A 93,441-nucleotide genomic window follows, 5' to 3' on the forward strand; every position below is an offset into this window, starting at 1 on the left:
ACGCGAACACTCCGGCCATCACCTCGGCCAGGTCGGCGAACGCGCAGCCAATCAAACCCGCCCGCGGCCTGGCCGGATTGGTAAGGGGCCCAAGGAGATTGAACACCGTCGGCACCCCTATCTCACGGCGCACGACCGAGGTGTGCCGGTAGGACGGGTGAAACAACGGCGCGAAGCAGAAGCCGATCCCGACTTCGGCGACGCTGCGCGCGACCTGGTCGGGTTCTGAGTCGATGCGCACCCCGAGCGCCTCCAGGGTGTCGGCGCCCCCCGACAGCGACGACGCCGCCCGGTTGCCGTGCTTGACGACCGGCACGCCCGCGGCGGCCACCACGATCGACGCCATCGTGGACAGGTTGACGGTGTTGACGCCGTCGCCGCCGGTGCCCACGATGTCGACCGCGTCGTCGGGGATCCCCGCCGCGGGCAACGGGCGGGCGTGGCTGAGCATGACGTCGGCCAGCTCGCTCACCTCGGCGGCGGTGGGGATCTTCATCGTCATCGCCACCGCGAAGGCGGCGATCTGGGCGGGGCTCGCGTCGCCCGACATGATCTGGTCCATGGCCCAGCCGGCCTGGCCCCGCGCCAGGTCGTGCCCGCCCGTCAGGCGCCCGAGGACCTGGGGCCACGACCGGGTCCCCCCGGGGGTCTCGGCGGCTTCGGATGACGCGGGCACGCGCCGATGGTCCCACGAGGATCACCCGGCCCCCAACCGTTGCTCCGAGCCGGCCGCCGGTGGCGCCGGAAACGCCGATTCGCCGAATTTCCGACCCGGGTAGAGTTCGACAACTACAAAGCGTCATACTTGCGGATGTGACCAGCGCTGTGGGGACCTCGGGTACTGCGATCACGTCGCGAGTGCATTCGCTGAATCGGCCCAATATGGTGGCCGTCGGCACCATAGTTTGGCTTTCCAGCGAACTCATGTTCTTTGCTGGCCTGTTCGCGATGTATTTCACCGCGCGAGCGCAGGCCGGCGGGAAGTGGCCGCCGCCGCCGACCGAGTTGAACCTCTACCAGGCCGTGCCGGTGACGCTCGTGCTGATCGCGTCGTCGTTCACGTGTCAGATGGGCGTGTTCGCGGCCGAACGCGGCGACGTCTTCGGGCTGCGCCGCTGGTATGTGATCACGTTCCTGATGGGCCTGTTCTTCGTCCTCGGCCAGGGCTACGAGTACTACCACCTGATGTCGCACGGGACGACCATCCCCGGCAGCGCCTACGGCACCGTCTTCTACCTGGCGACCGGCTTCCACGGCCTGCACGTCACGGGCGGTTTGATCGCCTTCATCTTCCTGCTGGCCCGCACCGCGATGAGCAAGTTCACGCCCGCGCAGGCGACGGCCAGCATCGTCGTCTCCTATTACTGGCATTTCGTCGACATCGTGTGGATCGCGCTGTTCACCGTGATCTATTTCATCCGATGAGCCGGCGCTAGACCTAGACGGACAGGAGTGCTCGGTTGAAGAAACTGGGGTCTACCCGAAACGGTGCGCGGCGGGGCCAGCCGCGAAAAGGGCAGCGTGACCGCTCGCGACGGCGTCTGCGGCGCCGGCTGTCGGGGGGCCTGCTGCTGCTGATCGCGCTGACCATCGCGGGCGGCCTGGCCGCCGTGCTGACCCCCACCCCGCAGGTGGCCGTCGCCGACGAATCGTCGTCGGCGCTGCTGCGCAACGGCAAGCAGCTGTTCGACACGTCCTGCGTGTCGTGCCATGGCGCCAACCTGCAGGGCGTGGTCGACCACGGGCCGAGCCTGATCGGCGTCGGCGAGGCGGCCGTCTATTTCCAGGTGTCCACCGGCCGGATGCCGGTCATGGCCGGCGAGGCCCAGGCGCCGCGCAAGGAGCCGATCTTCGACGAGGCCCAGATCGACGCGATCGGCGCTTACGTGCAGGCCAACGGCGGCGGACCCACCGTCGTGCGCAACCCCGACGGCAGCCTCGCGATGCACTCGCTGCGCGGCGACGACCTGGGCCGCGGCGGCGACCTGTTCCGGCTGAACTGCTCGTCGTGCCATAACTTCACCGGAAAGGGCGGGGCGCTGTCGTCCGGTAAGTACGCGCCCGACCTGGGTCCGGCCAACGAGCAACAGATCCTGACCGCGATGCTGACCGGCCCGGAGAGCATGCCGAAGTTCTCCGACCGCCAGCTGTCCTTCGACGCCAAGAAGGACATCATCGGCTACATCAAGGCGGTCAGCGAGGAACGGCAGCCGGGCGGCTACGGCCTCGGCGGATTCGGACCCGCCCCCGAGGGCATGGCCTTCTGGATCATCGGGATGGTGGCCGCCATCGGGTTGGCACTGTGGATTGGGGCGCGAGCATCATGAGCCTTTCCGATACGGACAACACCGCCCCGGTGGGACGCGAGCCCGACGAGGCGGCTCTGGCCGCGATGTCGCAGCAGGAACTCGTGGCGCTGGGCGGCAGGCTCGACGGCGTCGAGACGGTCTTCAAGGAGCCCCGGTGGCCCGTCGAGGGCACCAAGGCCGAGAAGCGCGCCGAGCGCTCTGTCGCCCGTTGGCTTTTGCTGGGCGGCGGGTTCGGGTTGGCGTTGCTGGTGATCTTCCTGTTCTGGCCGTGGGAATACCGGCCCAAGGAGGCCTCGGGCAACTTCCTGTACTCGTTGGCCACGCCGCTGTACGGCTTCACCTTCGGGATGTCGATCCTGTGCATCGCGATCGGCGCCGTGCTGTACCAGAAAAGGTTCATCCCCGAAGAGATCTCGATCCAGGAGCGCCACGACGGCGCCTCGCGCGAGATCGACCGCAAGACGGTCGTGGCGAACCTGGGCGACGCCTACCAGGGTTCGACGATCGGCCGGCGCAAGCTCGTCGGGCTGTCGCTTGGCGTGGGACTGGGCGCGTTCGGCCTGGGCACCCTGGTCGCGTTTGCCGGCGGCCTGATCAAGAACCCGTGGAAGCCCGTCGTGCCCACCGCCGACGGCATGAAGGCCGAGCTGTGGACGTCGGGCTGGACCCCGCGCTATCACGGCGAAACGATCTTCCTGGCGCGGGCCACCGGTTCGCACTCGGGAGCGCCGTTCGTGAAGATGCGCCCCGAGGACATGGACGCCGGCGCCATGGAGACCGTCTTCCCGTGGCGCGAGTCCGACGGCGACGGCACCACCGCGGAGTCCCACGAGAAGCTGACCGCGATCAAGATGGGCGTCCGAAACCCGGTGATGCTCATCCGTATTCGACCGACCGACCTGCCGCGGATGGTCAAGCGTCAGGGTCAGGAGAGCTTCAACTTCGGCGAGTTCTTCGCCTACACCAAGGTCTGCTCGCACCTGGGCTGCCCCGCATCGCTGTACGAGTCGCAGACCTACCGAATCCTGTGCCCGTGTCACCAGTCGCAGTTCGACGCGCTGCATTTCGCCAAGCCGATATTCGGCCCGGCGGCACGTGCGTTGGCGCAACTGCCGATCACCATTGACTCCAACGGGTATCTCGTCGCCAACGGCGACTTCATCGAGCCCGTCGGTCCGGCATTCTGGGAGAGGACGACAACATGAGTCCGAAACTGAGTCCCCCGAAGATCGGTGATGTCCTGGCCCGCCAAGGCGAGGACATCGACACGCGCTACCACCCGTCGGCGGCCGTGCGCCGGCAGCTCAACAAGGTCTTCCCCACCCACTGGTCGTTCCTGCTGGGCGAGATCGCGTTGTACAGCTTCGTCGTCCTGCTGATCACCGGCGTGTACCTGACGCTGTTCTTCGACCCGTCCATGGTCGACGTCACCTACAACGGCGTCTACCAACCGCTGCGCGGTGTCGAGATGTCGCGGGCCTACGAGTCGGCGCTGAACATCTCGTTCGAGGTGCGGGGCGGCCTGTTCGTCCGCCAGATCCACCACTGGGCCGCGCTGATGTTCTCCGGGGCGATCATGGTGCACCTGGCGCGCATCTTCTTCACCGGGGCGTTCCGCCGTCCCCGCGAGGCCAACTGGGTCATCGGTTCGCTGCTGCTGATCCTGTCGATGTTCGAGGGCTACTTCGGCTACTCGCTGCCCGATGACCTGCTGTCGGGCATCGGCCTGCGCGCCGCGCTGTCGTCGATCACGCTGGGCATGCCGGTGATCGGCACCTGGCTGCACTGGGCACTGTTCGGCGGCGACTTCCCCGGCACCATCCTGATCCCCCGGCTCTACGCGCTGCACATTTTGCTGCTGCCGGGGATCATCCTGGCCCTGATCGGGCTGCACCTGGCGCTGGTGTGGTTCCAGAAGCACACCCAGTTCCCCGGCCCCGGCCGCACCGAGCACAACGTCGTCGGCGTGCGAGTGATGCCGATCTTCGCGGTCAAGTCCGGCGCGTTCTTCGCCGCCATCGTCGGCGTGCTGGGCCTGATGGGCGGCCTGCTACAGATCAACCCGATCTGGAACCTGGGTCCCTACAAGCCATCTCAGGTTTCCGCGGGCTCCCAGCCCGACTTCTACATGATGTGGACCGAGGGCCTGGCGCGCATCTGGCCGCCATGGGAGTTCTACTTCTGGCACCACACCATTCCCGCGGTGGTCTGGGTCGCGCTGCTCATGGGCGCGGTGTTCATCCTGCTGATCATCTACCCGTTCCTGGAGAAGCGGTTCTCCGGCGACTACGCGCACCACAATTTGCTGCAGCGTCCGCGCGACGTTCCGGTGCGCACCTCGATCGGGGCCATGGCGATCTCCTTCTACATGGTGCTGACCCTCGCCGCGATGAACGACATCATCGCGTTCAAGTTCCACATCTCGCTGAACGCGACGACGTGGATCGGGCGCATCGGGATGGTAATCCTGCCGCCGTTCGTCTACTTCATCACCTACCGGTGGTGCATCGGTCTGCAGCGCAGTGACCGCGACGTGCTCGAGCACGGCATCGAGACGGGCATCATCAAGCGGCTGCCGCACGGTGCCTACATCGAGCTGCACCAGCCGCTCGGGCCGGTCGACGACCACGGCCACCCGATCCCGCTGGCGTACCAGGGCTCGGCGCTGCCCAAGCGGATGAACAAGCTGGGTTCGGCCGGCTCTCCGGGCAGCGGCAGCTTCCTGTTCGCCGATCCCACGTCCGAGGACGCCGCGCTGCGCGAGGCGGCACACTCAGCCGAGCAACGCTCCCTCACCGCGTTGCGCGAACACCAGGACAGCATCGTGGGCTCCCCCAACGGCGAGCACGGCGAGCACTAGGGGCGCGCCGGTTTCGCCGCGAAAGCCCGCGAAAGTGCAAGCCGGGCAGTTGATTTGGCGGACCCACACTCGCCGGCCGGCTCTCGACAGCGCGTGTCGCGGCGATTTTGTCGAGATCGACGCTAGCGCGGAGAAGTGCGAGTGCACCGCACGCTGGCGTCGATCTCGGCGTGCAAGGACGCGCATATGGCACGTGCCGGAGCGCCGCGAGCGAGCGCGGCGGGCTAGCGGGCTTCCTGGATGCGACGCAGCTGCCGGATGTGCAGCCATTCGACCGCCGGCATCGCCACGGTGATGACCCCGGCCAGACCGTAGCCCACCCAGGACCCGCCGTCGTGACCGACGGCCATCAGGTATGTCGCGGTGGCCGCCGCGATCAGCGCGGCGCCCATCGTTCCCGCCAGCAGGGCGGTGCCGCGCAACCAGATCCGGTCCACCGCCGCACCCGACCACTCGGCGGCCGGCTCCGCGGCCTGCCCCCGCGGCTGACGGGCCCGCTCGGCCGCGGTGCGCGGGGTGGGGGCCATCAGGCGCACCGGGGGGCGGCTCGGCGGGCGCGCGGGCCGGGCCGCCGGCTCGATCAGACCCATGCGACGCGCTCGCACCAGCACCGGGATCGCCCCGGCGATGATCAGCGCGGAAACGATGATGACGGCGTACAACACCCACGAGGTGTGCGAGCCCCCGGCCGCCTTGTGATAGCCCCGGCCCAGGTCCACCAAAGCGACGGCCGCGGCCACGCTCACGCCCAGCAGCACCAACCAGACGACGGCGCAGGCGCCCAGCAGTATGCGGTCGATGACGTCCGGCGGAATGGTGTCCGAACCCCGCCGATAGGCGGAATACCTGCTGACCATCAGCAGCTCGTCTGCGGCGAGTCGTTGTTGTTCGACGACAGCACCGTCCCGTCGCTGGTGGTGATCGAGCAATTGAGCCGGCTGACCCGGAAAAGGCTGGACGCCTGGACCGATCCGACGTCGGACGTCGAGATCGGTGTCACGGTCATCGACCACGGGATGTACACGTTGTGCTGGGTACGAGACCGGCCCGACGCGTCGACATAAGTCACCGAGATGATGTCTCCCGGGGCCTTGGTGCCGGTCACCGAGTAGGTCACCTGCCGCGGGCCGGTCGGGGTGGTGGCCGGCGGCGGGGCGGCCGCCGACGTCGTGGTCGCCGGCGGGGGCGCCGGGGCGCTCGTCGCCGGCGGGGGCGGCGGCGGTGGCGGCGGGCTGGGCGTCACCGTCACGGTCTGGGTCTCGGTGGGCGGCGGAGGGGCCTCGGTGGTGGGCGGCGGCGGGGGCGGCGGTGGCGGCGGTTTGGTGGTCGTTATCTCGTCCTGCATCGGCGGCGTCGACGGCGCGGTGGTGGTGGCGGGGTTGGCCAGCTTGTTGGTGTCGGTGCGGGTCACGAGCAGCGACACCGAGACCACGAGCGCGATCGCGGCCACGATCGCGGCGATGCCGACCACCCACGGCCAGCGTGGGGCGCGGTGTTCGTCGTCCGCGTCGGCGGGCTCGTCGTAGCTGTCGTAGTCGTACAGCCGCATATCGGCCGGCAGGTAGGGGCCGGTGATGAAGTGCTCGGACTCGGGGGCCGAATACGCCCGCGAATAGGCGTCCGTCTGGCCGGTCTGGTCGGCCGCCGCGATTTCGGCGCTGTCGTCGACGGGCTCCAGCTCGTCGTGGGGATCGACCGCGTCGAGGCCGGAGTCCGGGTGGTGGCTGAGGTCGCTGCCGGGATCGGGTTCGTCAGGTTCCCATCCCGGAGGATTCGGCCCGCTCATAGTTGCCTGCCCTGTCCAACTGCATCACCAGCGCGCGAGGCCCCGCGGCTGCATCGGTGCGCGCGCGCTTGGGAGTTTCTCATGGTGCCTGGGCAAACCCTACCGAACGGGATAGAGCAAAGAAGTCTCGGAAAACGGGCCCGGATCAACTGATGCCCTGATTGTGACCTTTGAGTCGCAAATCAGTGCTTCTCGGGGCCCGTGTAGTACTCGAAGACCAGTCCGGCCGCCGACGCGAGGATGAACACCACCCCGGCGACGATCAACCAGGGCAGCCACAGCCCGATGCCGATCGCCGCGACGGAGCCGGCCAGCGCCACCAGAATGGGCCACCAACTGTGCGGCGCGAAAAAGCCCAATTCTCCTGCACCGTCGCTGATCTCGGCGCCCTCGTAGTCCTCGGGCCGGGTGTCCAGTCGACGCGAGATGAACCAGAAAAAGCTCCCCGTGATGACCGCCAGGCCACCGGTCAGCGCGAGCGCGGTGGTCCCCGCCCACTCCACGCCGCCCGTCGCGAACAGCGCGGTCAGGATCCCGTAGAGCACCGCCGACACAACGAAGAAAGCGGCGATGAATTCGAACAGCCTGGTTTCGATCTTCATTGAGCGTCCTAACCTACTGGCGAGCCCTGGGCCGCTTCGCCGCGACGGGTATCGAACGGATGGGTGGTCACCGCCAGCGGCGGTTGCGCGATGGCCTGCAGCGCCTCGGCGTTGGTCTTCCCGCCGATCCGCTGCTGCAAGTAGGCCTTGAAGTCGTTGGGCGGCACCACCCGCACCTCGAAGTTCATCATCGAGTGATAGGTGCCGCAGAACTCGGCGCAGTGGCCGACGAACGCCCCCGTCTTCTGGATCTCGTCAACCTGGAACACGTTGACCGAGTTGTTCGCCTCGGGGTTGGGCATCACGTCGCGCTTGAACAGGAATTCCGGCACCCAGAACGTGTGCACGACGTCCGCGGAGGCCAACCGGAATTCGATCTGTTTGCCGGCGGGCACCACCAGCACCGGGATTTCCGTGGCGGTCCCCAGGGTCTCGACCTTGTCGAAATTCAGATACGTCCGGTCCTGCGGGTTGAGGCCGCGCACCGCGCCGACGCGCTCCTCCCCGTGCTCGTCCTTGCCCTCCGGCTTGGAGACCATCGCTTTCTTCCGAGCCGGGTCGGCCCCGTCATAGGTCAGCGTGCCGTCCTTGAAGTTGACGCGCTGGTAGCCGAACTTCCAGTTCCACTGGAAGGAGGTGACGTCGATCACGACCTCGGGGTCCTTGGCCAGGTGCAGCATCTTCTCCTGCACCACCACGGTGAAGTAGAACAGCACGGAGATGATGAGGAACGGCGTCACGGTGAGCACCAGCTCCAGCGGCATGTTGTAACCGAACTGGCGGGGCAACTCGGTGTCCGTCGCCTTCTTGCGGTGAAACGCCGACGCCCAGAAGATGAGCCCCCACACGATGACGCCGACGACCAGGGAGGCGATCACCGCCCCGACCCACAGCTCCCGGTTGAGGTGGGCCTCCGGCGTGATGCCCTCCGGCCAGCCCATGCCGAGCACCTGCGACCAGCTGCATCCGCTCAGGGTTAGCGCCAGCACGCCCAGCGTCACGGCCAGCGCCAGCGGCCGGAGACGACGCTGGAACCTGCGCTGCGACGGACGTTGCGAACGGACCTGCTCGCGAGGTGACACGTTGGCGCCTCCTGCTCGGATTCGAATACTACGCAGCGTAGACCACGCCGCTGGCGCCGTCGCGCAAACCCCGGCCGGTCCGCGGCGTGCGGCGCCCCCGGCGCCGCGAAGTGGGGCATACTGGGGCGCCGTGTGTGGTCTGTTGGCGTTCGTGGCGGCCCCGGCCGGTGCCGACGGCGGCGGGGCAGCTTCTGGCGACGCCACGGCGGCCGCGGCCCGGGCCGACGGCGCCATTTCCGCCGCGTCGCACCAGATGCGCCACCGCGGACCCGACGAGCCGGGAACGTGGGCCGACCCGGGCGCCGACGGGTCCGTCGTGTTCGGCTTCAACCGGCTGTCCATCATCGACATCGCCCATTCGCACCAGCCGCTGCGCTGGGGGCCGCCGGAGGCGCCCGACCGCTACGTGCTGGTGTTCAACGGCGAGATCTACAACTACCTCGAGCTGCGCGACGAACTGGCCGCCCAGCACGGCGCCGCGTTCGCCACCGACGGTGACGGCGAGTCGATCGTCGCGGGCTATCACCACTGGGGCACCGACGTGCTGCGCAGGCTGCGCGGCATGTTCGCGTTCGCGCTGTGGGACACCGAGACCCGCGAATTGTTCTGCGCCCGAGACCCTTTCGGCATCAAGCCGCTGTTCATGGCCACCGGCACCGGCGGCACCGCGCTGGCCAGCGAGAAGAAATGCCTGATGGACCTGGCCGAGTGGGTCGGGTTCGACACCGCCATCGACGAACGCGCGGTCCAGCACTACACGGTGCTGCAGTACGTGCCGGAGCCCGAGACGCTGCACCGCGGGGTGCGCCGGCTGGAATCGGGCTGCTACGCGCGCATCCGGCCCGGGCAGCCGCCCGAGACCACCCGTTACTTCGTGCCGCGATTCGCCGCCACGCCGATCACCGCCGGCGCCGAACAGGCCCGCTACGACGAGATCACCGCGGTGCTGGAGGACTCGGTGGCCAAGCACATGCGCGCCGACGTCACGGTCGGGGCGTTCCTGTCCGGGGGGATCGATTCCACCGCCATCGCGGCGCTGGCCATCCGGCACAACCCCCGGCTGATCACGTTCACCACCGGCTTCGAGCGCGAAGGGTTCTCCGAGATCGACGTGGCGGTGGCCTCGGCCGAGGCCATCGGGGCGCGCCACATCGCCAAGGTGGTCAGCCCCGACGAGTTCGTCGCCGCCCTGCCCGAGATCGTCTGGTACCTCGACGAACCCGTCGCCGACCCGGCGCTGGTCCCGCTGTTCTTCGTCGCCCGCGAGGCCCGCAAGCACGTCAAGGTGGTGCTGTCCGGCGAGGGCGCCGACGAGCTGTTCGGTGGCTACACCATCTACCGGGAACCGTTGTCGTTGAAGCCTTTTGACTATCTGCCGCGGCCGCTGCGCCGGTCGATGGGCAAGGTGTCCAAGCCGCTGCCGGAGGGCATGCGCGGCAAGAGCCTGCTGCACCGCGGCTCGCTGACGCTCGAGGAGCGTTACTACGGCAACGCCCGCAGCTTCTCCGACGCGCAGCTGCGCGACGTGCTGCCGGGGTTCCGCGACGAGTGGACCCACACCGATGTAACCGCCTCGGTGTACGCCGAATCCGCCGGCTGGGACCCGGTGGCCCGCATGCAGCACGTCGACCTGTTCACCTGGTTGCGCGGCGACATCCTGGTCAAGGCCGACAAGATGACGATGGCCAACTCGCTCGAGCTGCGGGTGCCGTTCCTGGATCCCGAGGTGTTCGCCGTCGCCTCGCGGCTGCCCGTCGAGGCCAAGATCACCCGAACCACCACCAAGTACGCGTTGCGGCGCGCGCTGGAGCCGATCGTTCCCGCGCACGTGCTGCACCGGCCCAAGCTCGGTTTCCCGGTGCCGATCCGGCATTGGCTGCGCGCGGGCGAACTGCTGGATTGGGCGTACGCGTTGGTCGACTCGTCGCAGGCCGAACAGCTGGTCGACCTGGCCGCGGTGCGCCGGATGCTCGACGAACACCGAAGCGGCACAAGCGATCACAGCCGCCGGTTATGGACGGTGCTGATCTTCATGCTCTGGCACGCGATCTTCGTCGAGCGCAGCGTGGTGCCGCGGATCAGCGAGCCGGTCTACCCCGTGCAGCTCTAACGACGAGCAGACGCAGAATCGCACTGAGCGGGCCTCCCGCGTGCGATTCTGCGTCTGGTGGCCGGGCAGGGCCCGGCGAACACTGCCGGAGGACTCGGCGAGCGAGCTAGGCCAGCACCGCGGCGATCTCGGCGGCCGCGTCGTCGCCGTACGCGCCGGCCAGCCGGCTCTTGGCGACCTCGTGGTCCCAGGCCCACTCCTGCGTTCCGGTGGACTCCAGCACCAGCACGGCGACCAGCGAGCCCAGCTGCGCCGAGCGCTCCAGGCTGAGGCCCGCGCTGCGCCCGGTGAGGAAGCCGGCCCGGAAGGCGTCGCCGACGCCGGTGGGGTCGACCTGGCTGGTCTCGGGCACCACGTCGACGTGGGTGACCGTGCCGTCGGGTTCGACCAGGTCCACGCCCTTGGGGCCCAGCGTGGTCACCCGCAGCTCGACCTGGGCCATCACGTCGGCCTCCGTCCAGCCGGTCTTGGACAGCATCAGGTCCCACTCGTAGTCGTTGGTGAACAGGTACTTGGCGCCGTCGGTGAGCGTGCGGATCTCGTCGCCGGACAGCCGGGCCAGCTGCTGGGACGGGTCGGCGGCGAAGGGCAGCCCGAGCTTGCGGCACTCCTCGGTGTGCACCTGCATGGCCTCCGGGTCGTTGGCCCCGATGATGACCAGCTCCGGCGTGCCGACGGACGACACCACGTCGGCGAGCTTGATGTTGCGGGCCTCCGACATGGCACCCGGGTAGAACGACGCGATCTGGGCCATGTCGACGTCGGTGGTGCAGGTGAAGCGCGCGGTGTGCGCGGTCTCGGAGATCAGGACGTTGTCGCAGTTGACGTTGTGGGACACCAGCCAGTTGCGGTAGTCGGCGAAGTCGTCGCCGGCGGCGCCGACCAGCGCGACGTCGCCGCCCAGCACACCGATGGCGAACGCGATGTTGCCCGCCACGCCGCCGCGATGGATGACCAGGTCGTCGACCAGGAAGCTGAGCGACACCTTCTGCAGGTGCTCCGGCAGCAGCTGCTCGGAAAATCGGCTGGGGAACCGCATCAGGTGGTCGGTCGCAATCGAACCCGTTACCGCGATCGTCACGAAATCTCCTTCGTTAGTAAGGTTATCTAGCTTACTCAGGCGTATCGAGCGTCGTCGCGTCACGGTCCGCGCAAAGGGGTGCGCTAGCCTGCCTAGAAAGTCACTCAGCCGCCGGGACCCCGCCTTGGCCGCAGCCCCGCTCATGGTCCCGCCCACCAGCGTAGGAGAACCACATGGCAGGTCCGCACTGGCCGGACCAGAGTGTCGGCACCGACGGACCAACCCCCCAGCCCCAGCCGCTTGAGTTCCCCGATCAGCCCGTCGCCGACGCGCCGCCGAATTATCCCGGGCAGCCGGTGCCCTACCCGCAGCGGCGATCCAAGCGGCGCATCGTCATCGGCGCACTGCTGGCCTTAGTGCTGGCGGCCGCGCTGACGCTGGCGATCACGTACGGGGTTCGCACCAACGGGGCCAACACCGGCACCTCGCTGTCCGACGGCGCGGCCAAGACGGCCATTCAGGAGTACCTGGACGCGCTGGAGCACCGCGACATCGACGTCATCGTCCGCAACGCGCTGTGCGGCATGTACGACGGCGTGCGCGACAAACGCTCCGACCAGGCCCTGGCCAAGATGAGCAGCGACGCCTTCCGCAAGCAGTTCTCCGAGGTGGAGCTGACGTCCGTCGACAAGATCGTGTACCTCTCGCAATACCAGGCACAGGCGCTGTTCACCATGCGGGTCACCCCCGCGGCCGGCGGCCCGACACGCGACGACGTGCAAGGAGTGGCCCAGCTGCTATTTCAGCGGGGGCAGATCGAGGTCTGCTCGTATGTGCTGCGCACCGGCGGCTCCTACTGAGCCGTCGATCTCAGGTCAGTTGAAGGAGTCCCCGCAGGCGCACGAACCGGTGGCGTTGGGGTTGTCGATGGTGAAGCCCTGCTTCTCGATGGTGTCGACGAAGTCGATGGACGCGCCCTCGACGTAGGGCGCGCTCATCCGGTCGACCGTCAGGGTCACGCCGCCGAACTCCGCGGTCAGGTCGCCGTCCAGCGACCGGTCGTCGAAGAACAGGTTGTAGCGCAGCCCGGCGCAGCCGCCCGGCTGGACCGCGATGCGCAGCGCCAGGTCATCACGGCCCTCCTGGTCCAGCAGGGACTTCGCCTTGGCGGCGGCGGCATCGGTCAGGATCACGCCGTGGGTCTTGGCGGTTGACTCGTTTTGCACCGTCATTGCTTCTCCTAGTTGGCACTTTTTCTAGTTGGTCCTGGTCGGCTCGACATCCGGGCGATCGCTCGGGAAAAAGCCCACTGCATCAACGGTACATTGCGGGGCCGCTATTCCCGAGTCGCGCCGCGACCTGGGAGGCCAAACCCATCAGCTGATTGGCCGCGTCGGCCTGCGCCAACCGCACCGAACCTGCGTAATCGGCGATGGACAGCGCGGACATGATGCCCGACGAGCGCACCGCGGAATTCTCCAGGTCGACCTGCCCGGCCAGCACGATCACCGGAATGCCCAGCGGGCGGGCCGACTCGGCGAGATAGCCGACCACCTTCCCGAACAGGGACTGCTCGTCGAAGCGGCCCTCACCCGTGACGATCATGTCCGCGACCTCGAGTTCGTCGGCCAGCCCGGTGTGCTCGGCGATGATCTCCGCGCCCAGCTCGCAACGGCCGCCCAGCGCCATCAGCCCGGCCCCGATGCCGCCGGCGGCCCCGGCGCCCGGCTCCGAGCTCACGTCCCGTCCGGCCGCGGCCTCCAGTTCCAGCGCCCACGCCTCGAGGCGGACTTCCAGGGCGGCGACGGCCGCGGTGTCCGCGCCCTTCTGCGGCCCGAACACCCTGGCCGCCCCCCAGGGCCCCACCAGCGGGTATTCGGTGTCCGAGGCGGCGATCAGGTCCACGTTGGTCATCCGCTGGCGCGCCTCAGCCAGGCCGCCGAGCTGGGTGATCATCCCCTTCCCGCCGTCGGTGCACGCGCTGCCTCCCAGCCCGACCACGATCCGCATCGCGCCGGCCCGCAGCGCCTCGTCGACGAGCTGCCCGACGCCGCTGCTGTCGGCCGCAAGCGCAGTCTCCGGGGTGGGCGGACCGCCGAGCAGGGCCAGGCCGCAGGCCTGCGCGCACTCCAGGTACGCCGTCCGCGAGGTGCGGTCGAACACCCAGGCGGCCTCCACCGTGCTGTCGAGCGGCCCGCACACCCGCACCCGCCGCGTCTGCCCCAGCCGCCGGCCCAGCACCTCGACAAAACCGGGGCCGCCGTCGGACATGGGCGCGACGGTGAACCGATCGCCGGGACGTGACCGCGTCCAGCCGGTCGCGATGGCGGCGGCGGCCTCCACGGCGGACAGGCTGTCCCCGTAGCAATCCGGGGCAACCAAGACCTGCATGGCCGGCAGGCGCAGACGGCCCGGTGCGAGGCCAGCGGCAGCGTCATCCGAGGCCATCGTGCCGTCGTCCATCACAAGTAGCCATTCATCACAGTCAAGCGTAAGCGTCACGCGTTGCGCCGGCGCATGACCAATAACAACGCATTCCAGGTCCGTTACGGGCCGGTCTCCCCGCGAAGTAACCTGGCCATTGTGAAGCTATTGGGCCGCAAAAAGGGCGAGAACGACGACTTCGCAGTTGCCGAAGTCGAGACGGACGGTGCCGACGAGACCGCGCCGCGCCGGACCGGGCCCAAGGGCCGGCCCACGCCCAAGCGCAGCGAGGCGCGGCGCAATGCGCGGAAGGGCCCGATCGCACCGGCACCCATGACGGCGTCCGAGGCGCGAGCCCGGCGCAAGACGCTGGCCGGCCCAAAGCTCAGCCGCGAGGAGCGCCGGGCCGAGCGGACGGCCAGCCGGGCGCGGATGACGGATCGCCGCGAGCGCATGATGGCCGGCGAAGAGGCCTACCTGTTGCCGCGCGATCAGGGACCCGTCAAGCGCTACGTGCGCGACGTGGTGGACTCCCGGCGCAACGCGCTGGGCCTGTTCATGCCGGCGACGCTGCTCTTGCTGTTCGCCTCGTTCGGTGTCCCGCAGGTGCAGCTGTACGCCTCCCCGGCGATGCTGGTGCTGATGGTCGTGATGGGCGTCGACGGAGTCCTGCTGGGCCGCAAGGTCAGCAGGCTGGTCGACGCGAAGTTCCCTGACAACACCGAAAGCCGTTGGAGGCTGGGCATTTACGCCGCGGGCAGGGCTTCGCAGCTGCGCCGCATGCGCACGCCCCGCCCCCAAGTCGAGCGCGGCAGCAGTGTCGGCTGACCGGCGCCCGAAAGCCGCCTGACCCCGGTGCGCACCCTGGTGCTCGGCGGGATCCGCTCGGGCAAGTCCCGCTGGGCCGAGGAGGCCATCGCCACGTCGCTGCCGCCGGGGCAGCCGGTCCGTTACCTGGCGCCCCCCGTCGCGGGTCACGCCGACGCGGACTGGGCGGAACGGGTCGCGCGGCACCGGGACCGCCGGCCCGCGCATTGGTCGACGGTCGAAACGGATGACGTCACAGGGCAATTGCGCCAGTCGCCGGGTAGCCCGACGCTCGTCGACGACCTCGGCGGCTGGCTCACCGGCACGCTGGACCTCAACGACGCGTGGGACGACGGGTCGGTGGCGGCTCCCATCGACGACATGCTTGCCGCGGTAGGCGAATTCGGTTCCACGCTGGTGCTGGTCAGCCCGGAGGTCGGGTTGACCGTGGTGCCGGCCACCGCAGCCGGGCGCCGGTTCGCCGACGAACTGGGCAGCCTCAACCAGCGCGTCGCCGAGTTGTGCGACCGGGTAGTGCTGGTGGTGGCCGGGCAGGCAGTGCAGATCAAGCCGTCGGGAACCTGATGGAATTCGCCCCGGTATCGCCGCCCGACGCGGACGCCGCCGCAGCAGCCCGCGCCCGCCAGGACACGCTGACCAAGCCGCGCGGCGCCCTGGGGCGCCTCGAGGACCTGTCGGTATGGGTCGCGTCGTGTCAGGGGCATTGTCCACCAAGACAATTCGAGCGCGCCCGGGTCGTCGTCTTCGCGGGTGACCACGGCGTTGCGCGCTCGGGGGTGTCGGCGTACCCGCCGGCGGTGACCGCCCAGATGGTCGCCAACATGGACGCCGGCGGCGCGGCGATCAACGCGCTGGCCGGCATCGCCGGCGCGTCGGTGCGGCTGGCGGACCTGGCGGTCGACGCCGAGGCGGCCTCGGATCGGATCGGCGCCCACAAGGTGCGCCGCGGCAGCGGCGACATCACCACGCAGGACGCGCTGTCGGACGCCGAGACGGTCGCCGCGATCGCGGCGGGCCGGGCCATCGCCGACGACGAGGTCGACGCCGGCGCCGACCTGCTGATCGCGGGCGACATGGGGATCGGAAACACCACCGCGGCGGCGGTGTTGGTGGCGGCGCTGACGAACGCCGAGCCGGTCGCCGCGGTCGGCTTCGGGACCGGGATCGACGACGCGGGCTGGGCGCGCAAGACCGCCGCCGTGCGCGACGCCCTGTACCGGGCCAGCCGCGTGCTGCCCGACCCGGTTGGGCTGCTGCGCTGCTGCGGCGGCGCGGATTTGGCCGCCATGGCCGGCTTTTGCGCGCAGGCCGCGGTGCGGCGCACCCCGCTGCTGCTCGACGGCATGGCGGTGACCGCCGCCGCGCTGGTCGCCGAGCGCCTGGCACCCGGCGCCCGGCGCTGGTGGCAGGCCGGTCACCGATCCACCGAGCCGGGCCACCAGCTGGCGCTGACCGCCCTGGAATTGGACCCGATCCTGGACCTGCGCATGCGGCTGGGCGAGGGAACCGGCGCCGCCGTGGCCCTGCCGGTGCTGCGCGCGGCGGTGGCCGCGCTGTCGTCGATGGCGACGTTCGCGCAAGCCGGCGTGGCCGACCCGCTGGCTCAGTGATGCGTTCCCTGGCAACGGCTTTCGCGTTCGGCACCGTGCTGCCCGTCCCCGGTACGGGCAACGCGCCGATGGGCCGCGGCGCCATGACCGCGCTGCCGGTCGTGGGCGCCGCGCTGGGGGCGTTGGCCGCGGGCGTGACGTGGTGCGGCGCCGCGATCTTCGGCCCGGCCAGCCCCCTGGCCGGACTGCTCGCCGTGGCGGCGCTGCTGCTGGCGACCCGGGGGCTGCACATCGACGGCGTCGCCGACACGGCCGACGGGCTGGGCTGTTACGGGCCGCCGCAGCGCGCGCTCGCGGTGATGCGCGACGGGTCGACGGGACCCTTCGGTGTGTCGGCCGTCGTGCTGGTGATCCTGTTGCAGGGCTTGGCCTTCGCGACGCTGAAGCCGTCGGCCATTGCCCTGGCGGTGTTTTCCGGCCGGGTCGCGGCCGTGCTGGCCTGCCGCCGGTCGGTGCCGGCGGCCGAGGGCGGCGCGCTCGGCGCGCGGGTCGCGGGGAGTCAGCCGGCGCCGGTGGTGGCGGCCTGGGCCGCGGCGCTGCTGGCGGTCTCGGTGCTGGCGGGTTCGCGGCCGTGGCAGGGACCGGTGGCGGTGCTGGTGGCGCTGGGCTGCGGCGCGGCGCTGGTGGCGCACTGCGTGCGCCGGTTCGGCGGCATCACCGGCGACGTGTTGGGCGCCGCGATCGAGCTCACCACCACCGTGAGCGCCGTGGCGCTCGCGGCGTTCCACTGACGGGCAGACGCAGAAGCGCCCAGCTCGCGGGATTCAGCCGAGCCGGGCCATCCAGCCGTGCGTATCGGCGAAGGTGCCCCGCTGGATCCCGGTCAGCGTGTCGCGCAGCGCCATCGTCACCTCACCGGGTTGGCCGTCGGCGATGGTGAATTCGCTGTCGCCGTACTTCACCCGCGACACCGGGGTGATGACGGCGGCGGTGCCGCACGCGAACACCTCGGTGATCTCGCCGGCCGCGGCTTTCTTCTGCCACTCGTCGATGTCGATTTTGCGTTCCTCGACGGCAAACCCGGCGTCAATGGCCAACTGCAGCAAGGAATCCCGCGTGATGCCGGGCAGCAGTGACCCGGACAGCTCCGGGGTGACCAGCCGTGCCGATCCGCCGCTGCCGAACACGAAGAAGAGGTTCATCCCGCCCATCTCTTCGATGAAGCGGCGTTCGACGCCGTCCAGCCACACCACTTGGTCGCAACCGTTTTCGGCGGCCTCGGCTTGGGCCAGCAGCGACGCGGCGTAGTTCCCGCCGAACTTGGCGGCACCGGTGCCGCCCGGGCTGGCCCGCACGTATTCAGTCGACAGCCACACGGTCACGGGGCTGATGCCGCCCTTGAAGTAGGCGCCGGCCGGCGACGCGATCAGCAGGTAGCGGTACTGCTTGGACGGTCGCACCCCCAGCCCCGGCTCGGTAGCGAAGATGAACGGCCGCAGGTACAGCGCCTCTTCGCCGCCGGCCCGCGGCACCCAGGCCTTGTCGACGGCGACGAGCTGGCAAAGCGATTCGATGAACAGGTTTTCGGGCAGCTCGGGAATGGCCAGCCGCCGCGCCGACGACCGCAACCTGGCGGCGTTGGCCTCGGCGCGGAACGACACCACGGAGCCGTCCGCCCAGCGGTAGGCCTTGAGGCCCTCGAACACTTCCTGGGCGTAGTGCAGCACGATCGCCGACGGGTCCAGTTCGATCGGGCCGTAGGGGATTACGCGCGGGTTGTGCCAGCCCTGCCCCTCGGCGTAGTCGATCGACACCATGTGGTCGGTGAAATACCTGCCGAAACCCGGGTCGGCCAGGATTGCATCACGTTCGCTGTCGGTCGCCGGATTTGACGCGCGTAGAACCGTGAACTCGGGCGAGTCGCTGGTCATGGGGCCGATTCTATATCCGCGCGCCAACGGGTTTTTGCCACCGAACGCGCGCTAACGCGTTTTCACGGCGACGAACGGCGGGCGCACGACCTCGCATTCGGCGGCGCGGCCGCGGACGTCGACGGTGACACGCTGACCGTCGTCGATCCCCGCGTCGGTGTCGATCAACGCCAGCGCGATGCCGACTTGCAGTGTCGGAGAGAACGTCCCGGACGTGGTGACCCCGACCGGTCGCTCCCCCGCCAGGACCGTCAGCCCGGGACGCAGCACGCCGCGGCCAACCATCCGCAGGCCGCGCAGCAGCCGCCGCGGCCCGGCTTCCTTCTCGGCCAGCAGCGCCTCACGGCCGAAGAACGCGTCCTTCTTCCAGCCGATCGCCCAGCCGCAGCGGGCCTGCAGCGGCGAGATGTCGAGCGAAAGTTCGTGCCCGTGCAGCGGATAGCCCATCTCGGTGCGCAGCGTGTCGCGGGCACCCAGGCCGGCGGGCTCTCCCCCGGCGGCGCGCACGGCGGCGACCAGCCCGTCGAACACCACCCCCGCCGAATCCCACGGCGGCAGCAGCTCGTAGCCGTGCTCGCCGGTGTAACCGGTGCGGCAGACACGCACCGGCACCCCCGAGTACGACGCGTCGGCGTAGCCCATGTAATCCATGTCGGTCGGCAGGCCCAGCTCGCCGAGGACGTCCGCCGATCGCGGGCCCTGCACGGCCAGCACGGCGTAGGAGCGATGTTCGTTGGTGATCGTCAGCCCGGCCGGGGCGGCCGCCCGCAGCGCGTCGACCACCGCGGCGGTGTTGGCCGCGTTGGGCACCAGAAAGATTTCGTCGTCGTCGACGTAGTAGGCGATCAGGTCGTCGATCACGCCACCGGATTCGGTGCAGCACAGCGTGTATTGCGCCTTGCCCGGGCCGATGCGGCCCAGGTCGTTGGTGAGCGCGGCGTTGACGAACGCAGCGGCGCCCGGCCCGCGGACCAACGCCTTACCCAGGTGACTGACATCGAACAGGCCTACCGCGTTGCGGGTGGCGTTGTGTTCGCTGACGGTGCCGGCATAGGCCACCGGCATCAGCCAGCCGCCGAACTCGGCGAAGTTTGCGCCCAGGTCGCGATGGCGGTCGTCCAGCGGTCCGTGCAGCAACTCCGTCACGACGCCTTACCCTAATCGGCGCCCCGGCTGGCACACTTGGGCAGGTGTCCGATCCGCTGGACTTCGACGAGCTCGAGGCCGCGGGCGTCGCGAACCCCCGCGAGCGGGCCGACCTGATCAAATACCTCGACGGACTCGGCTTCAGCGTCGACGAGATGGCGGAAGCCGAACGCCGCGGGCGGCTGTTCGGGCTGGCCGGTGACGTCCTGGCGGGGACGGGCCGCCCGATCTACACGCTGCAGTCCGCCGCCGACCGGCTCGGCCTGTCCGCCGACGACGTGGCCCAGGCGTGGGCTTCGCTCGGCCTGACCGTCGCCGGCCCCGACGTCCCGGCGCTGAGCCAGGCCGACGTCGACGCCCTGTCGACGTGGGTGGGGCTCAAGGCGGTGGTGGGCGAGGACGGGGCGCTCGGCATGCTGCGGGTGCTCGGCGCCGCCATGGCCCGGCTGGCGGAGGCCGAGTCGTCGGTGATCCGCGCCGGGACACCGGACATCCAGATGAACCACACGCACGACGAGCTCGCGACGGCGCAGGCGTACCGGTCGGTCGCCGAGTTCGTGCCCCGCATCGGCGCCCTGATCGACGTTGTGCACCGCCACCACCTGACCAGCGCGCGCACCTACTTCGAGGGCGTGCTGCGCGACACATCGGCGAGCGTGGTGTGCGGCATCGGTTTTGCCGATCTGTCCAGCTTCACCGCGTTGACCCAGGCGCTGACGCCCGCGCAGTTGTCCGACCTGCTCACCGAGTTCGGGGCCACCGTCGCGGACCTGGTGCACGCCGACGGCGGCCGGGTGGTGAAGTTCATCGGCGACGCCGTGATGTGGGTGTGCTCGTCGCCCGAGCGGCTCGCGCGGGCCGCGGTCGATCTCGTCGACCACCCGCGGGCACGCGAGGCGGGCCTGGGCGTGCGTGCCGGTCTCGCCTACGGCGCGGTGCTGGCCATCAACGGCGACTACTTCGGCATCCCGGTGAACCTGGCCGCCCGCCTGGTGGCCTCCGCGGCGCCCGGGCAGATCCTCATCGCGTCCGAGCTGCATGACCAGTTGCCCGACTGGCCCGCGGTCCCCCACGGCCCGTTGGCGCTCAAGGGTTTTGACGGGCCGGTGACCGCCTTCGAACTGCACGGCCGGGACACTGCCCAGGAAACTCCCGACCCAGGTGATTAGGGTGGTTTGCCGTGACCACCGAACCTGGCTACCACGCCCCCACCGTCAACGTCGCCACGGCGCTACCCAAGCGCGGCGCGGGATCGACGGTATTGCTGGTGCCGGTCGTCTCGACCGGCGACGAGGACAAGCCGGGAGCGGTCGTCGCCGCGGCCGAGGCTTTCCTGTCCGAGGAGGCTATCGCCGAGATCCAGGACGGGCTGCGGGCGCTGGAGGCCACCGGCGGCAGTGAGCAGGTGCACCGGCTGGTGGTGCCGTCGCTGCCGGTGTCCAGCGTGCTGACGATCGGCCTGGGCAAGCCGCGCCCCGAGTGGCCGGCCGACACGATCCGGCGCGCCGCCGGCGTGGCGGCCCGGTCGCTGGGCACCGCCGAGGCGGTGATCACCACGCTGGGCGAGCTGCCGGGCGACGACGTGTGCTCGGCCGCGGTGGAGGGGCTGGTGCTGGGCAGCTACCGGTTCACCGAGTTCCGCAGCGACAAGACCGCCCCCAAAGACAAAGGCCTGCGCAAACTCACGGTCCTCGCCACCGCCAAGGACGCCAAGAAGCAGAGCGCGCACGGCGCCGCCGTCGCGACCGCGGTCGCCACCGCCCGCGATCTCGTCAACACTCCGCCCAGCCACCTGTATCCGGCCGAATTCGCCAAGCGCGCAAAGGCTTTGGGAGAGTCGGTCGGCCTCGAGGTGGAGGTGCTCGACGACAAGGCGCTGCAGAAGGCCGGCTACGGCGGGGTGATCGGCGTCGGGCAGGGCTCGTCGCGGCCGCCGCGGCTGGTGCGGCTCATCCACCGCGGCTCGAAGCTGGCCAAGAAGGCGAAACAGGTCAAAAAGGTCGCGCTGGTCGGCAAGGGCGTCACGTTCGACACCGGGGGTATCTCGATCAAGCCGGCGGCCTCGATGCACTACATGACCTCGGACATGGGTGGCGCCGCCGCCGTCATCGCGACGGTCGCGCTGGCCGCGCAGCAGCAGCTGCCGATCGACGTGATCGCCACCGTGCCGATGGCCGAGAACATGCCGTCGGCCACGGCGCAGCGCCCCGGCGACGTGCTGACGCAGTACGGCGGAATCACCGTCGAGGTGCAGAACACCGACGCCGAGGGCCGGCTCATCCTGGCCGACGCGATCGTGCGGGCGTGTGAGGACAACCCCGACTACCTGATCGAGACGTCCACGCTGACCGGGGCGCAGACGGTAGCGCTGGGCGCCCGGATCCCCGGCGTGATGGGCAGCGACGAGTTCCGCGACCGGGTGGCCGCGATCTCGCAGCGGGTGGGCGAGAACGGCTGGCCGATGCCGCTGCCCGACGAACTCAAGGACGACCTGAAGTCCACGGTGGCCGACCTGTCCAACATCAGCGGCCAGCGCTTCGCCGGCATGCTGGTGGCCGGGGTCTTCCTGCGCGAGTTCGTCGCCGACGGCGTGGACTGGGCGCACATCGACGTCGCCGGGCCGGCCTACAACACCGGCAGCCCGTGGGGGTACACGCCCAAGGGCGCCACCGGCGTGCCGACCCGCACCATGTTCGCGGTGCTCGAGGACATCGCCGAGAACGGCTGAGCCCTACGCCGTCAGCCGCTTGAGGACCGCCCGGCCCACCTTCCGGCGCGGCCAGCCCGTCACGCGCGCCGCGGCCAGCGCCGCGTTGGCCGCGTTGCGCCCGCACGCGCCGTGCACGGATCCGCCCGGGGTGGCCGACGCGCTGCCCAGATAGAGCCCCTCGACCGGGGTTTCGGCGCGGCCCAGCCCCGGCGCCGGACGGAAGATCGCCATTTGTTGCAGCTGCGCGGTTCCCCCGTTGAGGGCGCCCAGGTGCAGGTTGGCGTCGCTGGCCTCCAGGTCCGACGGGCGCTGCACGAACCGGTCGATCACCGCCGAGCCGAATCCGGGGGCATGCTCTTCGATGACGTTGTCCATCGACTTGGCCAGCCGCTCGGCGGCGGCGTCGTCGGCCACGTTGCGCGGCAAATGCGTGTAGGCCCAGACGCTTTCGGTGCCTTTCGGCGACCGGCTCGGGTCCGCGGTGGTGGTCTGGCCCAACAGCATGAACGGGTGCTCGGGCACCACCCGGGTGTTCAGGTCGGCCATCCAGCGCACCAGCCCGTCGGCGTCGGCCCCCAGGTGCACCGTGCCCACGCCCCGCAGGCTTTCCGATCGCCACGGGATGGGGCGGTCCAGTGCGTAGTTGACCTTCACCACCGGCGGGTCCCAGACGTAATGCTCGAGGGTGCGGCGCAACCCGGCCGGGACCGCGTCGGCGGGCAGCATGTCGCGGAACAGCCGCGGCGCCGTCACGTCGGCCACGATCGCCCGGCGCGCCCGGACCGTCCGCCCGCCGGCCGTGGTCACCGCGACCGCCCGACCGCCGCGCACCTGGATGCGAGACACGTTCTGGCCGCACTCGATTCGCGCACCGGCGGCCTCGGCGCGCCTCACCAGCGCCGCGGTCAGCTGTCCCGATCCGCCGACGGGCACCGGCCAGCCGCCGTCCTGGGCGAGCATCGTCATCAGAAAGCCCATGGCGCCGCTGACGGGCGCGTCCGGCGGTACATCGGCGTGCATCGCGTTGCCCAGCAACAGGATTCGCGGCGCTTCGCCGTCGAACAACTCGTCCACCATGGCGTTGGCCGGCTGGATCAACAGGCGGGCGAGCCGCATGGCGTCGGCGGTGCCGAGCTTCAGCAGCAGCCGCAGCATCGGGCGCACCGGCGGAAACGGCGCCAGCATGGCGTCCAGCAGCGGCGCGGAGACCCTGCGCCACAGTTCCACCGCGCGCCACCAATTGTCGCCGTCAGCGCGCTCGCGGCGCGCCAATTCCGTTGCGGTGCGGGCCGGGTCGCGGTAGATGACGGGCGGGTCATCGTCGGCCGCGCTGCGCGGATGGCCCACCACCGCCGGCGCGTGCGACCACCGCAGCCCATGGTCTTCCAGCCGCAGCGCCGCCATCGCGGGCGACGCCACGGTCATCGGGTAGAACGAGCTGAACAGGTCGGTGATGTATCCCGGTGTCAGCTCGGCGCTGCGCACCGCCCCGCCGGGCTCGGGTTGGGCCTCGAGCACCAGCACGTCCCAGCCCGCGTCGGCCAGCATCGACGCGGCCACCAGCCCGTGGTGCCCGGCCCCGATGACGACGGCGTCGGCCGTCTCGTCGGCCATGCGCTATTCGACCTGGCTCGGCTCGAGCCGTTCGGCGAGCGCGGTCAACCGCAGCAGGCACTCGCGGTTGCGCGGATAGACGGCGGCCAGGGCCAGCCGATCGGGGATGACCTTGATCGGCCCGGACTCGGGCACCTCGATCATGTCGATCCGGCACCCGCCGTCCGGAGTGTCCGTGAGCCGCAACGTTATTCGCGCGGCGCCCAATCGCCCGAGACCCGCGCGCAGCACGAGTTCCTCTCCGGGGGTGCAACTTTCGACCACCGTCTCGTCGCTGATGACCAGCGGCCAGACCCCGACCGAGTGCTTGACGGCGGAGCCGGGCTGTGGCCACTGCGGGTCGACGGCGCGGGTCCGGCTGTTGCCCACCACCCACTGCGCATACGTCCATCCGTCCGCCATCGCGTCCCAGATCTGCTGACGGGACGCCCTTACCTCGCGGGTTGCAGCCATTGTCATGGCGTCCGGATACCCGGGTCGGCGCAAACCATGCGCCGGATCGGGCCACGGCAAACGTTTAGCGGCCGCGGCCAGCGGTTACTAAGGCGTTACCAGACTCGCGTTTGACAGGAGGCCAACAGTGACTGTGCGACGGTTGATCATCGCGGTGGGTGCGGTGCTCTTGCTGGCCGGCATCATCGGGCTGCTGGTGCCGGTGTCCGTGTCGGACGGCAGCGGCAATTCCGTGTCGTGCGGGAACGGAGTCGCCACCGATTTGTCCAGCGCGCGCAGCGCAAACGACAAGAACGGCGCCAACATCCCGATCCTGAACCAGGTCCTCCCGCACACCGACTACGTGGCCCAATGCCAGTCGTCGGTCAACAGCCGTCGCAGTTGGGCGATCCCGCTGGCCGTCGTCGGCATCCTCGCCGTCGGCGGCGGGCTGGTGCTCGCGCGCCAGGGGGCGCGGCGGACGGGCGTCTAGTGGCGACCGCGAGCGCGGCGTAGCCGGGCGAAGCGGGTCGCCAACATTGGACTAGATCACCCGCACGCGTGCGGCGTTGCGCAACGCCTGCGGCGCCACGCGGGACAGGCCGTAGACGGCATAGGCTTCCGGCGCGACGGGCCGAATCGGCTTCTTCTTCTTGACCGACGACAGGATCGCGTTGGCGACCTTGTCCGGCCCGTAGTGGCGCAGCGCGAACATCCGGCCGATCTGGCCCCGCCGGTCGTCGACCTGCTCGTCCTTGCCCACGGGCGCGGTGAACCGGGTGGTGCTGATGATGTTGGTGTTGATGACGCCGGGGCAGATGGTGGTCAGCCCGACGTCGGCCACGTCCAGTTCGGCCCGCAGGCAGTCGGAGAACATGTAGGTGGCGGCCTTCGAGGTGCAGTAGGCGCTCAGCGACCCCAGCGGCGAGAATGCGGCCATCGACGCCACGTTGACGATGTAGCCGCCGGTGCCGCGCGCGACCAGGCGCCGGCCGAAGGACCGGCAGCCGTTGACCACGCCGCCCAGGTTGATGTCGAGCACCCGGTCGAACTGCTCGGCGGGGGTATCCAGGAATCCGCCGGCCGCGCCGATGCCGGCGTTGTTGACGACGATGTCGGGGACGCCGTGTTCGGCGCTGACGCGCTCGGCGAACGCCTCGACCGCGTCGGCGTCGGACACGTCGAGGACGTAAGCGTGGGCGACGCCGCCACGCGCGGTGATCTCGGCGGCGGTCTCCTTGACGGTCGCCTCGTCGATGTCGCTGACCACCAGCTCGGCGCCTTCGCGCGCGAAGGCGAACGCGGTCTCGCGCCCGATGCCGCTGCCCGCGCCGGTGACCGACACCAGGGTGTCGCCGAAGTACTCGCGGGGACGCCCGACCTGCGCGCGCAGCATCGCCCGGCTCGGCGGCTTGCCGTCGGTGAGGTCGGCGAAGTCGTGCACCGCGGCCGCCATCACCTGCGGGTGCGACATCGGCGAGAAGTGACCGGCCCGGATGTCGCGGCGCCACAACCGCGGCACCCAGCGCGCGGTCTCGTCGTACCCGTAGGGCCGCACGTACTTGTCGCGGGTGTTGACGATGAGCTGCACCGGCACGTCGACGATCTGCGGCCGGCCGCGCATGGAGAAGGAGCGAAAGTAGTTGGCCGGGTAGGTCTTCACCGAACGCGCGGCGTCGGCGGCCAGCTTGCCCGAGTGGTGAATTTTGTCACCGGGGATGTTGTCGACGGCGTTGCGGCGCAGCGCCGGGATCGACAGTGCCAGCCGCAGAGACAGGGGCGCGAGCACCGGGATCGAGAAGAACACCATGTAGGTCAGCCGCAGCGCCTGGATGATCGAGCGCAGGAACCTCCGCGGGCGCCAGGGCTGGCGCAGCCCGCTGAACATGTAGTGGACCAGCTGCTCCTGGCTGGGGCCGGACACCGACGTGAACGAGGCGACCCGGTCGGCCGCGCCCGGCCGCTTGAGGTACTCCCAGATGCCCACCGAACCCCAGTCGTGGGCCAGCACGTGCACCGGCCCGCCCGGGCTGAGCTCGCCGATCACCGCAGCGAAGTCGTCGGCGAACCGGGCCATAGTGTAGGCGGAGACCCGTTTGGGCGCCGACGTCATGCCGACGCCGCGGTTGTCGTAGCGGATGACGCGGAACCGCTCGGTCAGCTGCGGGACGACGCCGTCCCAGAGCACGTGCGAGTCGGGGAAGCCGTGCACCAGCACGACCGTCGGGCCCTCGCGGTTGCCCTCCTCGTATACCGCGACGCGCACGCCGTCGCTGCTGTCGACGAACCGCTGGGGTACCTGTGGTAGCGCCGGCATCGAACCTCCCCGCTCTGACTGGCCCCTGCGCCAGTGGCCACACCGTAGCAAGCGGGCCGGCGCCGACCTGGCACCCGAGCGCTGTCCGCCCTGGATGTGTGCCGACGAATGCGCGGTGACAGGATAGTTTTGATAGCGACTTCGGTTCTGCCAAGCGACAAGTTCGACGTGCCCCGACCTACGATCGAGGAGTCAGAAGAGATGGCCTTCTCCGTCCAGATGCCGGCACTCGGTGAAAGCGTCACCGAGGGGACGGTCACCCGCTGGCTCAAGCAGGAAGGCGACACGGTCGAACTCGACGAGCCGCTCGTCGAGGTGTCGACCGACAAGGTGGACACCGAAATCCCGTCGCCGGCCGCCGGTGTGCTGACCAAGATCGTCGCCCAGGAGGACGACACGGTCGAGGTCGGCGGCGAGCTGGCGGTCATCGGCGACGCGGGTGAGCAACCCCAGGCCCAGCCCCAGGCGCCCAGCCAGCCGGAGCCGCAACCGGAACCCGAGCCGGAACCCCCGGCCCAGGCCCAGCCCGAGCCGGAGCCCGAGCCGGCGGCGCCGGCCCAGCCGGCGGCGTCGGGCGGCGGTTCCGGCGACGCCAAGCCGGTGCTGATGCCCGAACTCGGCGAGTCGGTGGCCGAAGGCACCGTTACCCGCTGGCTGAAGAAGGTCGGCGATTCGGTCCAGGTCGACGAGCCGCTGGTGGAGGTGTCCACCGACAAGGTGGACACCGAGATCCCGTCGCCGGTGGCCGGCGTCCTGCTCAGCATCACCGCCGAGGAGGACGCGACCGTCCCGGTCGGCGGCGAGCTGGCGCGGATCGGTGCCGGAACGGACGCCGCCGCGCCCGCCCCCTCGGCTCCCCCGGCACCGCCCGCACCAAAACCCGAACCCAAGCCGGAGCCAAAACCCGAACCCAAGCCGGAGCCTGCGGCGGCGAAACCGGCGCCGGCGCCGCAACCCGCACCGGCACAGGCCGCTCCCGCCGCCGCGCCGGCCGGCGGCCCGAGCCCGGACGGCGCGCCCTACGTGACCCCGCTGGTGCGAAAACTGGCCAACGAGAACAACATCGACCTCGCGCAGGTCGCCGGCACCGGCGTCGGCGGTCGCATCCGCAAGCAGGACGTGCTCGCGGCCGCGCAGAAGAGGGACGAGGCGAAGAAGGCCCCCGCACCCGCAGCCGCCGCGGCACCCGCCGCCGCGCCCGCCGCCGACGGCAAGGCCGCGCCCGCAGCCGCCCCCACCCCGGCGGCCGCGCTGGCCCACCTGCGCGGCACCACCCAGAAAGCCAGCCGGATCCGTCAGCTCACCGCGGCCAAGACGCGCGAGTCGCTGCAGGCCACGGCCCAGCTCACCCAGACCCACGAGGTCGACATGACCAAGATCGTGGGGCTGCGGGCCCGGGCCAAGTCCGCGTTCGCCGAACGCGAGGGCGTCAACCTGACCTACCTGCCGTTCATCGCCCGCGCCGTGATCGACGCCTTAAAGATCCACCCCAACATCAACGCCAGCTACAACGAGGAAACCAAGGAAATCACCTACTACGACGCCGAGCACCTCGGCTTCGCGGTAGACACCGACCAGGGTCTGCTCTCCCCCGTCGTCCACAACGCCGGCGACCTGTCGCTGGCCGGGCTGGCCCGGGCGATCGCCGACATCGCCGAGCGCGCCCGGTCGGGCAACCTGAAGCCCGACGAGCTGTCCGGCGGCACGTTCACCATCACCAACATCGGCAGCCAGGGCGCCCTGTTCGACACCCCGATCCTGGTTCCGCCGCAGGCGGCCATGCTGGGCACCGGCGCGATCGTCAAGCGGCCGCGGGTGATCGTGGACGAGTTCGGCAACGAGTCGATCGGCGTCCGCTCCATCTGCTATCTGCCGCTGACCTACGACCATCGCCTGATCGACGGCGCCGACGCGGGACGTTTCCTCACCACGATCAAGAACCGGCTCGAAGAGGGAGCCTTCGAGGCTGACCTGGGGCTGTGACGACGTGCCCAAGCCGGTCATCGCGATTGCGGGTTCCTCCGGCCTGATCGGTTCAGCCCTGGCGGCGGCCCTGCGCGCCGCCGACCACCCGGTGCTGCGCATCGTGCGCCGGACGCCGGCGAATTCCGAAGAGCTGCACTGGAATCCGGAGAGCGGCGAATTCGATGCCGACGCGCTGGTCGACGTCGACGCCGTCGTCAACCTGTGCGGCGTCAACATCGGGCAGCGTCGTTGGTCGGGCGCGTTCAAGCAGAGCCTGCGCGACAGCCGCATCGCCCCCACCGAGGTGCTGGCCAACGCCGTCGCCGACGCCGGCGTGGAAACGCTGATCAACGCCAGCGCGGTCGGCTACTACGGCAACACCCGGGACCGGGTGGTCGACGAAAACGCCCGGCCGGGAAGCGGTTTCCTCGCGCAGCTGTGCGAGGACTGGGAAGCCGCCACGCTGCCCGCCCAATACGCCGGCACCCGGGTGGTGCTGGCCCGGACCGGCCTGGTGCTGTCCCGGTCGGGTGGTGCGCTGCGCCGGTTGCGGCCGCTGTTCTCGGCGGGACTCGGCGCCCGGCTGGGCAGCGGCCGTCAATACATGTCGTGGATCACCCTGGAAGACGAGGTGCGGGCGCTGCTGTTCGCCATCTCGCACCCGTCGCTGTCGGGGCCGGTGAACCTGACCGGGCCGGCGCCGGTCACCAATGCGGAGTTCACCACTGCGTTTGGACGTGCGCTCAATCGCCCGACCCCGTTGATGATGCCCGGTTTCGCGGTGCGGGCGGCGCTTGGGGAGTTCGCCGACGAGGGGTTGCTCATCGGTCAGCGCGCCATCCCGTCCGCGCTGGAACGCGCCGGTTTCGAGTTCCACCACAACACCATTGGCGAGGCGCTCGCCTACGCGACCGCCCGCCGCGACCACGATTAGCCGCCCTTTTTCGCGGCTCACCTATCGGTGAGTGTCATGCCAGAGTGACACACCGCGCCGAGCGTCACGCAAGAGTGACGATGCGCAAAGTGCCGCTGAAGTTACCCACAGCCGACGTCACGGTGACGTGATGCCGCACTTGCTAGGTGCCACACTTCGCGCGTGGCGGAGCCATTCATCGGCAGTGAAGCGATCGCAACAGGTGAGGTGGTCAAGAGCGCTTTGCGGACGAAGTACACCAAGCTGTTCCCTGGTGTGTACGTCAGCCGTGGCGCCCAACCGACGGCGCGGGTGCGCGCGCGGGCAGGGTGGCTTTGGTCTGGGCGTCGTGGAATCATCGCGGGGTTGTCGGCCTCGGCGCTGCACGGCGCCAAGTGGATTGATATCGGCGCGCCGCTGGAAATCATCCACACCAACCGAAACCCCGTTCCGGGCCTTCGGATTCGAAGCATTCGCGTCGAAGATGACGAGTTCCAGCTGGTAGAAGGCATTCCGGTCACCACACCCGCCCGCACGGCGCTCGACCTGGCTTGCTGGTATCCAACGGCTGACGCGGTCGCGGCGATCGATGCTCTGACTCAGGCCACCGAATTGAAGGCGACGGACGCAGCCATGCTGGTGCGACGCTATCGAGGGCGGCGCGGTATTCGCCGAGCGCAGACGGCGCTCGACCTGATGGATCGGGGCGCGCAGTCGCCCAAGGAGACGTGGCTTCGACTGCTGCTCATTGACGCTGGGTTGCCTCGGCCCCGGACGCAGATTCCTGTCCTTGACGAGGTCGGTGACGTCTTCGCCTATCTCGACATGGGCTGGGAGCAGCCCAAAGTCGCAGTCGAGTACGACGGCGATCAACACCGCAGCGACCGACGCCAATACAGATGGGACATTCGGCGACTGGAGATGCTCGAGCATCGCGAGTGGATCGTGATTCGAGTGACGGCCGGGGATCAGCCCACGGAGATCATCCGGCGCGTCCGGGCCGCGTTGGCCCGACGAGCGCCGCACCATGCCCAGCTGGCCCCGGCGCGTTGAGCGTCACGCCAGGGTGACGTATGCCACCGCGCGTCACGCCAGGGTGACGGACGCGCGCGTCGGCCGAGTAGCGTCGGCGGGGTGAGCGATTCCATCCGGTCGAGCGTGAGCGCGATCGACGTCCGCCAGCTGGGGACGGTCGAATACCGCACCGCCTGGCAGCTGCAGCGCGACCTGGTCGACGCCCGGGTCGCCGGAGGGCCCGACACCCTGCTGCTGCTGGAGCACCCCGCGGTCTACACCGCCGGGCGGCGCACGGAACCACACGAGCGGCCGGTGGACGGGACGCCGGTGGTCGACACCGACCGCGGCGGAAAGATCACCTGGCACGGCCCCGGGCAATTGGTCGGTTACCCGATCATCGGGCTGGCCGAGCCGCTCGATGTCGTCAAATACGTTCGGCGCCTTGAGGAATCGCTCATCAAGGTGTGCGGCGACCTGGGCCTGGACACCACCCGGGTCGACGGCAGGTCCGGGGTCTGGGTGCCCGCCGGCGGCGGCCGGCCGGCGCGCAAGGTCGCCGCCATCGGGGTGCGGGTGTCCCGGGCGACCACGATGCACGGGTTCGCCCTGAACTGCGACTGCGATCTGGGTGCCTACAGCTCGATCGTCCCGTGCGGCATCAGCGACGCTGGAGTGACGTCGGTGTCCGCCGAGCTGCGGCGCACGGTCACCGTCGACGAGGTCCGGGCGGCCGTCGCCGTCGCCGTCTGCGACGCCCTGGACGGCGCGCTTCCGGTGCGTGACCACCCGGTGGCCCGCGTAGCATCAACGATGTGACTGTCGCTCCCGAAGGCCGCAAGCTGCTGCGCCTGGAGGTGCGCAACGCGCAGACCCCGATCGAGCGCAAGCCGCCGTGGATCAAGGTCAGGGCCCGGATGGGCCCGGAGTACACCCAGTTGAAGGGCCTGGTCCGCCGCGAGGGTCTGCACACGGTGTGCGAAGAGGCCGGCTGCCCCAACATCTTCGAATGCTGGGAGGACCGGGAAGCCACCTTCCTGATCGGCGGGGACCAGTGCACGCGGCGCTGCGACTTCTGCCAGATCGACACCGGAAAGCCCGCCGAGCTGGACCGCGACGAGCCCCGCCGGGTCGCCGAGAGCGTGCAGGCGATGGGGCTGCGCTACGCGACCATCACCGGCGTCGCGCGCGACGACCTGCCCGACGGCGGTGCCTGGCTGTACGCGGAGACGGTCCGGGCCATCAAAGAGCTCAACCCGTCGACCGGCGTCGAGCTGTTGATCCCCGACTTCAACGGCGAGCCGGCGCGGCTCGCGGAGGTCTTCGAGTCGCGACCGGAAGTGTTGGCCCACAACGTCGAAACCGTGCCGCGGATCTTCAAGCGGATCCGGCCCGCCTTCACCTATGAGCGCAGCCTGGGCGTGCTCACCGCGGCCCGCGATTTCGGCCTGATCACCAAGAGCAACCTCATCCTCGGGCTGGGCGAAACCGCCGACGAGGTGCGCAGCGCGCTGGCCGACCTGCGCGACGCCGGCTGCGACATCGTCACCATCACCCAATACCTGCGCCCGACGTCGCGCCACCACCCCGTCGAGCGTTGGGTCACGCCCGAGGAATTCGACGAGTTCGCCCGGCACGCCGAGGGCCTCGGCTTCGCGGGGGTGTTGTCCGGGCCGCTGGTGCGATCGTCCTATCGGGCGGGACGGCTCTACGACCAAGCCGTTCGCGGCCGGGCCTCGGCACCATAGATCACCGGCCCGAACGTATCCTTGCTGATTATGGCTAAACCCCGCACCGCCGCCGAGAACAAGGCCGCCCGGGCCCAGGCAACCGCCGCCCGCAAGGCCGCCGCGAAGGAACGCCGCGGCCAGCTGTGGCAGGCGTTCAACATGCAGCGCAAGGAGGACAAGCGCCTGCTGCCGTACATGATCGGCGCCTTTGTGCTGATCGTCGGCGCCGCGGTGGCCGTCGGCATCTGGGCCGGCGGGCTGACAATGATCACGATGATCCCGTTCGGGGTGCTGTTGGGCGCCCTGGTGGCGTTCATCATCTTCAGCCGCCGCGCCCAGCGCGCGGTCTACAGCAAAGCCGAAGGCCAGACCGGCGCGGCCGCGTGGGTGCTGGACAACCTGCGCGGCAAGTGGCGGGTGACCCCCGGGGTCGCCGCGACCGGCCACTTCGACGCCGTGCACCGGGTGCTCGGCCGGCCCGGCGTGATCCTGGTCGGCGAGGGATCGGCCGTCCGCGTCAAACCGCTGCTGGCCCAGGAGAAGAAGCGCACCGCCAGGCTGGTCGGCGACGTGCCGATCTACGACATCGTGGTCGGCAACGGCGACGGCGAGGTCCCGCTGGGCAAGCTGGAGCGCCACCTCACCAAGCTTCCGGCCAACATCACCGCCAAGCAGATCGACACGCTGGAGTCGCGGCTGGCCGCGCTGGGCTCGCGCGCCGGCGCCGGCGTGATGCCGAAGGGGCCGCTGCCCAACGCCGGCAAGATGCGCGGCGTGCAGCGCACGGTGCGCCGCCGGTAACGGCACTAGCGCCGATCGCAAGCGCGGCGGAGCCGGCTTCTCAACGTCGCCGGAGCCGAACGGCTGCTCGAGATCGACGGCTGCACGCCAGCACCGCATCGCCGCGAGCACGGCGAATCCTGCCACCGGGTCGACCTACACCGAACTTTCCCGATAGCGGCGCCTGCTGCGGTGATCGCCACCCGGGTGTTTAGCCCGATATGGTCCCAACTATAGTTGTGATACTCTAACTTTAGTTGTAGATCTCTCACTTTAGTTGTAGACAACGAGGCGTCCGCTATGCAGCTCAACCGGCCGTTCGCCACGGTGACGCCGACGTTAGACGGCGACGTGCTCGGCGTTCTGGCGACCAGCGAAGTGACCTTTACGATCACCCAGATCCGGCGCATCTTGACCACCGCGTCAGGCGAGGGCATCCGTAAAGTCCTCAACCGCCTCACTGCACAGGGTGTAGTACTCCATGACCAGGTCGGTAAGACCAACACCTACCGACTTAACACCGAACATCTTGCAGCAGAGCCGATCCTGGCGCTTTCGCGGCTGACCTCAACTTTCCTGGACCGCCTGGAAGCGCACCTGGGCGGGTGGGGCGAGGCGCTCAAGTACGCCGCCGTGTTCGGCTCAGCGGCGACGGGCCGGATGACTGTTGGCAGCGACATCGATCTGTTCCTGGTGCGCAGCTCCGATCCCGAACACGCTGGCAGCCCAGCCGACCCGGAGGCGTGGGCGCAACGCGTGGCTGAACTCGCACGGTCGGTGACCGCTTGGACCGGCAATGACGGCCGCGTCGTCGAGTACGCCGAAGATGAGCTTCGCGCCGCGGCGGCGGCCGGTGAGCCGCTGCTGAGCGACGTGGCCAGCCAAGGCCTGACCGTCGCCGGTACACGGGCATGGCTCAACAAGCAGCTGCGTCCGATAGACCAGGCTGCGGCGACGAGGAGGTCCTGATGGCGGGTACGCGTGAGTGCAACTCCGCTGTCACCGCGGGCCGCCTGTCCAAGGCCGTTGAGTTCTTCGACGCCGCTGTGCATGTGGAAGACACGGTGCCCAACGCCGCTGGTGATCTGTTCGTGGACGCCGGTATCGCGGCTTCCGACGTCATCTGCTGTGTCCGGCTCGGCATGCACTCGTCAAGCGGGATCCACAGCGATGCCGTCGCTCTGCTGAAAACGGCCGACAGGGGATCCGAAAAACACCTGAGCACCCTGCTTGGCTTGAAAAATAAGGCGGCCTACACCCTCCAGGCTCTATCCACCGCCGAATGCAAGAAGATGAACCGCGCCGCTTCCCATTTGGTCGAGGCGGCCAAACGGGCTGTCGCGTCAGCAAGCCAGAACACGTGACCGGCAAAGCTCGTCGACACCGTTTTGCCGCAGATCAATACGAGTGACGAAAGTCCGGATCTAACGCCGCAGCACGGCCGTCCCGGTGATCCGATCGTGCAGGCCCCGGCCGTCGGAGTCGGTGAACAACGCCGGGATGACCGTCGCGATGAGCAGCCCGCGCGCCGCCAGCCGGCCGAGCCCGACCGGCACCCGCCCGTCCACCGACGCCACCTGCAGACCCAGGGCCAACTGCCCGGGCGTGAAGCTGAACAGCCGCACCGCCACCACCCCGAGCACGAACCAGATCACCAACACCGCGGTCGCCAGCGTCCGCTGGGAGAACAGGCCGAACGCCATGGCCAGCGCGCCCAGCCCGTAGGAGATCAGCCAGTCGATCATCAACGCGACCAGCCGTCGACCCATCGGCGCCAGCGATCCCGGCCCGCCCTGTGGCAGGCCGAGGCTCTCGCCCGGATAGGCCGATCGCGATCCCGGCAAACCGTCGGTCACGGACGGCTTCCGGCGGCCCGGCCGGACTCCCCCGCGAGCCCGAAACCCGGGCGGGATGCGGCGGTGTGCCCGTGTTGCGGACCAGATACGATGCTGCCGTCCATGGCCCCACAATAGAACCCTCCAGCGACCCGGATTCTGGTGCGGGGAAGCATGGTCACGTAACCTCTGCGCAACATCGGGTTGACTGACGGGCAACACAAGCTCCATAGCGTCAGGCCGCGGATCACCAAGTAAAGGAGCAATTCTGTGACGGAAATGACGCCCGACGACGTCTTCAAACTCGCCAAGGACGAGAACGTCGAGTTTGTCGATGTCCGGTTCTGTGACTTGCCAGGCATCATGCAGCACTTCACGATTCCGATTTCGTTCTTCGACGAGAGCGTGTTCGAGGACGGCTTGGCCTTCGACGGCTCCTCGATTCGCGGGTTCCAGTCGATCCACGAGTCCGACATGTTGCTCCTGCCCGACCCCGCGACGGCCCAGATCGACCTGTTCACCGAGCACAAGACGCTGAACCTGAACTTCTTCGTGCACGACCCGTTCACCCTCGAGCCCTACTCGCGCGACCCGCGCAACATCGCGCGCAAGGCGGAGAACTATCTGATCAGCACCGGGGTCGCCGACACCGCGTATTTCGGCGCCGAGGCCGAGTTCTACATCTTCGACTCGGTCAGCTTCGACTCACGCACCAACGGCTCCTTCTACGAGGTGGACGCGATCTCCGGCTGGTGGAACACCGGTGAGCCCAACGAGAGCGACGGCAGCCCCAACCGCGGCTACAAGGTCCGCCCCAAGGGTGGGTATTTCCCCGTCGCTCCAGTCGACCACTACGTCGACCTGCGCGCTGACATGCTGTCGAACCTCATCAAATCGGGCTTCAGCCTCGAGAAGGGCCACCACGAGGTCGGCAGCGGCGGCCAGGCCGAGATCAACTACAAGTTCAACACGCTGCTGCACGCGGCCGACGACATGCAGCTGTACAAGTACATCGTCAAGAACACCGCGTGGCAGGCGGGCAAGACCGTCACCTTCATGCCCAAGCCGCTGTTCGGCGACAACGGGTCCGGGATGCACACCCACCAGTCGCTGTGGAAGGACGGCAGCCCGCTGATGTACGACGAGACGGGCTACGCCGGTCTGTCGGACACCGCGCGCCACTACATCGGCGGCCTGCTGCACCACGCGCCGTCGCTGCTGGCGTTCACCAACCCGACGGTGAACTCCTACAAGCGCCTGGTTCCCGGCTTCGAGGCGCCGATCAACCTGGTGTACAGCCAGCGCAACCGCTCGGCGTGCGTGCGCATCCCGATCACCGGCAGCAACCCGAAGGCCAAGCGGCTCGAGTTCCGTTGCCCCGACTCGTCGGGCAACCCGTACCTGGCGTTCTCGGCCATGCTGATGGCCGGCCTGGACGGCATCAAGAACAAGATCGAGCCGCAGGCGCCGGTCGACAAGGACCTCTACGAGCTGCCGCCCGAGGAGGCCGCCAACATCCCGCAGGCGCCCACCCAGCTGTCCGCGGTGATCGACCGGCTCGAGGCCGACCACGAATACCTCACCGAGGGCGGCGTTTTCACGCCGGACCTGATCGAGACGTGGATCAACTTCAAGCGCGAGTACGAGATCCTGCCGGTCCAGATCCGGCCGCACCCGTACGAGTTCTCGCTCTACTTCGACGTTTAAGCCCGTCTGATCGTCGCGAGCAGACGCAGAATCGCCCTCAGCGCCGCGCTTCGGTGCGATTCTGCGTCTGCTCGGCGATGAAAGTGTCTCTGCCGCAGGGTCAACCGGGGCGGCGGCCCAGGATCCCGCGCGTCATCCGGACGGGCTGGCCCTCGGCCATCTCGACGACCTCCAGCCAGCCCCCCGGCGCGACGTAATGCCGCTCGACGTCCTCGCGGTGCATCGAGATGATCAACACCCCCGCGTCGGTGACCTCGTAGCTGTCGAAGGCGCCGTAATCCCGCGGTTCACCGTTGCTGAAAACGACCGTGAAAGCCACCGCTAAATTCTAGCCGTCGAGCGACAGGTCCTTGCGGAAGCGCTGCATGCCGTCGATCTTGTCGTCCAGCGTGGCGTCCGGGCCCGCGTAGAACATCCACGGCATGGTGATGATGCCGGTGATGCCGGCGTCGGCGGCGCGCTGGTAGTCGGCGGTGGTGAAGGAGTCGGTCAGCGGCGTCAAGATGGTGAAATCGTCCATGGACAAGCCGAGTTCGGCCCGCAGTTCGCGCAGCCGGCCCACCGCCTCGATGGCCCGATCGGTCTTGATCAGGTCGCCGATCCAGCCGTCGTTGCGGGCGGCGCGGCGCAGCGCGATGTCGCTGAGGCCGCCGACATACACGGGTATCGGTGGCGGCGTCGGCTCCATTTCCAGTCGCGGCGTGCGGTAGAACGCGCCGTCGAACTCGGTCCAGCCCGGCCGCCACAGCGCCCGCATCAGGTCGATGATCTCGTCGGTGCGTTTGCCGCGGGCCTCGAACTGCTCGCCCATCAACGCGAATTCCTCGCGGCACCAGCCGACACCGATGCCGAGCTCCACCCGGCCGGACGCCAAAACCGCCACTGTGCCAATGGCTTTCGCCGCCGAATACGGGTTGCGCATGGCGGGAATGTAGACGGTGGTGACGAACCGCAGCCGGGTGGTGACCTGGGCCAGCGCGCCGACGAGCACCCAGGGGTCGGGCCAATCGGTGAAGGGCTGCCAGCGCCGTTGGCCGTCCCTGGTGTACGGGTACGGGGTCTCCAGGGTCTCCAGGTTGACGACGTGATCGGGGATCCCGATCCCGTCGTAGCCGAGTTCGTCGGCCGCCTTGGCGATCTCGACGATCTCGCGGGTGTTCAAGAAGGCGCTGCTGACGTAGAACTTCATTCGGCTTCCCTCGCCCACGACGGCTCGATGAAGATGCCGTCGGCCTCAACGGTGACCCCGTGCGCGTCCGAAATGGTGCCGCGCGCAAAGACTTTGACGCCCTCCTTGTGGTCGATCCACGCCTCGGAGCGCAGCGGGCCCAGCGGGGTGCCGCGCAGGTACTTCACGGTGATGGTCCCGGTGAACCGCGGCTTGGACAGCCCCTCGCTGGCCGCCTCGCCGAGCATGTGGTCGAGCACCAGGGCGCTCACCCCGCCATGCACCAGCTTGGGCGGGCCCTCGTACGCCGTCCCGAGGACGAACTCGCTCCAGCACCGGCCACCGCCGTCGTGGTGGACGATCACGGGTGGCGCGATCGGGTTGCCCAGCCCGATCGCGGCGTTTCCCAGCGTCAGCGGGCGGCCGCCGTCGACGCGGTAGGTCACCCCCATCGGCCGGGTCCGTTGCCGCAGCGACTCGGTGACCGCCTCGATCGCGGCTCGCGCGTCGGCGACGACGGCGTCGTCGGCCTCGGTCCGGATCGTGGCGTCGATGAGTTCCCGGACCGCATCGGCCAGCGGGGTGTACAGGGCCGTCACGCGTTGGGCTTCCGCCGCGCTGAGCACCTCGAATGTGGCGTCCAACGCGCCGGCCTCCTGACTCAACTTCCAAACACCTTGCGCACCACCGCTTTTGCCCGGCGCGTCACTCGCAGATAATTGTCCAGGAACTCGCCGCCGTCGTCGGATGACCAGCCCGCGGCAACGGCGACCGCCTTGAGCTGGCGCCCCGGCCCCGGCAGCTGGTCGGTGGGCTTGCCGCGCACCAGCACCAGCGCGTTGCGGGCCCGCGTGGCCGTCAGCCAGGCCTGCCGCAGCAGGTCCACGTCGTCGGCGGGCACCAGGTCGGCCGCGGCGATGGCGTCCAGGGATTCCAGCGTCGAGGTGTTGTGCAGGGCGGGGACCCGGTGGGCGTGGCGCAGCTGCATCAGCTGCACGGTCCATTCGATGTCGGCCAATCCCCCGCGGCCCAGCTTGGTGTGGGTGTTGGGGTCCGCCCCCCGCGGCAACCGCTCGGACTCGACGCGGGCCTTGATGCGGCGGATTTCGCGCACCGCCTCCGCCGACACGCCGTCGGGCGGGTAGCGCGTCTGGTCGGCCATCACCAAGAACCGCTGGCCCAGCTCGGCGTCGCCGGCGACCGCGTGCGCGCGCAGCAGCGCCTGGATCTCCCACGGCTGCGCCCACTGGGAGTAATAGGCGGTGTAGGAACTCAACGTGCGCACCAGGGGGCCGCTGCGGCCCTCGGGCCGCAGGTTCGCGTCGACCTCAAGCGGCGGGTCGACGCTGGGCGTGCCCAGCAGCGCCCGCACCTGCTCGGCGATCGTCGTCGACCAGCGCACCGCCCGCGAGTCGTCGACGCCGGTGGCCGGCTCGCAGACGAACATCACGTCGGCGTCGGAGCCGTAGCCCAGCTCGGCGCCGCCCAGCCGGCCCATGCCGATGACCGCGATCGCCGCGGGAGCCCTGCCGTCCTCGGGGAGATTGGCCCGGATCATCGCGTCCAGGGCGGCCTGCAGCACAGCCACCCACACCGAGGTGAGCGCCTTGCAAACGTCGGTGACCTCGAGGAAACCGAGCAGGTCGGCCGAACCGATGCGGGCCAGCTCGCGGCGCCGCAGCGTGCGGGCGGCGGCGATCGCCCGGACCGGGTCGGCGTGACGGCTCGCCGACGCGATCAGCGCCCGGGCCACCGTGGCGGGGTCGGTTTCGAGCAGCTTGGGGCCGCCCGGGCCGTCGCCGTAATCCTGAATCACCCGGGGCGCGCGCATCAGCAGGTCCGGCACGTAGGCGGAGGTTCCCAGCACGTGCATCAGCCGCCTGGCCACCGCGGGCTTGTCGCGCAGCGTGGACAGGTACCAGTTCTCCCCGCCCAGCGCCTCGGACAGGCGCCGGTAGGCCAGCAGCCCGCCGTCGGGGTCGGGCGCGTAGGACATCCAGTTCAACAGCCGGGGCAGCAGCACCGACTGCACCCGGCCGCGTCGCCCGCTCTGGTTGACCAGCGCCGACATGTGCTTCAACGCGGTCTGCGGCCCCTCGTAGCCCAGCGCCGCCAGCTGCCGCTCGGCCCCCTCGGAGGTGATGCCGTGCGCGATCTCCAGGCCGGCCGGCCCGATCGATTCCAACAGCGGCTGATAGAAGAGCTTGGCGTGCAACCCCGACACCCGCACGTTCTGGTGCCGGAGCTCCTCGCGCAGCACCCCGGCCGCGTCGTGGCGGCCGTCGGGCCGGATGTGCGCGGCGCGCGCCAGCCAGCGCACCGCCTCCTCGTCGTCGGGCGCCGGCAGCAGATGGGTGCGCTTGAGCCGTTGCAGCTGCAACCGGTGCTCGAGCAGCCGGAGGAACTCGTAGGACGCGGTCAGGTTCGCCGCGTCCTCGCGTCCGATGTAGCCGCCCTGGCCCAGCGCGTCGAGCGCGTCCACCGTGGAGGCCACGTGCAGTGAGTCGTCGCTGCGGCCGTGCACCAGCTGCAGCAGCTGCACCGCGAACTCCACGTCCCGCAGACCGCCGCTGCCGAGCTTGAGCTCGCGGCCGCGGACCTCGGCGGGCACCAGCCGCTCGACCCGCCGGCGCATGGCCTGGACCTCGACGACGAAATCCTCCCGCTCGCAGGCGACCCAGACCATCGGCAACAACGCGGCCAGGTAGCGCTCGCCGAGTTCGGCGTCGCCGACGGCCGCCCGGGCTTTCAGCAGTGCCTGGAACTCCCACGTCTTTGCCCAGCGCTGGTAGTAGGCGACGTGCGATTCGACGGTGCGGACCAGCTCGCCGCTGCGACCCTCCGGACGCAGCCCGGCGTCGACCTGGAAGAAGGCCTCCGAGGCCACCTTCATCATCTCGCCGGCCACGCGGGCGCTCTGCGCGTCGGCGCGCTCGGCGACGAAGATGACGTCGACGTCGCTGACGTAGTTCAGTTCGCGGGCACCGCATTTGCCCATCGCGATGACCGCCAGCCGCGGCGGCGTCCGCTCGCCGCACACGCTGACCTCGGCGACTCGCAGCGCGGCCGCCAGCGCCGCGTCCGCCAGGTCCGACAGCTGGGCGCTCACCACGGTGAACGGCAGGACCGGCTCGTCCTCGACCGTGGCGGCCACGTCCAGCGCCGCCAGCACCAGCAGCTGGTCGCGGTACAGGATGCGCAGACGCTCCAGGGCCGAGCCGGGGGCGCCCAGCGCCTCGTCGCAGCACTCGATGAACGTCTTGAGCAGTTCGTCGCGCGAGGGCAGGTGTGCCTTGCCCCGCAACAGCTTCCAGGACCGCGGGTTGGCGGCCAGGTGATCGCCCAAGGCCAGCGACGAGCCCAGCACCCCGAACAGCCGGCCCCGCAGCCCGCGTTCGGTGAGCAGCGCGGCGCTCAGTTCGTCCCAGTCGCTGTCCGGGTTCTCCCAGAGCCGGACCAGCACCCGCAGCGCGGCGTCGGGGTCGGGCGCGCGCGACAACGCCCACAACCGGTCGATGTAGTTCTGGTCGTCGCGCGCGTACCAACCCAGCTGCGCCAGACGGTCACCCGCGGGAGGGTCGACCAACCCGAGCCGGCCCACGCTGGGCAGGCGGGGGCGCTCGGTCGCGGGTTTGGTCACGCCACGACCGTAGCGCAGCCCGCCTAGAGCGACAGGTAGGTGCGCAGCTCGTAGGGCGTGACGTGGCTGCGGTAATTCGCCCATTCCGCGCGCTTGTTGCGCAGGAAGAAGTCAAACACGTGCTCCCCCAAGGTTTCCGCGACCAGCTCGGAGGCCTCCATGGCGCGAAGCGCGGCGTCGAGGCTGGTGGGCAGCTCGCGGTAGCCCATCGCGAGGCGTTCCTCGGGCGTCAGGTCCCACACGTTGTCCTCGGCCTGCGGACCCAGCACGTAGCCCTTCTCCACCCCGCGCAACCCGGCGGCCAGCAGCACCGCGAACGCCAGGTACGGGTTGCACGCCGAGTCGGGGCTGCGCACCTCGATCCGCCGCGACGACGTCTTGTGCGGCGTGTACATGGGCACCCGCACCAGCGCCGACCGGTTGGCCGCGCCCCACGACGCGTTGGTGGGCGCCTCGCCGCCCTGCACCAGCCGCTTGTAGGAGTTGACCCATTGGTTGGTGACAGCGCTGATCTCCGAGGCGTGCTCGATGATCCCGGCGATGAACGACTTGCCCACGTCCGAGAGCTGCAGCGGGTCGTCGGTGCTGTGGAAGGCGTTGACGTCGCCCTCGAACAGGCTCATGTGGGTGTGCATGGCCGAGCCGGGGTGTTCCGCGAACGGCTTGGGCATGAACGACGCCCGCGCGCCGTTTTCGATCGCGACCTCCTTGATGACGTAGCGGAACGTCATCACGTTGTCGGCCATCGACAGCGCGTCGGCGAAGCGCAGGTCGATCTCCTGCTGGCCGGGCGCGCCCTCGTGATGGCTGAACTCGACCGAAATCCCCATGAATTCCAGGGCTTCGATGGCGTCGCGGCGGAAGTTGGACGCGGAGTCGTGCACCGCCTGGTCGAAATAGCCGGCGCTGTCGACGGGGACGGGACTCGACCCGTCGTCGGGGCCGGGCTTCAGCAGGAAGAATTCGATCTCGGGGTGCACGTAGCAGGAAAAGCCCAGGTCGTTGGCCTTCTGCAGCTGGCGGCGCAGCACGTGCCGCGGGTCCGCCCAGGACGGCGAGCCGTCGGGCATGGTGATGTCGCAGAACATCCGCGCGGAGTGATGGTGGCCGGACGACGTGGCCCAGGGCAGCACCTGGAAGGTCGACGGGTCCGGGTTGGCGACGGTGTCGGATTCGGAGACGCGCGCGAACCCCTCGATCGAGGAGCCGTCGAAGCCGATGCCCTCCTCGAAGGCGCCCTCGAGTTCTGCCGGGGCGATGGCGACGGACTTGAGGTAGCCCAGCACATCGGTGAACCAGAGCCGAACGAAGCGGATGTCCCGCTCCTCCAGGGTGCGGAGGACGAATTCCTTCTGTCGATCCATAACTCGAACAGTAGGCAACGGCTGTTAATTTTGTGTTACCGAGGTGCTTTTAACCTGTGCCGTTGCGCCGATCGGCCGCCGAACTGGGTCGGGCTACAGGCCCGTGCCGCCGCGGCCGCCGGTGGCGGTCCCGGTGCCCGTCCCCATGACGGCGGCGCTGCCGCCACCGCCACCGCCACCACCGCCGCTGAGGACGTCGCCGACGCCGCCGGCGCCGGCCGTGCCGCCGCCACTACCGGTGCCGGGATTGCCGTTGCCGCCGCCGGCCCCGATACCGCCGCTGCCGCCCGTGCCGCCGGTGCCACCGCCGACGCCGCCACCGGCGCCGCCGCTGCCGCCGACGCCGCCGAGACCGATGCCACCCCCGCCGCCACCGCCGCCGGCGACTTCCACGGAGGAGGCCGTGGTCCCGGTGACCGTGGCGCCGCCGCCGCCGTTGAGGACGAAGACGCCGGGACCCGCTCCGTTGCCGCCATTGCCGCCGATGATCGTGGTGGCACCGACGTTGACGGCGGCGCCGCCACCACCGCCGCCGCCGGTACCGCCGGTGATCAGCAAGTTCGAGCCGCCCCCCTGGCCTCCGGCGCCGCCGCTGCTGGTCAGGTCGAGGCTGAGGCTGGGATCGATCAGTTCAGCGCCGCCGCCGGGGCCGCCGGCTCCGGCGGTGCCGCCGGTGCCGCCCGTGACGAACAAGCCGCCCAGCTGGCCGCTGCCTCCGGCGCCACCGCCGCCGCCGCCACCGCCGGCGATGGCACCACTGGCGGTGGTGAGGACGCCTTGGCCGCCGGCGCCGCCGTTGCCGCCGTGGCCGCCGTTTAAGCCGATTCCGCCGTTGCCGCCGGCGCCGCCGGTTCCCCCGACGCCGCCGCTGAAGGTGGTAGCGCCGCCGGGGCCGCCATCGCCACCGGCGCCGCCGGTGCCACCTTCACCGAACAGGCCCGAGCCTGCGCCGCCGGCACCGCCCACGCCACCGGCCCCGCCGTCTCCGCCGTTGATCGCGCTGGCTGTGCCCGCCGCACCGGCTCCGCCGGCCCCGCCCACACCGCCGGTCCCGCCCAGGCTCAGCAGACCGATGCCCGCGCCGCCGAGCCCGCCGGCGCCACCAACGCCGCCGCCCGCGGTGCCGGCCCCCCCGGTGCCGCCGACACCGCCATTGCCGAAGAGGACGCCGCCGGTGCCACCCGCTCCCCCGACGCCGCCGGTTGCACCGGCCCCGCCGGTCCCGCCCTGGCCGCCGTTGCCGAGCAGTCCGGCGTTACCGCCTCGGCCGCCGGCCTGCCCCGGCAGGCCGGACCCGCCATTGCCGCCGTTGCCCCACAACAGCCCGCCCGGCCCGCCGGGCTGCCCGGTCCCCGGCGCACCATTGCTGCCGTTGCCGATCAGCGGGGTCCCCAGCAGCAATTGCGTGGGCGCGTTGATCGCCCCCCGCACGTCTTGCCAAACGGTTTGCAGCGGCGAAGAATTCGCCGCCTCGGCCGCCGTATAGCCCCCGGCCGCCGCCCGCAGAGCCTGCACGAACTGGTCGTGAAACACGGCCGCCTGCGCACCAAGTCCCTGGAACTGCTGGCCGTGGGCGGAGAACATCGCGGCGATGGCCGCGGACACCTCGTCTTCGCCCGCGGCCAGCACCCCGGTCGTCGAGATCGCCGCCGCGCGGGCCGCACCGAGGGTCGACCCGATACCGGCCAAATCCGACGCGGCCGCCGCCATCAGCTCCGGCGCCGCGATGAGAAACGACATGTCGGTCCACCTACCAGCTAGCCCCGGTCGTCACTAGCCCGGCGGTCCTCCACCCGTCAGGTGCCTGCAACGTAGCAGGAGGCCCGAGGGCAAAGGCGCGGTTTAGGTCAGGACCGGCACCGCAGCGACGCGGGCGGCAGCGCGCCCGCCACGAAGTAGCGCACCACCGCGGTGTCCACGCATTGGTCGCCGTTGAACACGGCGGTGTGCTGGGTGCCGTCGTAGGTGATCAGCGGGGCCCCGAGCTGCCGGGCCAGGTTCACACCGGCCTGGTACGGGGTGGCGGGGTCGTGCGTCGTGGAGACGACGACGGCCTTTCCGGGCGCGACGGGCGCCGCGGCGTGCGGCCTGGAGGTGGCGGGCACCGGCCACAGCGCGCACAGGTCGCGGGGGGCGTTGCCGGTGAACTGCCCGTAGCTCAGGAACGGGGCGACCTGGCGCATCTTCTGATCGGCGGCGACCCACGTCGCCGAGTCGGTCGGCGTCGGCGCGTCGACGCACCGCACCGCGTTGAACGCGTCCTGGTCGTTGCTGTAGTGGCCGTTCTTGTCCCGGCCCTCGTAGTCGTCGGCCAGCAGCAGCAGGTCGCCGGCGTCGGTGCCGCGCGCCAGCCCGAGCAGGCCACTGGTCAGGTACTTCCAGTGCGCCGGGGTGTAAAGCGCGTTGATGGTGCCGGTGGTCGCGTCGGCGTAGCTCAGCCCGCGCGGGTCCGACGTCCGGCCCGGCTTGGCGACCAGCGGGTCGACCAGGGCGTGGTAGCGGTTGACGAACTGAGCCGGATCGGTGCCCAGCGGGCAGCCGGCCGAGCGGGCGCAGTCGGTGGCGTAGTCGTTGAAAGCCGTTTGGAATCCGGCCATTTGGTTGATGTTCTCGGTGACCGGGTCCACCGTCGGGTCGATGGCGCCGTCGAGCACCATCGCGCGCACGTGCTCACCGAACGCCTCGAGGTAGGCGGTGCCCAGCTCGGTGCCGTAGCTGTAGCCGAGGTAGTTGATCTGATCGTCGCCCAGCGCCTGGCGGACCATGTCCATGTCGTGCGCGACGGACGCGGTCCCCGCGTTCGCCAGGAACGCGTTGCCCATCCGGCTGGCGCATTGCTGGGCCAGGTGCTGGTTGAGCTGCTCGATGTGTGCCACGCCGCCCGGGCTGTAGTCGACCATCGGTTCGCGCCGGAACGCGTCGAAGTCGGCGTCGCTGCGGCAGCGCAACTGCGGGGTCGAGTGGCCTACCCCTCGAGGGTCGAACCCGACCAGGTCGAAGTTTCGGGTGATGTCGCTGTTTTCCAGGTCCGACGCCATGCCGGCGACCATGTCGACCGCGGACCCGCCCGGCCCGCCCGGGTTGATCAACAGCGATCCCATCCGGCGGCCCGTCGCGGGCACCCGGATCACCGCCAGCTTGGCCTGCGCGCCACCCGGATTGGCGTAGTCGACCGGGACCGACACGGTGGTGCACTGGGCGGTGGGGACGTCGCTGGTGTCGGTCAGGAATTGGCTGCAGCCGCCCCAGTTCTGCGGACGCGCCGCGGCGGCCGGCGGAGCCGGGGCCGGGGTCTGGCCCGCACCCGGTTCCGGGGTCGCGCCCGCCACCGGCAGCACCGGTTGTCCCACAACGAAAATCCCGAACGACAGCAGCGCCGAGCTCAGCGTTCTCAGGCGCGACATGGCTGTCAATGTTTGCAGCCGCGTATTCCCGGCGGGCCGCGAAACGGTCACGGGTTGATCTCGCGTCGGCGCGCCGCCGCTACTCCGACGGGCCTAGCACTTGGCGCCGCTCGGCGGCGTGTCGCCGCCGATCAGGTACTCCGTCACGTAGTCGTCGATGCAGCTGTCGCCCTGGAAGACCACCGTGTGCTGCGTCCCGTCGAAGGTCAGCAGCGAGCCGCGCAGCTCCTGCGCCAAGTCGACGCCGGCCTTGTAGGGCGTTGCCGGGTCGTGGGTGGTCGACACCACCACCGTCGGCGCCAGGCCGGGCGCCGTGATCGCGTGCGGCTTGCTGGTCGGCGGCACGGGCCAGAACGCGCAGGTGCCCAGCGGGGCGTCCCCGGTGAACTGCCCGTAGCTCATGAACGGGGCGACCTCGCGGGACCGGCGGTCCTCGTCGATCACCTTGGCGCGGTCCGTAATCGGCGGCTGGTCAACGCAATTGATCGCGACGCGGGCGTCGGTGGCGTTGCTGTAGTGGCCGTGCGGGTCGCGGCGCATGTACATGTCGGCCAGCGCCAGCATGGTGTCGCCGCGGTGGTCGACCAGCTCGGACAGGCCGTCGGTCAGGTGGTGCCACAGCGACGGCGAGTACAGCGCCATGATGGTGCCCACGATCGCGTCGGCATAGCTCAACCCGCGCGGGTCCTTGGTGGGTATCGGCCGGCCGACCATCGTGTTGTTCGGGTCCACCATCGGGTCGACCAGGCTGTGGTAGACGGTGACGGCCTTGGCCGGGTCGGTGCCCAGCGGGCAGGTCGGCTGCTTGGCGCAGTCGGTGGCGAAGTCGTTGAACGCATCCTCAAATCCCTTGGCCTGGCGCAGATCCGCCTCGATCTGGTCCGCGTTCGGGTCGACGGCGCCGTCGAGGATCATCGCCCGCACCTTCGTCGGGTAGGCCTCCGCGTAGGCCGAGCCGATCCGCGTGCCGTACGAGTAGCCGAGGTAGGTCAGCTTGTCGTCGCCCAGCGCCGCGCGGATGGCGTCCAGATCGCGGGCGACATTGACCGTCCCCACATTCGCCAAAAAGTCCTTGCCCATCTTGTCGACGCAGCGGCCGACGAACTCCTTGGTCTCGTCCTCCATGTGCGCGACGCCGGCCGGGCTGTAGTCGACGTTCGGCTCGGTGCGCAGCCGGTCGTTGTCGGCGTCGGAGTTGCACCAGATGGCCGGCCGCGACGACCCGACCCCACGGGGGTCGAAGCCGACCAGATCGAAGCGTTCGCGGATCCGCTTCGGCAACGTCTGGACGACGCTCAGCGCGGCATCGATGCCGGACTCGCCGGGGCCGCCGGGATTGATCACCAGCGAGCCGATCTTGTCGCCCGTCGCCGGGAACCGGACCATCGCCAGGGTGGCGACGTCGCCGTCGAGGTGGTTGTAGTCGACGGGCACGGCCAGCCTGCCGCACATGGCGCCGCTGGGGATCTTGGCCTTGGGGTTGGACGAGCGGCACGGTGTCCATTCGACCGCTTGGCCCAGCTTGGGCCCCGCCATGACGGCGCGCCCGTTGACCACGCGGAGGCAGCCGGCGAGCAGCATCGCCACGGCCGCGATCGCCGTCCAGATCAGCAGCGTGCGCGCGACCTTGTCGCGGCGAGACAACCCCATGCCCACATATGCTGCCAGAGCCAACCTGAGATTCTGATGAGCGCCTCCAGCGGCGAACTATCCGGCGGCCGCGAGCAGTTCTTCCATCGCCACCGCGAAGTCGTCGGCCATCTCCCACAGGTCCGGCAGCAACTCGGGGCACGAGATCAGCCCGACGTCCAACGTGCCGTTCAGCGACATCACGGTGATGTTGAGCCCCGAGCCGTGGAAGATCGGCCCCAGCGGATACATCGCCTTGACCTCGCAGCCCAGGAAGTACAGCGGCTCCTGGGGGCCCGGGACGTTGGAGACCACCAGGTTGTGCACCGGCATGCTCTCGGTCAGCCGGGTCCGGGCGTACAGCCGCATCGCGATGCCGAACACCGCCGGCGCGGCGAACTGCGTCCAGTCCTGCAGCAGTGAGGCGCCGATGGCCGAACTGTGCTCCTTGGCAAGGGAATTCGCCTCGGCGATGGCCGCCAGCCGCTCGCCCGGCTCGGCGATCTCGGTGTGCAGGCTGGAGAACATGGCCGAAACCTGGTTGCGCCCTGGGCGATCCGACTTTCCGCGCACCGACACCGGCACCGACGCCACCAGCGACGAGTCGGGCAGCGCGTCGCGCTCGGCCAGGTACTGGCGCAGCACCCCGGACACCAGGGCCATCACCACGTCGTTGACCTTGACGCCGAAGTGGTTCTTCACGCGCTTGACGTCCTCGAGGTCCAGCTGCGCATACGCGATGTTGCGGCGGCCGGTGATGGAGGCGTTGAAGGCGGTCCGCGGCGCGGCGAACGGACGCGCCATCGCCTGGCCCTCGACGGCCTTGCGCACCGTCGCGACCACCGACGACGCGGTCTGGGGCAGCACGTTGGCCAGCCGCAGCGGCCGGCCGGCGAACCGGACCAGCCCGCCCGCGGCGATCTGCCACCCGCTGCCGCCGCCGACGCCGTCCACCGGATCCGGCGCGGGCGCGTCGGCCTCGGTGGCACACAGCTGCGACATCAGGTTCGCGCCCGTCACCCCGTCCACCCCGCAGTGGTGCACCTTGGTCATCACCGCCAGCCGATCGGAATCGGCGCCCGCCACCCCCTCGATGACCCACATCTCCCACAGCGGCCGGCTCCGGTCCAGCTGCAGCGATGCGATGTGCCCGCAGATCTCCGACAACTCGCTGCGGCCGCCGGGCGGCGGCAACCCGATGCGGTGCAGGTGGCGGTCCACGTCGAAGCTCTGGTCCTCCACCCAAACCGGGTGATCGAGGTTCAGCGCGCTGTCGGCGAGCTTCTCGCGGAACTGCGGCATCGCCTTCAGGCGCAGCGTCAGCGCGTCGCGCAGCCGGTCGAAGGTGTAGCCGCCCGGCATCGTCGAGGTGTCCACCTCGATGATCGAGCAAACATGCATGGGCTGTGTGGGGGTCTCGAGGTACAGGAAACTGGCGTCGAGACCGCTGAGCCGCTGCATGGGCGCCAATGGTATGTCTCACACCACACGGGCGGTGCGACCGCGCACCGGAGATGGCAGAATGGCGGGAGTCAGCGAACCCGGGGACCGCAATGGCCACGAGGATCGATCCGACCACTACCAGGGACAATGATGTCTGAGCAGAACCCTTACGGTGCAAACCCGCCTGCGTCCGCCAAGCCGCCGACCCGCATCCGCACCCACCACCTGCAGAAAATGAAGGCCGAAGGCCACAAGTGGGCCATGCTCACGGCCTACGACTACTCGACCGCCCGGATCTTCGACGACGCCGGCATCCCGGTGCTGCTGGTCGGCGACTCGGCCGCCAACGTCGTCTACGGCTACGACACCACAGTGCCCGTCTCGATCGACGAGCTCATCCCGCTGGTGCGCGGTGTGGCGCGCGGCGCCGAGCACGCGATGGTCGTGGCCGACCTGCCGTTCGGCAGCTACGAGGCCGGCCCGGCCGCCGCGCTGGCCGCCGCCACCCGGTTCATGAAGGAGGGCGGCGCGCACGCCGTCAAGCTCGAGGGCGGCGAGCGGGTGGCCGACCAGATCGCCTGCCTGACCGCCGCGGGCATCCCGGTGATGGCGCACATCGGCTTCACGCCGCAAAGCGTGAACAGCCTCGGCGGCTTCCGGGTGCAGGGCCGCGGCGACGCCTCGGAACAGACCGTGCACGACGCCATCGCCGTCGCCGAGGCCGGAGCGTTCTCCGTCGTGATGGAGATGGTGCCCGCCGAGCTGGCCACCCAGATCACCGGCAAGCTCACCATCCCGACCATCGGCATCGGGGCCGGGCCCAACTGCGACGCCCAGGTCCTGGTCTGGCAGGACATGGCCGGCCTGAGCGGCGGCAAGCCCGCGCGCTTCGTCAAGCGGTTCGCCGACATCGGCGCCGAATTGCGAAAGGCCGCAACGCAATACGCTCAAGAAGTGGCCGAAGGCTCCTTCCCCGCCGAGGAGCACTGCTTCTAGACACCGCTTAGCCGGAAGGCCCGCGCCCGGGCCTTTTCCCCGGTTGAAGAGTCGACTCTGTCCAGACAAGTTTTTGCTGAAATCCGTTGCGTGACAGGGAGTACGATTTCTTCTGTAAACAATCGTGACTCCGTGGCGGGGGGTTGAACACATCGGCACTTGTGGTGGCTTCGTGCACCGCCGAACGGTCTTGAAGTTGCCGCTGCTACTGGCAGGAGGCGCTACCCTGGCGCGAGTGCCTCGCGCCGCCGCACAACCGTCCCCCGGCCCGCCGGAAGCGAGCCGGTGGTCACCCGAGCGCGCCGACCGCTGGTACCGGGCGCAGGGCTGGCTCGTCGGCGCCAACTACGTCACGTCGAACGCCATCAACCAGCTGGAGATGTTCCAGCCCGACACCTTCGACCCGCTGCGCATCCATGTCGAGTTGGGCTGGGCCCGCTCCGCCGGATTCAACGCGGTGCGGGTGTTCCTGCACGACCAGCTCTGGACCCAGGATCAGCACGGGTTCCAGGCCCGCCTCGCCCAGTTCGTCGCCATCGCGGCCGACCGCGGCATCAAGCCGCTGTTCGTGTTGTTCGACTCCTGCTGGGACCCGTTCCCGAAGGTCGGCCCGCAGCGCGCCCCGACGCCCGGCGTCCACAACTCGGGCTGGGTCCAGGGCCCGGGCGCCGAACGCCTCGGCGACCGCGGCTACCTCGACACCATGCGCGCGTACGTGACCGGGGTGCTGACCCAATTCCGCAACGACGACCGGGTTTTGGGCTGGGACCTGTGGAACGAGCCCGACAATCCCTCGCACCACTATGCGTCGGTCGAGCGGCCGGACAAAGAACAGCTGGTCGCCGACCTGCTTCCGCAGGTGTTCGGGTGGGCCCGCTCGGTTGATCCCGCCCAGCCGTTGACGAGCGCCGTGTGGCAGGGCGAATGGCCCGACGCGGGGAGCACCAGCGCGATCGCCGGAATTCAGCTCAACAACTCCGACGTCCTCACCTTCCACTCCTATGGCGGGCCGGCGGACTTCGAGAACCGCATCAACGAGCTCGCCTCCCAGGACCGACCGATTCTGTGCACCGAGTACCTGGCCCGGCCCCTGGGCAGCACCGTCGCGGACATCCTGCCAATTGCCAAGCGCCACAAGGTCGGCGCGATCAATTGGGGGCTCGTCGCGGGCAAGACCCAGACGTACTTTCCGTGGGACTCGTGGGATCACCCGTACGCCTCGATCCCGGACGTGTGGTTCCACGACCTGTTGCAACCCGACGGGCGGCCGTTTCAGGACAGCGAAATCCAGACGTTTCGTCAGCTGACCGGCGGGGCGATGCATCTCAACGGGTAGCGCTTTACAGCGATGTGGCACCCTATGGGTTGCCCACCCGCCGCCTCAATCCGCCGCCGCAATGGAGCCGAGAATGCCTGTGAAAGCGCCGAAAACCTCGCGTCATCTGGAGGTGGAGCGCAAGTTCGACGTGGTGGAGTCCACGGTGTCACCGTCGTTCGAAGGCATCGCCGCCGTCGCCCACGTGGACAAGTCGCCGGTCGAATCGCTCGACGCGACGTACTTCGACACGCCGACGCAGGACCTGGCCCGCAACAAAATCACCCTGCGCCGCCGCACCGGCGGTCACGATGCGGGCTGGCACCTGAAGCTGCCATCGGGCCCGGAGGCTCGCACCGAGGTGCGCGCGCCACTGGACGCATCGGAGCCGGACACCGTGCCGGGCGAGTTGCGCGACGTGGTGCTGGCCATCGTCCGTGAGCGCCCGCTGGGACCCGTCGCCCGCATCAGCACCGAACGCGAGACCCAGGTGCTCTACGGCGCCGACGGGGCGGCCCTGGCCGAGTTCAGCAACGACCACGTCACCGCGTGGGCGGCCGGGGACTCCGACGCACAGCCCGCCGAACAGGAGTGGCGCGAGTGGGAACTCGAGCTCGCCGAAGGCAACGGCGCGGCCGATACCGAGCTGCTGAGCCGGTTGAGCAATCGGCTGCTGGACGCTGGCGCCGCGCCCGCCGGCCACGCCTCCAAGCTGGCCCGCGTGCTCGGCACGCCGGCGCGTCCCGACGGGGCGGCCGAGCCCGCCGACCCGGTGCATCGGGCGGTGGCCGAACAGGTCGGCGAGCTGCTGGTGTGGGATCGGGCGGTGCGGGCCGACGCCTACGACGCCGTGCACCAGATGCGGGTGACCATCCGCAAGATCCGCAGCCTGATGGCCGACTCCGGTGACGCGTCCGCGTTGTCCGAGAACGCGTGGATCCTCGACGAGCTCCGCGAGCTCGGCAATGTGCTGGGCGCGGCACGCGACGCCGAGGTGCTGGCCGAGCGTTATCAGCGGGCACTGGACAAGCTGCCACCCGAGCTCGTGCGCGGACACATCCGCGAACGCCTCGTCGAGGGGGCGCGCCGCCGCTACCAGACCGGGCTGCGGCGGTCGCTGATCGCGATGCGCTCGCAGCGGTACTTCCGGTTGCTCGACGCCCTCGAGGCGTGGGTGGCCGAAGTTCCCGCGGCCGTTCCGGGCGAGGAGCCAACGCCGGTAACCCTCGACGCCGCCTACCGCAAGGTCCGCAAGGCGGCCAAGGCCGCCGCGCAGGTGGAACCCGGCGACGAGCACGAACACGACCTGGCGCTACATCGAATTCGCAAGCGCGCCAAGCGGCTTCGATACACCGCGGCTGCCACCGGCGCCACCCAGGTGTCCGAGCAGGCGAAAGTCATCCAGACGCTGCTGGGCGATCACCAGGACAGCGTGGTCAGCCGCGAGCACCTGGGTCACCAGGCCGAAGCCGCGCACACCGCCGGCGAGGACACCTTCACCTACGGGCTGCTGTACCAGCAGGAGGCCGACCTCGCCGAGCGCTGCCGCCAGCAACTCGACGACGCGCTGCGCAAACTCGCCAAGGCGGTGCGCTGAGCGCCGGCGGTGGGCGGACGAGTTGGCCCGTAAGCCGGATTCTGTTCCCCGCCGCCGCGGCATGAGCAACGGCGGCGGGGCGGCGACCATCCATCTGGACACACCGTTGCCGGGTGCCTCGAGCGGCCTACCCGCAGGCTCGGGCGAGCAGCCCTCGAGCGCCTGCGCGGCCGCACCTTTCGATGCGGCCTTCTTGGCCTTGCTTCGGGTGGGGTTTGCCTAGCCACTCCGGTCACCCGGAATGCTGGTGCGCTCTTACCGCACCGTTTCACCCTTACCACCGCGAGGGTGGCGGTCTGTTTTCTGTGGCACTTTCCCGCGAGTCACCTCGGATTGCCGTTAGCAATCACCCTGCTCTGTGAAGTCCGGACTTTCCTCGACTCGACATGCGAGCCGCGGCCGCCCGGCCAACTCGTCCGCGACGGTCCACGGTACTCGCCGCGGAATCTGCTGACCAGCGGCATTCGGCCGTGCCCGCAATTACCTAATCATTGCCTAAATAGCGATGTTGGTGTCACATTGACCTCATGGCAGAAACCGAAGGGTACGTCGATCAGGCGTTCGCGGGACTGGCTGATCCGCAGCCGATGTACAAGGCGTTGCGCGAAACCACCCCGGTGTTCCGGTCGCCGTCGGCGTGGGTTCTCAGTCGCCTGGCCGACATCGAGATGGCCCTCAAACACACCGAGCTGTTCTCGTCGAACATGGACGCCGTCGACCTCGGCAACGTCCGGCCGATGATCCCGCTGCAAATCGACCCGCCCAACCACGCGAAGTACCGCCGCGTCCTCGACCCGCTGTTCACCCCGCGGGAGATGGCCCGGCGCGAACCCCAAGTCAGCCAGCTGGTCAACGAGATGATCGACCGCTTCGCCGGACGGGGCGAGTGCGACTTCCACGAAGAGTTCGCCGTTCCCCTCCCCTGCACCGTCTTCCTGCAGCTGCTCGGCCTGCCGCTGGAGGATCTCGACCAGTTCCTCCAGTGGAAGGACGGCATCATCCGGCCGGAGGGCGACTCGGGCTTCGACCGCCGCCACGAGTCCGGTGCTCCCACGGCGCAGCAGATCTACGAGTACTTCGACCGCGCCATCGACGACCACATCGCCAGCCCGCGCGACGACGTGCTGTCCGCCATGATCGCGGCGGAGGTGGAAGGCAAACCGCTGACGCGCGAGGAGCTGCTCGACATCTGCATCCTGTTCCTGATCGCCGGGCTCGACACCGTGACGGACTCCCTGGACTGCTTCTTCGTATTCCTGGCCCGCCACCCCGAGCACCGTCGCCAGCTCGTCGAGCAGCCCGACATATTGCCGAGCGCCATCGAGGAATTGTTGCGCTGGGAGACTCCCGTGCCGGGCGTGGCACGCGTCGCCATCCAGGACACCGAGGTGGGCGGGTGCCCGATCAACAAGGGCGAACGGGTCAGCCCGCTGCTCGGCGCCGCCAACACCGACCCCGCCGAATTCCCCGATCCGGACGTCGTGGACTTCAGCCGAAACCCGAACCGGCACCGCGCGTTCGGCGGTGGCCCGCACCGCTGCCTGGGATCCCACCTCGCCCGCATGGAGCTGCGGGTGGCGCTGCGCGAATTCCACCGCCGCATCCCGGAATACGAGGTCAAGCCCGGCACACAGCTGACCTACACCGCGGCGCTGCGGTCGGTGGAGTCGCTGCCGTTGGTGTTCCCGGCGTCATGACACGCATTGCCGTCGACCCCGATCGCTGCACCGGGCACGGCCGCTGCTACACCCTGGCTCCCGACGTCTTCGACGCCGACGACGTGGGCCACTGCGTGGTTCTCGTCGAGGACGTCTCGGGCGAACTCGAGGCGCAGGCCAAGACCGGTGAGCAGAACTGCCCGGAGCAGGCAATCACGCTGTCGCCCTGAGGATTACGCGAAGCACACCACGCTGCGAGCGCCGCGCCCGGCGGTCATGTCGGTGAACGCCGCCTCGACGTCGTCGATGCCGATGCGCCGCGTGACCAACGCTTCGAGGTCGAGCTTGCCGCGCTGGGCCAGCGCGGCCAGCACCGGGATGTCGCGCGCCGGGTCGCTGGCGCCGTAAACGCTGCCCTGGATCGCCTTGCCGTCGGCCATCAACGACAGCGCGGGAAACGTCACCTCCTCGGCGATGCCGGCTGCGCCCACCAGGGTCACCTTGCCGCCGCGGCGGGTGGCCTCGTAGGCCAGGCGCATCGTGGCGGGCTTGCCCACCACCTCGATTCCGTGGTCGACCCCGAGGCCCCCGGTGAGGTCACGCACCGCGGCGACGACGTCGGCCTCGCCGGCGTCGATGATGTCGGTCGCTCCGTTGGCCACCGCGGCGGGAAGCTGGCCGGCCGCCCGGTCGGCCGCGATGATCGGCGCCGCGCCGGCCAGCCGCGCGCCCTGGATCGCGGCCAAACCCACACCACCGCAACCGATCACGAGCACGCTCTCCCCCGGGCGCACGGCCGCCGTACGCATCACCGCGCCCACACCGGTCGTGACGCCGCAGCCCAGCAGCGCCGCGAGGTCCAGCGGTAGCGACTCGTCGACCGGCACGACCGCCGCGGCCGGCAGCAGCGTCTCCTCGGCGAGCGACCCGACGCCCATTCCCGGCCAGACCGGGGCGCCGGCGCCCTCGGCGTACGGGCCGCCGTAGGCGTGGTCGTAGCCGTGCACGCACAGTTGCGCCTCGCCGCGCAGGCAGTGCGGGCAGGAGCGGCAGGGCACGTTCCACGTCAGCACCACGTGGTCACCCGGGATGACGGTGCTGACGTCGGCGCCCACCTCGGCGACGATCCCGGCGCCCTCGTGTCCGAGCGTCGACGGCAGCAGCGTCGGTATCGCCCCGTCGCGCAACGACAGGTCGCTGTGGCACACCCCGCTGGCGTGCAGCCGCACCCGGACCTCGTGGCCGCCCAGCGGCCGCAGCGCGAGTTCCTCCACCGTCGTGGGCCGGCCGACCTCGCGCAGCACGACGGCTTTCATCGGACCAAAAATGTGATCGGCGTCATAGCGACTTACGATGGCTGGACAACGGGACCGGGTCAAGGGAGACGGGTCATGACGGGATCAACGACGATCACACGCGAAAGCCAAACCGCCGGTGACGAGCCGGTCCTGACGATCGGCGGCGAGCCGCAGCAGGGCGCCGCCGGAACCTATCCCGTGCACAACCCGGCCCGGCCGGCCGAGATCGTCGGCCACGCGCCCGCCGCCGACCGCGCCCAACTCGACGCCGCAGTCGCGGCGGCACGGCGGGCGGCGCCGGGGTGGCGGGCGCTGGGGGTCGCCGAGCGGGTCGCCACCATCTCGGTCGCCGCGGCCACGGCCGCCGAACAGCTGGCCGCCCGCGACGGCGCGCGGCGCTACACCCGCGAGCACGGAAAGGTGCTCAGCGAGGCCAACTTCGAGATCAGCGCCGGCCCGGGCCTCGCCGCGCTGATCGGCTCGATGGCCGAGGCGGCGCTGGCGCCCGAGCAAGTCGACCCCGGCTCCGTTTACCCGCGGCTACACCGGGAGCCGTTCGGCGTGGCCGCGCTGGTACTGCCGTTCAACTGGCCACTGGCGCTGACGATGACGAAGCTGGCGTCGGCGCTGACGGCGGGCAGCACCGCCGTCGTCAAGGTTCCGCCGAGCTGCCCGCTGGCGGCGCTGCAGCTCGCCGGGGCGCTGGCCGCGGCGCTGCCGCCGGGCGTGGTGAACGTCCTGTCCGGGCCGGGCAGCGAGCTGGCCCAGGCGCTGGTCACCCATCCGGGCATCGACCTGATCTCGCTGACCGGCGGCGTCGCCACCGGGCGCGCCGTCATGGCGGCCGCCGCGGCGCGCCTCACCCCGGTGCTGCTCGAGCTCGGCGGCAACGACGCCGCGATCATCGCGCCGGACATCGAGGTCACCGGCGAGCTGGTGGAGCGGTTGGTGACGGCGACCTACACCACCGGCGGCCAGGTCTGCATGGCGATCAAGCGGCTGTACGCGCCCGCCGAAGGGGTGAGCGAACTGGCCGAGGCGGTGCTCGCGCGCTGCGAGCGCGAGGTGATCGGCGACGGCCTCGCCGAGGAGACCACGCTCGGACCGCTGCACACCGCCGCCGGGCGCGACCGGGTCGCCGCGCTGGTCGGCGACGCCGAGGCTCAGGGCGCGTCGGTGCGGACGGCGGGGCGAATCCGCGAGGCCGACGCCGGCTCCGGCGGCTACTTCGCGCTGCCGACCGTCGTCACCGGCCTCGCCCCCGATTCGCGGCTGGCCACCGAGGAGCAGTTCGGCCCGGTGCTGCCGATCTTCGGCTACGAAGACATCGACGACGCCGTAACCGCCGCCAACGCAACGGAATTCGGGCTCACCGCGTCGGTCTGGACCGGTGACGACGCGCTCGCCGACCGGATCACGGGCCGGCTCGTCGCGGGCACGGTCAGCGTCAACTGTCACGGCCTCGCCGCCCAGGACCCCCGCCTGCCGTTCGGCGGCTGCGGCCAGTCAGGCCTGGGCCGGGAACTCGGCGTCGACGGGATCCGGGCGTTCACCCAGCCGCGGGCGTTCGTCCGGCATCCGGTGCCGAGTTAGCCGCTGCCCGCGATCGGCAATCCCGGGCACAGCTTGACGTAGCCCATATCGGGCGACACCCAGTCGCGCCACTGCTGGCGGCTCATGTTCGAGGTGAGCTTGGCGCACAGCATCTCCGGTGACGCATGCGCCGGCCACAGCCGCAGCGTGGCGTCGGCACCACCGGTGGCCAGCCGTTGCCCGTCGGGGTCGAACGCCACGCTGAGCACCGGACCCGAGTGGCCTTGGAAGGCGCCGAATGGTTGGCCGGTCGTGGCGTCCCAAAGCTGCAGCGTGCCTTCGCTTTCCGCGCTGGCCAGCCGCCGTCCGTTGGGACTGAAGGCCACGGCGTTCACGGTGTCGCCGTTTCCTTTGAGCGGCTCACCGACCGGTTGTTGGGTTCCCGCGTCCCACAGCCGCACCGTCTGGTCGTCGCGCGCGGTCGCCAACCGGCGACCGTCCGGGCTGAACGCCACGCTGTACACCGGGCCGGCATGACCGTCGAGGACGCCGACCGATTGCCCGGTGCCGGCATCCCATAGCCGCACCGTCTGGTCGAAACTGGCCGAGGCCAACCGGCGACCGTCAGGGCTGAATGCCACACCATCGACTTTGCCGGTGTGGCCGGTCAGGGCGATCGACTTGCCGGTGGCGATGTCCCACAGCCGCACCGTCCGGTCGGCGCCGGCCGAAGCGAACTGGCGGCCGTCGGGGCTGAACGCCACGCCGAGCACGGGGCCGGTGTGCCCGACCAGGGGCGCGCCGACCGGTTGCCCGGTCCCCGCGTCCCACAGCCGCACCGTCTGGTCGTCACTGGCCGACGCCAGCCGGCGCCCGTCCGGACTGAAGGCCACACTGTTCACGTTGCCGGCATGCCCGACCAGGGGCGCGCCGACCGGTTGGCCGGTGCCGGCATCCCACAGCCGCACCGTCTGGTCGTCACTGGCCGAGGCGAGGCGGTGCCCGTCGGGGCTGAACGCCACGCTGTTCACTTTGCCGGTGTGGCCAACCAGCGGTGCGCCGAACGGTAGGCCGGTGTCCCACAGCCGGAGGGTGGCATCGCTGCTGGCGCTGGCCAGCCGGCGCCCGTCGGGGCTGAACGCCACGCCGTTCACGATGCCCGTGTGGCCGACGAGCAATGGGCCCCGGTCGCGGCCGGTGTCGGCGTCCCACAGCCGTACGGTCTGGTCTGCGCTCGCGCTGGCCAACCGGTGTCCGTCGGGGTCGAAGGCCACGCTCTGCACCGGCCCCGTGTGACCGGTGAGTGGCGGGCCCACCGCCTGACCTGTGTCGGCGTCCCATATCCGGACCGTCGTATCCATGCTTCCGGAAACCAGCCGGTGCCCGTCGGGGCGAAACGCGACGCTGAGCACCGGGCCGATGTGGCCGACCAGCGGGGCGCCGGCCGGTCGGCCGGTCCGGGCGTCCCACAGGCGCACGGTCTGGTCGTCGCTCGCCGTCGCCAGCCGCCGCCCGTCGGGGCTGAACGCCACACCGACCACCGAGCCCGTGTGACCGACGAGGCGGGGACCCGGCGAGTAACCCGTCCGGACATCCCACAGCTGGACGGTCCGATCGCTGCTCGCGGTGGCCAGCCAATTCCCGTCCGGGCTGAACGCCACGCCCAGCACGGAACCGGTGTGGCCCCGAAGGGGGGCGCCGACCTGCTGGCCCGTTTCGGCGTCCCAGATCCGGGCCGTCTTGTCCATGCTCGCGGAAGCCACCCGGCGCCCGTCGGGGCTGAACGCCACGCCGATCACGTTGTCCTGATGACCGGTCAGCGGCGCGCCGACCTCTTGGCCGGTCTCGGCGCTCCACACCCGCACCGTCTTGTCGAGGCCCACGCTGGCGAGCCGGCGCCCGTCGGAGCTGAACGCGACACCGTTTACCGCGCCGGTGTGGCCGGTGATGATTTTGAGGGTGCTGGCTCGTTGGGCCACCGCGGTGTAGAGCGGGCCGTCGTCGGCGGGGGTGAGCAGAGCGCGCGCGGCGAGGATTTGCTGGAACGCCCGCGCGTCGCCGCCGGGCTGGGTGCCGGCCAGCATGTCCTGCGCCTCGGCGATCAGAATCTGGCGCTGGGTGAGCAACTTCTGGTGCAGCTGGATCTGCGCCTCGTGCCGGGCTTGCATGGCCTGCACGCTGAGCATCACGGCGACGAGGGCGACGACGGCGGTGACCGCCAACGCGGCAATGAGGATCCGTGATCGTTTCCGCAGGGCGACCGTACGCCGCTGGTCGGCTTCCAGCCCGTCGTGCGGGCGGTCCGCGCGGGATGCCAAGGCGCCGTTCACCTTTCCCGCGCGCCGCCGGTTCCGGTGTTCGCGTACCGGCTCGGTGAGCACATCGTGCGCGAGCTCGATGCGCTGCGCGCCGTGGTAGTCCTCGATGCGCAGCAGGCGCGACCCGATCAGCCGGGTCAGCTCGTCGTCGGTGAGTCGCGAAGGCACCGCTTCCTCGCGAACATAGCTGTCGCGGAATCCCTTCTCGGTGATGAGCTCGGACTCGATGAAGTGCGTGACGCGCGGGGGAAGATCGCGCACACACGACAGGTAATAGTTCGACAGGATGTCCCGCTTGGCGTCCTCGACCAGCAGCTCGTCGAAGTGGCTCTGCCCGCGCCGCTTCCGCTCCTCGTTGAGTTCGCGGCAGAACATGCTGAGCAGCGCGGGTTCCACCTCCAGCGCTCCCGAAGCATCGAAGCTAGGCCGGGCGCGGTGCAGGTGCTCGCCCGCGACGATCGCCACCACCCGGCGCGCCAGCGAACGGGGCATCATCTCTTCCGCCGGTTTGTGGACCGCATCGACCGCCTCGCTCGTCCCCATCCCTAGCAGACGCATCCGCGACTGCCCGAGTGAGAGGATGAGCTCGCGCCACGATTCGAGGTCGGATAGGACCTCCTCACGCAGGCTGATCAGCAGCTTGTAACTGCCTTTCCGCCCGGCAAGCTCACCGAGCTCAGTCCTGAATTCCCGAACGAGACCGTCAACCCGCTGAGCGGGCGCAAAGAGTTCCTCGAACTGGTCGAGAACGATCACCGGCGTAAGTAGCTCGCCCCGCTCGCTTCGGAGCTCGAAGTCGTCGCGATGCAGATAATCCGAAAGAGATTCATCCTCTGAAGGCAGCACCGGATCGGGCACGTTCTCGCGGATCGAGTCGCGGACGGTTTGCCGCAATTGGCGAGTCAGAGGCGGGGCGCCCGGCGCGAGGTCGAAGCGCACGTAGACCGGCAGAAAGTGGTGGTCGCGCAGCAGCGGGAACAGGCCCGCGCGCAGCAGCGACGTTTTGCCGAGGCCGGAGCGCCCGTACAAGAGGGTGAGCGGGGCGTCCAGAACGCAACTCAGCAGTGTTGTCGATTCGTGGCCGCGTCCGTGGAAGAACGAGCGCGCGTATTCGTCGAACGACTCGAGGCCCGGCCATGGGTTTTCGCTGTCGACCTGTTCGGCTGCCGTCACCCGCGTCACGGCGCGTCACCAAACCCCAAGCGCTTGAAGACAACCGGAATCGACGAACGGATCGTTCGGCGGGTCGCGGTCAAGTCTTACGCTCCCATGCGTCCCCCGGGCCTACAAAGCCCAAGATAAGCGGATATACAGGGTGTCGGAGGCTAAATCACTTTTTTCATATCTGCAAGCCGAAGCGGGTATCTCGGCCGTTTCCAGACTAGCCGTGCGGCCGGTTCACCGGTTTTCCTGCACGGCAAGGTGTTTGCGGCCCCCGATGGGGGCGGCGAACGCGAGTAGAGTGGCGCGATGGCCGTCGCCCCGTCGAACGAGCGGATGATCGCCGGCGTCGCCGCCGCGGCCGTCTCGCTCGGGGTGGCCCAGCTGGTGGGCATCCCGTTCGGCGCGCGGGCCGATGCGCGTGCCGCGATCGGCTCGGTGGCCGTCGACGTCACACCGGGACCCGTCAAAGAGTGGGGCATTCAGACGCTCGGCTCCCTGGACAAGCCGTTTGTGGCCGTCGTCGTCCTGGTGGCGATCGCCATGATCGCCGCCATCGCCGGCACCCTCGAGACCCCGCGACGCCCCGTCGGGAGCGCCACGATCGCCGCGGCGGGCGTCCTCGGCTGCCTCGCGGTCCTGTCACGGCAGGGTGCGACGGCGCTCGACACGATCCCGACGCTCGCCGGCGCCGCGTGCGGCGTGGTGACCCTTCGTTTGCTCACCCGCCGGATCTGGTCGGGTCCCGGTGATCCGGACGCCGGTCCGGACGCGGGCAGGCGCAGGTTGGTCATGCTAGGACTGCTCGGATTCGGAGTCGTGAGCGGCGTGGCGGGCGCGGTCGTCACGCGGTTGGTGCATTCGGTGGCCGCCGACCGCACCGGCTTCGCGCTTCCCCGCCCGCGCACGCCCGCGCCCCCCATACCCGCCGATGTGCAACCGAACGGCGTTGCGCTGCCGAGCTTTATCACCCCCAGTGCCGACTTTTACCGCGTGGACACCGCGCTGACCGTTCCCCAGCTCAGCCACGGCGACTGGCGGCTGCGCATCCACGGCATGGTGGACCGCGAAACCACCTACCGCTTCGACGACCTGGCCCGCTTCGACGTCGTCGAAACGGTGACGACGCTGACTTGCGTATCGAATCCCGTTGGCGGAACCCTAATTTCGACGGGCGTCTGGACGGGCTACCGGGTGGCGGAGCTGCTGGCGGCGGCCGGCGTGCACGCCGACGCCGACATGGTGCTCTCGACGTCGATCGACGGGTTCACCGCCGGCACGCCCGTGCAGGCGCTCACCGACGGCCGCGCCGCGCTCCTGGCGGTCGGCCTCAACGGTCAGCCGCTGCCGATCGAGCACGGCTACCCGGCCCGGCTGGTGGTGCCCGGGCTCTACGGGTACGTGTCGGCGACCAAGTGGGTCGTCGATTTGGAGCTGACCCGCTTCGACAGGGCGAAGGCGTACTGGACGCGGCAGGGCTGGGCGCCGCGCGCACCCGTCAAGACCGAGTCGCGGATCGACGTGCCGAAAGGTGGTCAGCAGGTTCCGATGGGGCCCGTGGTGTTCGGCGGGGTCGCGTGGGCACAGAACCGCGGCGTGCGGGCCGTAGAGGTTCGCATCGACGACGGCGGGTGGCAGCCCGCCGAGCAGGGCGCGAGCTATTCCAACGACACGTGGCGGCTGTGGAGCTTCCCTTGGCAGGCGAAAAAGCCTGGAAGACATAGCATCACCGTGCGCGCCACCGACAACACCGGAGCCATCCAAACGCCGGATGAGGTCGGTAGCGTCCCCGACGGGGCCACCGGCTGGCACACGGTGGACTTCACCGTGTCGGAGCGGTGAATCGTTATTTCGACGAGAGTTTCCGCCAGCTGAACGCCGCGATCGCGATGCCGATCAGCACGGTGATGGGACCGATGATCGACCAGGTTGTCGTGTTGCTCATCGGGCTACCGAGAAGCACACCGAACCCCTGGAGCGCCCAGATCAGACCGAACAGCGCGACGATCACCCCGAACGCGAGCGTGACGACGAAAGTCCTTCGCATACGGCGAGGCTACGCGCCGAGTGCACCCAGGGAGCCCCGGACTCACATTCAAAGCCCCGAGTACACACTCTCCGTCAACGAAAACTGGGGTAGTCGACTACGCGTGTGACGCGGTCCCCCGCCACCAAGACTTCCTGGTGAAAGCACTTCACCGACGACCTCCGGGGACCACCATGACCATCGCCGTTGATGCGCCGACCTACCCGAGCGTCTTCGACGCCGGCCTGCCGACGATCGATTACGAGCATTGCCAGAGCCCGGACGAGGCGCACGAAATCCTGCATCGAGCCCGGCGCCAGGCGCCGATCGCGCTCGGCCCGCACGGGCCGGAGCTGCTGACCTACGACCTGGTTCGAACGGTGCTGCGCGACCCCCGATTCCGCCTGCCGCAGGGCATGTTCCTGGCCTCCCAGGGCATCACCAGCGGCCCGTTATGGCAGCGCGTCGCAACCAACTTGATCAGCCTCGACGGGGCCGAGCACCATCGGCTGCGACGACTGGTGTCCAAGGCCTTCACACCGCGAGCCACCGAGCGACTGCGCGCGACGATCGTCGACGTGATCACCGAACTGGTGGACCGCCACACCGCGACCGGGCGCTGCGAGGTGGTCACCGAGATCGCCCGCCAGTACCCGATCCCGATCATCTGCGCGCTCCTGGGTGCGCCGGCCGAGGACTGGCAGCTCTTCTCGGACTGGACCGACGACGTCTTCAAGGCGTTCAGCTGGGACGTCGCCGCTCACCAGCGGACCATCCTGGCCGCGTGGGACGAACTCGACGCCTACACCGACGCGATGGTCGCCCAGCGGCGCCACACGCTGACCGACGACCTGATCTCGGAGCTGATCCGCGCCGAGGACGACGGCGATCACCTCAGCGCCGACGAGCTACGGATGCTGGCGGCCGGCCTCCTGATCGCCGGCACCGACACCACCCGCAACCAGCTGGCGGCGTCCGTGCACGCCCTGTGCGAACACCCCGACCAGTGGGAGCTGCTGGCCCGGCATCCCGAACTCGCGGCCAAAGCGGTCGAAGAGACGATGCGCCATTCCCCGATCGCGGCCGCCACCCTGCGCGTCGCCCTCGAGGACGTCGAAATCGCCGGGGTGCGAATCCCGGCCGGCACGCTGGTCATCGCCAACACCGCCGCCGCGAACCGCGACCCCGCCGTCTACGCCGAGCCCGACCGCCTCGACATCACCCGCGAAGGCGCCCCGCCGATGCAGACGTTCGGCGCCGGCATGCACTACTGCCTGGGCGCCAACCTGGCCAGACTGGAGCTGGCCGAGGCCCTGGCGATCATGGCGCGGCGCATGCCCAACCCGCGCCGCACCGGCCCGGCTCCGTGGAAGCCCCTCACCGGGCTGAGCGGACCCTTGGCGCTGCCGATCGAATTCGATCCGGGGCATTGAAGTCGGTGGCTACCGCGCGGTTCGGATGACGAAGGCGTCGGTGCTCTCGTCGTAACCGACCGCTTCGTCGACGAACAGCTCCCCAACCGCGTGGCCGTCCTCGGCAACGGCAATGAAGCGCGCGGCCTCCTGGTCGTAGGTCACCGACCCCTGCACGAACATCGCCGCGACCTCGCGCCCGTCGGCCCCGAAAACGACAAGCTTCAAGCCTCCGGCATCCCTGAGGTACTGCGCCGCTTCGGCACGTGTCTTGGCCATCTGCCCGGATTCCTTCCGCTGGTGGTGGCTTTGAGTGTGCACTCAGGGCGTCGCGAGTGCACGGGTGGCGCCCTGGGTTCACACGTAAACGCCGCCACCGCACGCGCGCCCGCCAACTTCATATTGATTGCATAGATAGCATTGACAGCGCCGGAAAACCGACGATAGTCATCAGGTATGGCGCTGCTGCCAGACCCTGATCCCCGGCAGCGACAACACGTCGTGATCTCGGTGGACGACCACGTCATCGAGCCGCCCGATCTGTTCATCGGCCGGCTCCCCGCGGCGCTGTCCGAGCGAGCCCCCAAGGTCGTCGAGACCGACGACGGCCGCCAGGTGTGGCGCTACGAGGGCCGCGAGTATCCCAACATCGGCCTCAACGCGGTGGTCGGGCGGCCCCGCGAGGAATGGAGCATGGAGGCCGCCCGGTTCGACGAAATGCGGCCCGGCTGTTGGGATGTCGACGCCCGGATCGCCGACATGGACCTGGCCGGCATCTGGGCGTCCCTGAATTTCCCGTCGTTGATCGCCGGGTTCGCCGGCACGGTCTTCTGGAAGAGCGACGACCTGGAGCTGGGCCTGGCCACCCTGCGCGCCTGGAACGACTGGCACCTCGAGGCGTGGGCCGGCGCCTATCCCGACCGGATCATCCCGCTGCAGTTGCCGTGGCTGGCCGACCCGCAGCTCGCGCCCGAGGAGGTGCGCCGCAACGCCGCGCGCGGCTTCAAGGCGGTGAGCTTTCCCGAGTTGCCGGCCCAGTGCGGGATCCCGAGCCTGCACAGCGGCGCGTGGGATCCGTTCTTCGCCGCCTGCGAGGAGACCGGCACCGTGGTGTGCCTGCACACCGGATCGGCGCAGTGGGCGCCAATCCCCGCCCCCGACACGCCCTTTGAGACCATCACCACCCTGTTCCCGGTGAACGGTCTGGTCGCGTGCGCGGACATGCTGTGGTCGGGCATCCCGGTGCGGTTCCCGGGGCTGAACATCACGCTGGCCGAGGGCGGTCTCGGCTGGGCGGCCATGCTCGGCGACCGCGCCGATTACGTTCTGGCGCACTCCGCTTCGGGCCACGAGGGCGGCGCGTGGAAGAGCGACCTGCTGCCCAGCGAGGTGCTGCGGCGCAACTTCTGGTTCTGCTCGATCGACGACCCGCACGCGTTCGGCGCGCTCGACGCGATCGGCGCCGACCGCATCCTCGTCGAAAGCGACTATCCGCACGCCGATTCGACCTGGCCCGACACCCAGCAGGTGGTAGCGCGCAACGTCGCCGGCCTGTCGGCGCAGGACGCGGCCCGGATCACCCACCGCAACGCGGCGCAGCTGTTCCGCCACCCGCTGCCCGACGAGGGGTGGCTAGCCACGGCGTAGGAGGCCCTCATGCTCGACCTGCTCATCCGCGACGCCGAGATCGTCGACGGCACCGGGGCACGCAGCCGACACGGCGACGTCGGCGTCAGCGACGGGCGCATCGTCGCCGTCGGTGAAGTCGACGACCTGGCCGCCAAAATCGTTGACGCCCAAGGACAGACACTGGCGCCAGGATTCGTGGACCTGCACACCCACTACGACGCGCAGCTGTTTTGGGACCCGACCGCCAGCCCGTCGGTGCAGCACGGCGTGACCACCGTCTTCGGCGGCAACTGCGGCTTCACGCTGGCACCCGCCACGCCCGACCAGCACGACTACCTCACCCGGATGCTGGCGCGGGTGGAGGGGATGCCGCTGGACGCGCTGCGCGCCGGTCTGGACTGGGGCTGGGCATCGTTCGGCGACTGGCTGGGCCGCCTGGACGGGCGCACCGCGGTCAATGCCGGCTTCCTGGTGGGTCATTCGGCGCTGCGGCTGGCCGCGATGGGCGCCGACGGCGTCGGCGGCGAGGCGACACCGGAACACATCGAAAAGATGGTCGCGGTGCTGCGCGACGCGCTGGCCGCCGGCGCGCTGGGGTTGTCGACCTCGCAGTCGCCCACCCACAACGACGGCGCCGGGCAGCCGGTGCCGTCGCGCAGCGCGTCTCGAGAGGAACTGGTGACCCTGGCAGCCGCGCTCCGCGACCACCCCGGCACCACGCTCGAAGCCATCATCCCCGGCTGCCTGTCGGGCTTCACCGACGACGACATCGCGCTGCTCACCGACATGTCGGTGGCCGCGGACCGCCCGCTGAACTGGAACCTGCTCGGCGTCTCCGCGGCCAACCCGGCCGGGCACGAAAAGCAGTTACGCGCCTTCGACGCCGCGGCCCGACGCGGCGGCCGGGTGGTGGCGCTGACCCTGCCGCAGGCCATGAAGATCAGGTTGTCGTTCCTGTCCGGCTTCGTGCTCGACGGGCTCCCCGGCTGGCGCGACACGATGCACCTGCCGGTGCCCGAACGCCTTGTCGCGCTGGCCGATCCGCAGGTGCGCCGCCGCCTCGCCGAGGGTGCCGCCTCGAAGGAGGCCGGCATGCTGCGCGGCCTTGCGCAGTGGGACCGGCTCGTCATCGTCGAGACGTTCGCACCCGAGAACGCCGACGCGACCGGCCGCAGCGTCGGCGAGATCACCGCCGCCCGGGGCGGCGAGCCCTTCGACACGCTGCTGGACATCGTGATAGCCGACGAGCTGCGCACCGGCCTGTCCCCGCCGCTCACCGGGGACGACGCGGCGGACTGGCGGGCGCGCGCCGAGGTGTGGCAGCACCCGGGCGCGGTGATCGGCGGCTCGGACGCGGGCGCCCACCTCGACATGATGTGCGGCGCCATCTATACGACGGCGCTGCTGGGCCGCGGCGTGCGCGAGCATCAGGTCGTCACGCTCGAGGAGGCCGTCCGACTGATCACCGACGTGCCGGCCCGGTTCTACGGGCTGACCGAACGCGGCCGCATCGAGCCCGGCTGGCACGCCGACCTGGTGCTGTTCGACCCGGCCACCGTCGACCACGGGCCCGAGCGCACTCGCTACGACTTGCCCGCCGGCGCGCCGCGACTGGTCGCCGACGCGTACGGGATCACCTCGGTGCTGGTCGGTGGCGTCGAGGTGTGTCGCGACGGCGCCGCCACCGGCGCCCTGCCCGGCACCGTGCTGCGATCCGGGCGCGACACCGAGACCGTCAAAGCCTCGTGACCAGCCGCGCCTATTTTCGCCCCAGCGCGTGCCACGCCATCTCCGCGACCGCCTCGCAGTAGCGGTCGTCGACGGGCATGTCGGAGTAGAGGGCGCGAACGTTCAGCGGCGCCAGGACGATCTGCACGGCGGCCAGCGTGTTGACGTCGTCACGCAGATCGCCACGCTTCCTGGCCCGGTCGACGACCTCGCGCACCACCGCGAAACGGGCCTCCCACACCATCATTCGCGTCTCTTCGTCGTGCGGTCCACGACGGTCCATGACCAGCGCCCGCATAAACGTGCGGCCCTCCCGGCTGTTGATCCGATCGGCCAGCTTGCGCGCCAACGCCAGCAGGTCCCCGCGCAGCGAACCGGTGTCGGCGATCGAACTGTAGGCCTCCGCATCGGCCAGGGCCGCGGCAACGATGAGCCGCTGCCGGCTGCCCCAATAACGGTGGATCATCGCGGGATCGAGGTGATGACGTTCCGCCAGGGCCTCGATGCTGAACCGCTCGACACCCCAGAGAGTCAGCTCATCGAGCGCCGCCACCATCACCCGCTCACGTACCTCGGCAGAAACGGATTCATCGGGTGGTTGAGACGGCTGCATCGATGTCCCCCTTTATAGCCCGGCTACAGATAGCCCGTCTGGTTTACCAGCCGTACCGACGACGCCCCATCCGAGTAGAACTCTGCGATGCTCAGCGACGCCAGGTCAAGATGCAACCGGTACAGGATGCCAGGGCCGGCGTCCAGCGCCAGCCGCAGCAGCATCTTGATCGGCGTGACGTGGGAGACCACCAGCACCGTCGCGCCCGCGTGCGACTCGATGATCCGTTCGCGAACCCGAAGCACCCGGTCGAGCACGGCGTCGAAGCTTTCACCGCCCGGCGGCGTCGTGCTGGTGTCGCGCAGCCACCGCCGGTGCAGCTCCGGATCACGTTCGGCCGCTTCGACGAACGTCAGCCCCTCCCACGCGCCGAAATCCGTCTCGATCAAGTCGTCGTCCACCGTGACGTCCAGACCGAGCGCCTTGGCCGCCGCCGCCGCGGTGTCGTAGGCCCGCTGCAACGGCGAGGAGATCACCGCGGCGATCCCGCCGCGCTCCGCGATGTATCGCGCCGCGGCGCCGGCCTGCCGGCGCCCCACATCCGTCAGCGCCGGGTTGCCGCGCCCCGAGTAGCGGCGTTCCGCCGAAAGTTCCGTCTGCCCGTGCCGCAGCAACAGCAGCCGGGTCGGCGTGCCCCGCGCCCCCGTCCAGCCGGGCGACGTCTTTGCCTCGGCCGCAATGCTTTTCGTTGGCTCCGACGGCTCGTCGATGTCCGCCGCGGCGTCCATCGCCTCGTTGGCCAACCGGTCGGCGTGTGAGTTCTGGGCCCGGGGCACCCAGGCGTAGGAGATCCGGTCGAACCGCGACGCCAGCTTTCGGGCCTGCGCGTGCAGCTCGATCAGGTCGGGATGCTTGACCTTCCACCGCCCGGACATCTGCTCGACCACCAGCTTGGAGTCCAAGAAGGCCTCGACCTCGGTGGCGCCCATTTGCAGGGCGTCGTCCAAACCGGCTATCAGGCCGCGATATTCGGCGACGTTGTTGGTCGCCACGCCGATGGCCTGCTTGGTCTCGGCCAGCACCGTCGCGCGGTCCGCGGTGCGGACCACCGCGCCGTATCCGGCCGGTCCGGGGTTGCCGCGCGACCCGCCGTCGGCTTCGACGACGACTTTCACTGGTCGAACCCCTTGACCCGCAACAGGATCGCGCCGCACTCCGGGCAGCGCACCAGCTCGTCCTCGGGGGCGGCCGAGATGCGGGACAGTTCGGTGCGGCCGATCTCGATCCGGCAGGCGCCGCACCGATGCCCGAGCAGCGGCCCGGCCCCCGGCCCGCCCCTGGCGCGCTGCCGCTCGTACATGGCGGACAGGTCGGGATCCAGCCCCGCCGACAGGGTGTCGCGTCGCGACGAACGAACCTGGCGCGCCTCGTCGATCTCGGCGACCGCGGCGTCGAGGGCCTCCTGGGCGACGGCGAGTTCGGACTCCATCGCCTCGACGGCCCGCTGCTCGGCGTCCAGCTGGGCCTGCAACTCCTCGCGCCGCTCCATCACCTCCAGCAGCGAATCCTCGAGGCTGGTTTGGCGCCGGAGCAGGGTCTCGAGCTCGTGCTGGAGGTCCGACAGTTGTTTGGCGTCCGTCGCACCGGACGTGAGCATCGAGCGGTCCCGGTCTTCGCGTTGCCGAACCGCCTCGATCTCCGACTCGAACCGCGACACCTGGGCGTCCAGGTCTTCCAGCGCGATCCGCAGCGCGCCCAGCCGGTCGGCGGCGGCGCTGTGGTCGGCCCGGATCCGCTCGACCGCCTCCTGCTGCGGCAGGTGGGAGGCCTGGTGCGCGATGCGGGACAGCTCCGCATCCAGCTTCGACAATTCGAGTAGTGAAATTTGCTGCGCGACCTCAGCTTTCATGTCTTTTCTCCCCGCTGTTGGTGCCAAGGTCCCATGGGTCGGTCCGAACGGTGCAGACCCGAACGGGCAGCGCCTCCCCGAATCGGGACCGCAGTATGCCGGCGGCCTGCTCGCACCAGGGGAATTCGCTCGCCCAGTGCGCCACGTCGACCAGGGCCACGTTCGAGGTCCGGCGGTGCTCGTCGGCCGGATGGTGCCGCAGGTCGGCGGTGACATAGGCCTGCACGTCCGCGCGGGCCGCGGCGGCCAGCAGCGAATCACCGGCGCCGCCGCACACGGCGACCCGCGACACCGGCGCGTCGGGGTCCCCGGACGCGCGCACGCCCCACGAGGTCGGCGGCAGCGCGGCGCCGACGCGAGAGACGAAGCTGCGCAGCGGTTCCGGTTGGGCCAGCGTGCCGATGCGGCCCAACCCGGCGTCGCCGGGCGGGGGCACCAGCGCGAAGATGTCGAACGCGGGCTCCTCGTACGGATGCGCGCCCCGCATCGCCGCCAGCACCGCACCGCGGGCGCGCGCCGGGGCGACGACCTCGAACCGGTCCTCGGGCACCCGTTCGACGCTGCCGACGCTGCCGATCGCCGGCGAAGCGCCCTCGTGCGGCAGGAACTGCCCGATGCCGCTCACGCTCCAGCTGCAGTGCGAATAGTCGCCGATGTGGCCGGCGCCGGCCTCGAACACGGCCTGCTGCACCGCCTCGGCGTTTTCGCGCGGCACGTAGACGACCCACTTGTCGAGATCGCCCGCCGCCGTGAGCGGTTCGAGCACGGCCTCCACGGTCAGGCCGAGGGCATCGGCCAGCGCGTCGGACACCCCCGGGGAGGCGGAGTCGGCGTTGGTGTGCGCTGTGAACAGTGAACGCCCGGTGCGGATCAGGCGGTGCACCAGCGCGCCCTTGGGCGTGCTGGCCGCCACGGTGTCGACCCCGCGCAGCAGCAACGGGTGATGGGCCAGCAGCAGCCCGCCGTCGGGAACCTCGTCGACGACGGCCGGTGTCGCGTCGACGGCGACGGTCACCGAGTCCAGCGCGTCGTCGGGGTCGCCGCACACCAGGCCGACCGAATCCCACGATTGCGCCAGCTGCGGCGGGTACGCCTCGTCGAGCACCTCGATCACGTCGGCCAGCCGCACGCTCACCGGGCCACCTCCGCGATGGCCTGGACCAGCAACGGCCAGTCCCGTCGCACCGCCGCCCGCAGGTACCGGTCGTCCAGGCCGACGAAGGTGTCACACCGTCGCACGGCGATTCCCTTGCGCTCCAAGCTGTTTCGTATGCCGTCGGCGCCGGGCAGGCGGAACAGGACGAACGGGCCCCGGCCGTCGACCACGTCGGCGCCCACCGAGGCCAGGCCCGCCACCATCTCGGCGCGCAGCTGCGCCAGTCGGAGCGCGCCGGCCGCCGCCTCGGCGACGGCCCGCGGGTCGCAGCACTCCGCGATGGCCGTCAGCTGCAGGGTCCCCACCGGCCAGTGCGCGCGCCGCGCGGTCAGCCGCGCCAACAGCTCCGCCGCGCCCAGGGCGTAGCCCACCCGCAACCCGGCCAGCGCCCAGGTCTTGGTCAGGCTGCGCAGCACCAGCACGTCGGGCAACGAGGCGCCGGCCAGCGACTCCGGCTCGCCGGGAATGGAATCGGCGAAGGCCTCGTCGACCACCAGGATCCGGCCCGGCCGGCGCAACGCGAGCAGCTGCTCGCGGGTGTGCAGCACCGAGGTGGGGTTGGTCGGGTTGCCCACCACGACGAGGTCGGCGTCGTCGGGCACCCGCGCGCCGTCCAGGCGGAACGGGGGCTCCAGGACCACCTGCCGCACCGGCACCCCGGCCGCCCCCAGCGCCACCGCCGGCTCGGTGAACGACGGCGCCACGATCGCCGCCCGCGCCGGGCGCAGGTTGGGCAGCAACGCGAAGCCCTCGGCCGCGCCGGCCAGCGGCAGCACCTCGTCGCGGGTGCGGCCGTGCCGCCCGGCGGCCGCGTCCTGCGCCCGCTGCACGTCCGCCAGGCCCGGGTAGCGCGCCAGGTCGGCCAGCCGCGCGGCCAGCCGGCGCATCAGCCACTCCGGCGGCTGCGCGTGCCGGACGTTGACGGCGAAATCGAGCATCCCCGGCGCCACGGCCTGATCCCCGTGATAGCGGGCCGCCGCTGGCGGGCTCGGGTTCAGAGTCGCCATCCGAGAAACACTAGTGGGCCGCCGCGAGCGCGCGCGGGCATCTAGGACAATGGTGAGGTGACAGGCACAGTCTCGACGGGCGCACCGCAGCTGGTGATCTTCGATCTCGACGGCACGCTGACCGACTCGGCGGAAGGGATCGTGGCCAGCTTCCTGCACGCGCTCGAGCACGTCGGGGCCGCCGTGCCCGAGGGCGACCTGGCCGCGCAGATTGTCGGGCCGCCCATGGACGACACCTTCCGCACGATGTTCGGCGACTCCGCCGAGGGCGCGATCACGGCCTTCCGGACCGAGTACGGCGCCCGCGGCTGGGCGATGAACACGCTGTTCGACGGCATCGAGCCGCTGCTGGCCGACCTGCGGGCCGCCGATGTCCGGCTCGCCGTGGCCACCTCCAAGCTGGAACCGACGGCGCGGCGCATCCTGGCCCATTTCGGGCTGGACGGGTACTTCGAGGTGATCGCCGGCGCGGCCCCGGACGGGTCGCGCAAGAGCAAGGAGGAGGTGCTGGCCCACGCCCTCGAACAGCTCCAGCCGCTGCCCGCGCGGGTGCTGATGGTCGGCGACCGCACCCACGACGTGCACGGCGCGGCCGCGCACGGCATCGACACCGTGGTGGTCGGCTGGGGCTACGGGCGCGACGACTTTCACGAGGGCTTCAGCCTCGCCGGCGTGACGCACGCCTCGACCGTGCAGGAGTTGCGGGGGGCCCTCGGTGTCTGAGCGCCTGCACGTCACCTTCGTCTGCACCGGCAACATCTGCCGATCCCCGATGGCCGAGAAGATGTTCGCCGACCAACTGCAGCGGCGCGGTCTCAGCGACGCGGTCCGGGTGACCAGCGCGGGCACCGGGAACTGGCATATCGGCAGTTGCGCCGACGACCGGGCCACCCGCGTGCTGCATGCCCACGGCTATCCCACCGCCCACTGCGCCGCGCAGCTGAACGACGACCACCTCGCCGCCGACCTGGTGGTCGCCCTGGGCCGCAACCACGTTCGGATGCTGCGTCAGCTGGGCGTCGAGGACGACCGGATCCGGATGCTGCGGTCGTTCGACCCGCGCTCGGGTAGGCACGCGCTCGACGTCGAGGACCCCTATTACGGCGACCACGACGACTTCGAGGACGTCTTCACCGTCATCGAGGCCGCCCTGCCCGGCCTGCACGCCTGGGTCGACGAACGACTCGCGGAAAACGGGAAAGGCCCGATGCCCCGGTGAAAAGGGGCATGGCGTTTCTGCTGCGGCCGGGCTGGATAGCCCTGGCGGTGGTGGTGATCGCCTTCACCTACCTGTGTTTCATGGTGCTCGCGCCGTGGCAGCTGGGAAAGAACACCAGGACGTCGCGGGAGAACCACCAGATCGAGTACTCCCTCAACACCCCGCCCGTTCCGCTGAAAACCCTGCTGCCCCGGCAGGATTCGTCGGCGCCGGACGCGCAGTGGCGCCGGGTGACGGCGACCGGGCACTACCTGCCCGACGTGCAGGTGCTGGCCCGCCTGCGGGTGGTCGAGGGCGATCAGGCGTTCGAGGTGCTGGCGCCCTTCGTCGTCGACGACGGCCCCACGGTGCTGGTCGACCGGGGCTACGTGCGCCCCGAGCCGGGATCCCATGTCCCCCCGATCCCCCGCCCGCCGGCGGAGACGGTGACCGTCACCGCGCGGCTGCGGGACTCCGAACCCGCCGTGGCGGGCAAGGATCCCTTCGTCAGAGACGGTGTGCAGCAGGTGTATTCGATCAACACCGAACAGGTCTCGGCGTTGACCAAGGTGCCGCTGGCCGCGTCGTATCTGCAGCTGGTCGACAACCAGCCCGGCGGACTGGGCGTGATCGGTGTGCCGCACCTCGACGCCGGACCGTTCCTGTCCTATGGCATCCAGTGGATTTCGTTCGGCATCCTCGCGCCCATCGGGTTGGGCTACTTCGTCTACTCCGAGCTGCGGGTGCGCCGCCGGGAAAAGCAACAAACCGCCGCCGCACCGGCGACCGTCGAGGAGAAGCTCGCCGACCGCTACGGCCGCCGGCGGTAGGCACTTTTGGTGTGCGTTGAGGGTTTTCAGTGTGCGCTGAAGGCGCGGAGAACGCGATTCTCCCGCCTTGCGCTCACACCAAAAGCCGTGAGCGCACACGCCGCCAACGCCGCGGCCGCCTGAACCGCCCGCGACAGCGCCACCGCGCGGCGCAGGTCGGCCACCTCGGGGGCCCGCCCGTCCCCGAGCGTGGGCCGGATCTGCAGCTCGTGGCGATACTGCGTCGGCCCGCCCAGGCGAACGCCCAGCGCCCCCGCGAATGCCGCCTCGACCACCCCGGCGTTGGGGCTGGGATGCCGCGCGGCGTCAGCGCGCCAGGCCCGCAATGCCCCGGACGGCGAACCCGCGACCACCGGTGCGCACAGCACCACCAGCGCCGCGGTCACCCGCGCGGGGACGTAGTTGGCCGCATCGTCCAATCGTGCTGCGGCCCAACCGAATCGGAGGTAGCGCGGGGAGCGGTGGCCGATCATCGAATCCAGCGTGTTGATGCCGCGGTAGGCCAGCACCGCGGGCGCCCCGCCCGCCGCCGCCCACAGCAGCGGCGCCACCTCGGCGTCCGAGGTGTTCTCCGCGACCGATTCGAGCGCCGCGCGCGTCAGGCCGGCGGCGTCCAGCCGGGCCGGGTCCCGCCCGCACAACGACGGCAACAGCCGTCGGGCGGCGTCGACGTCGCCGCGCTCCAGCAGCCGCGACATCTCCAGGCCGGTGCGGCCCAACGACGTTCCGCCCAGACAGGCCCACGTCGCCGCGGCGGTGGCCAGCGGCCCGCCCCGACGCGAGGCGGCCGCGCCCAGCAGCGTCACCGCGCCGACCAGCAGGCTCACGTGCAGCGCGCCGGCGCCCCGGGTGTCGCGGTAGGTGCCGCGCTCCACCGCCGCGGCCGCCCTGCCGAACAGCGCGACCGGGTGGCCGCGTTTGGGGTCGCCCAGCGCGAGGTCGGCGACGTAGCCGGCCAGCACGCCGGCGGTCCGGCCCCGGGTCGCACGCATCCGGGCAGCGTCTCATACCCGCCGCGACCGGGGGTCGGCCACGCTAGATGGCCAAAATGGCCGCCACGATCACCACGGCGATCAGCAGGCCCACCACCCACCACAGCAATGCGTCGGGATCGGCCGTCGGTGCCAGGTTGGGCGCGCGCGGCAGCGGCCGGATGGGGTTACCAGGTTGGGTACTCATCGTGCAGGTCTGCCCGTTTTTCCGCGGATATAACGGTTTGCCGTGGTGTACTCGATTCCATGAGGGGTAATCCGCGATGAAGCGGCCCGCAACCCGGATCGCGGATTTGCTGAACCCGGCGGCGATGTTGCTGCCCGCCGCGAACGTGATCATGCAGCTGTCCCTGCCCGGCGTCGGTTACGGCGTGCTGGAAAGCCCGGTGGACAGCGGCAACGTCTACAAGCATCCGTTCAAGCGGGCCCGCACCACCGGGACCTACCTGGCCGTCGCGGCCATCGGGACCGAGTCCGACCGGGCGTTGATCCGCGACGCCGTGGACATCGCGCACCGGCAGGTTCGCTCGACGTCGTCAAGCCCGGTGTCCTACAACGCTTTCGACCCCAAGCTGCAGCTGTGGGTGGCCGCCTGCCTTTACCGCTATTTCGTCGATCAGCACGAGTTCTTGCACGGTCCGCTGGACGACGCCACCGCCGAATCGGTTTATCGCGACGCCAAACGGCTGGGGACCACGCTGCAGGTGCCCGAGCGCATGTGGCCGCCGGACCTCGCCGCGTTCGACGAGTACTGGAAGCGCTCCCTCGACGAGCTGCGCATCGACCCGCCGGTGCGGGAGCACCTGCACGGGGTGGCCTCGATGGCGTTTCTGCCGCTGCCGCTGCGGGCGCTGGGCGGGCCGTTCAACCTATGGGCGACGACGGGATTCCTGGCCCCGGAATTTCGGGCGATGATGGAGCTGGACTGGTCGCAGGTCCAGCAGCGCCGGTTCGAATGGCTGCTGACCGGCCTGCGGCTGGCGGACCGGCTCATCCCGCACCGGGCGTGGATCTTCGGCTATCAGCTTTACCTGTGGGACATGCGCATTCGGGCACGCCGGGGTTGGCGCATCGTTTAGCAGTAAAGTCGGGCCATGCCCTTCCCCGCCCTCAACCACGTCGCGGTCACGGTGCGTGACCTCGAGATCAGCGGCCCCTGGTACCGCAGCCTGTTCGACGCCGAGCCGATCCTCGACGAGCACACCGACGCCGGCTTCCGGCACCTGGTGTGGATGCTCGACGGCCACACCGTATTCGGCATCCATGAGCACGACCGCCGCGCCCCCGACGAGGCGTTCAGTGAGCTGCGGGTCGGGCTCGACCACGTCGGCTTCGGATGCGCCGGCCGCGCCGACCTGGAGAAGTGGGTCACCCGGCTGGACGAACTGGGCGTCGAGCATGGCGGCATCGTGGACGCGCCCTACGGCTCGGGATTGAGCTTCCGCGACCCGGACGGCATTGCGTTGGAGCTCTTCGCACCGCCGGGGGTGTGATCCCGCGGTCGCTCAGCGCACCGTCGCGAAGAACGCGCGGACGTCGTCCACGAACAACTCCGGTTGTTCGAACGCGGCGAAGTGCCCGCCGCGCGGCATGTCCGTCCAGTGCGTGATGTTGTACACCGGCTCGCACCAGCTCCGCGGCGCCTTCAGCAGCTCGCCCGGGAAAGCGCTGACGCCGGTTGGCAATTCGACCCGTTCCATCTGGCCGAAGACCCGGAAACTCTCCCAGTACAACCGGGCCGACGACGCGCCGGTGGCGGTCACCCAGTACATCATCACGTTGTCCAGCAGCTCGTCGCGGCCGAACACGTTCTCGGGGTGCCCGTCGCAATCGGCCCACGCCCAGAACTTCTCGACGATCCACGCCAGCTGCCCCACCGGCGAATCGACCAGCCCGTAGCCCAGCGTCTGCGGCCGGGTGGACTGCTGCTTGGAATAGCCGGTCCCCCACTGGCGGTGCTCGGCCATCGACGCCAGCGCGCGTTGCTCCTCCGGGGTCGGGTTGGCCAGCGATTCCTTGGTGGGCCGCCCGATCGGCATGTTCATGTGAATGGCCGCGCAATGGCCTCGATTTCGGCCGATCTGCGTGGTGACGGCGGCTCCCCAGTCGCCGCCCTGCGCGCCGTAGCCGTCGTAGCCGAGGCGCAGCATGAGCGCCTCCCACGCCTCGGCGATCTTTTCCACTCCCCATCCCGTGCGGGTGGGCTTGCCGGAGAACCCGTACCCCGGAAGCGACGGGCACACCACGTGGAACGCGTCCTCGGCGCGCCCCGACGCCGGATTGGTCAGCGGCTCGATCACCTTGTGGAACTCCACGATCGAGCCCGGCCAGCCGTGGGTGATCAGCAACGGGAAGGCGTCGTCGTGCGGCGAGCGCTGGTGGATGAAATGAATGTCCAGCCCGTCGATTTCGGTGATGAACTGATCGAAGCGATTGAGCGCGGCCTCCCGGGACCGCCAGTCGTATTCGTTCGCCCAGTAGTCGGCCAGCTCGCGCGTGTACGCCAGCGGAATGCCCTGGCTCCAGTCGTCGACGCATTCGGCCTCCGGCCAGCGGGTGCGCGCCAGGCGCGAGCGCAGGTCGTCGAGGTCGGTGTCGGGCACTTCGATGCGAAACGGCCTCACGGGTTGCTCGTTCACGCCCTGAGGTTGCCACATCGCCATCTGGACCGCGCCCGCGGCCGGGCGGACCCCGCGCGCCGCCAGCGCTGCCTATCTGTTGAAGAATCCTGACTGATAGTTGCCGGTGTTGAAGCCACCCGAACTTCTGCTGCCCGAGTTTCCGAAGCCGGAGTCGTGGTCGCCCGAGTCGTAGACACCGACGTTGTGGCCGGCGCCAGAATTGAGGATGCCGGTGCTTTCGCCCTCGGTGGGGTTCGAGTCGGTATTGAAAAGGCCGACGTTGCCGCCGCCGGTACCCGAGTTGCCGATGCCGATGTTGCTACCGCCGTGGCCCGAGTTGAAGAGACCGACGTTGTACCCGTTGTCACCCGAGTTGAAGAAGCCCATTTCTGTGCCGCCGCCGGAGTTCCAGAATCCCGAGCTGTACCCGCCGGCGGCCGAATTGTGGAATCCGGAGTTGTAGTCACCGCCGGTGTTGAAAAAACCGGAGTTGCCCGTGCCGGTGTTGCCGAAGCCCGAGTTGCCGCTGTAACTGCCCGTACCGAAGAAGCCCGTATTCACATTGCCCGAGTTCCAGAAACCGGTGTTGGTGTTGCCCGAGTTGAAGAAGCCCGTGTTGGTGTTGCCCGCGTTGAAGAAGCCGGTGTTTCCGGCCCCGTCAATGGTGCCCCCGGAGTTGAAGGCGCCCGTGTTGCAGCTTCCGGCGTTGAACGAGCCCACATTGGCAAAGCCCGAGTTACCAAAGCCGACGTTGCTGAGGCCCGAATCGAAGCTGCCCACGTTGGCGGTTCCCGCATCGAAGAAACCGACGTTCCTGGTACCCGCATCCAGAACGCCGAAGTTGTTGGAGCCGGCGTTGAACAAACCGGTGCTCCTGCTGCCGGCGTTCCAGAAACCGGTTTCGGTGCTGCCCGTGTTGCCTACACCGGTGTCGAAGGTGCCGGAGTTGACCAGCCCCCAGTTATGGCTGCCGGTATTGCCGATGCCCCAGTTGCCGGTCCCCGAGTTGAAGATTCCGGTGTTGCCGGTGCCTGAGTTGAACAGGCCGGTGTTGCCGCTGCCCGAGTTCCAGCCGCCGAACCCGATTTGGTTGTCGCCGGTAAGTCCGATACCGATGTCGTGGTTGCCGGTGTTGGCCAGGCCGAAGTTGTTGTTGCCGGTGTTGCCGAAGCCGAAGTTGAAGCTGCCGTTGTTACCCAGGCCGACGTTCCAACCGGCACCATTGGCGTTGAGGCCGCCGAACCCGATTTGGTTGTTGCCGGTGAGCCCGATGCCGATGTCGTTGTTGCCGAGGTTTCCCAAGCCGATGTTGTTGTTACCCAGGTTCCCGATGCCCCAGTTGCCGTTGCCGAGGTTGCCGATACCGACGTTGAGATAGCCGGGGGCCGGGTTGTCGTGCGAATAGGCGCTGCCGTTGCCGATGCCGATGTTGCCGCCACCGATGTTGCCGACGCCGAAGTTGAATTGACCTATGTTGGCGAATCCCACGTTGTAGTAGGACGTCGCCTCGCTGAAGAGCGAGTTACCGTTGCCCGCACCGAAGTTGAAGGACCCGTAGTTGCCGAAGCCGAAGTTGAAGTTGCCCCCGCCGGTCGTGCCGGGGCCGCTGTTTCCCCCGCCGAAGTTATACGACCCGTAATTTCCACTGCCCAGGTTCAAGGTGCCGATGTTGCCGAGACCCAGGTTCAAACCTTGCAGGCTCGGCAGGCTTTGCAACGCATGCTCCCACGGTGTCAGCGCCGCGACGGCCGCCGACGCCCCGCCGTGGTAACTCACCATCGCGACCACATCCTGGGCCCACATCTGCTCGTATTCGGACTCGGCGGCTGCGATCGCCGGCGCGTTGAGGCCCAACAGGTTCGAGTTGACCAGCGACACCAATTGGGACCGGTTGGCCGAGACCAGCCCTGGATGCACCGCCGCCGCCCGGGCTGCCTCAAACACCGCGGCCGCAGAGTTGGCCTGACCGGCTACCGTCTGCGCGCGAGCCGCGGCCTCGGCCAACCACGCCGCGTAGGGTGCGGCCGCACCGGCCATCGCCTGCGCCGCGGCGCCCTGCCACGCCTCCGCGGCCAGGCCCGAGGTCGCCGATCCGAACGCGCCTGCCGCCGAGTCCAGCTCGGCGGCCAACCCATCCCAGGCCGCGGCGGCGGCAAGCATCGGGCCCGCACCCGGACCCGTGTACATCCGCGCCGAATTAACCTCTGGCGGCAACACCAGAAAACTCATATGTAGTCGTCCTTCCATCGTTAAGCTGCCCGAAGTAAGGGTAGGCTACACACACTAGAGCTAGTAAAGCTAGCCTTGCCTAATATCGGGTGTGGTCTTGGTCTGGCAAAGGCGCCGCGCCGTCCGTGCAGGAGGCCGCGCGGCCGGGCCGGTCCGGCATTCGGCTGTGCGTACAACACATGAAAACGACTGTGGCGCAGCTATTTAAGCAACGCAGCGGGCTTGAGCCGCCTGCCCGAGCCACAAAAGGCCGCGAGCGTAACGCCACGGCGAAGGTCGGCGCCGAAAATCGCCGTGAGGTTACGGCGGCGAAAGTGAATGCAATCGAGTGGGCGCGGACGGTATCGAACCGCCGACCGCTGGTGTGTAAAACCAGAGCTCTACCACTGAGCTACGCGCCCCATGCAACGCCGCAGGCTACACGCCCGGAGGCCGTGCACCCAAAAATCAGGCCTGCAAAGCCGCCAAGGCTTGAGTCCACAGCCGCTGGTCGCGGGACTCACCGGGATCCTTCATCTCGGCGAATCGGATTATCCCCGACCGGTCGACGACGAAGGTGCCGCGGTTGGGGTAGCCGGCGTCGGCGTTGAACACGCCGTAGGCCTGGCTGACCTCGCCGTGCGGCCAGAAGTCCGACAGCACCGGGAAAGTGAACCCGCTCTCCAGCGCCCAGATCTTGTGCGTCGGCGGCGGCCCCACCGAGATCGCCAACGCCACGCTGTCGTCGTTCTCGAATTCCGGCAGGTGATCGCGCAGCAGATCAAGCTCACCCTGGCATATCCCGGTGAACGCCAGCGGAAAAAAGATCAGCAGCACGTTCTTGGCGCCGCGGTAGGAGCTCAGGGTGACGGGCTGCTGGTTCTGGTCGCGCAATGTGAAGTCGGGGGCGGCGGTGCCGACGGGCAGCATCAACGCTTCCCGGTCCGCGACTTCGGCTGTACCAGCTGGCTGGCGCTCCAGTTGCCCAGGTTGACCGACGAGGTCGGCATCAGGCCCGCGGTCGGGGCCGCCTCGGCGATCTCGGCGGGCAGCACGTGACCGGGCTTGCCGGTCTTGGGGGTCAGCACCCAGATCACGCCGTCCTCGGCCAGCGGGCTGATCGCGTCCATCAAGGTGTCCACCAGGTCACCGTCGCCGTCGCGCCACCACAGCAGCACGACGTCGATCACCTCGTCGCTGTCCTCGTCGAGCAGCTCGCTGCCGCAGGCCTCCTCGACCGCGGCGCGGATGTCGTCGTCGGTGTCCTCGTCCCAGCCCCACTCCTGGACGACTTGGTCTCGATGGATGCCGAGTTTGCGAGCGTAGCTCGGGGCGTCATCCGCCGCGACCACCGTGGAGCCTCCTTAAGCTATCTGCGCGCCGTGTGATGGGAATTATCGTCGCACAGCCGCGACGCGGTCCATACCCGTGCCTCACCAGGCGTCTCAGTAGGATGCCAGGCAGAGTTTCAGCGCCTTCGTCTTGGTGTCGTTGAGCTGGTCGACCCGCCTGTTGAACTCGGCTATCGACGCGTGCGTGCCGATCGCGTTGGCCACCCCGCGCGCCGCGTCGACGTAGGCGTTGAACGCGTCCTTCAGCTGCTGCGACAGGGCATCGCTGAAGCTGTTGGAGACCGTGGTGGCGCTGTCGTTGAGCGCGCCGATCGCCGGGCCCTCGTTCGGGCCGGTGTTGCGGCCCGCGTTGAACGACGCGACGTAGTCGTTCACCCGGTCGATCGCGTCCTTGGCGGAGGTGGCCAGCGTGTCGCAGGAGGTGCGCACCGCCTTGGTCGTCAGCGAGGCCTGGCGCTGCGACTCGCGGACGCGCGAGGTGGCCGACGACGCCGACACCGACGCGGACACCGACTGCCGGTAGGCCGGGGCGACATTCGTATCGGGCGTGGCGGTCCCCTTGGTGACGCTGGTACACCCCACGATCCCGAGGATCACCGCCGCGACACAGCCAAGCGCCAGCGCGCCTCGCTTGGGGATCTCCCCCAGGTGCATGCGAGGGACGGCACGCCATCCGATGAGCACGGTTGGAGACGTTACCGGGTCCGGATCCTCACCGCGGGTACCCGCCCGGAACGTCGGTGCGGCACGATAGGGGGATACGACGAAAGCCGTTGCCCCGCCGACTACAGGAGCGGAAGTTGACCACCGAGTTCGCGCGCCACGACCTGGCGAAAACCCCAAGTAGCGCAAGCGAACCCGACCGCGTTCGGGTGATCCGCGAGGGTGTGGCGTCCTATCTGCCCGACATCGACCCCGACGAGACGTCGGAATGGCTCGAGTCCTTCGACGAAATGCTGGAGCGCTCGGGGCCGGCGCGGGCGCGCTACCTGATGCTGCGGCTGCTCGAGCGCGCGGGCGACCAGCGGGTGGCCATCCCGTCACTGACGTCGACCGACTACGTCAACACCATCCCGACCGAGCTGGAGCCGTGGTTCCCCGGCGACGAGGACGTCGAACGCCGCTACCGGGCGTGGATCCGGTGGAACGCCGCGATCATGGTGCACCGCGCCCAGCGCCCGGGAATCGGCGTGGGCGGCCACATTTCGACTTACGCCTCGTCGGCGGCGCTCTATGAGGTCGGCTTCAACCACTTCTTCCGTGGCAAGTCGCACCCCGGCGGCGGGGACCAGGTCTTCATCCAGGGCCACGCCTCCCCCGGTATTTACGCCCGCGCCTTCCTCGAGGGCCGGCTCAGCGAGGAGCGGCTCGACGGCTTCCGCCAAGAGCACAGCCACGCCGGCGGCGGGCTGCCCTCCTACCCGCACCCGCGGCTGATGCCCGACTTCTGGGAGTTCCCGACCGTGTCGATGGGCCTGGGCCCGCTCAACGCCATCTATCAGGCGCGGTTCAACCACTACCTGCACGACCGCGGCATCAAGGACACCTCCGACCAGCACGTGTGGTGTTTCCTCGGCGACGGCGAGATGGACGAGCCCGAAAGCCGCGGCCTGGCCCACGTCGGCGCGCTCGAGGGCCTGGACAACCTGACGTTCGTGATCAACTGCAACCTGCAGCGCCTCGACGGCCCGGTGCGTGGCAACGGCAAGATCATCCAGGAGCTGGAGTCGTTCTTCCGCGGCGCTGGCTGGAACGTCATCAAGGTGGTCTGGGGCCGCGAGTGGGACGCCCTGCTGCACGCCGACAAGGACGGCGCGCTGGTCAACCTGATGAACACCACGCCCGACGGCGACTACCAGACCTACAAGGCCAACGACGGCGCCTACGTGCGCGACCACTTCTTCGGTCGCGACCCGCGCACCAAGGCGCTCGTCGAGCAGATGACCGATTCGGAGATCTGGAACCTCAAGCGCGGCGGCCACGACTACCGCAAGGTCTACGCCGCCTACCGCGCCGCCGTCGACCACAAGGGACAGCCGACGGTGATCCTGGCCAAGACCATCAAGGGCTACTCGCTGGGCGCGCACTTCCAGGGCCGCAACGCCACCCACCAGATGAAAAAGCTTGCGCTGCAAGACCTTAAAGACTTCCGCGACGCCATCCGGATCCCGATCAGCGACGCCCAGCTCGAAGAGGATCCCTACCTGCCGCCCTACTACCACCCCGGCCCCGACGCCCCGGAGATCCGCTACCTGCTCGACCGGCGCCGCGCGCTGGGCGGCTTTCTGCCCGAGCGCCGGACGAAGGCCAAGGCGCTTTCGCTGCCCGGCCGCGACACCTACGCCGCGCTGAAGAAGGGGTCGGGCAACCAGGAGGTCGCCACCACCATGGCGACGGTGCGGACGTTCAAGGAAGTGTTGCGGCACAAGGAGGTTGGGCCGCGAATCGTGCCGATCATTCCCGACGAGGCGCGCACGTTCGGGATGGACTCGTGGTTCCCGTCGCTGAAGATCTACAACCGCCTCGGCCAGCTGTACACCGCCGTCGACGCCGATTTGATGCTGGCCTACAAGGAAAGCGAAGTCGGCCAGATCCTGCACGAGGGCATCAACGAGGCGGGCTCGGTGGGCTCGTTCATCGCGGCCGGCACGTCGTACGCGACGCACAACGAGCCGATGATCCCGATCTACATCTTCTATTCCATGTTCGGGTTCCAGCGCACCGGCGACGGGCTGTGGGCCGCGGCCGACCAGATGGCGCGCGGCTTCCTGCTCGGCGCGACCGCGGGGCGCACCACGCTGACCGGTGAGGGCCTGCAACACGCCGACGGCCACTCCCTGCTGCTGGCCGCCACCAATCCGGCGGTGGTGTCCTACGACCCGGCGTTCGCGTTCGAGATCGCCTACATCGTGGAGAGCGGGCTGGCCCGCATGTTCGGGGAGAACCCGGAGAACGTGTTCTTCTACATAACCGTCTACAACGAGCCGTATCCGCAGCCGCCGGAGCCGGACAACTTCGATCCCGAGGGCGTGCTGCGCGGCATCTACCGCTACCGCGTCGCCACCGAACAGCGGACGAACAAGGCGCAGATCCTGGCCTCCGGGGTCGCCATGCCGTCGGCGCTGCAGGCGGCCGAGATGCTGGCCGCCGAGTGGGACGTCGCGGCCGACGTGTGGTCGGTGACCAGCTGGGGCGAGCTGAACCGCGACGGCGTCAACGTCGAGCGGGCCCGGCTGCGCCACCCCGACCAGCCGGCCGGCACCCCCTACGTGACCCGCGCCCTCGCCGATGCCAGCGGCCCGGTCATCGCGGTGTCGGACTGGATGCGCGCCGTGCCCGAGCAGATCCGCCAATGGGTGCCGGGCACCTTCGTCACGCTGGGCACCGACGGGTTCGGCTTCTCCGACACCCGGCCCGCCGCGCGGCGCTTCTTCAACACCGACGCCGAGTCGCAGGTCGTCGCGGTGCTCGAGGCGCTGGCGCGCGACGGCGAGATCGACCCGTCGGTGCCGGTCGCGGCCGCCCGCCAGTACCGAATCGACGACGTCATGGCTGCGCCCGAGCAGACGTCGGACCCGGGCGTGGCCTGACGCCGGTCGCCTCCCCCGCCGAGCGTCACGTCAGCGTGGCACTGGGCGCCGAGCGTCACGCCAGAGTGACGCTGAGCGCCGTTCGCCGGCCCTGCCGCACGCTCGGCCCGTCGTCGCAGCCCAAAAGCGTGCGACGCGGGCACACCTTTGGCGAATACTTCCAAAAAATGGCGTAGGTTTTAGGGGTGAATGACAACCCCTTCGCCGGCCCATTCGCCAAGCACCCGCGTTCACCGCTCGAGCTGCTGGACACGGTCCCGGAATCGCTGCTGCGCCGACTGAAGCAGTACTCCGGCCGGCTGGCCACCGAGGCGGTGTCGGTCATGGGCGATCGGTTGCCGTTCTTCGCCGGCCTGGAGGCGTCGCAGCGGGCCAGCGTGGCTCTGGTGGTGCAGACGGCCATCAACAACTTCGTCGAGTGGATGAAGGACCCGCACAGCGACGTCAGCTACACCGCGCAGGCCTTCGAACTGGTGCCCCAGGACCTGGCCCGCCGCATCGCGTTGCGCGACACCGTGGAGCTGGCCCGCGTCACCATGGAGTTCTTCGAAGAGGTCGTGCCACTGGTGGCCCGCTCCGAGGAGCAGCTGACCGCCCTGACCGTGGGCATCCTGAAGTACAGCCGCGACCTGGCGTTCACCGCCGCCTCGTCCTACGCGAACGCGGCCGAGGCGCGCGGCACCTGGGACAGCCGGATGGAGGCCAGCGTCGTCGACGCGGTCGTTCGCGGCGACACCGGACCCGAACTGCTGTCCCGCGCCGCGGCGCTGAACTGGGACACCACCGCCCCGGCGACGGTCGTCGTCGGGATCCCCGCGCCCGCCCGGGACGGCGCGAACGGCGACGGCGGCAGCCAGCGGGCCAGCCAGGACGTCCGCGACATCGCCGCGCAGCACGGCCGGGCGGCGCTCACCGACGTGCACGGCACCTGGCTGGTGGCGATCGTGTCCGGCCAACTATCGCTAACCGACAAATTCCTGGGGGACCTTTTGAATGCGTTGTCGGACGGCCCGGTGGTCATCGGGCCGACGGCGCCCATGCTGACCGCGGCCTACCACAGCGCCAGCGAGGCGATCTCCGGGATGAACGCCGTCGCCGGGTGGCGGGGGGCGCCGCGGCCCGTGCTGGCCCGGGAGCTGCTCCCCGAACGCGCCCTGATGGGCGACGCGTCGGCGATCGTGGCGCTGCACACCGACGTGATGGGGCCGCTGGCCGACGCCGGGCCAACGCTGATCGAGACCCTCGACGCGTACTTAGATTGTGGCGGCGCGATTGAAGCTTGTGCCAGAAAGTTGTTCGTTCATCCAAACACGGTGCGCTACCGGCTCAAGCGCATCACCGACTTCACCGGGCGTGATCCCACCCAGCCGCGCGACGCATACGTGCTGCGTGTGGCCTCGACGGTGGGCCAGCTGAACTATCCCGCGCAGCCGTCCAGCATCGACAACAAAGCCCTGGCGCCGGTCCCCCTACCGGCCAGGAGTGATGCTGCACGCGCGTCCGAGCGATAGTGATCCAGCCAACAGATCGCGGCGCGGTATCAAAACCGTAGCGTAGAGGGCGGTTTTGTAAGATGCATACAAAAACCTAAGACGAGGTTCATAATCTGTTACACCCGCCAAAACCGTTTCCACAGTGTTCTCTTAAATACGTGATTGCATTGCTTGCGCCCGGACAGGGTTCGCAGACGGAGGGGATGCTGTCGCCGTGGTTGGAGCTACCAGGCGCCGCAGACCAGCTGGCCCTGTGGTCTAAGGCCAGCGGCCTGGACCTGGTTCGCCTCGGGACCACCGCATCGACCGAGGAGATCACCGACACCGCGGTCGCCCAGCCCCTGATCGTCGCGGCCACGCTGCTCGCGCACCAGGAGCTGACCAGGCGCGACCTGCTCGCCGGTGAAGAATTCATCGTCGCCGGGCACTCCGTCGGGGAAATCGCGGCCTACGCGATCGCCGGCGTGCTGGCCGCAGACGACGCCGTCGCGCTGGCCGCCACCCGCGGCGCCGAAATGGCCAAGGCCTGCGCCATCGAGCCCACCGGCATGTCCGCGGTGCTCGGCGGTGACGAGGCCGAGGTGCTGGGCCGCCTCGAGGAGCTCGAGCTGTTCCCGGCCAACCGCAACGCGCCCGGGCAGATCGTCGCCGCGGGCCCGCTGACCGCGCTGGAAAAGCTCGCCGAGGACCCGCCGGCCAAGGCGCGTGTGCGCGCCCTCGGCGTGGCCGGTGCCTTCCACACCAAGTACATGGCCCCGGCCCTGGACGGTTACGCCGCCGCGGCGGCCGCCGTCACGACCGCCGAGCCCACCGCCACGCTGCTGTCCAATCGGGACGGAAAGCCCGTCGCCTCGGCGGCGGCCGCGATGGACACGCTCGTCGCCCAGCTGACCCAGCCGGTGCGCTGGGACCTGTGCACCGAGTATCTGCGTGCGCATGATGTTTCGGCGATCGTGGAGTTCCCCCCGGCGGGGACGCTCACCGGCATCGCCAAACGCGAACTTCGGGGGGTTACGGCCCGTGCCGTGAAGTCACCCGCAGATCTGGACGAGTTGGCAAACCTCTAAACCGCCGGCTTTTCGCCAGAAAAATAAATACTGCAAAACGTCAATCCGATTTGCACACAACACATTACGAAGGGAATAGGCTGTGGCCGTCACTCAGGAAGAAATTATCGCCGGTATCGCCGAGATCATCGAAGAGGTGACCGGTATCGAGCCGTCGGAGGTCACCCCGGAGAAGTCGTTCGTCGACGACCTGGACATCGACTCGCTGTCGATGGTCGAGATCGCGGTGCAGACCGAGGACAAGTACGGCGTCAAGATCCCCGACGAGGACCTCGCCGGCCTGCGCACCGTCGGTGACGTCGTCGCCTACATCCAGAAGCTCGAGGAAGAGGACCCCGAGGCCGCCGCAGCGCTGCGCGCCAAGCTGGAGTCGGAGAACCCCGAGGCTGTTGCCAACGTCAAGGCGAGGCTGGAAGCGGACAGCAAGTGACCAAGCCTTCCACTGCCAATGGCGGTTACCCCAGCGTTGTGGTAACCGCCGTCACGGCGACGACATCGATCGCGCCGGACATCGAGAGCACGTGGAAGGGCTTGTTGGCCGGCGAGAGCGGCATCCACGTACTCGAAGACGAGTTCGTCACCAAGTGGGACCTGCCCGTGAAGATCGGTGGACACCTCAAGGAGCCCATCGACAACCACATGGGCAGGCTCGACCTGCGCCGCATGTCCTACGTCCAGCGGATGGGCAAGCTGCTGTCCGGTCAGCTCTGGGAGAGCGCCGGCAGTCCCGAGGTCGACCCTGACCGGTTTTCGGTCGTGGTCGGCACGGGCCTCGGTGGCGCCGAGCGGGTCATCGAGAGCTATGACCTGATGAACGAGGGCGGCCCCCGTAAGGTGTCGCCGCTCGCCGTTCAGATGATCATGCCCAACGGCGCCGCCGCGGTGGTGGGTCTGCAGCTCGGGGCCCGCGCCGGCGTGATGACCCCGGTCTCGGCGTGCTCGTCGGGTTCGGAGGCCATCGCCCACGCGTGGCGCCAGATCGTCATGGGGGATGCCGACGTCGCCGTCGCCGGTGGTGTCGAGGGGCCGATCGAGGCGCTGCCCATCGCGGCGTTCTCGATGATGCGGGCCATGTCGACCCGCAACGACGAGCCGGAGCGTGCCTCGCGTCCGTTCGACAAGGACCGCGACGGCTTCGTGTTCGGCGAGGCCGGGGCGCTCATGCTCATCGAGACGGAAGAGCACGCCAAGGCCCGCGGCGCCAAGCCGCTGGCCCGCCTGCTGGGTGCCGGTATCACCTCGGACGCCTTCCACATGGTGGCGCCCGCCGCGGACGGTGTTCGTGCCGGTCGTGCGATGACGCGGTCGTTGGAGCTGGCGGGCTTGTCCGCCAAGGACATTGACCACGTGAACGCCCACGGGACGGCGACACCGATCGGCGACGCCGCGGAGGCCAACGCGCTCCGTGTCGCCGGTTGCGAGCACGCCGCGGTGTATGCGCCGAAGTCGGCGCTGGGCCACTCGATCGGCGCGGTCGGCGCGCTGGAATCCGTATTGACGGTATTGAGCCTTCGGGACGGCGTCATACCACCCACGTTGAATTACGAAACCCCGGATCCCGAGATCGACCTTGATGTGGTCGCAGGTGAACCTCGCTACGGCGAATACCGTTACGCGATCAACAACTCGTTCGGCTTCGGTGGTCACAACGTGGCGCTCGCGTTTGGGCGCTACTAGGCAGCACGGAAGGAACGTTCGCTAAAGCCATGACGGAGCTGGTTACGGGGAAAGCGCTCCCCAATGTAGTGGTTACCGGCGTTGCCATGACGACCGCACTTGCAACGGACGCCGAGAACACGTGGAAGATGTTGCTGGACAGCCAAAGCGGGATCCGCACCCTCGACGACCCGTTCGTCGAGGAGTTCGGCCTGCCGGTGAAGATCGGCGGGCACCTGTTGGAGGAGTTCGACAGTCAGCTCACGCGCGTCGAGCTGCGCCGGATGGGCTACCTGCAGAAGATGTCCACCATCCTGAGCCGGCGCCTGTGGGAGAACGCCGGTAATCCCGAGCTCGACACCAACCGGTTGGCGGTCTCCATCGGGACCGGGCTGGGCTCGGCAGAGGAGCTCGTCTTCAGCTACGACGACATGCGCGCTCGCGGTATGAAGGCGGTCTCGCCACTGGCGGTGCAGAAGTACATGCCCAACGGCGCCGCCGCGGCGGTGGGACTGGAACGGCACGCCAAAGCCGGTGTGATGACGCCGATCTCGGCGTGCGCGTCGGGTTCGGAAGGCATCGCGCGGGCGTGGCAGCAGATCGTGCTCGGCGAGGCCGACGCGGCGATCTGCGGTGGCGTCGAAACACGGATCGAGGCGGTGCCCATTGCCGGGTTCGCTCAGATGCGCATCGTGATGTCCACCAACAACGACGACCCCGCCGGTGCCTGCCGCCCGTTCGACAAGGACCGCGACGGCTTCGTGTTCGGCGAGGCCGGAGCGCTCATGTTGATCGAGACCGAGGAGAGCGCCAAGGCTCGTGGCGCCAACATCCTGGCCCGGATCATGGGGGCCAGCATCACCTCGGACGGCTTCCACATGGTGGCGCCGGATCCCAACGGCGAGCGCGCCGGTCACGCGATAACGCGGGCAATCCAGCTCGCGGACCTCACCCCCGGCGACATCGACCACATCAACGCCCACGCCACCGGGACCCAGGTCGGCGACCTGGCCGAGGGCCGGGCGATCAACAACGCCCTGGGCAGCAACAAGCCGGCGGTGTACGCGCCCAAGTCCGCCCTTGGCCACTCGGTGGGTGCGGTCGGTGCGGTGGAGTCGATCCTGACGGTGCTCGCGTTGCGGGATCAGGTGGTCCCGCCGACACTTAACCTCGTAAACCTCGATCCGGAGATCGATTTGGACGTGGTGGCGGGCAAGCCGCGGACGGGCGACTACAAGTACGCGATCAACAACTCGTTCGGATTCGGCGGTCACAACGTGGCGATCGCTTTCGGGCGGTACTAAACCCGCCCTATAGCCCGGGCACACTCGGAAACAGGAGACCCGCGATGACAATCATGGCCCCCTCGTCGGTTGGTGAGTCGCTCGACCCCCGGGACCCGTTGCTGCGCCTGAGCAATTTCTTCGACAACGGCAGCGTGGAACTCCTGCACGAGCGTGACCGCTCGGGCGTGCTGGCCGCCTCGGGGACCGTGAATGGGCTGCGCACCATCGCGTTCTGCACGGACGGCACCGTGATGGGCGGCGCGATGGGCATCGAGGGATGCACGCACATCGTCAACGCCTACGACACCGCCATCGAGGAACAGAGTCCCATCGTGGGCATCTGGCACTCCGGCGGGGCGCGGTTGGCCGAGGGTGTCCGGGCGCTGCACGCGGTCGGGCTGGTGTTCGAGGCCATGATCCGCGCGTCGGGCTACATTCCGCAGGTCTCGGTCGTCGTCGGCTTCGCCGCCGGCGGCGCCGCCTACGGACCGGCGCTGACGGACGTCGTCGTGATGGCGCCCGAAAGCCGGGTGTTCGTCACCGGACCCGACGTGGTGCGCAGCGTCACCGGCGAGGACGTCGACATGGCGTCGCTCGGCGGCCCGGAGACGCACCACAAGAAGTCCGGGGTGTGCCACATCGTCGCCGATGACGAGCTCGACGCCTACGAGCGGGGCCGCCGGCTGGTCGGATTGTTCTGCCAGCAAGGGCATTTCGACCGCAGCAAGGCCGAGGCCGGGGACACCGACATCCACGCGCTGCTGCCCGAGTCGGCGCGACGGGCCTACGACGTGCACCCGATTGTGACCGCGCTCCTCGACTCGGACACCGCTTTCGACGAGTTCCAGGGCCACTGGGCGCCGTCGATGGTGGTCGGGCTGGGCCGGCTGGCCGGCCGCACCGTCGGCGTGCTGGCCAACAACCCGCTGCGCCTCGGCGGGTGCCTGAACTCCGAAAGCGCCGAGAAGGCGGCACGTTTCGTGCGGCTGTGCGACGCCTTCGGGATTCCGCTGATCGTGGTGGTCGACGTGCCCGGTTACCTGCCGGGTGTCGACCAGGAGTGGGGCGGCGTGGTGCGCCGCGGCGCCAAGCTGCTGCACGCATTCGGCGAGGCCACCGTCCCCCGGGTCACCCTGGTCACCCGAAAGACCTACGGCGGGGCCTACATTGCGATGAACTCCCGCTCACTGAACGCGACCAAGGTGTTCGCGTGGCCGGACGCCGAGGTCGCCGTGATGGGCGCCAAGGCGGCCGTCGGCATCCTGCACAAGAAGAAGCTGGCCGCCGCGGCCGACCACGAACGCGAGGCGCTGCACGACGAGTTGGCCGCCGAGCACGAGCGGATCGCCGGCGGCGTCGACAGCGCCATCGAGATCGGCGTGGTTGACGAGAAGATCGACCCGGCGCACACCCGCAGCAAGATCACCGAGGCGTTGGCCCAGGCTCCGGCGCGCCGCGGACGCCACAAGAACATCCCGCTGTAGCTCGCCTTTTTACCGCGAGCAGACGCAGAATCGCACGCGCGCGGCACGCGCAGTGCGATTCTGCGTCTGCTCGGCCGTCTATCCCCAGCGGTGACTCGCCAATTCGGCGTGCTCCTCGCATGCTCTGGCGGTGCATGCTGGAGCGCTCGCAGTCCTACAGCAGGCTGGCGGGTTCGCCACTACCGCCCAGTTGCTGACGGTAATGACCCGGCAGCAGCTCGATGTCCAAGTTCGAAACGGAGGCCTCAAACGCGTCTGGTATGGGGTTTACGCCGCTAAGGAGCCAGATCTTTCAGGTCGCCTGACCGCGTTGGACATCTTTATGGGGCAGCACGCCGTTGTGTGCATGAACACAGCCGCCGCCCTGTACGGCTTCGACACGGAAGGCGCGACCGCAATCCACATACTCGATCCTGGCGTACGAATGCGTCCCGCAGTCGGCCTGATGGTTCACCAACGTACTGGCGCCCCATTGCAACGGATAGCAGGGCGTCTCGCGACCAGACCTGCCTGGACGGCTGTCGAAGTCGCGAGGCAGTTGCCGCGTCCTCGCGCAATCGCAACACTTGACGCCGCATTGCGTTCGATGCGTTGCAGCCGTGCAGAACTCGAATGTGCGGTCGCCGAGCAGCGGGGCCGCCGCGGGATAGTGGCCGTGCGGGGACTTCTTTCCCTTGCCGACGGACGTGCGGAATCCGCGATGGAAAGCGAAGCCCGGCTTGTGATGATCGACCACGGGCTCCCGCTCCCTGAACTTCAATACCCAATTCTTGGTCGCGACGGTGAATTGTGGCGAGTCGACTTTGCATGGCCGGACATGCGCGTAGCGGCTGAATACGAAAGCATCGAGTGGCATGCGGGACGGAGCGAGATGCTCCGAGACAAATCAAGATCGGGCAGCATCCAGGAACTGGGATGGACAATCATTCCTATCGTCGTCCACGATGTAAGACGCGAACCCGAGCGACTTGCCATGCGCATCGCCACCCATTTGGACCGTGCACGCAAAGCCGGCTAACGATGGCGAGCAGACGCAGAATCGCACGAAATACCC

General features: G+C 69.6%; 84 protein-coding genes, 1 tRNA gene and 1 other RNA gene (1 of these 86 running past the window's edge). 45 read left to right on the forward strand and 41 right to left on the reverse strand.

The window, feature by feature from the left end; translation table 11 throughout:
- On the reverse strand, positions 1-676 hold the 5' portion of the coding sequence (gene trpD / locus AC5Y5E_RS28575; RefSeq protein ID WP_499907069.1) for an anthranilate phosphoribosyltransferase. 407 nt of this gene lie to the left of the window's left edge; only the first 676 of its 1,083 coding nucleotides appear in the window; it begins with the start codon at positions 674-676; its stop codon lies off the left edge, out of view.
- Positions 677-813: 137 nt separating this feature from the next.
- On the opposite strand from trpD, the gene ctaE reads away from it, so the two are divergent.
- From ctaE to qcrB, 4 genes are read left to right on the forward strand one after another with little or no spacing between them, the layout of a single operon-like run.
- Positions 814-1,425, forward strand: a complete 612-nt coding sequence (gene ctaE / locus AC5Y5E_RS28580) for an aa3-type cytochrome oxidase subunit III (RefSeq protein ID WP_066913412.1) — start codon at positions 814-816, stop codon at positions 1,423-1,425.
- A gap of 35 nt (positions 1,426-1,460) precedes the next feature.
- Positions 1,461-2,327 carry a cytochrome bc1 complex diheme cytochrome c subunit gene (qcrC, locus tag AC5Y5E_RS28585; RefSeq protein ID WP_499907071.1) on the forward strand — a complete coding sequence of 289 codons (867 nt, stop codon included), beginning with the start codon at positions 1,461-1,463 and terminating at the stop codon, positions 2,325-2,327.
- Positions 2,324-3,514, forward strand: a complete 1,191-nt coding sequence (gene qcrA / locus AC5Y5E_RS28590) for a cytochrome bc1 complex Rieske iron-sulfur subunit (RefSeq protein WP_499907073.1) — start codon at positions 2,324-2,326, stop codon at positions 3,512-3,514. Before qcrC ends, qcrA begins: the two co-directional genes overlap by 4 nt.
- Positions 3,511-5,169, forward strand: coding sequence for a cytochrome bc1 complex cytochrome b subunit (qcrB, locus tag AC5Y5E_RS28595; RefSeq protein ID WP_499907075.1), 1,659 nt, complete (start codon positions 3,511-3,513; stop codon positions 5,167-5,169). Before qcrA ends, qcrB begins: the two co-directional genes overlap by 4 nt.
- 224 nt (positions 5,170-5,393) lie before the next feature.
- Here qcrB and AC5Y5E_RS28600 read toward each other — a convergent pair whose 3' ends face one another.
- The 4 genes from AC5Y5E_RS28600 to ctaC all read right to left on the reverse strand — a co-directional run bounded on the left by AC5Y5E_RS28600 (position 5,394) and on the right by ctaC (position 8,639).
- Positions 5,394-6,026 carry a DUF2561 family protein gene (locus tag AC5Y5E_RS28600; RefSeq protein WP_499907077.1) on the reverse strand — a complete coding sequence of 211 codons (633 nt, stop codon included), beginning with the start codon at positions 6,024-6,026 and terminating at the stop codon, positions 5,394-5,396.
- Complete coding sequence (locus tag AC5Y5E_RS28605; protein ID WP_499907079.1) at positions 6,026-6,955, reverse strand: MmpS family transport accessory protein; 930 nt, start codon at positions 6,953-6,955, stop codon at positions 6,026-6,028. Before AC5Y5E_RS28605 ends, AC5Y5E_RS28600 begins: the two co-directional genes overlap by 1 nt.
- A 182-nt stretch (positions 6,956-7,137) precedes the next feature.
- Complete coding sequence (locus AC5Y5E_RS28610; protein ID WP_499907081.1) at positions 7,138-7,557, reverse strand: cytochrome c oxidase subunit 4; 420 nt, start codon at positions 7,555-7,557, stop codon at positions 7,138-7,140.
- 8 nt (positions 7,558-7,565) lie between these two features.
- A complete protein-coding gene (gene ctaC / locus AC5Y5E_RS28615) occupies positions 7,566-8,639 on the reverse strand; it encodes an aa3-type cytochrome oxidase subunit II (RefSeq protein WP_499907083.1) in 1,074 nt (357 codons plus the stop codon).
- A gap of 130 nt (positions 8,640-8,769) precedes the next feature.
- Here ctaC and asnB point away from each other — a divergent pair, with 130 nt between their 5' ends.
- The gene (gene asnB / locus AC5Y5E_RS28620) at positions 8,770-10,749 is read left to right on the forward strand and encodes an asparagine synthase (glutamine-hydrolyzing) (RefSeq protein WP_499907085.1); all 1,980 of its coding nucleotides are present in this window, start codon (positions 8,770-8,772) and stop codon (positions 10,747-10,749) included.
- 106 nt (positions 10,750-10,855) lie between these two features.
- Here asnB and AC5Y5E_RS28625 read toward each other — a convergent pair whose 3' ends face one another.
- Positions 10,856-11,830, reverse strand: coding sequence for a carbohydrate kinase family protein (locus tag AC5Y5E_RS28625; RefSeq protein ID WP_499907087.1), 975 nt, complete (start codon positions 11,828-11,830; stop codon positions 10,856-10,858).
- A gap of 173 nt (positions 11,831-12,003) precedes the next feature.
- Between AC5Y5E_RS28625 and AC5Y5E_RS28630 the strand changes: the two genes are divergently transcribed.
- Positions 12,004-12,630 carry an Rv0361 family membrane protein gene (locus tag AC5Y5E_RS28630; protein ID WP_499907089.1) on the forward strand — a complete coding sequence of 209 codons (627 nt, stop codon included), beginning with the start codon at positions 12,004-12,006 and terminating at the stop codon, positions 12,628-12,630.
- Between the two features lie 15 nt (positions 12,631-12,645).
- On the opposite strand, the gene AC5Y5E_RS28635 is transcribed toward AC5Y5E_RS28630, so the two are convergent.
- Together AC5Y5E_RS28635 and AC5Y5E_RS28640 are read right to left on the reverse strand one after the other, a co-directional pair.
- The gene (locus tag AC5Y5E_RS28635) at positions 12,646-13,002 is read right to left on the reverse strand and encodes an iron-sulfur cluster assembly accessory protein (RefSeq protein ID WP_499907091.1); all 357 of its coding nucleotides are present in this window, start codon (positions 13,000-13,002) and stop codon (positions 12,646-12,648) included.
- Between the two features lie 82 nt (positions 13,003-13,084).
- Entirely contained in the window at positions 13,085-14,161 is a 1,077-nt protein-coding gene (locus tag AC5Y5E_RS28640; protein WP_499907228.1) for a glycerate kinase family protein, read from the reverse strand.
- A 192-nt stretch (positions 14,162-14,353) separates the two neighbouring features.
- Between AC5Y5E_RS28640 and AC5Y5E_RS28645 the strand changes: the two genes are divergently transcribed.
- From AC5Y5E_RS28645 to AC5Y5E_RS28660, 4 genes are read left to right on the forward strand one after another with little or no spacing between them, the layout of a single operon-like run.
- Positions 14,354-15,022 (forward strand): DUF3043 domain-containing protein, encoded by a 669-nt coding sequence (locus tag AC5Y5E_RS28645; RefSeq protein ID WP_499907093.1) that lies wholly within the window; start codon positions 14,354-14,356, stop codon positions 15,020-15,022.
- Positions 15,023-15,049: 27 nt separating this feature from the next.
- Entirely contained in the window at positions 15,050-15,586 is a 537-nt protein-coding gene (locus tag AC5Y5E_RS28650; RefSeq protein ID WP_499907095.1) for a bifunctional adenosylcobinamide kinase/adenosylcobinamide-phosphate guanylyltransferase, read from the forward strand.
- The gene (cobT, locus tag AC5Y5E_RS28655) at positions 15,583-16,632 is read left to right on the forward strand and encodes a nicotinate-nucleotide--dimethylbenzimidazole phosphoribosyltransferase (protein WP_499907230.1); all 1,050 of its coding nucleotides are present in this window, start codon (positions 15,583-15,585) and stop codon (positions 16,630-16,632) included. The genes AC5Y5E_RS28650 and cobT overlap by 4 nt, the downstream gene beginning before the upstream one ends.
- Entirely contained in the window at positions 16,629-17,363 is a 735-nt protein-coding gene (locus AC5Y5E_RS28660) for an adenosylcobinamide-GDP ribazoletransferase (protein ID WP_499907097.1), read from the forward strand. The genes cobT and AC5Y5E_RS28660 overlap by 4 nt, the downstream gene beginning before the upstream one ends.
- A 33-nt stretch (positions 17,364-17,396) precedes the next feature.
- Here AC5Y5E_RS28660 and AC5Y5E_RS28665 read toward each other — a convergent pair whose 3' ends face one another.
- Both AC5Y5E_RS28665 and gcvT read right to left on the reverse strand, forming a co-directional pair.
- Positions 17,397-18,503 carry a branched-chain amino acid aminotransferase gene (locus AC5Y5E_RS28665; protein WP_499907099.1) on the reverse strand — a complete coding sequence of 369 codons (1,107 nt, stop codon included), beginning with the start codon at positions 18,501-18,503 and terminating at the stop codon, positions 17,397-17,399.
- 51 nt (positions 18,504-18,554) lie between these two features.
- Positions 18,555-19,649: a glycine cleavage system aminomethyltransferase GcvT gene (gene gcvT / locus AC5Y5E_RS28670; RefSeq protein ID WP_499907101.1), complete on the reverse strand. Its 1,095-nt coding sequence runs from the start codon at positions 19,647-19,649 to the stop codon at positions 18,555-18,557.
- Positions 19,650-19,693: 44 nt separating this feature from the next.
- Here gcvT and AC5Y5E_RS28675 point away from each other — a divergent pair, with 44 nt between their 5' ends.
- Together AC5Y5E_RS28675 and AC5Y5E_RS28680 are read left to right on the forward strand one after the other, a co-directional pair.
- Positions 19,694-20,818, forward strand: a complete 1,125-nt coding sequence (locus AC5Y5E_RS28675) for an adenylate/guanylate cyclase domain-containing protein (protein ID WP_499907103.1) — start codon at positions 19,694-19,696, stop codon at positions 20,816-20,818.
- 11 nt (positions 20,819-20,829) lie between these two features.
- Complete coding sequence (locus AC5Y5E_RS28680; RefSeq protein ID WP_499907105.1) at positions 20,830-22,377, forward strand: leucyl aminopeptidase; 1,548 nt, start codon at positions 20,830-20,832, stop codon at positions 22,375-22,377.
- A gap of 3 nt (positions 22,378-22,380) precedes the next feature.
- Here the strand turns inward: AC5Y5E_RS28680 and AC5Y5E_RS28685 are convergent, their stop codons facing one another.
- Both AC5Y5E_RS28685 and AC5Y5E_RS28690 read right to left on the reverse strand, forming a co-directional pair.
- Positions 22,381-23,973, reverse strand: a complete 1,593-nt coding sequence (locus tag AC5Y5E_RS28685; RefSeq protein ID WP_499907107.1) for a phytoene desaturase family protein — start codon at positions 23,971-23,973, stop codon at positions 22,381-22,383.
- 3 nt (positions 23,974-23,976) lie between these two features.
- On the reverse strand, positions 23,977-24,432 hold the full coding sequence (locus AC5Y5E_RS28690; protein ID WP_499907109.1) for an SRPBCC family protein: 456 nt from the start codon (positions 24,430-24,432) through the stop codon (positions 23,977-23,979).
- A gap of 121 nt (positions 24,433-24,553) precedes the next feature.
- Between AC5Y5E_RS28690 and AC5Y5E_RS28695 the strand changes: the two genes are divergently transcribed.
- Positions 24,554-24,898, forward strand: a complete 345-nt coding sequence (locus AC5Y5E_RS28695) for an aminopeptidase (protein ID WP_499907111.1) — start codon at positions 24,554-24,556, stop codon at positions 24,896-24,898.
- Positions 24,899-24,949: 51 nt separating this feature from the next.
- Here AC5Y5E_RS28695 and AC5Y5E_RS28700 read toward each other — a convergent pair whose 3' ends face one another.
- A complete protein-coding gene (locus AC5Y5E_RS28700) occupies positions 24,950-26,722 on the reverse strand; it encodes an SDR family oxidoreductase (protein WP_499907113.1) in 1,773 nt (590 codons plus the stop codon).
- Positions 26,723-26,923: 201 nt separating this feature from the next.
- On the opposite strand from AC5Y5E_RS28700, the gene sucB reads away from it, so the two are divergent.
- The 8 genes from sucB to AC5Y5E_RS28740 all read left to right on the forward strand — a co-directional run bounded on the left by sucB (position 26,924) and on the right by AC5Y5E_RS28740 (position 34,488).
- On the forward strand, positions 26,924-28,705 hold the full coding sequence (gene sucB, locus AC5Y5E_RS28705) for a 2-oxoglutarate dehydrogenase, E2 component, dihydrolipoamide succinyltransferase (protein WP_499907232.1): 1,782 nt from the start codon (positions 26,924-26,926) through the stop codon (positions 28,703-28,705).
- A gap of 4 nt (positions 28,706-28,709) precedes the next feature.
- Positions 28,710-29,621: a TIGR01777 family oxidoreductase gene (locus AC5Y5E_RS28710; RefSeq protein WP_499907115.1), complete on the forward strand. Its 912-nt coding sequence runs from the start codon at positions 28,710-28,712 to the stop codon at positions 29,619-29,621.
- Positions 29,622-29,783: 162 nt separating this feature from the next.
- Positions 29,784-30,653 (forward strand): endonuclease domain-containing protein, encoded by an 870-nt coding sequence (locus tag AC5Y5E_RS28715; RefSeq protein WP_499907116.1) that lies wholly within the window; start codon positions 29,784-29,786, stop codon positions 30,651-30,653.
- A gap of 81 nt (positions 30,654-30,734) precedes the next feature.
- Positions 30,735-31,433, forward strand: coding sequence for a lipoyl(octanoyl) transferase LipB (gene lipB, locus AC5Y5E_RS28720; protein WP_499907118.1), 699 nt, complete (start codon positions 30,735-30,737; stop codon positions 31,431-31,433).
- Entirely contained in the window at positions 31,430-32,362 is a 933-nt protein-coding gene (lipA, locus tag AC5Y5E_RS28725; protein ID WP_499907120.1) for a lipoyl synthase, read from the forward strand. The genes lipB and lipA overlap by 4 nt, the downstream gene beginning before the upstream one ends.
- Before the next feature lie 30 nt (positions 32,363-32,392).
- Positions 32,393-33,145, forward strand: coding sequence for a DUF4191 domain-containing protein (locus tag AC5Y5E_RS28730; protein ID WP_499907122.1), 753 nt, complete (start codon positions 32,393-32,395; stop codon positions 33,143-33,145).
- 279 nt (positions 33,146-33,424) lie between these two features.
- Positions 33,425-34,093, forward strand: coding sequence for a nucleotidyltransferase domain-containing protein (locus AC5Y5E_RS28735; protein WP_499907124.1), 669 nt, complete (start codon positions 33,425-33,427; stop codon positions 34,091-34,093).
- Entirely contained in the window at positions 34,093-34,488 is a 396-nt protein-coding gene (locus AC5Y5E_RS28740; RefSeq protein WP_499907126.1) for a hypothetical protein, read from the forward strand. The genes AC5Y5E_RS28735 and AC5Y5E_RS28740 overlap by 1 nt, the downstream gene beginning before the upstream one ends.
- 60 nt (positions 34,489-34,548) lie before the next feature.
- On the opposite strand, the gene AC5Y5E_RS28745 is transcribed toward AC5Y5E_RS28740, so the two are convergent.
- Positions 34,549-34,968: an RDD family protein gene (locus tag AC5Y5E_RS28745; RefSeq protein ID WP_499907234.1), complete on the reverse strand. Its 420-nt coding sequence runs from the start codon at positions 34,966-34,968 to the stop codon at positions 34,549-34,551.
- A 261-nt stretch (positions 34,969-35,229) separates the two neighbouring features.
- Between AC5Y5E_RS28745 and glnA (AC5Y5E_RS28750) the strand changes: the two genes are divergently transcribed.
- On the forward strand, positions 35,230-36,666 hold the full coding sequence (glnA, locus tag AC5Y5E_RS28750; protein WP_499907128.1) for a type I glutamate--ammonia ligase: 1,437 nt from the start codon (positions 35,230-35,232) through the stop codon (positions 36,664-36,666).
- 100 nt (positions 36,667-36,766) lie between these two features.
- On the opposite strand, the gene AC5Y5E_RS28755 is transcribed toward glnA (AC5Y5E_RS28750), so the two are convergent.
- From AC5Y5E_RS28755 to AC5Y5E_RS28795, 9 genes are all read right to left on the reverse strand, one after another.
- A complete protein-coding gene (locus AC5Y5E_RS28755; RefSeq protein ID WP_066937719.1) occupies positions 36,767-36,985 on the reverse strand; it encodes a hypothetical protein in 219 nt (72 codons plus the stop codon).
- Positions 36,986-36,994: 9 nt separating this feature from the next.
- On the reverse strand, positions 36,995-37,855 hold the full coding sequence (locus AC5Y5E_RS28760; RefSeq protein ID WP_499907130.1) for a TIGR03619 family F420-dependent LLM class oxidoreductase: 861 nt from the start codon (positions 37,853-37,855) through the stop codon (positions 36,995-36,997).
- A complete protein-coding gene (locus tag AC5Y5E_RS28765; protein WP_499907132.1) occupies positions 37,852-38,499 on the reverse strand; it encodes a PaaI family thioesterase in 648 nt (215 codons plus the stop codon). Before AC5Y5E_RS28765 ends, AC5Y5E_RS28760 begins: the two co-directional genes overlap by 4 nt.
- Positions 38,496-41,474 carry a bifunctional [glutamine synthetase] adenylyltransferase/[glutamine synthetase]-adenylyl-L-tyrosine phosphorylase gene (locus tag AC5Y5E_RS28770; RefSeq protein ID WP_499907134.1) on the reverse strand — a complete coding sequence of 993 codons (2,979 nt, stop codon included), beginning with the start codon at positions 41,472-41,474 and terminating at the stop codon, positions 38,496-38,498. The genes AC5Y5E_RS28765 and AC5Y5E_RS28770 overlap by 4 nt, the downstream gene beginning before the upstream one ends.
- Positions 41,475-41,497: 23 nt before the next feature.
- Complete coding sequence (gene glnA, locus AC5Y5E_RS28775) at positions 41,498-42,838, reverse strand: type I glutamate--ammonia ligase (RefSeq protein WP_499907136.1); 1,341 nt, start codon at positions 42,836-42,838, stop codon at positions 41,498-41,500.
- A gap of 93 nt (positions 42,839-42,931) precedes the next feature.
- Entirely contained in the window at positions 42,932-44,578 is a 1,647-nt protein-coding gene (locus tag AC5Y5E_RS28780) for a PE family protein (protein WP_499907138.1), read from the reverse strand.
- A gap of 107 nt (positions 44,579-44,685) precedes the next feature.
- Positions 44,686-46,251, reverse strand: coding sequence for an alpha/beta hydrolase (locus AC5Y5E_RS28785; RefSeq protein WP_499907236.1), 1,566 nt, complete (start codon positions 46,249-46,251; stop codon positions 44,686-44,688).
- An 84-nt stretch (positions 46,252-46,335) separates the two neighbouring features.
- Positions 46,336-47,898 (reverse strand): alpha/beta hydrolase, encoded by a 1,563-nt coding sequence (locus AC5Y5E_RS28790; protein ID WP_499907238.1) that lies wholly within the window; start codon positions 47,896-47,898, stop codon positions 46,336-46,338.
- A 51-nt stretch (positions 47,899-47,949) separates the two neighbouring features.
- Positions 47,950-49,332, reverse strand: a complete 1,383-nt coding sequence (locus AC5Y5E_RS28795) for a WS/DGAT/MGAT family O-acyltransferase (RefSeq protein ID WP_499907140.1) — start codon at positions 49,330-49,332, stop codon at positions 47,950-47,952.
- A gap of 132 nt (positions 49,333-49,464) precedes the next feature.
- On the opposite strand from AC5Y5E_RS28795, the gene panB reads away from it, so the two are divergent.
- The 3 genes from panB to AC5Y5E_RS28810 all read left to right on the forward strand — a co-directional run bounded on the left by panB (position 49,465) and on the right by AC5Y5E_RS28810 (position 53,222).
- Positions 49,465-50,310: a 3-methyl-2-oxobutanoate hydroxymethyltransferase gene (panB, locus tag AC5Y5E_RS28800; protein ID WP_499881173.1), complete on the forward strand. Its 846-nt coding sequence runs from the start codon at positions 49,465-49,467 to the stop codon at positions 50,308-50,310.
- A 172-nt stretch (positions 50,311-50,482) separates the two neighbouring features.
- Positions 50,483-51,646 (forward strand): cellulase family glycosylhydrolase, encoded by a 1,164-nt coding sequence (locus AC5Y5E_RS28805; RefSeq protein ID WP_499907142.1) that lies wholly within the window; start codon positions 50,483-50,485, stop codon positions 51,644-51,646.
- 73 nt (positions 51,647-51,719) lie between these two features.
- Complete coding sequence (locus AC5Y5E_RS28810; protein ID WP_499907144.1) at positions 51,720-53,222, forward strand: CYTH and CHAD domain-containing protein; 1,503 nt, start codon at positions 51,720-51,722, stop codon at positions 53,220-53,222.
- A 14-nt stretch (positions 53,223-53,236) separates the two neighbouring features.
- Here the strand turns inward: AC5Y5E_RS28810 and rnpB are convergent.
- Positions 53,237-53,637, reverse strand: an RNA gene (gene rnpB, locus AC5Y5E_RS28815) — RNase P RNA component class A.
- Between the two features lie 112 nt (positions 53,638-53,749).
- On the opposite strand from rnpB, the gene AC5Y5E_RS28820 reads away from it, so the two are divergent.
- Positions 53,750-54,919, forward strand: coding sequence for a cytochrome P450 (locus AC5Y5E_RS28820; RefSeq protein ID WP_499907146.1), 1,170 nt, complete (start codon positions 53,750-53,752; stop codon positions 54,917-54,919).
- Complete coding sequence (locus tag AC5Y5E_RS28825) at positions 54,916-55,110, forward strand: ferredoxin (RefSeq protein WP_499907148.1); 195 nt, start codon at positions 54,916-54,918, stop codon at positions 55,108-55,110. Before AC5Y5E_RS28820 ends, AC5Y5E_RS28825 begins: the two co-directional genes overlap by 4 nt.
- A 3-nt stretch (positions 55,111-55,113) precedes the next feature.
- Here the strand turns inward: AC5Y5E_RS28825 and AC5Y5E_RS28830 are convergent, their stop codons facing one another.
- Positions 55,114-56,196: a Zn-dependent alcohol dehydrogenase gene (locus tag AC5Y5E_RS28830; protein ID WP_499907150.1), complete on the reverse strand. Its 1,083-nt coding sequence runs from the start codon at positions 56,194-56,196 to the stop codon at positions 55,114-55,116.
- Positions 56,197-56,271: 75 nt separating this feature from the next.
- On the opposite strand from AC5Y5E_RS28830, the gene AC5Y5E_RS28835 reads away from it, so the two are divergent.
- The gene (locus tag AC5Y5E_RS28835; RefSeq protein ID WP_499907152.1) at positions 56,272-57,771 is read left to right on the forward strand and encodes an aldehyde dehydrogenase family protein; all 1,500 of its coding nucleotides are present in this window, start codon (positions 56,272-56,274) and stop codon (positions 57,769-57,771) included.
- Here AC5Y5E_RS28835 and AC5Y5E_RS28840 read toward each other — a convergent pair.
- Positions 57,768-61,211: a WD40 repeat domain-containing protein gene (locus AC5Y5E_RS28840; RefSeq protein WP_499907154.1), complete on the reverse strand. Its 3,444-nt coding sequence runs from the start codon at positions 61,209-61,211 to the stop codon at positions 57,768-57,770. The two genes, AC5Y5E_RS28835 and AC5Y5E_RS28840, sit on opposite strands and share 4 nt — an antisense overlap.
- Positions 61,212-61,499: 288 nt before the next feature.
- On the opposite strand from AC5Y5E_RS28840, the gene AC5Y5E_RS28845 reads away from it, so the two are divergent.
- Positions 61,500-63,032: a molybdopterin-dependent oxidoreductase gene (locus AC5Y5E_RS28845; protein ID WP_499907156.1), complete on the forward strand. Its 1,533-nt coding sequence runs from the start codon at positions 61,500-61,502 to the stop codon at positions 63,030-63,032.
- A gap of 4 nt (positions 63,033-63,036) precedes the next feature.
- Here AC5Y5E_RS28845 and AC5Y5E_RS28850 read toward each other — a convergent pair whose 3' ends face one another.
- Positions 63,037-63,237 (reverse strand): hypothetical protein, encoded by a 201-nt coding sequence (locus AC5Y5E_RS28850; RefSeq protein WP_499881164.1) that lies wholly within the window; start codon positions 63,235-63,237, stop codon positions 63,037-63,039.
- Positions 63,238-63,410: 173 nt separating this feature from the next.
- On the opposite strand from AC5Y5E_RS28850, the gene AC5Y5E_RS28855 reads away from it, so the two are divergent.
- Positions 63,411-64,649, forward strand: coding sequence for a cytochrome P450 (locus tag AC5Y5E_RS28855; RefSeq protein ID WP_499907158.1), 1,239 nt, complete (start codon positions 63,411-63,413; stop codon positions 64,647-64,649).
- 9 nt (positions 64,650-64,658) lie between these two features.
- On the opposite strand, the gene AC5Y5E_RS28860 is transcribed toward AC5Y5E_RS28855, so the two are convergent.
- Entirely contained in the window at positions 64,659-64,907 is a 249-nt protein-coding gene (locus AC5Y5E_RS28860) for a hypothetical protein (RefSeq protein WP_499907160.1), read from the reverse strand.
- A 177-nt stretch (positions 64,908-65,084) separates the two neighbouring features.
- Between AC5Y5E_RS28860 and AC5Y5E_RS28865 the strand changes: the two genes are divergently transcribed.
- Both AC5Y5E_RS28865 and AC5Y5E_RS28870 read left to right on the forward strand, forming a co-directional pair.
- Entirely contained in the window at positions 65,085-66,275 is a 1,191-nt protein-coding gene (locus tag AC5Y5E_RS28865) for an amidohydrolase family protein (RefSeq protein ID WP_499907162.1), read from the forward strand.
- A gap of 9 nt (positions 66,276-66,284) precedes the next feature.
- Positions 66,285-68,006 carry an N-acyl-D-amino-acid deacylase family protein gene (locus AC5Y5E_RS28870; protein ID WP_499907164.1) on the forward strand — a complete coding sequence of 574 codons (1,722 nt, stop codon included), beginning with the start codon at positions 66,285-66,287 and terminating at the stop codon, positions 68,004-68,006.
- Between the two features lie 10 nt (positions 68,007-68,016).
- Here the strand turns inward: AC5Y5E_RS28870 and AC5Y5E_RS28875 are convergent, their stop codons facing one another.
- Genes AC5Y5E_RS28875 through cobC form a run of 5 tightly spaced genes read right to left on the reverse strand, consistent with a single transcriptional unit; the run spans position 68,017 to position 72,610 of the window.
- The gene (locus AC5Y5E_RS28875; protein WP_499907166.1) at positions 68,017-68,598 is read right to left on the reverse strand and encodes a TetR-like C-terminal domain-containing protein; all 582 of its coding nucleotides are present in this window, start codon (positions 68,596-68,598) and stop codon (positions 68,017-68,019) included.
- A gap of 23 nt (positions 68,599-68,621) precedes the next feature.
- The gene (locus AC5Y5E_RS28880; RefSeq protein ID WP_499907167.1) at positions 68,622-69,713 is read right to left on the reverse strand and encodes a bifunctional RNase H/acid phosphatase; all 1,092 of its coding nucleotides are present in this window, start codon (positions 69,711-69,713) and stop codon (positions 68,622-68,624) included.
- Entirely contained in the window at positions 69,710-70,447 is a 738-nt protein-coding gene (locus AC5Y5E_RS28885) for a zinc ribbon domain-containing protein (protein ID WP_499907169.1), read from the reverse strand. Before AC5Y5E_RS28885 ends, AC5Y5E_RS28880 begins: the two co-directional genes overlap by 4 nt.
- Positions 70,437-71,582 carry a Nif3-like dinuclear metal center hexameric protein gene (locus tag AC5Y5E_RS28890; RefSeq protein WP_499907171.1) on the reverse strand — a complete coding sequence of 382 codons (1,146 nt, stop codon included), beginning with the start codon at positions 71,580-71,582 and terminating at the stop codon, positions 70,437-70,439. The genes AC5Y5E_RS28885 and AC5Y5E_RS28890 overlap by 11 nt, the downstream gene beginning before the upstream one ends.
- Positions 71,579-72,610: an Rv2231c family histidinol phosphate aminotransferase CobC gene (gene cobC / locus AC5Y5E_RS28895; RefSeq protein WP_499907173.1), complete on the reverse strand. Its 1,032-nt coding sequence runs from the start codon at positions 72,608-72,610 to the stop codon at positions 71,579-71,581. Before cobC ends, AC5Y5E_RS28890 begins: the two co-directional genes overlap by 4 nt.
- A 57-nt stretch (positions 72,611-72,667) precedes the next feature.
- On the opposite strand from cobC, the gene AC5Y5E_RS28900 reads away from it, so the two are divergent.
- The 3 genes from AC5Y5E_RS28900 to AC5Y5E_RS28910 are packed head-to-tail and all read left to right on the forward strand — an operon-like array spanning position 72,668 to position 74,638.
- Complete coding sequence (locus tag AC5Y5E_RS28900) at positions 72,668-73,333, forward strand: HAD-IA family hydrolase (protein ID WP_499907175.1); 666 nt, start codon at positions 72,668-72,670, stop codon at positions 73,331-73,333.
- Positions 73,326-73,829 carry a low molecular weight protein-tyrosine-phosphatase gene (locus AC5Y5E_RS28905; protein ID WP_499907177.1) on the forward strand — a complete coding sequence of 168 codons (504 nt, stop codon included), beginning with the start codon at positions 73,326-73,328 and terminating at the stop codon, positions 73,827-73,829. Before AC5Y5E_RS28900 ends, AC5Y5E_RS28905 begins: the two co-directional genes overlap by 8 nt.
- Positions 73,830-73,837: 8 nt before the next feature.
- Positions 73,838-74,638 carry an SURF1 family cytochrome oxidase biogenesis protein gene (locus tag AC5Y5E_RS28910; RefSeq protein WP_499907179.1) on the forward strand — a complete coding sequence of 267 codons (801 nt, stop codon included), beginning with the start codon at positions 73,838-73,840 and terminating at the stop codon, positions 74,636-74,638.
- A 26-nt stretch (positions 74,639-74,664) separates the two neighbouring features.
- Here the strand turns inward: AC5Y5E_RS28910 and AC5Y5E_RS28915 are convergent, their stop codons facing one another.
- Both AC5Y5E_RS28915 and AC5Y5E_RS28920 read right to left on the reverse strand, forming a co-directional pair.
- Positions 74,665-75,630, reverse strand: coding sequence for a cobalamin biosynthesis protein (locus tag AC5Y5E_RS28915; RefSeq protein ID WP_499907181.1), 966 nt, complete (start codon positions 75,628-75,630; stop codon positions 74,665-74,667).
- A 43-nt stretch (positions 75,631-75,673) separates the two neighbouring features.
- On the reverse strand, positions 75,674-75,817 hold the full coding sequence (locus AC5Y5E_RS28920; RefSeq protein WP_499907183.1) for a hypothetical protein: 144 nt from the start codon (positions 75,815-75,817) through the stop codon (positions 75,674-75,676).
- A 76-nt stretch (positions 75,818-75,893) separates the two neighbouring features.
- Between AC5Y5E_RS28920 and AC5Y5E_RS28925 the strand changes: the two genes are divergently transcribed.
- Complete coding sequence (locus AC5Y5E_RS28925) at positions 75,894-76,709, forward strand: oxygenase MpaB family protein (RefSeq protein ID WP_499907185.1); 816 nt, start codon at positions 75,894-75,896, stop codon at positions 76,707-76,709.
- A gap of 15 nt (positions 76,710-76,724) precedes the next feature.
- Positions 76,725-77,123 carry a VOC family protein gene (locus tag AC5Y5E_RS28930; RefSeq protein ID WP_499907187.1) on the forward strand — a complete coding sequence of 133 codons (399 nt, stop codon included), beginning with the start codon at positions 76,725-76,727 and terminating at the stop codon, positions 77,121-77,123.
- Positions 77,124-77,135: 12 nt separating this feature from the next.
- On the opposite strand, the gene AC5Y5E_RS28935 is transcribed toward AC5Y5E_RS28930, so the two are convergent.
- The 6 genes from AC5Y5E_RS28935 to AC5Y5E_RS28960 all read right to left on the reverse strand — a co-directional run bounded on the left by AC5Y5E_RS28935 (position 77,136) and on the right by AC5Y5E_RS28960 (position 82,495).
- Entirely contained in the window at positions 77,136-78,254 is a 1,119-nt protein-coding gene (locus AC5Y5E_RS28935) for an epoxide hydrolase family protein (RefSeq protein ID WP_499907240.1), read from the reverse strand.
- Positions 78,255-78,341: 87 nt separating this feature from the next.
- Complete coding sequence (locus AC5Y5E_RS28940) at positions 78,342-80,480, reverse strand: PPE family protein (RefSeq protein ID WP_499907188.1); 2,139 nt, start codon at positions 80,478-80,480, stop codon at positions 78,342-78,344.
- Positions 80,481-80,809: 329 nt separating this feature from the next.
- Positions 80,810-80,881 (reverse strand) — tRNA-Val (locus AC5Y5E_RS28945).
- 46 nt (positions 80,882-80,927) lie between these two features.
- A complete protein-coding gene (locus AC5Y5E_RS28950; RefSeq protein WP_499907190.1) occupies positions 80,928-81,389 on the reverse strand; it encodes a peroxiredoxin in 462 nt (153 codons plus the stop codon).
- The gene (locus tag AC5Y5E_RS28955; RefSeq protein ID WP_499907192.1) at positions 81,389-81,811 is read right to left on the reverse strand and encodes a DUF3052 domain-containing protein; all 423 of its coding nucleotides are present in this window, start codon (positions 81,809-81,811) and stop codon (positions 81,389-81,391) included. The genes AC5Y5E_RS28950 and AC5Y5E_RS28955 overlap by 1 nt, the downstream gene beginning before the upstream one ends.
- Positions 81,812-81,904: 93 nt before the next feature.
- Positions 81,905-82,495: an Rv2240c family protein gene (locus AC5Y5E_RS28960; RefSeq protein ID WP_499907194.1), complete on the reverse strand. Its 591-nt coding sequence runs from the start codon at positions 82,493-82,495 to the stop codon at positions 81,905-81,907.
- A gap of 116 nt (positions 82,496-82,611) precedes the next feature.
- Between AC5Y5E_RS28960 and aceE the strand changes: the two genes are divergently transcribed.
- The 8 genes from aceE (at position 82,612) to AC5Y5E_RS29000 (ending at position 93,405) form a co-directional block, all read left to right on the forward strand.
- Positions 82,612-85,401: a pyruvate dehydrogenase (acetyl-transferring), homodimeric type gene (gene aceE, locus AC5Y5E_RS28965; protein ID WP_499907196.1), complete on the forward strand. Its 2,790-nt coding sequence runs from the start codon at positions 82,612-82,614 to the stop codon at positions 85,399-85,401.
- A 185-nt stretch (positions 85,402-85,586) separates the two neighbouring features.
- Positions 85,587-86,912: a PucR family transcriptional regulator gene (locus tag AC5Y5E_RS28970; protein ID WP_499907198.1), complete on the forward strand. Its 1,326-nt coding sequence runs from the start codon at positions 85,587-85,589 to the stop codon at positions 86,910-86,912.
- A gap of 140 nt (positions 86,913-87,052) precedes the next feature.
- Positions 87,053-87,961 carry an ACP S-malonyltransferase gene (locus AC5Y5E_RS28975; protein WP_499907199.1) on the forward strand — a complete coding sequence of 303 codons (909 nt, stop codon included), beginning with the start codon at positions 87,053-87,055 and terminating at the stop codon, positions 87,959-87,961.
- Positions 87,962-88,043: 82 nt separating this feature from the next.
- Positions 88,044-88,391 (forward strand): meromycolate extension acyl carrier protein AcpM, encoded by a 348-nt coding sequence (gene acpM, locus AC5Y5E_RS28980; RefSeq protein WP_499907201.1) that lies wholly within the window; start codon positions 88,044-88,046, stop codon positions 88,389-88,391.
- Complete coding sequence (kasA, locus tag AC5Y5E_RS28985; protein WP_499907203.1) at positions 88,388-89,638, forward strand: 3-oxoacyl-ACP synthase KasA; 1,251 nt, start codon at positions 88,388-88,390, stop codon at positions 89,636-89,638. Before acpM ends, kasA begins: the two co-directional genes overlap by 4 nt.
- A gap of 29 nt (positions 89,639-89,667) precedes the next feature.
- Positions 89,668-90,921 (forward strand): 3-oxoacyl-ACP synthase KasB, encoded by a 1,254-nt coding sequence (gene kasB, locus AC5Y5E_RS28990; RefSeq protein ID WP_499907205.1) that lies wholly within the window; start codon positions 89,668-89,670, stop codon positions 90,919-90,921.
- Between the two features lie 44 nt (positions 90,922-90,965).
- Positions 90,966-92,387, forward strand: coding sequence for an acyl-CoA carboxylase subunit beta (locus AC5Y5E_RS28995; RefSeq protein ID WP_499907207.1), 1,422 nt, complete (start codon positions 90,966-90,968; stop codon positions 92,385-92,387).
- A gap of 130 nt (positions 92,388-92,517) precedes the next feature.
- Complete coding sequence (locus AC5Y5E_RS29000; protein WP_499907208.1) at positions 92,518-93,405, forward strand: type IV toxin-antitoxin system AbiEi family antitoxin; 888 nt, start codon at positions 92,518-92,520, stop codon at positions 93,403-93,405.
- Positions 93,406-93,441 lie beyond the last annotated feature (36 nt).

This window comes from Mycobacterium sp. NGS54 (genome assembly GCF_059812465.1).

Bases quoted from the DNA above. Each gene is read 5' to 3' on its own strand.
- sucB (WP_499907232.1), top strand. From the start codon at position 26,924: ATGGCCTTCTCCGTCCAGATGCCGGCACTCGGTGAAAGCGTCACCGAG.
- AC5Y5E_RS28810 (WP_499907144.1), top strand. From the start codon at position 51,720: ATGCCTGTGAAAGCGCCGAAAACCTCGCGTCATCTGGAGGTGGAGCGC.
- qcrA (WP_499907073.1), top strand. From the start codon at position 2,324: ATGAGCCTTTCCGATACGGACAACACCGCCCCGGTGGGACGCGAGCCC.
- AC5Y5E_RS28820 (WP_499907146.1), top strand. From the start codon at position 53,750: ATGGCAGAAACCGAAGGGTACGTCGATCAGGCGTTCGCGGGACTGGCT.
- AC5Y5E_RS28885 (WP_499907169.1), bottom strand. From the start codon at position 70,447: ATGAAAGCTGAGGTCGCGCAGCAAATTTCACTACTCGAATTGTCGAAG.
- AC5Y5E_RS28920 (WP_499907183.1), bottom strand. From the start codon at position 75,817: ATGAGTACCCAACCTGGTAACCCCATCCGGCCGCTGCCGCGCGCGCCC.
- AC5Y5E_RS28850 (WP_499881164.1), bottom strand. From the start codon at position 63,237: ATGCGAAGGACTTTCGTCGTCACGCTCGCGTTCGGGGTGATCGTCGCG.
- AC5Y5E_RS28795 (WP_499907140.1), bottom strand. From the start codon at position 49,332: ATGCAGCGGCTCAGCGGTCTCGACGCCAGTTTCCTGTACCTCGAGACC.
- AC5Y5E_RS28700 (WP_499907113.1), bottom strand. From the start codon at position 26,722: ATGCCGGCGCTACCACAGGTACCCCAGCGGTTCGTCGACAGCAGCGAC.
- AC5Y5E_RS28640 (WP_499907228.1), bottom strand. From the start codon at position 14,161: ATGCAGGTCTTGGTTGCCCCGGATTGCTACGGGGACAGCCTGTCCGCC.
- AC5Y5E_RS28605 (WP_499907079.1), bottom strand. From the start codon at position 6,955: ATGAGCGGGCCGAATCCTCCGGGATGGGAACCTGACGAACCCGATCCC.
- AC5Y5E_RS28835 (WP_499907152.1), top strand. From the start codon at position 56,272: ATGACGGGATCAACGACGATCACACGCGAAAGCCAAACCGCCGGTGAC.
- AC5Y5E_RS28760 (WP_499907130.1), bottom strand. From the start codon at position 37,855: ATGAAGTTCTACGTCAGCAGCGCCTTCTTGAACACCCGCGAGATCGTC.
- AC5Y5E_RS28665 (WP_499907099.1), bottom strand. From the start codon at position 18,503: ATGACCAGCGACTCGCCCGAGTTCACGGTTCTACGCGCGTCAAATCCG.
- AC5Y5E_RS28600 (WP_499907077.1), bottom strand. From the start codon at position 6,026: ATGGTCAGCAGGTATTCCGCCTATCGGCGGGGTTCGGACACCATTCCG.
- AC5Y5E_RS28780 (WP_499907138.1), bottom strand. From the start codon at position 44,578: ATGTCGTTTCTCATCGCGGCGCCGGAGCTGATGGCGGCGGCCGCGTCG.
- AC5Y5E_RS28855 (WP_499907158.1), top strand. From the start codon at position 63,411: ATGACCATCGCCGTTGATGCGCCGACCTACCCGAGCGTCTTCGACGCC.
- AC5Y5E_RS28690 (WP_499907109.1), bottom strand. From the start codon at position 24,432: ATGACAATGGCTGCAACCCGCGAGGTAAGGGCGTCCCGTCAGCAGATC.
- panB (WP_499881173.1), top strand. From the start codon at position 49,465: ATGTCTGAGCAGAACCCTTACGGTGCAAACCCGCCTGCGTCCGCCAAG.
- AC5Y5E_RS28685 (WP_499907107.1), bottom strand. From the start codon at position 23,973: ATGGCCGACGAGACGGCCGACGCCGTCGTCATCGGGGCCGGGCACCAC.
- cobC (WP_499907173.1), bottom strand. From the start codon at position 72,610: ATGGCGACTCTGAACCCGAGCCCGCCAGCGGCGGCCCGCTATCACGGG.
- AC5Y5E_RS28910 (WP_499907179.1), top strand. From the start codon at position 73,838: ATGGCGTTTCTGCTGCGGCCGGGCTGGATAGCCCTGGCGGTGGTGGTG.
- AC5Y5E_RS28925 (WP_499907185.1), top strand. From the start codon at position 75,894: ATGAAGCGGCCCGCAACCCGGATCGCGGATTTGCTGAACCCGGCGGCG.
- AC5Y5E_RS28610 (WP_499907081.1), bottom strand. From the start codon at position 7,557: ATGAAGATCGAAACCAGGCTGTTCGAATTCATCGCCGCTTTCTTCGTT.
- AC5Y5E_RS28875 (WP_499907166.1), bottom strand. From the start codon at position 68,598: ATGCAGCCGTCTCAACCACCCGATGAATCCGTTTCTGCCGAGGTACGT.
- AC5Y5E_RS28635 (WP_499907091.1), bottom strand. From the start codon at position 13,002: ATGACGGTGCAAAACGAGTCAACCGCCAAGACCCACGGCGTGATCCTG.
- AC5Y5E_RS28870 (WP_499907164.1), top strand. From the start codon at position 66,285: ATGCTCGACCTGCTCATCCGCGACGCCGAGATCGTCGACGGCACCGGG.
- AC5Y5E_RS28830 (WP_499907150.1), bottom strand. From the start codon at position 56,196: ATGAAAGCCGTCGTGCTGCGCGAGGTCGGCCGGCCCACGACGGTGGAG.
- AC5Y5E_RS28730 (WP_499907122.1), top strand. From the start codon at position 32,393: ATGGCTAAACCCCGCACCGCCGCCGAGAACAAGGCCGCCCGGGCCCAG.
- AC5Y5E_RS28950 (WP_499907190.1), bottom strand. From the start codon at position 81,389: ATGCTGCCCGTCGGCACCGCCGCCCCCGACTTCACATTGCGCGACCAG.
- AC5Y5E_RS28940 (WP_499907188.1), bottom strand. From the start codon at position 80,480: ATGAGTTTTCTGGTGTTGCCGCCAGAGGTTAATTCGGCGCGGATGTAC.
- kasB (WP_499907205.1), top strand. From the start codon at position 89,668: ATGACGGAGCTGGTTACGGGGAAAGCGCTCCCCAATGTAGTGGTTACC.
- AC5Y5E_RS28865 (WP_499907162.1), top strand. From the start codon at position 65,085: ATGGCGCTGCTGCCAGACCCTGATCCCCGGCAGCGACAACACGTCGTG.
- AC5Y5E_RS28930 (WP_499907187.1), top strand. From the start codon at position 76,725: ATGCCCTTCCCCGCCCTCAACCACGTCGCGGTCACGGTGCGTGACCTC.
- AC5Y5E_RS28740 (WP_499907126.1), top strand. From the start codon at position 34,093: ATGGCGGGTACGCGTGAGTGCAACTCCGCTGTCACCGCGGGCCGCCTG.
- AC5Y5E_RS28845 (WP_499907156.1), top strand. From the start codon at position 61,500: ATGGCCGTCGCCCCGTCGAACGAGCGGATGATCGCCGGCGTCGCCGCC.
- AC5Y5E_RS28630 (WP_499907089.1), top strand. From the start codon at position 12,004: ATGGCAGGTCCGCACTGGCCGGACCAGAGTGTCGGCACCGACGGACCA.
- qcrB (WP_499907075.1), top strand. From the start codon at position 3,511: ATGAGTCCGAAACTGAGTCCCCCGAAGATCGGTGATGTCCTGGCCCGC.
- glnA (WP_499907136.1), bottom strand. From the start codon at position 42,838: ATGGATCGACAGAAGGAATTCGTCCTCCGCACCCTGGAGGAGCGGGAC.
- AC5Y5E_RS28995 (WP_499907207.1), top strand. From the start codon at position 90,966: ATGACAATCATGGCCCCCTCGTCGGTTGGTGAGTCGCTCGACCCCCGG.
- AC5Y5E_RS28915 (WP_499907181.1), bottom strand. From the start codon at position 75,630: ATGCGTGCGACCCGGGGCCGGACCGCCGGCGTGCTGGCCGGCTACGTC.
- AC5Y5E_RS28860 (WP_499907160.1), bottom strand. From the start codon at position 64,907: ATGGCCAAGACACGTGCCGAAGCGGCGCAGTACCTCAGGGATGCCGGA.
- AC5Y5E_RS28735 (WP_499907124.1), top strand. From the start codon at position 33,425: ATGCAGCTCAACCGGCCGTTCGCCACGGTGACGCCGACGTTAGACGGC.
- AC5Y5E_RS28825 (WP_499907148.1), top strand. From the start codon at position 54,916: ATGACACGCATTGCCGTCGACCCCGATCGCTGCACCGGGCACGGCCGC.